Consider the following 112,803-nt stretch of genomic DNA (forward strand, 5'->3'; position numbering starts at 1 on the left):
TCGGATCAGGACGGGACGGCGGTGGTGCGGGCCGGCAGCAGCCGGCTCGCGAGCGGGTAGAGCCGGCACCCCAGGCAGAGGCCGAAGGCGGCGTTGAGGATGGCCGCGATCAGCGCGAACGCGGTGGCGACGTACCCGAGGGCCGGGAGCGCGGCGGCGAACCCGACGGTCCCGACGACGGCGAAGACGAACCCCACCGCCTGCGCGAACCGCAGCGGCGGAACGGGCTCGGTCTCGGTCACCGGGCCGAGGCGCGGGGCGACCAGCGACCGATGCACGACGCGGTACGGATGGCCGGCGGGGCCGCGCACGGCGCCGATCGCGAAGACGACGGTCTGGACACCGAGGACGACGGCCGCGGCGGCGACGCTCACTCCGGCCAGGAGGAGGACGACGGCCAGGACGACGGTGGTGACCCAGGCGACGGTGCGGGGACCGCGCACGTCGACCCGGGGGACGGTGCGGGGGGACGAATCGGTGTGGACACGGGACACGGATGCTCCTGCGGGGTGGGCTGCGAACCGGGGAGGGACACGGCCGGACGCGGCGGTGTCGGGAGGTGGCTCGTCCTCGGGGCACCGACGCGGTCGCGGGAGGGGCCCGATCGGGGCGCGTCGCACGCGAGTGCGGTCGGCGGGGAGAGCCGGTGATTCAGCGGCAGCGGCAGCAACAGCCGCCGAGGCGGCACAGATCCACTGTGCGGCGTCGGGTGAGCAGAAGCTCGCGGCTGGCGATCACGGCGCCCATCGTACCCGGGTCCCCGCACTTCCGGCAGGCGGGTGGTTCCCGACGGTCGTCAGCCGGCGTCGGGCCTCGACGCGGCCGTGACCGCGGCGCGTAGGTCCGCCGACGACGGCACGCCCGACGCACGGAAGCGCTCACGCAGGTCGCCGTCGAGCACGACGGTGGTGGGGAGGGACATGACGCGGAAGTCGCGGGCCAGTGCGGGGTCGGCCTCCATGTCGACCTCGACGTCGAGCACACGGTGCCCCTCGCCCGTCAGGATGTCGACGGCGGCGGCGACCACGCGTCGGACCGCACTGCAGGGCCCGCACCACTCGGCGGAGAAATGCAGCACCGTCACCGACCCCTCGGCGGCGCCGGCCGCGATCAGGGCCCGTCGACGTCCGGCGTCGGGTCCGGTACCGCCGGCCGCGCGGACCGCCCCGTCGCGGCGTCGGACCACGACGCCGATCAGCACCGCGACCACGACGACGGCGAGGAGAATTGCGATGCCGATCACGAGGTCCGGATCTCGCTGAGATCGATCGTGACGTTCTCGGCCTCGCCCTCGATGACGATCTGCCCGCCCTCGGCGGTCACCTCGGTGGGACGCAGGCCGAACGGCAGCTGCTGCTCGTCGATGGTGCGGGTGAACAGGCCGAGCACCGCCGGCTTCAGGAAGTCGGGGATGGTGTAGTCCGCCTCACCTTCGGGCCCGAAGTAGAGGTCCGTCGCGACGATCGACACCCCGCCGCCGTCGAGACGCAGTTCGGCGGTCACGCTCACCGCGGTGTCGATCGGCCCGACCGGCACGGTGCCGGACAGCACCACCGCACCCGCCGTGGTCTCGCCGGACCCGCCGGAACCACCGGTGCCGTCGGATCGGTCCGCCGGCGGTGCGGACACCTGCAGGTCGGGAATGTTCAGGAACCGGCCGAGGTCGGTGGCCTCGATGCGCACGCGGGCGTCGAGGTCCCCCACGGGGACGGTGCGGACGCCGCCGTCGACCAGGTCGGACGGGGGAATGCGCACGTCACGCAGGGTGGCCTCGACGGTGGTCTTCTCGACGTAGGGCGTCGGCACCTCGCGGGCACGGATTTCCACGCGGGAGTACCGGCCGTCGGCGAACTGCGTCAGGAACGGGAACCCGTGGACGGTCACGTCGGGGTCCGACACCAGGTCGCCGCCGTCGCGCAGAGCGCGGGAGACGCGGTACTCGGCGTACGCCGCTGCCCCGAAGTCGACGGCCAGCAGGACGGCCACCAGGGCGACCAGCCCGACGATCAGTTTGCGCACCGCGGTTCCACCTCCCTGGAGTGCACCCGTCGTGCGTCCGCCGGGCGGGGCCGCCGTGACCCGGCATCGCCCGTGCCACAGGCTAGTCTGTCCTTCGGCGCACACCCGAGACGAGGAGGGCCGCATGGAGCTGCTGCTGCTGACCTCCGACGCGAACCCGGATTCGGTGCTGCCGTCCCTGACGCTGCTCGCGCACCACGTGCGCCCCGTTCCGGCCGACGTGTCGTCCCTGCTCGAGGCGGGCAACGCCGACGTCGCGGTGGTCGACGCCCGCACCGATCTGGCCGCGGCGCGTGGTCTGTGCCGGCTGCTCGGCGCGGCCGGATCCTCCGTTCCCGTGGTGGCGGTGCTCACCGAGGGCGGTCTGGTGGCCGTCAACGCCGAGTGGGGTGTGGACGACATCCTCCTGCCCACCACCGGACCCGCGGAGCTCGACGCGCGGTTGCGTCTGTGCGCGGGTCGGCACGGCGGTGTCGCGGACACCGAGGCCACCGGCAAGATCACGCTCGGCGAGCTGGTCATCGACGAGGGCACCTACACCGCGCGGCTGCGCGGTCGCCCGCTGGACCTGACCTACAAGGAGTTCGAGCTCCTCAAGTACCTCGCGCAGCACGCGGGGCGCGTCTTCACCCGCGCGCAGCTGCTGCAGGAGGTGTGGGGTTACGACTTCTTCGGCGGCACCCGCACCGTCGACGTGCACGTCCGACGCCTGCGCGCGAAGTTGGGTACCGAGTACGAGTCCCTCATCGGCACCGTCCGCAACGTCGGCTACAAGGCCGTTCGTCCGTCGTCGCGCAAGGGCGGTACCGCCGAGAACGGCGCTACCGAAACCGATCCGGACTCCGGCGCTGCCGAGACCGACGCGACCGACGACGACTTCGCCGGGCCGGACGAGTCCCGCACCGACCCGAGAAACGAGCTGCTCACGTGACCGTGCACCTGGCCGACCGGCGCCCCACCGACAGCGAGCGGGAGGCCGTCGAGCAGGCGCTCGACCGGGCCACCACCGTCGACGGCGCCGCCCCGCTCTCGGAGCAGGCGGTCCGCGCGCTGCGCGGGCACGGGGACGGTCGTCACGTCCTCGCCCTCGACGGCGAGACCGTCGTCGGCTACGCGGTGGTCGAGGCGGCGACGGACTCGGCGCCGCAGATCGCCGAGGTGGTGGTCCATCCCGATCACCGTGGTCGCGGCGTCGGGACCCGGCTGGTCGACCACGTGCTCGACGTGCCCGCGGCGCGCGTGTGGGCGCACGGTCTGCTGCCCGCCGCGCAGCGGGTCGCCGAGCGCCTCGACCTGACCGTCGCGCGCGAGCTGCTGCAGATGCGTCGGCCGTCCACCGAGCCGCTGCCCGATCTCACGGTGCCCGCGGGTGTGTCGGTGCGGACGTACCGTCCCGGCGACGACGCCGAGATCCTGCGCGTCAACAACGCCGCGTTCTCCTGGCATCCGGAGCAGGGCGGATGGACGCAGGCGGACATCGACGAGCGCACGGCCGAGTCGTGGTTCGACCCCGCCGGACTCTTCGTCGCCACGCCCGCCGACGACGACACCCGGCTGCTCGGGTTCCACTGGACCAAGGTGCATCCGCCGGCCGGGTCCGACCCGGCGCTCGGCGAGGTCTACGTCGTCGGGATCGATCCGGCCGAGCAGGGTCGCGGATTGGGACGGGTGCTCACCCTCGCCGGTGTCCGGCACCTCGTCGACGCCGGGTTGCCGGCGGTGCTCCTCTACGTCGAGGCCGACAACGCCGCCGCCGTGCACACCTACGATCGGCTCGGCTTCACGCGGTTCCACACCGACACCGCCTTCGCGCGCCGCTGACGGACGGGCGCCGTCGGCCGTCGGTGAGACGAAGATCGCACCCGAGCCCCGGGGGTCCGGGCGTGCTGTTCACCTCCCGTTCACATACTCGGGGGGATCCGTCCACGCAGGGCGCTTACCTTTCGCTGCGGGCAACGCGTGTTGCCCGTTGCGGTCATGTCACCGCATCTCTCGTGCCCGCCGGTCCCTCTCGACCGGTCGAGGCTGGTCTTGGAGGAGACAGGTGAAGCTCGAGCGCAGCATTGCCCTTCTGGGTGTCCTGGCCGCCGGCGGAATGACGCTGGCCGCATGTGGCAGCGACGCGAACGTCGAGGCCGCCGGCGGCAGCGAGTCCGCGGCGACCTGTGAGGGCAAGAGCCCGATCACCGGTGAGGGCTCGTCGGCCCAGCAGAACGCCATGTCCAACTTCACCTCGGTGTACTCCGGCGTGTGCGCCGGTCAGGCCGTCGAGTACACGGTCAGCGGGTCCGGCAACGGCCGCACGCAGTTCGTCGCCGGCCTGGTCGACTTCGCCGGGTCGGACTCCGCCATCAAGGAGCAGCAGGCCGCGGACGCCGCGACGCGCTGCGCCGGCAACCCCGCGTGGAACCTGCCGCTGGTCTTCGGCCCGGTCGCCGTGGCCTATACCCTCGACGGTGTCGACGACCTGGTGCTGACGCCCGATCTGGTCGCCCAGATCTTCACCGGCCGCATCACCACCTGGAACGATCCGGCCATCGCCGCGATCAACGAGGGCAAGTCCCTGCCGTCGACGGCCATCACGCCGATCTACCGCTCCGACTCCTCGGGCACCAGCGACAACTTCCAGCGCTTCCTCTCCGACGCCGCGCCGGAGTCCTGGACCCTCGACCACAGCTCGGACTGGGCCGGTGGAGTCGGCGAGGGCGCCAACGGCTCGTCCGGTGTCGCGCAGGCCGCCGCCGCGACCCCCGGCTCGATCACCTACGTCGAGAAGGGCTTCGCCGATCAGGAGAACCTCACCACCGCGCGCCTCGACTTCGGTGCCGGCCCGGTCGAGCTGACCAGCGAGACCGCCGCCCGCGCCATCGACGCGGTGACCTTCTCGGGCGAGGGCAACGACCTCGTGCTCGACACCGACGCGCTCTTCTCGTCGAGCGAGCCGGATTCCTACCCGCTGGTGCTCGCTACCTACGAGATCGTCTGCTCGGCCGGCTACGACGCCGACACCTCGGCCGCGGTCAAGTCGTTCCTGCTCAGCGCGGCCAACGAGGGCCAGGAGGGCCTCGAGGAGGCCGGGTACGTGCCGCTGCCGGACAGCTTCAAGGAGCGTCTGGTGACCGCGATCAACGCCATTTCCTGACACACTGGTCGTCGCCTGCACCATGCCCGACACCACGGATCACGGTGCAGGCGACGCCGTACCCCCACGACACGAGACTGTGAGCGGTATGAGCGACACTCATTCGATCAGCGGCATCACCCCGGCCTCGACCACCGCGGCCGGTGTCGCTCGGAGGACGGAAGCGCCGACGCCTGTGCCCGACACCAAGAGCAAGAACACGGTCGCCCGGCCGGGTGACCGGATCTTCTCCACCCTGGCCACCGGCTCGGGTGTGTTCGTCATCGTCCTCATCGCGGCCATCGGGGCGTTCCTGTTGTGGCGGGCGATTCCCGCGCTGCAGAACAACACGGTCAACTTCTTCACCTACAACGGTCAGTGGTCGACGTCCGACACCTCGGCGATGCTGTTCGGTGTCCGTGACCTCTTCCTGGTCACCGCGACCGTGTCGATCGTCGCGCTCGTGTTGGCGATGCCCGTCGCTCTCGGCATCGCGATCTACCTCACCAACTACGCGCCGAAGCGTCTGGCCGGCCCGCTCGGGTACGTCATCGACCTGCTCGCCGCGGTGCCGTCCATCGTGTTCGGTCTCTGGGGCCTCTACGTGCTGGCCCCGGCCATCTCGCCGGTCGCGGAGTGGCTGAACACGAACCTGTCGTGGATCCCGCTGTTCGCCACCGGATCGGTGTCCATCGCCGGCGGCGGCACCATCTTCACCGGCGCGATCGTCCTCGCCGTCATGATCCTGCCGATCATCGCCGCGGTGACCCGCGAGGTGTTCGTCCAGACCCCGAAGGGCCAGATCGAGGCCGCCCTCGCCCTCGGCGCCACCCGCTGGGAGGTCGTGCGCACCACGGTCATCCCGTTCGGCAAGTCCGGGTTCGTCAGCGGCTCGATGCTCGGCCTCGGTCGCGCGCTGGGCGAGACCATCGCGCTGTACATCATCATCCGCAGCACCCAGCAGACGTTCGGGTGGACGCTCTTCGACGGCGGCAACACCTTCGCCACCAAGATCGCCCTCGCCGCTGCCGAGTTCAACAACGAGCTGCAGGCCGGTGCGTACATCGCCGCCGGACTCGTGCTGTTCGTGCTGACCTTCCTCGTCAACGCCGGCGCCCGCGCCGCCATCGCCGGAAAGAAGGACTGACCGTGGCCGACACCGCCGCGAGCACGGCCGGTGGCACCGCCACCATGGACCGACCCGTCAAGCAGCCGACGTTCCAGGGCGTCTCCGCGCGCCGCAAGGCGTCCGACGGCATCGCCACCGTCCTGGTCTCGCTGTCCGTCCTGATCGCGCTCGTGCCGCTGGTGTGGGTGCTCTACACCGTCGTCTCGCGCGGGATCAGCGCCGTCGCCACGTCGGACTGGTGGATGTTCTCGCAGGCGGGTGTCACCCCGTTCCGTGAGGGCGGCGGCGCGTATCACGCCATCGTCGGCACCCTGCTGCAAGGCCTGTTCTGCGCGGCGATCTCCATCCCGATCGGCATCTTCGTCGCCATCTACCTGGTGGAGTACGGGCAGGGCAGGCGGCTGGCCCGAGCGACGACGTTCATGGTCGACATCCTCACCGGCGTGCCGTCCATCGTGGCCGCGTTGTTCGTCTACGCCCTGTGGATCGCGACGTTCGGTTTCGATCGCTCCGGTCTGGCCGTGTCGCTCGCGCTGGTGCTGCTGATGATTCCGGTCATCGTCCGGTCCGCGGAGGAGATGCTGCGCATCGTGCCGCAGGATCTGCGCGAGGCGTCGTACGCGCTGGGGGTGCCCAAGTGGAAGACGATCGCCAAGATCGTCCTGCCGACGGCGCTGTCCGGCATCGTCACCGGCATCATGCTCGCGCTCGCTCGCGTCATGGGCGAGACGGCGCCGGTGCTGATCCTGGTGGGATCCGCCACCGCGATCAACTTCAACCTGTTCGCCGGGCCGCAGACCTCGCTGCCGCTCATGATGGTCGACCTGCAGAAAGCCGGTACGGCCGCGCTCACCAGCGAGCGGATGTGGGGCGCAGCGCTCACCCTCATCCTCATCGTCGCGGTGCTCAACATCGGCGCGAAGCTGGTCTCCCGCTTCTTCGCCCCCAAGAGTTTCTGACCGAAGGGCTTTCGTCATGGCAAAACGACTCGATCTCGAGGACGTCAACATCTACTACGGCAAGTTCCACGCCGTGTCGAACGTGACGTTGTCCGTTCCGCCGCGCAGCGTGACGGCCTTCATCGGCCCGTCCGGATGCGGCAAGTCCACCGTGCTCCGCTCGCTGAACCGCATGCACGAGGTGACGCCGGGTGCCCGCGTGGAGGGCTCCGTCAAGCTCGACGGCGAGGACATCTACGGCGCCGGCGTCGACCCGGTGGGCGTGCGTCGCACCATCGGCATGGTCTTCCAGCGCCCGAACCCGTTCCCCACCATGTCCATTCGCGACAACGTGGTGGCCGGACTCAAGCTGCAGGGCGGCCGCAGCAAGAAGGAGCTCGACGAGGTCGCCGAGGCCTCGCTGAAGGGCGCCAATCTCTGGAACGAGGTCAAGGACCGCCTGGACAAGCCGGGCGGCGGCCTCTCCGGCGGTCAGCAGCAGCGTCTGTGCATCGCCCGCGCCATCGCGGTGCAGCCCGACGTGCTGCTCATGGACGAGCCCTGCTCCGCGCTCGACCCCATCTCGACCCTCGCGATCGAGGATCTGATCGGTGAACTCAAGAAGGACTTCACCATCGTGATCGTCACGCACAACATGCAGCAGGCCGCCCGCGTCAGCGACCAGACCGGGTTCTTCAACCTCGAGGCGACCGGCAAGCCCGGCAACCTCATCGAGATCGACGACACCGAGAAGATCTTCTCCAACCCGTCGCAGAAGGCCACCGAGGACTACATCTCCGGCCGCTTCGGCTAGAGAGTCCACCCCGAACACCGAAAAGGGCGCCCCTCCCGCAGGAGGGGCGCCCTTCTCGGTTCGCTCGTGGCGACCGCGACCGAACGCGGAGGGATCAGTTGACGTGCTGCGCGGGCGGGGTCGGCATGTCCGTGGGCAGCTCGCCGGTGACGAGGAAGACCACGCGGCGACCGACCTCGACGGCGTGGTCGGCGAAGCGCTCGTAGAACCGGCCCAGCAGCGTCACGTCGACGGCCGCGGCGACGCCGTGCTTCCACTCGCGGTCCATGAGCACGCTGAACAGGTGCCGGTGCAGATCGTCCATCGCCTCGTCCTCCTCGCGGAGCTTGGCGGCCCGCTCGGGATCGCGGGTCTCGAGGACCTCGCGGGCGGAGGCGCCGAGGGCGACGGCGATGCGTCCCATCTCGGCGAAGTAGCCGTTGACCTCCTCGGGCAGGGCGTGGGCGGGGTGCCGGCGCCGGGCGATCTTGGCGACGTGCAGGGCCAGGGCCCCCATCCGCTCGATGTCGGCGACGATCTGGATGCCGGACACCACCGAGCGCAGGTCGCCGGCGACGGGCGCCTGCAGTGCCAGCAGAGCGAACGCGCGCTCCTCGGCCTGGGCGCTGAGATCGGTGATCTTCTCGTGGTCGCCGATCACGTGCTCGGCGATGCGCAGGTCGGCCTGGAGGAGGGACTGCGTGGCCCGCTCCATGGCCTGACCGGCGAGTCCGGCCATCTCACCGAGCGTGTCGGCGAGTTCGGTCATCTGTTCGTTGTAAGCCACGCGCATGGACCGATTCTAGGCCCGGGGCATGGTCGGACCGGGATGCAGGCGGTGAACGGCGGGTGAATGCCGAGCGGCCGACTACATGCAGGTCGCGTCGGCCGCGTTGGTCACCGTGAGGTCGCCCGGCAGGGCGACGTCGGTGGGGGCGCCGCCGACGGCCGTCTCGAACGTCGGCAGCGTCTCGCCGACCGGCGTGGGGGCGACGACGGTGCCCGGGTCGGTGCCGGGGGCGGCGGTTCCGAGCACCACCTCGACGATGCCGCCGAGCGACGTCGTCTCCTCGAGCACGGCGCCGGGCAGAGCGCTGGCGACCGTGGCGGCCTCCGCGATCGACCCCGGTCCGTAGCGGACGACGGTCGGCCCCGTGGTGGTGGCGTCGGCGTTGCCGGTGCCCACGATCGAGAAGCCGTACGCCGCGAGCGACTCGGCCGTCGTCGCGGCGAGCCCGCCCACGTCGGAGCCGTTGGAGACCTGCACGGACACCGCCGAGGGATCGAGCGCGGTCTGCGGCGCGGTCGCGGTCGCGCGCGTGTCCTCCGGGGTGGGGGTGGACTCCGTCGACCGCTGCTCACCCGGCAGGGGCTGGTCGTCGATGACGGCCCGGAAGATGGCCTCGATGTCGTCCGTCCGCGGAATTTCGTTGCCGTAGTACGTGGTTCCGGCCGTCGGGACGGTGAGGAACGTGACGGCACCCGCGTCCACTCCACGCAGCGACTTGCCGAGCGTCAGCAGGTCGGACGTCTTGACGTTCTCCACGAACGTGTCGCGGGTGAACGCGGTGACGAAGCCGTTGAGCTTGCTCGGATCGAACAGCACCCGGTTGCTCAGCACCGACCGCAGCAGCGACGACAGGAAGACCTGCTGACGCTTGATGCGGCCGTAGTCGCCCGTCCCCTCCGCCTCGACCTTGCGGGCGCGGACGTAGTTCAGTGCGGTGCGTCCGTCCACACGCTGCTCGCCGGTCGTGGCGAGGATGGTGCCGAGCTCGTCGTCGATCAGCGGTTGCGTGGTGCAGACGTCCACGCCGCCGACCTCGTCCACCATGGACTCGAAGCCGGCGAAGTCGATGCCGACGAAGTGCCCGATCCGCAGACCGGACATCTTCTGAATGACCTTGACCAGGCACTTCGGCCCGCCGAGCGCGTAGGTGGCGTTGAGCTTGTCGCCGTCCGCGGCCGGGAACACCTCGTCGGTGTAGTCGCCGGTGGCCGAGTCCCAGGCCTGGCACTCCGGCCGGGTGACGTCGAGGTCGCGGGGGAAGGACACCGCGACGACGCGGCTGCGATCGGCCGGGATGTTGATGAGGATCACGGTGTCGGACCGGGCGCCCTCGGCGTCGAGCTCGGTGCCCGCGCCGATCTCACCGCTGGCCCCCGCCCGCGTGTCGGTGCCGACGATCAGATAGGTCTCGTCGCCGTACTGGCCGGGCGCGTCCACCACGTCCGTGGACTCGGTGTCCAGCGCCGACACCTGCGCGAAACCGCGGTCGGTGGCGCGGAGGTAGCCCCACACGATGCCGGTGAGCAGCAGCGCCATCACCGACACCAGAGCCACCGACACCCGTCCGGCCAGGCGCAGGCGGGCGCGCTTGCGGGCCTTGGACAGCGCCAGGCGAGTCAGCGCCGGCGGCGGGGTCGCCCCGACGGCCTCGGGGCCCTTGCGCGGCGCCGCCGCGGGCATCACGACGGTGGGATCGTCCCCGGGGGACTCGGCGGGATCGGCAGCGGATTCGGTGGCCGCCGGCTCGCGGGGGTCGGCCTCCCGAGGCGCCTGCTCGCCGGTGAGCGGCTCGGCGCTCGGGGCCGCAGCCTGGTCGCGGCGACGGGACGTGATGCGCGCGACCTTGTCCACCAGCTCCGCGACCGACAGTCGCGCGTCCTGGTCGTCGAGGTCCGCGGCGCGAGAGTCGTCCGAGGCCGCGGCGCGGGGGGCGTTGGCCGGGGTCGGCTCGTCGGATGCGGGATGGTCACCGGGGGTGGCGTCGGGTCCGGACAGACGGGAGATCGGGCGTTCCCACGGGGCACGTCCGCCGACGCCGGGTGCGCGTGCCTCGTCGTCGTCACCCACGCGTGCGGTCTCCCTCTCGTGCACCGACCGCGGGTCGCGCGATCGACGCGATTCTAACGATCATCCGCCGGAGTGCATCAGGTCGGCGCCCGCGGGGACGGCGCAGTCCTCGGGATCGTCCAGCCAGCCGTCCGGCAACGCGACCGACGACGGCGACCCCTGCCGTCCGCGGGGGCCCTCGGCGTCCGGCGGGAACGGCACGGTGGGATCGAGCTGGTCGAGCAGGCCGTCGAGTTCGACGAGAGTCGACACGGTCGCCATCTTCTGCCGGAGATCGGACCCGGCGGGGAAGCCGCGCATGTACCAGGCGACGTGCTTGCGCATCTCCCGCAACCCGCGGTCCTCGCCGTGGTGGTCGGCGAGCAACGCCGCGTGCCGACGCATGATGTCCGCGACCCGGCCGAGCGTCGGCGGAGTGGGACGCTCGGTGCCCCGGAGGGCCGCCGACAGTTCGGCGAACAGCCAGGGACGCCCGAGGCACCCACGACCGACGACGACGCCGTCGCAACCCGTCTCGGTCATCATCCGCGCGGCGTCGTCCGCGTCGAAGATGTCGCCGTTGCCCAGCACGGGAACGTCGCGGACGTGGTCCTTGAGCCGCGCGATCTCCGACCAGTCGGCGGTGCCCGAGTACCGCTGCGCCGCGGTCCGCGCGTGCAGTGCGACGGCGGCAGCCCCCTCACCGGCGGCGATGCGGCCGGCGTCGAGGTGGGTGTGATGGGCGTCGTCGATACCGATGCGGAACTTCACCGTCACCGGGACGTCGGTGCCCTCGGTGGCGCGCACCGCGGCGGCGACGATGGACCCGAACAGCGACCGCTTGTACGGCAGTGCCGCACCGCCGCCCTTGCGGGTGACCTTGGGGACGGGGCATCCGAAGTTCATGTCGATGTGGTCGGCCATGTCCTCGTCGACGATCATCTTCGCGGCGTCGTACGTGGTCTGCGGGTCCACGGTGTAGAGCTGCAGCGAGCGCGGCGTCTCGGTGGGGCCGAACGTGGTCATGTGCAACGTCGCCGGTTGCCGCTCGACCAGCGCGCGGGCGGTGACCATCTCGCACACGTAGAGGCCCGACGTCGAGCCGGTCAGCTCGTCCTCGAGTTCGCGGCACAACGTGCGGAAGGCGACGTTGGTGACGCCGGCCATGGGGGCGAGAACCACCGGGCTTCGCAGCGTCAACGAGCCGATCTGCAAGGCCATGGGGACATCACGCACCAAACACTCTCGGGGGCCGACGCAGGTGTCGGCCGAGGAACAGGACGATGCCCGGCCGCCGTCGGACGGCGACCGGGCATCGCTCCAGAATACGGGTCACGGGGCGGTCACGGCCAGTTCGACCGGAACGACTCGCCCGGGGCGGTCAGGACGCCTGCGCTGCCTGACGCTTGGCGGCCTCGCGCGAGAGCATGCGGTCGCGCTGCTCCTCGAACTTGAGCACCTGGCCCTCGAGCTTCTCGAGGAACGCGGCGAGGTCCTCCCGCGTCTGCTCGCCCGCGGGGCCGAAATCGGTGCGCTCGAAGATCTTCCACTTGCGCAGGACCGGCATGACGACGTCCTCGAGGTGCTGACGCAGGTCGTAGATGCCGTGCTTGGCCATGAGGACGCCGTTGCGGCGGAAGTTCGGCATACCGGCGCCGGGCATCTGGAAGTTCTGCACGATGTCCGACACGGCCTTCAGTGCCTGGTCCGGAGCCAGCTCGAGAGCGGCACCGCAGAGGTTGCGGTAGAAGATCATGTGCAGGTTCTCGTCGGCCGCGATGCGCTGGAGCATGCGGTCGGCGACGGCGTCGTTGCACACCTTGCCGGTGTTGCGGTGGCTCACGCGGGTGGCGAGCTCCTGGAACGTGACGTACGAGACCGAGTGCAGGAAGCCCATCTGGTCGCCCTGCTCGCCGGCGGGAGAGGCGAAGCCGTTGGTCATGTGCTCGACGCGGGCGTTCTCGAGAGCGACGGGATCGACGCCGCGGGTCACCACGAGGTAGTCGCGCATGACGATGCCGTGGCGGTTCTCCTCGGCCGTCCAGCGGCCGACCCAGGTGCCCCAGGCGCCGTCCTGCGAGAAGTTCTCCGCGATCTCCCGGTGATAGGAGGGCAGGTTGTCCTCGGTCAGGAGGTTCGTGATCATGGCGGCCTTGGCCACCTCGTCGAGCTGGGACTGCTCCGGGGACCAGTCCTCACCTCCGAGAGCGGCGAAGTTCCGGCCCTCGTCCCACGGAACGTAGTCGTGGGGGTGCCACTCCTTGGCCATGGAGAGATGCCTGTTCAAGTTCTCCTCCGCAACCGGCTGCAGCTCGCTGAGCAGCTCGAGTTGGGTCAGATCCCGTGCCATGCCAATCCTCCGTGTCGATGTCGATCCGAGACAGCCTACGGCACCGTAACCGCGACGTGGGGTGTCTCGACGGGTCCCGCCGTACCGCGCCCTCCGCGTCGGCGTTCCTGGCGCGCGCCTCGGTATCGCCGACCGAACGGGGTTCGAGTCCGATAACCGGCACACGTGCCGACCGGTTCGAGTATAGGCCCGCGAACCGGCCTCGACCGGCTGTGACATCTCCGTAAGACCGGCGGGGCGGCCTGTGCCGACCACGGCGGTCCGGTGCGTGTCGCGACGTCCGACGGGGGAGCGTCGGATCCGTCGTCTCGGTGCCCCCACCAGGGCTCGAACCTGGGACCTGCGGATTAAAAGTCCGTAGCTCTACCAACTGAGCTATAGGGGCGGACGAGGCAGAAGTGTACTCACCGTCGTGTCCCCCCAGTGCACTGCCGTATCGACTGCGCTGCCGTATCGACTGCGCTGCCGTATCGACTGCACCGCCGTATCGACCGCCACTGTCGTCCGTGGCCGAATCGGGTGCGGTCCGCCGCACGGGAAATCCGGGGGGCGAGGACACGGCGCGCGTACGATCGGTGACGACGGGTCGATTCATCCGATTCCCCTCCTGGCACCCAGTCGTACCGGACCGGGTTCGCGCACAACGCGTGTCGCCGTGAAAACCGGACGAATCGGCGGGGTCCGCCGAACAATCGGCACTCCCGGGCTGTTTTCGGGCGCGTTCGAGGGTGTTCTCAGGGTTGTCGGTTACGATCGCGTCACTTTCACGGCGCCGCGAGGCGCCCAATTCGGAGGCACACGCGCAATGGCACAGCAAGAACGCGCCCGACGGACCCGTGCGGCAATCGTTGAGGCCGCGGCCCACGAGTTCAGCAAGCGCGGATACACCGCCGCATCGGTGAACACGATTCTGGAAGGGTCGCGTGCCACCAAAGGCGCGATGTACTTCCATTTCAGTTCCAAGGAGGATCTCGCCCGCGCCGTTCTGCAGACGGCCGGCGAGAAGTACCGGGATGTGATGTCGACACCACGTCCGGCGGGCGTCGACGCCCTCGAATGGCTGCACGCCCTCATCGTCGAGCTGGCGCGGTCCTTCGACGAGAGCGTCGTCGTGCGGGCCGAGTTCCGCCTCATCATCGAGCCCGAGTTCTACGCCACCATTCGTGAGGGTGCGGGTGCGATCTGGGGGAAGACGGCGTACGACCTGGCCGCCGAGGCGCATCGCGACGGCTTGCTGCGCGCGGACATCGATCCGCACCGCTTCACGCGTGTGCTGGTGACCTCCCTCGCGGGCCAGCGGTACATGTCGGACCTCTCGGCCGACGAGACCGACCTCGCCGCGCTGTTCGAGGAGTCGCTCGAGGTGCTCCTCATGGCCATGGCGTCCCCGGAGTGGCTGGACGACTGGCGTGCCCGCGGGTGGCGCGACGTCCTCTCGCCGGTCGCAGCCGAGGTCTGATCTAAAATGCCGTCTGAGCTGGGGATTTGGAACTCTCCGCGACGGTGTTCTAGTCTATCGAAGCTCCCAACGGCACACCGCCGGAGGGTGAGGCCGGAGCAATTCGGCGGGCCCCCTTCGTTTAGCGGCCTAGGACGCCGCCCTTTCAAGGCGGTAGCGCGGGTTCGAATCCCGTAGGGGGTACGTAGCGGTGCGGTGACAGCATCGAGACGGGTTCGACAACCCCCGACGGAGCGAATTTGTTCCAGCCGGGAGATGCAGTAAGGTTCTCCGGGCAAGCGCAGGAGAGATTCACCAGCAGTTCGGTTCTACCAGCAGTACAGCAAGGCCCTGTGGCGCAGTTGGTTAGCGCGCCGCCCTGTCACGGCGGAGGTCGCGGGTTCGAGTCCCGTCAGGGTCGCAAGACATGTGCACGACCGGTGTCCAGCAGTTCGATCGGACATCTCCGGCCAGGTAGCTCAGTTGGTACGAGCGTCCGCCTGAAAAGCGGAAGGTCGCCGGTTCGATCCCGGCTCTGGCCACCACGATGAAAGCCACCTGGTGACGGGTGGCTTTTCTGCTGTCCGGGGTCGGTCGCGCCGCGTCGCCTTCCCGCCCCCGGTACGCGCGAGCGCCGGATGGGTACCGACACCGCATGAGCGACATCGACGCGGACGTCATCGTGGTGGGGGCGGGGATCGCCGGCCTGCGCTGCGCCGCCGCCCTCCACCGCCGCGGCCTCACCGCCCGCGTTCTGGATGCGGACACCGCACCGGGCGGACGCATCCGAACCGACGTCGTCGACGGGTTCCGGTGCGATCGCGGCTTTCAACTGCTGAACCCCTCGTACCCGGCCGTGCGTCGTCACGTCGACGTCGACGCGCTGGATCTGCGGACCGCCGGTCGGGGTGTGCGGGTGGTCGATGGGTCCGGCCGGGCCCGCACCCTCGCCGACCCGACGCGGCATCCCGGTCTGCTCCCCGCAACGGTGCGGTCGGCCGCCGGGCTCGGGCTCCTGCGGCCACGCACCGTGGTCGGGGCCGCGCGGTGGGCGCTCCCGGCGCTCGGACCGGTTCGGCGGCTCGAGTCCACGCCGGACGCGGCCCTCGCCGACGACTGGGACCGGCTGGGGGTGCGCGGACCGCTGCGCGAGTCGATCCTGGCGCCGTTCCTCAGCGGTGTCCTGGCCGACGGGGTCGGCGACACCTCGGATCGCTACGTCCGGCTGGTGCTGCGCAGCTTCCTCCTGGCGACGCCGGGCGTTCCGGACCGCGGCATGCAGGCGTTCCCCGAGCAGCTCGCACGGGTCGAGGGCGTCGACGTGACGTACTCCGCGCGCGTCGAGCGCATCGCCGACGGTGCCGTTCCCGAGGTTCGGGTCGCGGACGGGACCACGCTGCGCGCTCGCGCGGTGGTGGTCGCGACCGATGCCGTCGACGCCGCTGCCCTGACGTCGGCGGAGACGTCCCCGATGCGGGGTCTGTCGACGTGGTGGTTCGAGGCCGACGGGGTAAAACCGGACCCGTTCCTGCGCATCTCCGGAGCGGGAGGCGTGGTGGTCAACACCGCTCAGATGAGCGCCGTCGCACCGGGTTACGCGCCGGCCGGGCGCACGCTGGTGCAGGCGACCACGCTGCTCGGCAAGGATGGACCGGCCGCGGAAGCCGACGTGCGTGCCGACGTGGGTCGTCTGTGGGGCGCCTCGGTCGCGTCGTGGCGAGTGATCGTCCGGCACGACGTGTCGCGGGCGCTTCCCGTCCAGGCGGCCGGATCGTCGCTGCGACGGCCTCTGCGCACCGGCGAGCGACTGGTGACGGCCGGCGACCACCGGGACACCCCGTCGATCCAGGGTGCGCTGGTCTCGGGTGGACGGGCGGCGGCCGCGGTGGCCCGAATGCTCGGCTGAGGCGAGCCGGTCGAAGGGTCGGGGCCTCAGGGTCGGCGGCGGCCTTCGCGCAGGGTGCGCTCCGCGAGTTCCCGCAGCGGCCCGGTGAGTGCGGAATCCGGTGTCTCGCAGCGATGTTCGCCGATCTTCAGGGTCCAGGAGAAGGCGTCGCGGGTGCGCCGGTCGACCTGCGCGGGCAGGTCGGTGATCTGCGGCAGTGCGCGTTGCACCAGGTGCTCCCACTCGGAGGCGGCGTCGCCCAGCGTGGTGGTGTCCACCGCGCCGCGCCGGGTCATGCCCGCCACGCCGCCGCTCCGCACCACCACGATGTCCACGTCACGTCCTCCTGCTCGCCTCGTCCGGAGCGTCGGATCCGCCCTGCTCGAGGCCCTGTCCCAAGCCCTGTCCCAAACCCACGGTAGTCCACCCCTGCACGACGGCGCGGTGAACGTCGGACCCGGCCCCGTACCGTTCCGACGCCGCGGCGACGGTGGCGGCCGCGAAGGCGGCGAAGTCCGCGGTGGGCGTGAGGGTTCCGCCGGTGCAGGTGTCGAACCACACCTGACCGAGCCGGTCCCAGGCGGGCCCGCGGAGTGCGACGGCGGCCTCGGCGAACGCGCGGTTGGGAATGCCGGAGTTGAGGTGGACGCCGCCGTTGTCCTCCGTGGTCTCGATGTACCCGGCCATGTCCGCCGGTTGGGGATCGCGTCCGAGCACGTCGTCGTCGTACGCGGTGCCGGGGCGCAGCATCGACCGCAGCGCGGTGCCCTGCACGTCGGGGAGGAACAGGCCCTCGCCGACCAGCCACGACGCGTCCTCGGCGTTCTCGTTGCGCGCACGCTGCTCGGCGAGGACGCCGAAAACGTCCGAGATCGACTCGTTGAGCGCCCCGGACTGGCCCGCGTACTCCAACTGCGAGGTGTACTGGGTGAACCCGTGCGTCAGTTCGTGCGCGACGACCGACAGCGAGACGGTGAAGCGGGTGAACACCTCGCCGTCCCCGTCGCCGAAGACCATGCGGGTGCCGTCCCAGAACGCGTTGTCGTACTGCTCGCCGTAGTGCACCGTGGCGTCGAGGGGCAGACCGCGCCCATCCAGGCTGGACCAGCCGTACACCTCGTCGAAGAGGGCGTAGGTGACGCCGAGCCCGTCGTAGCTCTCGTCCGCGGCGGGATCGCCCACCGCGGGTTCGCCCTCTCGCCGGACGACGTCACCGGGCAGGGTCTGCGTGCCCTTCGCGTCGGCGACGGTGCGCTGCAGACGGCCCGCCACCGCGCCGCGGGAGCCGCCTGCCGACCCGGCGCGGACCCCGTCCCGGCGCAGGCGCAGTTCCGCGTCGAGCGCGAGCGTGCGCTCCGCGACGGACGGTGCGGTGTCGAGCCGGGCGCTGCGCTCGGCGGGTGCGGACGCCAGCCGCTGCAACAGGTACGGCGGCACGACACCCGGACACCCGGCGAACGGGTGGGCGGTGCGGACGGGGTGGGCGGTCATGCTGCGACGCTAACCCGCCCCGCCGACAACCTCGCGGCGACGATCAGGGGCAGGCGAGTTTCGCCTGGTCGAAGATGCGGCCGGCCTCGTCCGCGCTGGGGGCGTTGCCGTTGTTGGTGGCCTGCGCCTCGATGTCGGTCTTGACCTCGGCCTCGTCCTTGCCGTCCTGGATCTGCTGGCAGATTCCGCCGAGCAGGGCCTCGATCTCCTCGTCGGACTTGCCCTCGGACAGGGCCGAGAACTGGGCCTTGTAGGCGGCGACGAAGGTGGCGCGCTTGGCGTCGTCGAACACCGATCCCGCCCGGTCGCCGAGACTCTCGGCGCTCGAGCCGAGGCCCGGTGCGGCGGAGCGGGCCGAGCTCACCGCACCCTCGGCGGCGTTCTGGGCGCTCTCGGCGACGTTGCCCGCCGTGTCCTGCGCGGCTTGCTGATCTTCGGAACTGCACCCGGACAGCACGAGGGTGAGGGCGGCGGCGGCGGTGACGACGGTGGCGACGAGTTTCATCGGCGCAGTCTATCGACGCCGATGCCCTCGGATCGAGACCGTCACGCACGGTCGGTGCCCATAATTGGCGATGGCCACAACTCCGGTCGACCGAGCGGACACCGCCGACGGCGGGGGAGCGCGGCGCCGCGGCCGCTCCGCCGTGCGCAGCGCCCACGGCACCTCCGCGGTGGAGTCCTTCGTGATCGTCGCCGTCGCCACCATCCTGATCACGCGGGCGTACCTCGAGATCACCGACTACCCGCAGGTGGGAAACGGGACCCTGCACATCGCGCACGCCCTGTGGGGCGGCGCGGGCATGATGGCGGCGCTGGTGATCGGCTGGCTCTTCCTCGGCTACGGGGCGCGGGTGGTGGCCGTCGTGCTCGGCGGGATCGGCTTCGGTCTGTTCCTCGACGAGGTGGGCAAGTTCGTCACGAGAGACAACGACTACTTCTACGGGCCGGCGTCGGAAATCATGTACGTCACCATCGTCGCAGTGCTGGTGGCCACGCGGGTGCTGCGGGACGCGGCCGAGCCGTCGCCGCGCGAGTGCCTCGCGAACGCCGCGGCCATCGCGGCGGACGGCGTCGCCGGCGGGCTGCCCGCGCACCGCCGTGAGAAGGGCCTGGAGCTGCTCGATCGGGCGCGTCTCGCCGGCGCCGATCCGGACGTGGTCGCCGGACTCGACGTGCTCCTGCGCCGCAGCGCGCCGGCGTCGGCGGGCGCGGCCGGGCTGCGCGTACACCTCCGCTCTCGGCTGCCGCGCTGGGTGACGAGTCCGCGGTGGGTCCCGGTCCTCGCGTGGCTGATGGTGATCACCTCGGTGCTCGGGGTGATCGGCGGGGTGCTCGCGCTGGTGACCGGCGGCGTCGACGTCGCGACGGACGATCTGGAGGTGACCGTCGAGCGGATGACGGTGTCCGGCGGCATTCTCTGGGTCACCGCGTGCATCACGGTGGCGCTGGGCCTGCCCGCGGTGATCGCGCTGCACCGCACGCGCAAGCTCTGGCCGCTGCGATGGTTGCGTGTCGCCGCGCTGGTCTACGCCCTGCTCGGCGCGCTCGTCGACTTCGCGCAGATCGGCTTCGCGGCCCTGAGCAACCTCGCGATCGGGCTGGTCACCCTCGCGGCGATCTCGCATCGGCTGGCGGTCCGAACGGCGGAAGGCTCCGCGCGGACTCGAAGCGACGCGGTGCGCCTGTGAGGGGGTCGTCGAACGCGATGCTGCGGGCGAGCAGGCGCAGCGGGTCCCGGTAGTCGTCGACGGCGACCTCCCGCGGCGCCGGGTACAGGGAATCCCCGACGATCGGCACGCCCGCCGACGCCAGATGGACCCGGAGCTGATGCGTCTTCCCGGTCGACGGACGCAGCCGATAGAGCGCGAGATCACCGGCGGTGTCGACGATCTCGACTCGGGTCTCGGCGTTCACCTCGCCGGGCACCTCGCGCGCCTGGAGGGAATCTCGGGTCTTGACGATGCGGCTGCGGATCAGGGTCGGGACGTCGCCGACCGGGGCCACGGCCTCGTAGATCTTGGTCACCGCGCGCGCGGCGAACAGCTCCTGGTAGGCCCGACGCACCTCCGGGCGGGCGGTGAAGACCAGCACCCCGGCGGTGAGTCGATCGAGCCGGTGCGCGGGGGAGAGCTCGTCGTTGCCGAGGTCGCGGCGCAGGCGGACCAGCGCGGACTGGACGACGAATCGTCCCCGCGGCGTGGTGGCCAGGAAATGCGGCTTGTCCACCACGACGAGGTCACGGTCGGCGTGCAGCACCGGCAGCGCGAACGGGACCTCCGGTTCCACGGGGGGATCGCGGTGGAGCCACACGTCGGCGCGGGGGACCAGGGGCGTGGTCGCGGTGATCGGGGTGCCCCGCGCGTCGACCACCTCGCCCGCGTCGATCTTCGCCGCCAGCGCGTCGGCGTCGTCGGGAAACCGAGCCCGGAGGTACGCCACGACGGTCGGGTACTCCGCCGGCGGGTCGGGCAGACGGATCCGGGTGGGGTTCAACCCGTCGCGGACGGGCAGCGGAGCGGGCACCCGACGACCCTAGGCGGGTCGATCGCGCCCGGCGCCCACGGCACGGCACTCCCGTCTTGGCTACTGTCGGCACCGCGGCAGCTCCGCCGCGGTGCCGACGAGCAGGGGGACACAGTGACGACGAAGCACAAGTGGGTCGAGACCGACATCCCGAACCAGACGGGCCGGACGTTCCTGATCACCGGGGCCAACTCCGGTCTGGGCGCGGAGGCGGCCAAGGCGCTCGGGCGCGCCGGAGCCACCGTGATCCTGGCGTGCCGCACGGTGGCCAAGGCCGAGCCGGTGGCCGCGGAGATCGGGGAGCGGGCGCAGGTGCGTCGTCTCGACCTGGCGGACCTCGCCTCGGTCCGCGAGTTCGCCGAGAACACCGGCGACGTGGACGTGCTGATCAACAACGCCGGCATCATGGCCGTCCCGTTCGGACGGACGGCCGACGGATTCGAGATGCAGTTCGGCACCAACCATCTGGGCCACTTCGCCCTCACGGGCCTGCTGCTCGATCGCGTGAAGGACCGCGTGGTCACCATGAGCAGCTTCGCCCACCAGATTCCGGGGCTGAAGCTGGACGACCTCGACTTCGAGCATCGCAAGTACAACCGCTGGGCGGCCTACGGGCAGTCCAAGCTGGCCAACCTGCTGTTCACGTACGAGCTGGACCGTCGCCTGCGTGCGGCCGGATCCACCGTCACCGCCGCGGCGTCGCACCCCGGGTACTCGAAGACCGAGCTGACCGGTCGGACCGAGTCCTACCAGGACTTCTTCTCGACCATCAGCGACAAGCTCTTCGCGCAGAGCGCGTACATGGGCTCGCTGCCGGCGCTCTTCGCGGCCACGGACCCCTCGGTGACACCGGGTGGGTACTACGGGCCGGACGGCCTGCTCGAGGTGGCCGGCCATCCGAAGAAGGTGGGGTCCAACAAGGCGTCCCGCGACGAGCGGACCGCCCGTGAGCTCTGGGAGAGGTCCGAGAAGCTCACGGGCGTGACCTACACGTTCTAGTCGTCGGTGACGGTGACCGTCGCTCAGTCGTCGGTGACGGTGACCGTCGCTCAGTCGTCGGTGACGGTGACCGTCACGTCGATGTTGCCGCGGGTGGCGTTGCTGTACGGGCACACCTCGTGCGCCTTGTCGGCAAGGGCCTGCGCGGTGTCGTGGTCGAGGTTCGGCAGAGTCACCTCGAGCTCGACGGAGAGCTGGAAACCGCCCGCGTCGTTCGGGCCGATGTTCACCTTGGCGCCGACGGAGGAGTCGGAGACGTCGGCCTTCTGCTGCCCGGCGACCAGGCGGAGCGCCGAGTGGAAGCAGGCCGCGTAGCCGACGGCGAAGAGCTGCTCGGGGTTGGTGCCGTTGCCGGCGCCGCCGAGCTCCTTCGGGGTGGCGAGGTCGACGTCGATGCGTCCGTCGGTGGTGCGGCCGTGGCCGTTGCGGCCGTCGCCGGTGGCCAGGGCTTCTGCGGTGTAGAGCGTCTTCATCGGGATTCCTCCGTCGTGTCGGGGTCGGGGTCGGGCGTGCGAAGCGACGTCGCCACGCGTCGGAGCAGGCGCACGAACTGCGCGCCCTCCTCGGCGGTGAGGCCGGACTGCCGGGCGATGCACTCGGGCACCGGCAGGGCCTGCTCGCGCAGGGCCCGTCCCGCGTCGGTGAGTTGGATGCCGACCCGACGCTCGTCGGCGCTGTCGCGTCGACGCGTGATCAGGCCGAGGCTCTCGATGCGCTTGAGCAGCGGAGACAGGGTGCCGGAGTCGAGGGCCAGGCGGTCGCCGAGCTCCCGGACCGACGCGCCGTCGTGCTCCCAGAGCGCGAGCATCACCACGTACTGCGGGTACGTCAGCCCCATCGGCTCCAGCAGCGGCCGGTAGGCCGCCGTGGTGGCCCGCGATGCCGAGTACAGCGCGAAGCAGAGCTGCTCGTCGAGGGCGAGGACGTCGTTCACACCAACAAAGTAGCGCACAATTCAGTTGTGCACAACCAATTGCGGGAGCCGGCCCCACCCGTCACATCGTGGCGCGCCGCGCGAGCACGAAGGCGTAGAGGCCGTACAGCCCGATCCCGACCCCGGCGAGGACGAGCAGGACCTGCCCGTAGGGCTGCGCACCGAGGGTCTTCACCGCGCCGTCGAGACCCGTGGACTTGGTGGGGTCCGAGGTGAAGACGGCGATGGCGACCAGCAGACCGGCCCCGGCGAGGGCGATTCCCTTCGCGGTGTACCCGGCGATACCGAGCCACGTCACGCCGCGTCCCACGGGCCCGTCGAGGTCGTCGCGGAAGTTCGTCGAGACCCCCTTGTAGACGTGGTAGACGCCCACTCCCACGATCACGGCGGCGGCGATCAGCAGCACGCCCTTGCCCGGCGTCGACTGCATCAGGCGGGCCGTGATGCCCGCGTTCTGTTCCCCGCTCGACCGACCCGATCCGCGGGCGAAGCCGAACGCGGACCACGCGAACGCCAGGTAGACGACGGCCAGTGCCGCCGCCTTCAGGCGATCGCCGGTGTCCGATCCCGACTCGCGCTTCTTGCCGACCACCGCCTCCGTCACGCGCCACAGCGCCAACGCCACGAAGGCGACGACGGCGACCCAGAGTGCCGCGCGCCCACCGGGTTTCGACGCGAGCTCCGCCAGCGCCCCGGACTGGTCGGCATTGCCGCCCTGCCCGAACGCGAGGCGAATGGTGATCCACCCGATCAGCAGGTGCAGGACGCCGCTGACTGCGTGACCGGCGCGCGCCGCGCGCTCGAAGGCCGTGCTGCGCTGCATGCGGGAAAGCGAGGAGGTACCCGAGGCCGTCATTCACCGATCCTTCCACGCGCGGTGCCCGTCGACACCCGTCGTGTACTGTCCGATCCGTGCAGCGAGCATATTTTTGGTTCGACAGGCCGGCCCTCGGGGGCACGGTCGGCGAACTGCTGCGCTGACCCCTTCCCACCCGACGAGCCGGCTGAACCGGCTCGCGCTCGGCGTGTGCGACCCGGTCGTGTCCGGTCCTTCCCCCTGAGGACTCCACCGTGACCGTTCTGCTCGACCAGGCCCCGCGCCTGGCCGCCGTGCCCTTGCCCTCTCCCCGCGATCTGCGCCGCGCCGTTCCGCTGTCGGCGGCCGCGGCCGCCCGCGTCGACGACGCTCGGTCCGCTCTGCGGCGGACCCTGCGCGGTGACGACGACCGCCTCGCGGTCGTGGTCGGCCCGTGCTCCGTGCACGACGTCCCGGCGGCGTTCGAGTACGCCGAGCGGCTCGCCCCGCTGGCGGCGGACCTCGCGGACCACCTGCTGGTGACGATGCGCGTCTACGTCGAGAAGCCGCGCACCACGGTGGGCTGGAAGGGGCTGCTCTCCGACCCCCGGCTGGACGGCTCGCACGATCTGAACGCCGGATTGTCCACCGCCCGTGCGCTGTTCGTCGGGGTGATCGACCGAGGGCTGCCGGTGGCGACCGAGTTCCTCGACCCGATGCTCGCCCCGCACCTGGCGGACCTGGTGAGCTACGGAGCCATCGGCGCCCGTACCGCCGCGAGTCAGATCCATCGGCAGCTGGTCAGCGGACTCCCTATGCCCGTCGGCATCAAGAACGGCACCGACGGTGGCGTGCAGGTGGCCGTCGACGGCGTCCGGTCGGCCTCGGCGCCCCACGTCCATCCGGGGGTCGACGACGACGGTCGGCTGGCCCTCGTCGCCACCGCGGGCAACGCCGACGCCCACGTGATTCTTCGCGGCGGCGCGTCCGGCCCGAACTACGACGCTGCTTCCGTCGCGGACGCGGTGGCACGTCTGGACGCGGTCGGGGCGGCGCCGCGGGTGGTCGTCGACGCCAGCCACGGCAACAGCGCGAGGGATCACCGGCGTCAGCGCGACGTCGTCACCGATCTCGCTCGGCGCATCGCGCGGGGCGACCGCGCCGTCGCGGGCGTGATGATCGAGAGCTTCCTGGTCGAGGGCCGGCAGGACCTGTCGGCCGATCCGTCGGCGATGGTGCGCGGGCAGTCGGTCACGGATGCGTGCCTCGGGTGGGAGCAGACCGAGCGCGCGATGGTGACGTTGGCGGACGCCGTCAGCGCACGCCGTGCGGGCGGAACTGCACGCTGATCCGCGGGCCAATCGGTCTGGTGGACTTGGGCACGCAGTGCTCCCACGTGCGCTGGCAGGAGCCGCCCATCACCACCAGATCACCGTGGCCCAGTGCGCACCGCCGCGACGGTCCGCCGCCGCGGGGGCGCAGCAGGAGGGACCGCGCCGCGCCGAGCGAGAGGATGGCGACCATCGTGTCCTCCGTGGCGCCGCGACCGACGTCGTCGCCGTGCCAGGCCACGCTGTCCCGGCCGTCGCGGTAGAAACACAGCCCCGCCGTGGCGAAGTCCTCGCCGAGCTCGGCGCGATAGTGCCCGTCGAGGGCCGTACGCGCGTCGCGCAGCGCCGAGTGGGGAAGACGGTCCGGATCGGGAAAGAACGAGACCAGGCGGGGCACCTCGACCACCCGGTCGTACATCGGGCGACGTTCCGTGCGCCACGGCACGTCGGCGACCAGCGCGTCGAACACCGCGTCGGACCCGCTCATCCACCCGGGGAGCAGGTCGATCCAGGCGCCGTCGCCGAGGTGCGTGCGGCGGGCACCGGACAGGGACGCGAGGCTCGGCCCCGAGTCGGCGTCGTCGAACAGCGACGCCTGCAGCGCGTACGTCATGCCCGTCAGCGTACGCCTGCCGTCGAACACGTGTTCGTATCCGTCGATTCCGGGGTCCGCGACTGCGGGGAGAGTGCACACTCGGCACATGGTCGAGACCACCCGCATCGCGGACTACGTCGTCGTCGGTGCCGGATCCGCGGGCTGCGTGCTCGCCAACCGGCTGAGCGCAGCATCGGACATCGACGTGGTGCTGCTGGAGGCGGGACCGGAGGACAAGAACAAGTTCGTCCACATCCCCGCCGGGTTCTCCAAGCTGTTCCGGTCGGAAGTGGACTGGAACTACGACACCGAACCCCAGCCCGAGCTGGCCGGCCGACGCATCTTCTGGCCGCGCGGGAAGATGCTGGGCGGCTCGTCGTCGATCAACGCGATGATGTGGGTCCGCGGGTTCGCCGCCGACTACGACGAGTGGGCCGAGGCCGCCGGGCCGGACTGGTCGTTCGAGTCGGTGGTGGAGGTGTTCCGCCGCATCGAGAACATCGAGGGTGCCACGGAGAACGACGAGGGGCGCGGTGGTCCGCTGCACGTCTCGTCGCAACGCAGTCCCCGGTCCATCACCGCCGCCTACCTCGAGGCGGCCGCCGCGCTCGGCCTGTCGACCGAGCGCGCCAATCTGCCCACGCCCAAGGGCATGACGCAGACCATGGTGAACCAGAAGCGCGGCGCGCGGTTCAGTTGCGCGGACGCCTATCTGCGGCCGGCCGCCAGCAGGCGCAACCTCGACGTGATCACCGGGGCGCACGCCACCAGGGTGGTGTTCGACGGTACCCGCGCGGTCGGCGTCGAGTACGAGCGCGAGGGACGCCGGCAGGTCGTGCGGGCGCGCCGGGAGGTCATCCTGTCCGGCGGCGCGGTCAACACCCCCCAACTGCTCATGCTCTCCGGAATCGGGGCGGCGGCGCACCTGCGCGAACACGGCATCGACGTGGTGCGGGACAGTCCCGAGGTGGGGCAGAACCTGCTCGACCACCTGGTCTCGGCCCTGGGATACGGCGTGCAGTCCGACACGCTGTTCGAGGCCGAGAAGGTGCCGCAGCTGGTGAACTACCTGGCTCGCCGCCGCGGCATGCTCACCTCCAACGTGGCCGAGGCCTACGGCTTCGTCCGCAGCCGCGACTCGCTGGACCTGCCGGACCTGGAACTGCTGTTCGCCCCGGCGCCTTTCTTCGACGAGGGGCTCGTGCCCGCGACCGCGCACGCCGCGATCCTCGCGGCCATCCTGCTCAAGCCCGTCTCCCGCGGCACGATCTCCCTCCGGTCCGCGCGTCCGACGGACAAGCCGGTGGTCGATCCGCGCTACCTGTCCGACCCCGACGGCATCGACCGCGCCGCCCTCACGGCGGGGCTGCACCGCTGCGCCGAGATCGCGACCACCGAGCCGCTGCGCTCGCGCCTGGGTGATCTGGTGCGGCCGGTGGTGCGGGACGGCGCGTCGATGGACGACATCGTGCACGAGTCGCTGACCACCATGTCCCACACGCTCTACCACCCCGTCGGCACGTGCCGGATGGGGTCCGACGACGCCTCCGTCGTCGACCCGCGGCTACGGGTGCGGGGAATCGAGGGACTGCGGGTCGCGGACGCGTCGGTGATGCCGTCGATCATCCGCGGTCACACTCACGCCCCGTCGGTGGTGATCGGGGAGAAAGCGTCGGAGTTCGTGCTGTCCGAGCTCGTGCCGTCGCGGTCCCGGTAGGACCCGGGCGTCCGCCCCGTCCACCGCTTGAACGCGCGGCGGAACGCGCTCGGCTCGGAGAACCCGAGCCGGGCGGAGAGTTCCTCGGCGGTCTCGCCGCGTTCGAGCCCGGCGATGGCGGCGTCGCGCAGCACGTCCTCGCGGAGGCGCCCCAGTGAGGTGCCCTCCTGGCGCAGCACGCGCCGCAGATGGGGAACGCTGATCGAGAGCATCGCGGCGATGTCCGCGGTGCTCGTCGCCCGTCCCGACGCCCCGAGGGCGAGCGCGCGGCGCACCACCGCGGACGCCGACGAGCCGTAATCCCGTTCGGAATACAGCAGATTCGGCGATTCGCGGAGATAGTCCTCGAGGTCGGCCTCGTTCCGCACCAGTGGCGACGCGAGCAGCGCCTCGTCGAACTCGAGGGCGCCGACCTCGGCGTCGAACGTCACGTGCACGCCGAAGATGTCGTCGTAGGTGCGCCAGGACGGAAAGGCCGGCTCGGGGAACGGCAGGTGCACCGCGGTGGGCTTGAGGCGCCGGCCGATCAGCCACGCGGAGAAGCGATGCCAGAGGATCAGGAGGAACTCGGCCTGCAGGCGCGTGGCCGCCGCAGCCGCCTCCGGGGACAGGCTCGCCGCGATCATCGGCGTCGTCGGCACCAGTTCGAGCCGCGCCCGGCCGCCGCCGCGCAGCAGCATCAGCCCGGGAACGCCGGGGAAGACCCGCGCGACGTCCACCATGCGCTCCAGCGCCCGCCCGAGGTCCGGACTGTGGATCATGGTCAGGCAGATCACCCGAAAGGTCCCACGCCGCACCGCTTCCGCGCCGAGACCCATCAGCTCGTCGCCCGTCATCTGCCACAGGGCGCGGGTCAGCCGGGTGACCTGGTCCGCCGTGAGCCGGGCGTCGGGCCGGTCGAGCACACGCGGATCGATGTCCGCGGCGCGCAGGCACGAGGTCAGGTCCACCCCGGTCTGGTTGGCCAACAGCACGGGGATGCGGACGAACTCCACCGAGACCGTCGGTGCCGCCGGGTTCTCCATCAGTCCGCCCGGTCGGCCCGTCGCACGGAGGCGAGGCGACGCGCACCGTCCCGCAGCACCTCGTCCTGCTTGCAGAAGGCGAAACGCACCAGGGTGGACCAGGATTCGCGGTGATCGACGAACGCGTCGACCGGTACCCCGACCACCCCGATGCGCTCGGGCAGCGCCCGGCAGAACGCATCGGCGTCCGTCTCGCCCAGGGGTGCGATGTCGGCGCACACGAAATACGTTCCCGCGCTGCGCTTCACCCCGAACCCGGCGTCGGTCAGCGCCGCGGACAGCAGGTCGCGTTTGCGCTGCAGGTCGGTGCGCAGCGACTCCACCCAGGCGCTCTCCTCGGTGAGGGCGTGCGCCACCGCGGGCTGGAACGGCGCACCGCCGACGAAGGTGAGGAACTGCTTGGCCGTCCTGACCGCCGCGATCAGCGGCTCCGGGCCGCACGCCCAGCCCGTCTTCCACCCGGTCGCGTTGAAGGTCTTGGCCGCACTGGAGACCGTGATCGTGCGGTCCGCCATGCCCGGCAGCGTCGCCAGCGGGACGTGCTCGGCGTCGTCGAAGACCAGCCGCTCGTACACCTCGTCGGTGAGCGCGATCAGATCGTGCTCGACGACGACCTCCGCGATCGCCGTGAGCTCGGCGCGCGAGAGCACGGTGCCGGTGGGATTGTGCGGTGAGTTGACGACGATCAGACGGGTCGCCGGGGTGACCGCGGCGCGGAGCGCGTCGACGTCGAGGACGAACCCGTCACCGTCCGGCACCAGCGGCACCGTCCGCCGGGTCGCGCCGGCGAGGGCGACCGCCGCTGCATAGGAGTCGTAGTACGGCTCGATCAGCAGGACGTCGTCACCCGGCTGGACGAGTGCGAGCATCGTGGCGCTGATCGCCTCGGTGGCGCCCACGGTGACCAGCACCTCGGTGTCGGGGTCGAGGTCCTGGCCGTAGCGGCGTCGGCGATCGTCGGCGACGGCGTGGCGCAGCACCGGCATACCCGGTCCCGGCGGGTACTGGTTGAGTCCCGACGCGATGGCCTCGCGCGCCACCTCCAACATGCGCGGGGGGCCGTCGGTGTCGGGGAATCCCTGGCCGAGATTGACGGCGTCGTACCGGCCGGCGAGGGCCGTCATCTCGGCGAAGACGGTGGAGGCGAAGGGGCGCAGGCGGGGGACGGTGCGGGACCGTGCGTCGGTGGTCATGCGTCGTCGCCCCGCTCGAGGAGTTCGGCGGGCAGATCGTGCGGGTCGATGAGCATGCGATCGTTCTCCGCCCCGCGCACCTTCTCGGAGACGTCGAGGTTGCGGCGCAGCAACTGCCATTCCACCGGGTCGATGGCGTCGACGGCGCGGCGCAGGACGCCGCGGTCCCGCGTGCCCCAGGCGATGGGCATGGGGCTGACCAGCTGCCACGTCTCGGCGGTCGACGAGGTGTTGCGGTCGCTCAGCACCGCCACCGACGGCACCCGCTCGCCCTTCGTGAGGGTGTGGCCGGGGAGCGCACGCACGTTCCGGACGACCAGGGCGTAGTGCGGAACCGTCGTCTCGGGTTTCGCGATGTCGACGAGCGCCAGCACCGTCGCGCCGCGCGGCCGCGTCTCGGACACCATCGCGGGGACCAGCGGCCCACGCCGGTAGAGGTCCTCGATGGAACCCACCTTGCGGGGCGCCCACACCGACACCCACAGCGACATCACCGCGGCCACCGCGAGCACGGCGGCGAGGATGTACGCCCAGGGGGAGTGCTGGAGGTAGAGCCAGACCGCGCCGGCCGTGAACAGCAGGCCGACGACGATCGACGACACCCGGAGACGACGGACGTCGCCCAGCGTCTCGTTCACCGCCTTGGCGTGCCCGTGGTCCACCGCAAACTCGAAATGCCGCACTCGATCGCCGTTCCTCGTGTCGTTCGGTCGATCCACGATCCTGCCAGAACGGTCAGATCGCCGGTCCCAGCAAGTCGTCGGCGTCGGTGATCCGGTAGGCGTAGCCCTGCTCGGCGAGGAATCGCTGCCGGTGCGCGGCGTACTCCGCGTCGAGGGTGTCGCGCGAGACCACCGAGTAGAAGTGCGCCTGCCCGCCGTCGTGCTTGGGGCGCAGCAGACGCCCGAGGCGCTGGGCTTCCTCCTGCCGGGACCCGAAGGTGCCGGACACCTGGACCGCGACGGACGCCTCGGGCAGGTCGATGGAGAAGTTGGCCACCTTGCTGACCACGAGCCGACTGATCTCGCCGCGCCGGAACGCATCGAAGAGCACCTCGCGCTCCTTGTTCTTGGTCGACCCCTGGATGACGGGGGCGTCCAGCGCCTCGCCGAGCTCGTCCAACTGGTCGAGGTACGCACCGATCACCAGCGTCGGCGAGTCCTGGTGCTTGTCCAGGATCGACTTCACCACGGCGATCTTGGTGTGCGCGGTGGAGCACAGCTTGTACCGTTCCTCCGGCTCCGCCACGGCGTACGCCATCCTCTCGGCGTCGGTGAGCGTCACCCGCACCTCGACGCAGTCGGCCGGCGCGATCCAGCCCTGCGCCTCGATGTCCTTCCACGGGGCGTCGTACCGCTTGGGTCCGATGAGGGAGAACACGTCGCCCTCGCGCCCGTCCTCGCGGACCAGCGTCGCGGTGAGGCCGAGCCGACGGCGGGACTGCAGGTCGGCCGTCATCCGGAACACCGGCGCGGGCAGCAGGTGCACCTCGTCGTAGATCACCAGGCCCCAGTCGCGCGAGTCGAACAGCTCGAGGTGCTTGTACTCGCCCTTGGTGCGCCGCGTGATGACCTGATACGTCGCGATGGTGACCGGACGGATCTCCTTGCGCTCGCCGGAGTACTCGCCGATCTCCTCCTCGGTCAGCGAGGTCCGTGCGATCAACTCGCGCTTCCACTGCCGACCGGCCACGGTGTTGGTGACCAGGATGAGCGTCGTGGCCTGCGCCTTGGCCATGGCGGCCGCGCCGACCATGGTCTTGCCGGCCCCACAGGGCAGCACCACGACGCCGGACCCGCCGGCCCAGAACGAGTCCGTCGCCATCTGCTGGTAGTCGCGCAGCTCCCAGTGACCGCCGGTGAAGTCCAGGTCGATCGGGTGGGCCTCGCCGTCGACGTACCCGGCGAGGTCCTCGGCGGGCCAGCCCACCTTGAGCAGCATCTGCTTGAGGCGGCCGCGCTCGCTCGGATGGACCAGCACGGTGTCCTCGTCGACCCGCCCGCCGAGCATGGGCGCGATCTTCTTGTGCCGCAGGATCTCCTCGAGCACGGCCCGGTCGAGGCTCACCAGGCACAGCCCGTGCACCGGCGACTTCACCAACTGCAGTCGGCCGTACCGCGCCATCGTGTCGACGACGTCGACCAGCAGCGGCTGCGGCACGGCGTACCGGGAGTGGGTGACCAGGGCGTCGACCACCTGCTCGGCGTCGTGCCCGGCGGCGCGCGCGTTCCACAGCGCGAGCGGGGTGACCCGGTAGGTGTGGACGTGCTCCGGTGCGCGTTCGAGTTCCGCGAACGGGGCGATGGCGGCGCGTGCCTGCGGGGCGAGCTCGTGGTCCACCTCGAGCAGGAGCGTCTTGTCGGACTGGACGATGAGCGGTCCGTCGGTCACTGCTGCACTCTCCTCCCGCGCCGTGACCACGACCGGTCTCGGCGCAACCACTCCATTGTGCCCGTGTCCGGGCGGGCGACGAGGGTGTGACCGATCACCGGTCGACCAGCGCCACCGACGTGATGCGGTGCAGCGTGAACCGACGCATCGTGCCGGCGTCCTCGTCCCAGGCGTCGAGGCGCCCGCCACCCACGCTGACCGGGGCGACGACGCGCTCGCTCGAGACCCCCGCGGCGTCGACGTACCCGATGGTCACCGCCGCGCGGGAGATCGCCGCCCGTTGCAGCAGGGAGATGGTGGCCGCACCGCTCGCGCGGGTGCCGTCGGCCCGGACGCCCTCGCTGCGTCGCGCCGTCGCGGCCTTGGTGCCCGCCCGCATCTCGGCGACGAGACGGCCCCGCTGGTCCGCCGTCGGGACCACCGGGGTGCGGTACGCCGAGCGGTTCCGGCGGACGGGCACGCGCGCGCCGCGGGGACGCAGATCGACGATGGTGCCCGACGAGTCCTCGCCCGCGGGCGCGAAACCGCCGCCGCGCAGTGCCTCGAGCACGTCGCCGAGCGGAGCCTGCGACACCGCCACGGTGGGGGCGAGCGCGCGGAGCGCGAGCGCCTCGGCGGCCGGGGACGCGAGCACCTCCGCGAGCAGGGCGGGGTCCTCGCACCGGACGAACGACGACGCGATGCCGACGCGCAGACGCCCGTGCCGCCGGGCGACGTCGTCGATCAGGTAGGTCAGGGCCTGCGGGACGGGGGTGCGGGACCGCGTCGAGAAGAAGCCGTGCAGCTGCGCGGCGGACATCCCGGCGTCCAACGCGCGGCGCAGCGTGCTCTCGTCGACGCGGTACATCGTGGCGGCGCCGGCGGATTCGATGTCGGCGACCGTGGCCATGGTGTGGGCGAGCTCGGGGGTCAGCGGCCCGGGGGCGACGACGGTGAGGTCCGCTTGGACCAGGACGTGATCGATGGGGTCCGGCAGGGCCGCGGCCATGGCGGCCGCGGCGGCGTCCCGGTCGGCGTCGGCGAGCAGCGCGCGTCCCGGCGACGACACCGCTCCGCGGCCGAGAACGCCGAGGGTCGACGCCTCCTCAAGGTAGCGGGAGACCGCGTGCCGGGTGAGCCGGCCGGCGAGGCGCGGTCGACGCCACGTCGCGGCCCGGACCACGTCGTCGGTGGCGATGGTGACGCCGGGGTCGAGGTCGGCGAGCACACCGAGCACCACCCGTCGATCGCGTGGTGCGGCCACGGACCGGGCCTCGTCGGACAGTGCGGCGATCGGCTTGTCGGTCGCGTCGCGCATACCGATGGACCACGGCAGGCGCGGGAGATCCAGCCACGCCCCGGCCAGCGCCGCCCACCGCGTCGCCGGCGGGGAGGCGAGCCACGCGTCGGCGGCCGACGTGGGCGCCCAGTGATCGTCGGTGTCGGACGCGGGCGACGGCTCGGGAATGCCCGACGCCAGCAGGCCGGCGGCGGACAGCAGTTCCACCAGCAGGGCGGTGCGGGTCTCGTCCAGGTCGCAGGCCTTGGCGACGCGGCGCAGCTCACGGACGCCGAGCCCGCCGGCCTTGAGGGCGGGGGCCGGGGCGCTGCCCAGCGTGGCCAGCACGTTCTCGCACAGCCGCAGCAGCTCGAGCGCCTCGCCCGCGGCGGCCGCGTCCACGTCACGGGGGTTCTGCACGGTCCGCTCGGCGTCCGGCGGGGTCAGCTGCGTCGGGTCCGAGACCGGTTCCCCGCGCAGGACCTGCCCCACCTGCTGCGGGAGCTCGACCGTCTCGTGGTCGACGCGCCCGAGCAGGCCGGCCGTGAGCAGCTGCTGCACCGGGCGGTCCGGCGGGGTGCCCGGTGCGGCGTCCCGCGTGCGCCCGAGGTTGCTCGAGCGGGACAGCGTGGTGAGCAACTCCCGCTTGCGCTCGTCGATCTGCTCGAGCGCGGCGGTGACTGACTCCTCGGTCAGGGTGCGATCGGCCGTCACGAAGCGGCCCACCCGCCACGGCAGGGCGTCCCGCGCGGCGGGCACCGTCTGCAGGTCCGTCGTCCCGCGGATCAGGGCGAGGGTGCGCAGGGTGTCCAGGGCGGCGTCGACCGCCTTCTTGGTGGTCCGCTTGGCCACCAGCGCGTCGAGGCGTCGACGCGGAACCGCCGTGGTGTCGCCCTGCTCGAAGAGCACCAGCTCGAGCACCGTGAGGGTGGGCGTGTCCAGGTCCTCGACCGCCCGCAGCACCGAGGCGCGTTGCTCGGCACGCACGGCGAGGATGTCGAACGTCGCGGGCGGCGGAACCGTGAGGTCGGGGCGCAGGCGTAGCAGCTCGCCCAGCTCGGCGTCGCTGCGCGCGGCCAGCCAGTCCGCGAGCGTGGGCGGGTCGCCGGAATCGGTGCTCATCGTCGTCGAGCGTAGATCGTGGGGGCGACACGCCCGGCCGGGGCCGGTCCGTCGCCGGGCGGGAGTGACCGGGTCGTTACCCACGCCGCGGTCGGTCGATGCCAGAATGAGGTATGGCGAAGAACGAGAAGAAGCGGTACATCGATCCGGGCTGGCCGCAGGGCGCCGGCGACGACGACCACGCGGTCACGGAACTGACCTCGGCCCGCGCGGGCAATCTCTCTCCCTACGGCGAGGAGATCGAGTTCCCGCTGCCGCCGGAGTCGCTGCCCTACGCGCATCCGCACACCGTCATCAACCGCTGAGTTCCCGCTCCACCGACACACTGCTCGACCACGACGAAGGCCCCCCACCTGTCGGTGGGGGGCCTTCGCGGTGTTCGGGCTGCGATCAGCGCGGCAGCAGGCTCTGGTTGGCGGCCAGGAAGGACGCCACCTGCGGATCGGCGGCGGCGGAGCGCACGAACTCGATCACGTTGGGGTCGTCGGTGATGGTGCGCACCACGTCGGTCAGGCCCTGCAGCGCCTGCTCGGTGGAGGGGACGCTGGTCAGGTCGGGCAGCGCGGGTGCCGGGGCGGGCGCCGACTGTGCCGGTGCGTCGCGCTGCGTCGGCGCGCTCGACAGGCCGAGCTTGGAAGAGCAGGACGGCCAGGCGCCCCAGCCCTGCGACTCGAGGACGCGCTCGGCGACGACGATCTGCTGCTCGCGCGAGGCCTGGTTGGCGGTGGCAGCGAACTCGCCGCCGCCGTGTCCGGTCCAGGTGCTCGGGGAGAACTGCAGCCCGCCCTGGAAGCCGTTGCCGGTGTTGATGCCCCAGTTGCCGCCCGCCTCGCACTGCGCGAGACGGTCCCAGTCGGAGTCGGGTGCCGCGGTGGCGGTGCCGCTGAAGGCGATGCCGGCGGTGCCGACCAGTGCGCCGGTGACGGCGACCTTGGCGACGGTCTTGCCCGTGGTGCTCGGCTTGCGGTGACGTCCCATGTCTGTTGTTTCCTCTCCACACGCGCCTGCGAGGTCAGCTGTCGGATTCGGGCTGAGAGGTAGCCCGGCCTCGCGTCGTTCCCGGCTTGGAACGGACGAGGCTTCACCCCGAGGCCGTGCCGCTCCCGGTGGGGTGCGGCGGCGGCCGGTCATCTACGAAGGACGTGTGGGTCCCCCGCCCTCGTCCCTGGACGGTCTGCGGACGTACGTTCGAAATCCCGCGGGACGAGGTTTGGCGCGGCGGGTCGAACGGGCCGTGGTTGTTCCGGCCGAAGGGGACACTATTACGAAACGGGCGGTGATGTCACCGTTCCATAACGTCCGCTGGTCGGCGCGTCGGCGCACCCTTGTGAGGAGTGGGTACGGGTTCCTGCAGATGAGAGCGCACGGGGGCGTCGACACCCGTCTCGTCATCGGTCCGTGACCGACTCGTGATGTGAGGGAAGTCACAGAACTTGAGCAGCAGGGCGACCACGACGATCACGAGGACCCCGGTGGTCGGGTACACCGTCTGGAACGCGACGGCCTCGAGCCGGGACGACGGCGGCAACATGAACGTGCCGATGGCGTACACGTCGTCCGGAGCGACCCAGAACCAGGCGATCTGGGGCAGCGCGGCGACGGCCGGCAGCAGCCACGCGAGCGGCGAGGTCGCGCGCAGGGCCACGTCCAGGCAGACCACGAACAACGGCAGCAGCCACACCCAGTGATGACCCCAGGAGAACGGTGAGACCAGCGGGGCCGTCAGGCCGCAGACGATCAGGCCCAGCAGAGGCAGGCCGCGCCGGTGCGCGGCCGCGGCGACGAGCAGCCCCGCGACGCCGACGACGCCCGCCACCAGGATCCACAGGAGGGTGCTGGGCTCGGCGAGCCCGAACCAGCGCGGCACCGACGCCCGCAGGGACTGGTTGGCGCCGGACGTGATGTCCCCGATGCGCGAGGAGTCGGAGATCGCGCCGAACCAGTACTGCGCCGCGTCCGAGAACAGCACGACGAATCCGACGGCGACGGTCGCGGCGGCGGTGGCCGCCGCCGTGGCGAGGGCCCGCCACTGGCGGGTCAGCGCGAGGTGGACCAGGAACAGGCCCGGGGTCATCTTGATGCCGGTCGCGATGCCCACCCCGATGCCGCGCAGCCGGCTGCGCTCGCCGCGGCCGAGATCGAAGAGGACCAGGGCCAGCAGGACCAGGTTGATCTGTCCCAGCCAGATGGTCATGCGGACCGGCTCGAGCCAGGTGACGATCACCGTGAGGGCGGCGCTGACCACGCGCAGGCTGCGATCGTCGCGGAAGCCGAGGTGCATCCAGCAGTACCGGACGATCAGGTAGATCAACGCGAGGTTGCCGAGCCAGAAGATCAGGTGCGTCGTCGCCTCCGAGACCAGGCCGAGCGGAGCGAAGACGACGGCGGCGAACGGCGGGTAGGTGAAGGGGAGTTCACCGATCAGGTCGTACGCGTACAGCGGCTCCGACGTCCACACGGTGGCGCCGCCGGCGCGGTAGACCAGCGCGTCGATGCCGAACCGGAAGAGGCCGAACTTGGGCACGTCGAACGGGATCAGACGATCGTGCGCGATCACGGCGACGACCGCCCCGACAAGGGTCGCCGCGACGAAGAGTCGATGTGATTCGAAGGTACGGATCGACGAAGACTTCGGTATCACGCACAGCACTCTAGACCGTACGTGCGGGTTTCTCGCGCAGCGCGACGGCGCGGCCGACCCCGTCCTCACCTACCCGACGCGACCCTTCTCGTACCCCGGTCCGGGCCGCACCGCGCCCGGCCCGTACACGTCGGCGTTGACGATGTCTTTTCCCAGCGGCATGAGCGAGACCGGGATCAGCTTGAGGTTCGCCAGTGCCAGCGGGATGCCGACGATGGTGATCGCCATCGCGACGGCGGTGACGACGTGCCCGATCGCGAGCCAGATGCCGGCCACGAGAAACCAGACGACGTTGCCGATCACCGACGCGACCCCCGCCGTCGGGCGATCCACCACCGTGCGGCCGAACGGCCAGAGGGCGTACGCACCGATGCGGAACGCGGCCAGGCCGAACGGGATGGTGACGATCAGGATGCAGCAGACGATGCCGGCCAGGAAGTATCCGATCGCGAGCCAGAGCCCGCCGAAGATCAGCCAGATGACGTTCAGCAGCAGTCGCATTCGTCCAGTATGCCGGTCTGCGAGCGCGTCGGTCGGCGTGTCACGGGGCGCGCCGGGGGGGGCGTCTCAGCGGGCGCGACGACCGGAGCGCAGCGCGTGCACCACGCCCAGCAGCAGTCCCAGAGGGCACAGCATCGCGGCGAGGTAGAGCCAGATGCCGGGGGATACGTCCGACACCAGCATGATCACGAACATCGACGCGATCGCGAGGACACCGAGGCCGAAGCTGGTCAGCGCGGCGAGGAGCAACGGGGGAGTACGGGTCGGTGCGGTCACGCGGCAGAGCGTAGTCGGGGCCGGAGTACCATGATCCGCAGTCGCGTCTTCCCGCCGACCCCGGTCGGCGCGTGAGGCGCGCTTTGTCGTTGCGCAGCAGCGCACGACCACACGGAACACGACGAGACGAACGGGTGACAGCGGTGCCGACCGGCAAGGTGAAGTGGTACGACGTCGACAAGGGCTTCGGCTTCCTCGCGCAGGACGAGGGCGAGGACGTCTACGTCCGTGCGTCCGCGCTGCCGGCGGGTGTGGAGTCCCTCAAGGCCGGCCAGCGCGTGGAGTTCGGCATGGCCGCCGGGCGGCGCGGACCGCAGGCGCTCTCGCTCACGGTGCTCGATCCCACCCCGTCGCTGCGTCAGAACGCCGCGGCCGCGGCCCGCAAGGACGCCGCCGCCAAGCGGCACTCGCCCGACGAGCTGCACGGCATGGTCGAGGACATGATCACCCTGCTCGAGGCGACGGTGCAGCCGGAGCTGCGCAAGGGCCGCTACCCGGACCGCAAGACCGCCCAGAAGATCTCCGAGGTGGTCCGCGCGGTCGCCCGCGAGCTGGACAGCTGAGCTAGTCGCTCGCGCCCTCGGGTGTGGTCGCGATCGACCAGATCGCGTGGCTGACGATCTCCTCCTGGTTGGTGTCGACGTCGATCACGCCCGACGGCAGACGCACCTCGACGCCCACCAGGTCGAGTCCGTCGCGGGTGGGCTCGACCGTGAGCGTGTTCCGCGTGCCCGGGGCGAAGTAGTCGTCGACCTCGCCGGCCTCGCCGGTCTCGGGGTTCTGATAGACCGCGGCGAAGCCCCAGGGGCTCTCCGAGATCTCCCCGGGCAGGGACAGCTGCAGTGGGTGCCCCTCGCGGACCGGGAGGACGGCCGTGGTGCCCTCGTACTCGCACAGCGGTTCCTGCACGGGGCAGTACCGGAACGGCTCCACCTCGGCGAACCGTCCGTCGGCGAACGCCGAGACGCGCGGGACCCGGTCCGGCGCGTCCACGATCGCGCGGCCGACGACTACCACGAAGGCGACGCCGACCACCGCGACCAGGGCGCCGAGGAGCAGAAGCAGACGTCGCGAGCCGCGGCCGGTCATCGCGCCACGCCGTCGTCGGACGTCGGGCGGGTGTCGGACGTCGGGCGCGGGTCGGACGTCGGGTGGACGTCGGGATGCGCCACCTCCTGACGCGCGCGCACGGGCCGGTTGCCGCCGAATCCGGGGAGCATCGACGTCCCGCGGTGGGTCAGAAGTGTCTGCACGAGCCCGATCGTAAGGATCACCGCGACCACGGTGAAACCGAACCGGTACTCGGTGGGCAGCAGCACACCCAGCGTGCCGCCGAGCACCCAGCTCAGCTGCAGCACCGTCTCGCTCCGCCCGAAGCCCGACGCGATCGACTCGGGCGGCAGATCGTTCTGCAGCGAGGCGTCGAGGGAGACCTTGGCCAGGGCGCTCGCGCCCGCGGCGACGAGGGCCGCGACGGCGGCGGTCGCGAGACCGTCGAGGATCGCCGCGAGCACGGCGACGGCGGCGACCGCCGCGGTGCAGCGCACCACCAGCACCGACGGCCGACCCAGCTGCACGCGCGCGCCCGCAGCGTTGCCGGCGAAGTTGCCGAGGCCCGCCGCGGCGCCGACCAGCGCCAGCATGAGGGCCTGCTGCAGGGGCTCGTGCTCGGTCTTGGACTTGGCGACGAAGGCGATGTACAGCGTGAGGAACCCGGTGAGCACCCGGATGGTGCCGTTGCCCCACAGTCCCGTCAGGACGTCGCGCCCCAGCGGTTGCCGACGCTTCGACGGCGCGGGCTCCACCCCGATCACGTCGGTGCTCGCCTCCGCGTGATAGCCGAGAGTGGCGGGCACCTCGCCCTCGGTGACCTCGACCCAGGACGGAATCCGCATGGCGAGCCACGCGCCGAACAGCGTCAGCGCGAACGTGAACCACAGGGCGCCCGCCGACCCGAGCGCGAAGGCGATGGCCCCGGCCACCGCACCGGCGGTGATGGTGCCGCCCACGAGCCCGAAGACGGTCAGGCGGGAGTTGACCCGCACCAGGTCGATGTCCGGCGGCAGCACGCGCGGCGTGACCGCCGACTTGAGCACCGAGAAGGACTTGCTGAGCACCATCATCCCGAGGGCGGCCGGGTAGAGCAGCCAGGAGTCGAACTCGAACACCAGCACCACCGCGAGCACGGCACGCACGGCGAACGACGTGCTCAGCGCGATGCGCCGTCCCCGTTGCAGTCGGTCGAGCAGGGGCCCGATGAGCGGCGCGATCACGGCGAACGGCGCGATCGTGATGAGCAGGTAGAGGGCCACCTTGGTCTTGTCCTCGCCGGTGGCGGCGGAGAAGAACAGCGTGTTGGCCAGCGCGACGGCCATGGCCGCGTCGCACGCGAAGTTCACCATGGTGGCGTAGGTCAGCGCCGTCAGGCCGGACTTGTCGGCGCCGTCGGCGGTCGCGGCCCGACGGAAGGTGGCGATGCCCTTGCCGGTGATCTCCCGACTGCGCAGCGCGGCCACCCGGGTGACCGTGAGCTTGCGCGGCATCGTCGGGCGCTTGGGGCCGGCCGTGCTCTCCTGCCGGGTCTCGCCGCCGACGGGATGCAGGGGCGGCAGCGGAGTCCGCCGCGCGCCGCGAGGTGTCCGCGGCTCGGCGGGCGAGTAGTTGTCCCACCCGGGATGTCGCTCCGGGTTCTGCGGGTGGTCACCGCCCTGGCCTGTCACGGGTGCCATTGTCCTACATCCGAACGCCGACTCCGCGTCAGCCGTCGGTGGGGACGAACTGCACCTCGAACAGAGTCGGCCAGAGCTTCCCGGTCACCAGGAAGCGGTCCGTGCCGTCGATCGCGGCGATCCCGTTGAGCACGTCCACCGGGACGCTCGGATCGAGAGAGGCACGCAGCGGCGCGGCGTCGACGACGGCCGTCACCGCGCCCGACGCCGGGTCGATGCGGACGATCTCGTCGGTCTGCCACCGGTTGGCCCAGATGCCGTCGGACGTGCACTCGAGCTCGTTCAGCGCGGCGACGGGCTCCCCGCCCGCGGTGACCGACCGGGTGGACCGGACGTCGAAGGTGTCGGGGTCACGCACGGTCAGGGTGTCCGATCCGTCGCTGGTGATCAGGGCGTCGTCGGTGGCGCAGATGCCCCACCCCTCGCCGTCGTAGGTCACCCGGCGTCGCTCGACGAGTGTGTCCGGGTCGCGGACCACGGCGATGCCGTCGCGCCACGTCAACTGCCAGACGGTGTCGCGGGAGCGGGTGATGCCCTCGCCGAACAGGGGAGCGGGCAGGTCCTCGCGGGCGAGGACGGCGCCGGTGGTGCGGTCGGTCGCCGTGATGCGCGACTGCCCCGACCGGCCCGTTCCCTCGAGCAGCCGATCGCCGTCGAGTTCGAGACCCTGGGTGAACGCCGTCGGGTCGTGCGGGACGGTGGCGACGACGCGGACCTCGAAGCGGGGCGCCGCCTCGGTCGGCACCTCGGTCGGGGCGCCCGCCGAACTCGCGGGCGAACACCCGGTGGCGCCCACCACACCCACCAAGAGGACACCGACCACGGAGGGGAGAACGCCCCGAACCCCCGCCCCTCGAGCACCGCTGCCGGACCGCATCGGTCCATCCAAGCAGTGATGCTGCAAAATGGTCGACGTGACTGCTCCGTCCGTGACCGAGATCCGCCCGCTGCTCGCCGACGCGGTCGACGTGGCGCGCGCCGCCGCGGTCGACGCCGGCGAGGGCCCCGTGGGAGCGCACCTCGGAGTGGAGGGTGTCGACGCCGACGCCGCGATCCACCGCTTCGCGGCCGACCTGCCGGGGTACGGCGGGTGGCAGTGGGCCGTCGTCGTGGCCGCCCCGGCCGACGCGGAGGCGGTCACGGTCAGCGAACTCGCGTTGCTCCCCGGGCCCGACGCTGTGGTGGCACCCACCTGGGTCCCGTGGGACGAGCGCATCCGCCCCGGCGATCTGTCGCCGGGAGATCTCCTCCCGCCGCGGCACGACGACGTGCGCCTGGTTCCGGGCTACCGCGCCACCGGCGACCCCGCGCTCGACGACGTCGCGCTCGAGCTCGGGCTCGGCCGCCCACAGGTGATGAGCCGCGAGGGTCGCCTCGAGACCGCCGAGCGGTGGGCCGAGAGCGACTTCGGCCCCGAGGCGCCGATGGCCCGGTCGGCCCCCGCCCACTGCGGCACGTGCGGCTTCTATCTGCTGCTGCAGGGGTCGATCGGCGCTGCGTTCGGGGTGTGCGGCAACGAGCTCTCGGCGGACGGCCGCGTGGTCCACGCCGGCTACGGCTGCGGCGCCCACTCGGACACCGAGATGCCCACCGGCGCAGGCTCGCCCGCGTTCGAGGCCTACGACGACGGGGCGTTGGACGTCACGCCGACGGCGGATTCGACTCCCGCGGAGTGACCGACCCGTTCGGCACGGCCGCGCTGCGTCGCGCCGTGCTGGACGCGTGGGCGTCGTCGCCCACCCGCCTGATCGAGGACGCCGCGGTCGAACGTGACCTGGTGGTGGGCGGCTACCGGGACCGGGTGGTCACCGAGCTCGTGCAGAACGCGGCCGACGCCGCGCGGCGGGCGGGAGTGCCCGGCGCGGTGGACGTCCGCGCCGAGGGATCGTCGGTGCACTGCGCGAACGTCGGTGCGCCCCTGACGGTCTCGGGAGTCCGCGCGCTCTGTTCCCTGCGGGCGTCCGACAAGGGCGGCGGCGACGTCGGTCGCTACGGCACCGGGTTCACCGCGGTGCGGGCGGTGACCGAACGGGTGGAGGTGCGCTCGACCGGCGGCTCCATCGTGTTCGACGCCGAATCGACCCGAACGGCGCTCCGCGAGAACGGGATCGACGTGTCGGTTCTCGCGGACCGCGGCCTCGACGTTCCCCTGTTCCGGCTGCCGTGGCCGATCGATCGGCCGCCGGCACCCGGGTGGGACACCGAGATCGTCCTGCACGACGTCGCCGACGTCGAGGCCGTCCTCGGGTCCGCCGAGGACGACGCGGTCGACCTGCTCCTCGCGCTGCCCGCCCTGGACCGCATCACGGTGCGCGACAAAGTTTCACGACGGACGCAGACGGACGGGCCGGGTGCCTGGACCACCGTGACGATCGGGACGCGGTCGTTCCTGCGCGGGGCCGCGCCGCACGCCACGTGGTACCTGCCGCTCCGCGGGGCCGCGGCGAGTGTCACCGACGGCCGTGTTACCGACGGCCGTGTCACCCACGTCGACCCCGTCGACACCGACGTCCTCCGCGCCCCCACCCGCTCCGACGAGGCGCTGACGCTGCCCGCCGTCGTCGTGGCGGACGTCCCCCTGCAGCCCGATCGGCGGCGCGTCCTTCCCGGCGCCGACCTGACGCCGTTGGCGGAGGGGTACGGCGACCTGGTGGCCGACCTGCCGCCCGCCGTGCGCCCGCTCGCGGTGCCGCGGCCGGGCGTCCCGGCGTCCGTCGTCGACGCCGACCTGCGGGACGCGCTCACCGCCGATCTGGCCGCGACCGCGTGGGTCCCCGGGGTGGACGGGCGCGCGCACGCGCCGCGCTCGGCGACCGTCGTCGAGCGCCTGACCGACCAGCTCGCCGCCCTCCTCGACGACGTCGTGCCCGGTCTGGTCGACCCCGCCGCGTCCGAGGGCGCGGCCGCGCGCACGCTGGCGCGTCTCGGGGCCCGCGTCCTGCGCCCGGCCGAGGTGGTCGACGCGCTGTCCGGTCTGGACCGCCCGCCCGCCTGGTGGCGCTCGGTGTACGAGGCCTTCGACGCGCTGCTGCCCGGCAGCGACGTGGCGGAGTGCGCCGCGATCCCGGTGCCTCTCACCGACGGTCGGACGGTCACCGGTCCCCGCACCGTCGTGGTGGCCGAGGAGCGCGTCGGCCCGGTGAGCTGGGCGCGCGTCGTGCATCCGGACGCGGTTCACCCTCTGCTGCAGCGTCTCGGCGCGACGGTGGCCCGTCCCGCCGACCTGCTGGCGGACCCGGCGCTCTCCGATCGGCTCACCGATCCCGACGGCGTTCCCGACGCCCTGGTGGACGAGGTGCTCGCCGTCGCGGCCCTCGTGCCGGCGGACACGTCCGTCCCCGGCCTCGGTGAGCTGCCGCTCCGCGACGCCGACGGCGAGGAGCGGGCCGCCGACGAGGTGCTGCTCCCCGACGCCCCCGTCCTGGCGGTGCTGGCCGAGGACCATCCGTTCGGCGTCGTGGACGCGGCCCTGGTCGCGCGGCACGGCGAGCACGCCCTGCGGGTGGTGGGGGTCGGCGCCACCTTCGGCATCGTCGTCGACGACGCGCCGCTGGGACCGGACCACGATCTCGACGACGAGGACGCCTGGTGGGACTCCGTGGACGGCGAGCCCGCCGACGTGCGGGCCGTCCGGGATCTCGAATGGGTCGATCCGCGGCGGTGGCCCGACGCGCTGGACCTGCTGGTCGCGGACCCGACGCTCGCGGCGCTCCTCGCGGACCGGGACGGCTACACCGCGTGGTGGCTGCGTCGGCACGCCGCGCTCGGCGGAACGGCGCCGGGTCTGCTGCGCCGCCCGGACGACGACACCTTCGACGGTGTCCTCGACGTCGCCCCGCCGCTGCGCGCGGCGGCGATTCCCGCCCTGTGGGCCCGCGACCGCGTCGACGACGCCGAGACGACCCGCGCGCTGCTCGCGGGACTGGCGGATCCGGCGCGGACCGTGCGACCCGGCGCCGTGCTGCGGACCTACGCCGCGCTCGGTGCGGCCGTCGCCGACGGCCGCGTCGACGTGCGGGACGTCGACCCGCCCGCCGACGTGCGCACGCTCTCCGGCCGCGTCGTCCCCGCCGACGACGTGACGGTGCTCGGCGGACCGGCATGGATCGCCGTCGTACCGCCCGAGCGCGCCGTCCCCGGCGGCGCGCATCCCGACGCGGTGGCGGATCTGCTCGACGTCGACACCACCGACGCGGTCACGGTCACCGTGCGGGGCGCGGGAGTGCCGACCGTCGTCGCCGACGATCCGCTGCTCGCGGCCTACGCCGCGGCTTTGTCGGCCGTCTCGACCCTGCCGGTTCCGGACGAGGTGACCGTCCACGACGATCTCGTCGTCGACGCGTCGGGAGTGGGGGAGCGGCGGGTGCCGTTCTGGATCGACACCGACGGCCGTGTCCACCTGACGGGACCCCGCCGATGATCGACGACGCCGTGCTGACCTGGCTGGTCGCGCACCGCACCCCGTGGCTCACCGACGTCATGACCGTCGTCACCACGGTCGGCAACACCGTGGGCGTCGCCGTCCTCACCGTGATCCTGGCGGCGATCGCGTGGCGGCGGGGGGAGCGCCGGGCGGCCCTGGCCACCCTGGCGGTGATGCTGCTCGGCTGGGGACTGATGAACGGGGTCAAGTACGCGGTGCGCCGCGCCCGACCGCCCGTTCCCGAACGGCTGGTCGACCTGTCGACCTGGTCGTTCCCGTCCGGCCACGCCATGATGTCGGCGATGGCCGCCGCCGTCGTCATCGTGCTGGTCACTCGCGGACTGCTCGGCGAGCGGGCCCGGAAACGAGGAAGAGCAGCGGCCGCCGTGGTCACGGCGGCAACGCTGCTCATCGGATTCTCGCGCCTCTACCTCGGCGCCCACTGGTGCACGGACGTGCTGGCCGGATGGGCGCTCGGGGCGCTGTGGGGGACTCTCGCCCTCCGTCGTGCTCTCAGCGACGCTGTGTGATCGAGCGTCAGCGACGCTGTGTGATCGAGCGTCAGCGACGCTGTGTGATCGAGCGTCAGCGACGCTGTGCGATGACGAGGAGCTCGTCCCGCATCGAGGGGCTGCCGACCGTGTTGGCGCGGGCGTAGAGATCGCGGAGCGCGCGGACGTGGCGACGGCGGTTGAGGAACGTTTCGATGTACTTCACTTCTGCTGACCTCATGGCTCTTGATTCGTGTGTGACGGTGTCGATCCGCTGGTCGGACCGATAAGTCCATTCTGACCGTTCCCGGCACGTTACTCAAGGTAAGAAGGGGTGAGTTCGCGCACGTCAGAGCCATTTTCGGGGGTGCCCGCGGTCACATGATCGCGGTCACACGGGCGGCGGAACCAGCCCCTTCTGCGCGGTCCGGGCGCCTCGCCGAGCCGCCCGCCGCTGCAGGGTGAACAGTCCGAAACCGAGCGCGCCCAACGCTGTTCCCGCCCATGCGGTGGGAGCGATCGACCAGTCGGCCACGGTGGCGGCCACCGCCGCCGCGGCGAAGACCGCGGTGCCGCCGCCGATCACGGGTGCGGGGTCGGTCCACCGGGTCGGCATCGCGGGCGGCGGAGCGAGGCGCTCGGCTGGTCGCTCGGCTGGTACTGGCACGGCGGTCACGCTACCCGTGTCCTAGTCTGCTCCTCATGTCTCGAGCGACCTCCTTCGTGGATTCGTACTTCAAGATCACGGCCCGGGGATCGTCGCTCTCGGCCGAGGTGCGCGGCGGCGTCGTCACGTTCGTGGCCATGGCGTACATCGTGGTGCTGAATCCGCTGATCCTCGGCAGTTTCTCGCCGGACGACGCGGCCGCGAAGACCGACGTGCTGGGCAACATTCTCCCGGTCCCGCAGGTCGCCGCGGTGACCGCGCTGGTCGCCGGCGTCATGAGCATCCTGTTCGGCGTCGTCGCCAACTACCCGTTCGCCATCGCCGCCGGTCTCGGCATCAACACCCTGCTGGCCGTCACCATCGCGCCGCAGGTCACGTGGCCCGAGGCGATGGGCCTGGTGGTCATCGACGGCATCATCATCGTGATCCTGGCGCTGACGGGCTTCCGCACCGCGGTCTTCGAGGCCATCCCGCGCGAGCTGAAGGCCGCGATCGCCGCGGGCATCGGCGCGTTCATCGCGCTGATCGGCCTGGTCGACGCGGGGTTCGTACGGCGCATTCCCGACGCCGCGGGGACCACGGTGCCGGTGGGTCTGGGTATCGACGGGTCCATCGCGTCGTGGCCGACCGTGACGTTCGTGTTCGGCCTCCTGCTCATGGGAATCCTGGTGGCGCGCAAGGTGCGCGGTGGTCTGCTGATCGGCATCGTCGTCACCACGGTGGTCGCGGCGATCGTCGAGGCCGTCACCGACACCGGGGCGTCGCAGGGCGTGAACCCCAAGGGGTGGAACCTCAGCGTGCCGCAGCTGCCGGACGTGGTGCTCGACCTGCCGGACCTGTCCCTGGTCGGCGACGTCGACCTCGTCGGGGCGTTCACGCGCATCGGGGTGCTCGCCGCCAGCCTGCTGGTCTTCACCCTCGTGCTCGCCAACTTCTTCGACGCGATGGGCACCATGACCGGGCTCGGCAAGGAAGCCGGTCTGACGGACGCCGACGGCACCCTGCCGGGCGTCGGGAAGGCCCTCGTCGTCGAGGGCGTGGGCGCCGTCGCGGGCGGCGCCGGGTCGGCGTCGTCGAACACCGTCTTCGTCGAATCCGCGTCCGGCATCGCCGAGGGTGCGCGCACCGGACTGGCGAACGTCGTCACCGGCGTGCTGTTCCTCGCGGCGATGTTCCTGACCCCGCTGTACTCGGTGGTGCCGATCGAGGCGGCCGCTCCCGCGCTGGTCGTGGTGGGCGCGTTGATGATCGGTCAGGTCGCCGACATCGACTTCACGCGTTTCCACGTCGCGCTGCCGGCGTTCCTCACGATCGTCGTCATGCCGTTCACCTACTCGATCGCCAACGGCATCGGCGTCGGCTTCGTCACCTGGGTCGTGCTGGCGATCGGGCGCGGGAAAATCCGGTCCGTGCATCCGCTGATGGCGGTGGTCGCGGTGCTGTTCGTGCTCTACTTCGCCGTCGGCCCGATCCGCGACGCCCTCGCCTGATTCGTCCCGCTATTCTGTTGCGATGCCTCAGGAACTGCGCCAGCTGGCCGGCGACCTCTCCCTGGCCGTGGTGCGCCTGACGCGTCACCTGCGGGGCCGCCGCACCAGTCAGGTCACGCTGACGCAGTTGTCGGCGTTGGCCACGCTCGGGCGGGAGGGCGCGATGACGCCGGGCACGCTCGCGGCGAAGGAACGCGTGCAGCCGCCGTCGATGACGCGGGTGGTCGCCTCGCTCGGCGAACTCGGCCTGGTCGAACGCATTCCGCACCCCACCGACGGCCGCCAGATCATCGTGTCCCTGTCCGATGCCGGACGTCAGGTCATCGAGGACGAGGTCAACGCGCGCGAGGCGTGGCTCACCGAGCAGCTGCGCGGACTCGACGCCGAGCAGCTCGCGGCGGTGCGGCGGACGGTCGACATCATGTCGGCCATCGTCAACGAGTCGGAGTAATATTTAGGGAGTGCAACTATCTCCTCGACTCCCGCGGCGACGCGGGTCGTCGGGGACTGCGGACCGCCCGTCGCTGTTCGACGCGTTGCACACCCGGAACTACCGCCTCTGGGCGTCGGGGCAGATCGTCTCGCTGATCGGGACGTGGATGCAGCGCATCGCGCAGGACTGGCTGGTCCTGACGCTCTCCGACGGCAACGCCGTCGCCGTCGGCATCGTCATGGCGTTGCAGTTCGGCCCCACCCTGGTGCTGTCCGTGTGGGGCGGGGTGCTCGCGGATCGGTACGACAAACGACGGCTGCTCATGGGCACCCAGGCCGCCGCGGCCGTGTTCGGGCTGGTGCTGGCCCTGCTCGACGTCGGCGGCGTCGTCGCACTCTGGCACGTCTACGTTCTCGCACTCCTGCTCGGCTGCTCGTCGGCCGTCGACGCCCCGGTGCGCCAGTCGTTCACCATCGAGATGGTCGGGCCGGAGCGGCTGCCCAACGCCATCGGGCTCAACTCGATGACCTTCAACCTGGCGCGCATCGTGGGCCCGGCCATCGCCGGCGTCGCCATCACCGCCGTCGGTACCGGGTGGGTGTTCCTGGCCAACGCCGTTTCGTTCGCCGCCGTGTTCGCCGGGCTGGCGGCCATGCGGACCGACGAGCTCTTCCGCGTCGAGCGTGCTCCGCGGCGATCCGGACAGGTCCGGGAGGGTTTTCGCTACGTCCTCGGTCGACGCGATCTGTGCGTGGTCCTCGCGACGGTGTCGGTGGTCTCCACGTTCGGCATCAACTTTCCGCTCGCGCTGTCGGTGATCACCCGCAACACCTTCGGCCGCGGCGCCGACGCCTACGGGCTGCTCTCGACGGTGCTGGCCGTCGGCACGCTGATCGGCGCCACCGTCGCCGCGCGGCGACGCGGCACGCCCGGGCTGAGGCTGTTCGTCACGTCCGCGATCGTGTTCGGGGTCTTCGAGACCGCGGCCGGTCTGGCCCCCGCGTTCTGGGCGGTGGCGGTGCTGCTGATCCCGGCCGGCCTGGTCCAGCTGACGTTCTCCACGGTGGCCATGAACATCCTGCAGGCCACCGTGCCGTCCGACATGCGCGGACGCGTCATGGGCATCTACATGCTGTGCTTCCTGGGCGGCACGCCGATCGGCAGTCCCATCCTGGGTTGGGCCGCGGACGTTCTGGACCCGCGCGCGCCGCTGGTCCTCGGCGGCCTCGTCTCCGTGGTGGGCGGCGTGGTCGCGGCCGTGGCCGTCGCGCGGGGAGTGGGGTCGGTGCGTCCGGAATCCGGCGCACCCGACCCTCAGAAGAACCAGCCGATCTCGGGCTGACGGGGAGTACCGAAGGTCAGGTCGAACTCGTGCAGCGCCCGTTCGCTGGTCGCCTGCACGCGGTTCGCGGCGGCGAACTGCCGCGCGCGGTGCGCCCCGAGATAGACGCTGCCCAGCACCGAGGACGACAGCGTCACGTCCGGTTCGCGGTCGGTGCGCACCACCTCGGCGTGACCGTCGCGCACGACCATCCGGAACACCCCGCCGGCGTGCAGGAACGGGTCCTCCACCGCCACGGTGAGGTCGGTGTCCAGCGCGTACGTCCGCGCGGACAGGGCCGCCGGCACGTCCATCAGACGGACCCAGAGGCCGTCCTTCACCGACTGCACCTGCGGCACCCGCCGATCGGTGAGCAGGGTCAGCAGCGGATCGCCGACCGGCAGGGTCACCTCGAACGTCTCCACCAGATCGATCCCGCACAGCACCTGCCACAACGCCGAGCGGGCCTCGTCGGTCACGGCCCGGAAGTCGACGATGCGCGCGTCCTGCGCGCCCGCCGTTCCCACCCGGTAGCCGCGTCGGAACGCCACGTAGCCGTCGGGATGGACCACGAAGAACAGCTTCGAGAACCCGCCGCGGGCGTTCTTGCGGTCGGCGAAGAAGCGCTGCCACCGGGTGGCGGGCATCGGTTGCGCGCCCGGCGTGCGCTGCTGCCAGCGGCGATGGATGTCCGGCAGCAGTTCGCGCGCCTGCTCGCTGGTCACCAGACGGGCGCCGACGGGCGGCGGGAGGTCGGGTCGGAACGCGGCGAACCGGCGGTCGATCGAGTACGTGACGCCCTGCGTCGCCGGGCCGTACCCGAACCGCTCGTAGATGGTGGCCTCGCTGGCGGTGAGCACCGACAGCGGCTTACCGGCCTGCTCGAACCGCTCGTGCTGTGCGGTGAACATCCGCCGGAGGATGCCGCGACGACGGTGGGTGGGGGCGACCGACACCCAGGACACGCCCGTCGCGGGCAGCGTGGTGCCGCCGGGGACGGTGACATCCATGGGGAAGTGCATGGTGACGCCCACCGGCAGGTCGCCGTCGCACGCCAGGAAGATCTCCGACGACGCGGTGAGCAGCTTGGTCTCCGCCATGTCCTCGCTGTTCTGGTGCTCGCCGAAGGCGTGCGCGTCGAGCAGCGCGATGGCGTCCCAGTCGTCCTCGGTGGCCAGCCGGATGGTGATCGCGTCGTCGGTAGTCATCGAGACGGAACACTATCGGGCGCGTGAGCCGGGCGGATCGTCCGGTGGGAGAATTACCCCCGTGGTCCACGTCGTCGACATCACCTCGCCCGCCGATCCCCGCCTCGACGATTTCCGGGATCTCAATTCCTCGGACCGGCGTCCGGATCTGCCCGGCGGCAAGGGCCTCGTCATCGCCGAGGGGGTGCTGGTGGTGCAGCGGCTCCTCGCGTCGCGCTTCGAGCCGATCTCGCTGCTCGGGGTGGACCGGCGACTGAACGAACTCGCGGAGGATCTGGACGGTGTCGACGTGCCGTTCTACCGCACCACCGCCGACGTCATGGCCGAGGCCGTCGGCTTCCATCTGAATCGGGGCGTGCTCGCCGCGGCCCATCGTCCGCCGCCGCTGGACCTCGCCGCCGTGCTCGACGGGGCGCGAACCGTGGCGGTGCTCGAGGGGGTCAACGACCACGAGAACCTCGGGTCGATGTTCCGGAACGCCGCCGGTCTCGGCGCCGACGCCGTGCTGTTCGGCGGTGCGACGGCGGATCCGTTGTACCGCAGGTCCGTTCGCGTCTCGATGGGTCACGTGCTGCGGGTGCCGTTCGCCAGTGTGCCGGATTGGCCGCGCGGTCTCGCGCAGGTGCGCGACGCCGGCTTCCAGTTGATCTCGCTGACGCCGAACCCGGAGGCCGTGCCGCTGGCGGAGGCGATGACGGGGGAGAAGGTGGCCCTGCTGCTCGGCGCGGAGGGCCCCGGTCTGACCGAACATGCCATGCGCGCCAGCGACATTCGCGCCCGCATTCCCATGGCGCCCGGAACGGATTCGCTCAACGTGGCGACCGCGGCGGCGATGGCGTTCTACGAACGCGTGCGGACCGGGTAGGTCACCCCACCAGGCGTCGGAACAGGCCGCGTTTGCGGGGCTGGTCGTCCGTCGCCGGCTGCGATCCCGACGACGCGGGCGTCTCGGTCGGGGCGGGCCGGGCGGACGGGTCACGCATCACGAAGTCGCACAACAACACCGACGTCGGGTCGACGTCCCCGTCCTGCGCGCCGCCGATCATGCGGACGCCGAGCCAGTGGGCGCCCGCCGCGTCGGCGAACTCCTGCGGATGGAACGGCAGCGCCTGCGGATCGGGGAAATCGCCGTCGAATCGCAGGGGGTGCTCACCGGACCAGAAGGGGCGCTCCCACGGCTGCGGCAGACCCTCGTCCTCGAAGATGTACGTCGGTCCCGCGCTGAAGGATCGACGCAGCGTGCCGTCGGTCCACTGCGCGAACCCACCCCAGGCGTGCTCGCGTTCGGACGCCAGCAGGTACACCGTGCGGGCGGGAGTGAGCGTGCGCCACCGGTCCGGCACCGTCGACGGCCGCACCGCGGCGGGTTCCGCCGCGCAGACCACGGTGACGCCGGGGAAGCAGCCGACCAGCACGCGATCGGGTTCGGAGGCGACGCCGAACGCCGTGAGCGGGGCCATGCCGACCAGGTCGGGTTCGAGCCCTGGATGCAGGCGTCGGGCGACGGCCGCCGCGGCGTCGTGACTGGACCGCACGCCCGGTCGCAGGACCGCACTCGGATCCACCGCATCGACGAACCACAACGCTGCTGTACCCACCCCCACCGGGCGCCCCTTCCTCGTCGTCCGGATGTCTCGGCGCGTCAGCGACCGTTGCTGCGGACTCCCAGCAACACATCTTCCCACGACGGCATCGACGGCTTGCCTCGTTTGTCCTTCGCGGCGGGGTGCGCGGGTGCGGGCTTGGGGCGCGGAGTGCGGTCGGAGGCGTCCTCGGCGGTGTCGTCCGCCGTGTCCGTGTCGGCCGGCTCGTCCTCGCTCGGGGCGGGGGCGGCTGCGGCGTCGAGCACGGCCGCGTCCTCCCGGTCGCTGTCGGAGTCGACGCCGTAGTAGTCGTCGAGGGTCTGCTGGGACGGCGCGTCCTGCACGGCCGCGACCGGGGCGAGGCCACGCAGCTGGCGACCGAAATCGGGGTCGATCAGCTCGGACGCGGCGTCGTCGAGCGGAGTCACGCTGCCGCCGTGCGCATCCGGCTGGAACCGCCAGTGCGCCGTGTTGGTGTGCCGGCCCGCCGGCCAGGTGAGCTGGGCGATCCAGTGACCGTCCTCGTCGCGCCAGGCGTCCCACTCGGCGGACTCCATGGTGTGGCCGCGGCCGCGGAAGGCCTGCGTCACGATCTCGAGGAGGGTCATCACCGCCGGACCGTCGGGTCGCACGGGGTGGCCGAGTTGCGCCAGTTCGGCGGCGCGGGACCGCTCGAGCAGCACGGGGTGGGCGTAGCGCTCGATCTTCGAGGCCGGCATGCCGGATTCCTTGGCCACCTGCTCGATGGAGGCGCCGGATCGGATACGCGCCTGGATCTCGCGCGGTCGCATGAGAGAGTCCATCTCGATCTCGATCTGTCCGAGTCGCGCGGCGTCACCGCGAGCGGCGGCACGCAACTTCTCGTCGGCCGGGAGACGGAACTTCTCGCCGGAGGGATCGGCGCACACGATGAACTTGCCGTCGGACGCCAGGCCGATCACGTGGATCTCTCGCACGATCACTCCTTCGGCTCGGGCCCTCGCACTGCACCTCCCCCCGACTGTAATGCACCACAGTGCGTCAGCCGGGGGGACACGCAGACCCGTCAGGACAGGTGCGAGACCACGTGATCGATGCAGGCCGTCAGGGCGCTGACGTCGTCGGGCTCCACCGCCGGGAACATGCCCACGCGCAGTTGGTTGCGCCCCAACTTGCGGTAGGGCTCGGTGTCGACGATGCCGTTGGCGCGCAACGTCTTCGCCACCGCGGCGGCGTCGACCTTCTCGTCGAAGTCGATGGTGCCGACCACCTGCGAGCGGTGCGCCGGATCGGTGACGAACGGCGTCGCGTACTCCGACTTCTCCGCCCAGTCGTACAGGCGCGAGGACGACTCGGCGGTGCGCTGCACGGCCCAGTCCAGGCCGCCCTTGCCGTTCAGCCACTCGATCTGGTCGGCGAAGAGCAGCAGCGTCGCGACCGCCGGGGTGTTGTAGGTCTGGTTCTTGGTGCTGTTGTCGATCGCGATGGGCAGCGACAGGAAGTCCGGCACCCAGCGTCCGTTGCCGGCGATCTCCTCGACCCGCTGCAGGGCGGCCGGGCTCATCAGCGCGACCCACAGGCCACCGTCGGCGGCGAAGTTCTTCTGCGGCGCGAAGTAGTAGACGTCCGAGTCCGCGACGTTCACGGGCAGACCGCCCGCACCCGACGTCGCGTCGATCGCGATCAGCGCGTTCTCCGATCCGGCCGGGCGCGAGACCGGAATGGCCACACCCGTGGACGTCTCGTTGTGGGCCCAACCGATCAGGTCGACCGACGGATCCGACGTCGGCTCGGGCGCACTGCCCGGCTCCGCCGACACCACGATCGGGTCACCGATGAACGGGTTGGCCTTGGCCACCGACGCGAACTTGCTGCTGAACTCGCCGTTGGTCAGGTGCAGCGACTTCTCGCGGATCAGGCCGAACGCCGCCGCGTCCCAGAACGCCGTCGTGCCGCCGTTGCCCAGCACCACCTCGTAGCCGTCGGGAAGGGCGAACAGCTCGCGCAGGCCGTCGCGCACGCGTCCCACCACGTCCTTGACCGGCTTCTGGCGGTGGCTGGTGCCGAACACCGACGCCCCCGCGTCGACGAGGGACTGCAGCTGCTCCGGGCGAACCTTCGACGGGCCGCACCCGAAGCGTCCGTCGCCGGGCTTGAGGTCGGCAGGAATGGTCAGGTTCTCGGCCATGTGTCGATGCGTCCTTATGGTCGTGGCGGTTCCGGCGCCCTCAGGGTAGTCGGTGCAGGTCCGGTGCCCCGGTGCGGTCCGCCCCGCCCCGCCCGAGCCCCACCCCTCCCGCCCGGCGCGCAGCGCACCTCACCCTGCGCATGTTGCAACAGGCGCGGATTCGGGTGCGCTGCGCAGCGACGATCCAACGGAACGGTGCGCAGCGCGCCACAGCCCACGCGGACCCCTACCGACGACGGGTGGTCGGCCTGCCCGCGGGCACGTCGAACAGCAGTCCGGTGAGTCGCCGCGCGAGGCGGCCGTCGCGAAGATCCGGCGTCCCCCAACGGACGACTCGCCAACCCTGAGCGCGCAACCGATCCTCACGGAGCTTCTCGCGGTGCACGACGTCGGCGGGTGACTCGTCGGGCCGGGCGAGGCGGCCGTACTTCGACTTGCCGTCGAACTCGCCCAGAACGCCGGCGTCGTCCCAGAGGAAGTCGGGGCGCACCTCGGTGCCGTCGTCGAGCACGAGCGTGACCTGGAGTTCGGGTTGCGGGATGCCGAAGTGTCGGAAGTAGACGCGACTGCGGGACTCGCCGACGCTTTCGCTGGCGGGACTCAGGAACCGTAGTGCCGCGCGCGCCGCCACTCGCCCGGAGCTGGTTCCGGTTCGGTCGAGCGCCTCGATCACGTCGTCGATCACGGTGAGCCCGCGGCGGAGGGCGGAATCCCCGACGCAGACCGCGTCCTCGAACGGAAGAACCCGGGCAAGATCGGCGACGGTGCGCGCCGCTGTCGTGGTGGCGCACCCGTCGACGACGCACACGTCCACGGGGTCGAGCCCCTCCGCGTGGACGTGTCGGGTGGCGGTGACGTGTCCGCCCGCGGCTCGCGTCGTTGCCAGATGCACCAGGGACGGTCTGCGCAGGAGTTGCATGCCATGCAGCAGGGCCGCGGACTGGTGGCCGGCAAAGACGTCCGACGTGCAGCACATCAGGTGTGCTCGCAACGTCAGGAGGTGCCGTCGATCCGAATCGAGGTGCCGGTAGTGGTCACCGGGCGCGTAGATGCCGCGGTGCACGCAGACCATGTCGCCGCTCTTGACGAGTTCTGCGATGTCGTGATCGGACAGTCCCTGTGCGGCAGCATGCGCCCGCCGCATCAGGTGCTCGCCACGGAAGTCGACATGAGCTCGACGGCTGCGTCCGGTCATGGTCGACACGGTGCTGCATCGACGACGTCTGCGGAGTCGTCCATCCACAGGGTCGGCTGTTGTGCACAGGGTCCGGCAGTTCCATGAGTCGATGGTGCGCAGCGCGCCCGGATCCGCGCACGTTGCAACATGCGCGGATCGAGGCGCGCTGCGCACCGGGCCCCGGGGCGCCCCACCACAACCGGGGAGCCGCTCGCCCTACGCGATGGTGGCCCACCCCTCCACGGACTCGGCGGAGCGGGGCTCGGGGCCGGTGTAGATCGCGGCGGGCCGCACCAACCGCCCCAGCCGCTTCTGTTCCAGAATGTGCGCGCACCAGCCGGCGGTCCGGCCGCAGGTGAACATGGCGGGCATCATGTGCGCGGGCACCTCGGCGAAATCGAGGATCACCGCGGCCCAGAACTCGACGTTGGTCTCGATGGCGCGGTCCGGGCGCCGCTCGCGCAGCTCGGCGAGGGCCGCCTGCTCCAGCGCGGCGGCCACCTCGAAGCGCGGGGCGTTCAGTCGCTGGGCGGTGGCACGCAGCACGCGGGCGCGGGGGTCCTCGGCGCGGTAGACCCGGTGCCCGAAGCCCATCAGCTTCTCCTTGCGGTCGAGGATGCCCTTGACCAGTCCGCGCGGGTCTTCGGTGCGCTCGACCTCCTCGATCATCGGCAGCACGCGGGCCGGGGCGCCGCCGTGGAGCGGTCCGGACATGGCGCCGATCGCACCGGACAGCGACGCGGCGACGTCGGCGCCCGTCGACGCGATCACGCGCGCGGTGAAGGTGGAGGCGTTGAGGCCGTGCTCGGCGGCGGACACCCAGTAGGCGTCGACGGCCTCGGTGTGGGCGGGGTCGGGATCGCCCTTCCACCGGGTCATGAAGCGCTCGGTGACGGTGGAGCACTGGTCGATGCGCGACTGCGGGACGGCGGGCTGGTGGATGCCGCGGGCGGACTGCGCGACGTAGGACAGGGCCATGACGGAGGCGCGGGCGAGGTTCTCGCGCGCGGTGTCGTCGTCGATGTCGAGCAGCGGCTCGTAGCCCCAGATGGGCGCCAGCATCGCGAGTCCGGCCTGGACGTCGACGCGGACGTCGCCGGTGTGGATGGGCAGCGGGAACGGCTCGGCGGGCGGCAGTCCGGGGCCGAAGCGACCGTCGACGAGCAGGGCCCACACGTTGCCGAACGTCACGCCGCGGGAGACGAGATCCTCGATGTCGACGCCGCGGTAGCGCAGCGCGCCACCGTCCTTGTCGGGCTCGGCGATGTCGGTGGTGAAGGCGACGACGCCTTCGAGTCCGGGGGAGAAGTTCTCGGGCACCGTCGGAGCCATCGCGAGACCTCGATTTCTGCGCGGGGGCCGTGGTGGTCGGCCCGTCGAATCGCACCATAGTGCTGCGCCGGCGATGTCCGACGCCGGGAGTACCTTCCGACGAGTGAACGAGAATTCCGAGCGCGTCGACCTCGCCGACATGCGCGTCGCGTACGGCGGCGACGCCGATGTCACCGAGGCGGATCTGGCCGACGGGTGGCTCGCACTCGCGCGGTCGTGGTTGCAGCAGGCGATCGACGCGCAGCTGCCGGAGCCGAACGCGATCGTGCTGGGCACGGTGGACGCGGAGGGACGGCCCGCCACACGGACGGTGCTGTGCAAGGAGATGCGTGACGACGGCATCGTCTTCTACACCAACCACACCTCGGAGAAGGGTGGTCACCTCGCGGGTCGTCCCGTCGCGTCGGCGACGTTCCCGTGGATCGGGATCCAGCGGCAGGTGACCGTGCGCGGGTCGGTGACGCGGGTGTCCGCGGAGGAGACGGCGGCCTACTGGGCGACGCGCCCCCGCGGTTCGCAACTGGGGGCGTGGGCGTCCGAGCAGTCCCGGCCTATCGCCTCGCGCGCGGATCTGGAACGGCAGCTCGACGAGGTGACGCGGCGGTTCGAGGGCGGCGACGTCCCGGTCCCCCCGCACTGGGGTGGATACCTGGTCGCAGCCGAGACGGTGGAGTTCTGGCAGGGGCGAAACAACCGGCTGCACAACCGGTTACGCGTCACGCCGCGCGACGGCGCCGTGGTCCGCCTGCAACCGTGAGTCGCGTACTCGCCGACACCACACCGCTGAGGAACCGGGACTTCCGGCGGCTGTGGGCGTCCGGTGTGGTCACCGTCATCGGCGCGCAGCTGTCGGTGGTCGCGGTGCCGCAGCAAATCTTCCAGATCACGTCGAGTTCCGCGTACGTGGGGCTGGCGGGCGCCTTCGCGCTGGTGCCCCTCGTCGTGTTCGGGCTGTGGGGCGGCGCGCTGGCCGACGTGATGGACCGCCGAACCCTCCTGGCCATCACCACGGTCGGGGTCGGCACCACGTCGTTCCTGCTGTGGCTGCAGGCGCACCTGGGGACCGACAACGTCTGGGTCGTCCTGATCCTCCTCGGCGTGCAGCAGGGCTTCTTCGCGGTCAATCAGCCCACGCGCAGCGCGATCATCCCGCGCCTGATCGACGCGAAGGACCTGCCCGCGGCCAACTCGCTGAACATGACCGTCTTCAACTTCGGGGCCATCGCGGGCCCGATGCTGGCGGGTGCACTCATTCCCGCGTTCGGCCTGCCGACGCTCTACCTGATCGACACGCTCGCGCTGGCCGTAACGCTGTGGGCGGTGCTGCGGCTGCCGCCCATCCCGCCCACCGGTGACGTCCGACGGGCGGGCCTGCGGGAGGTGATCGCCGGCTTCGCCTATCTGGCCACCCAGAAGGTGCTGTTGGCGTCGTTCGTCGTCGACATCGTCGCGATGGTCTTCGGTATGCCGCGCGCGCTGTTCCCGGAGGTGGCCACCGAGACGTTCGGCGATCCCGCGGAGGGTGGGCTGGTGCTCGGCCTGCTGTTCGCGTCGCTCTCGGCCGGGGCGGTGCTGGGCGGAGTGTTCTCGGGCTGGCTTCCGCGCGTCCGACGCCAGGGCGTCGCCGTGATCGCCTGCATCGTGGTGTGGGGCGTCGCGATGATCGGGTTCGGCGTGTCGATCGCGCTGGCCACGGTCGGGGAACGGGGCTGGGCGCTGTACGCGGCGCTGGGCTTCCTCGCCCTCGGCGGCGGGGCGGACATGATCTCCGCGGCGTTCCGTAGCGCGATGCTGCAGTCCGTCGCCACCGACGACATGCGCGGTCGGCTCCAAGGCGTCTTCATCGTGGTCGTCGCCGGCGGACCGCGGGTGGGCGACGTCCTGCACGGCGCGGCCGCGTTCCTGGTGGGAACGGCGGCCGCGGCGGCGGGCGGCGGCGTGCTGGTGATCGTGGGCGTGACGGTGGCGGCGTTCGCCATCCCGGCGTTCGTGAAGTACCGGGTGGGCGCGGCGGCCTGACTCGGAGGTCCGTCATGCAGCGGCCCGTCGATCAGAGGCCCGTCCGGCGGCACACCTCCTCCCAGGGCGTCGGGGCGAGCCCGAGCGTCGCCTGCGACCGGGTCGAGTCGATCTCGTAGTGCCGCGTGCGCTGGTAGGACAGCGCGTTCAGCTCCCGCATCATCGGGACGACGAGCCCGCCGGCCCGCGTGACGACGCGCGGGATCACGCGCACCGGCACCGGCGGGAGTCCGGCCGCCGCGAGGGCGTCGCCGATCGCGCGCCGCAACGTCACGGGCGGGTTGGTGGGGGCGTGCCACACCTGCCCCCAGGTCGACGGGGCGTCGACGGCGGCGATCAGGGCGCGGGCTTCGTCGAGGACGTCGGTGAAGGAGTGCGGCACGTCGGCGGCGTCGATCACCCATGCCGTCTTCCCGGCGCGGGCGGCGGGCAGGACCCGCGTCACGTGGCCGTTGGCGCCGACACCGGTGCCGACGTAGTCCGACGCGCGGACCTCGACGGCGCGGAGCGTCCCGGCCCGGTGCGCGTCGGCGAGCTCGGCCCACATCTGCGCGCGCAGAACGCCTTTGGCGTCGGTGGCGGCGTCCGGCATGCCCTCGCGCATGACGCCGTCGGGCACCGGGCCGTAGGGGTAGAGGCAGCCGGTGACGGTGAGGACGGCGCCGGTGCGCTCGGCGACCGTCCGGAGCGACCGGGCGATCGGCGGCCAGACCGTCTGCCACTGCGTGTAGTCGGCGGGGTTGACGCAGTTGTACAGGGCGACGGCGCCGTCGGTGAGGGCGGTGAGGCCGTCGGTGTCGGCGGCGTCGAGGGCCGTGGCGGTGGCGCCGGGGACGCCGACTCCGCGGCGGCTGACGAGGACCACCTCGGATCCGCGCGCGACGAGCAGGCGGGCGAGGTGGGTGCCGACGGGACCGGCCCCGATGACGACGTGACGATCGGACATGGCGAGCTCCTGTTTTGGGAAAGGAGAGCAGTGCTCTCGCACACCACAATGAGAGCACCGCTCTCGAATGTCAAGAGCAGTGCTCTCGGTTAGGGTCGACCCATGACCACGGCACGGGAGAAGGCCCGCGACGAGCTGACCGCCGAGATCCTGGCGTCGGCCCGTCGCCAGCTGGCCGAGGTGGGCCCGGCGGCACTCTCGCTGCGGGCGGTGGCGCGGGACATCGGCAAGGTCTCGTCGGCGGTCTATCGCTACGTGGCGAGCCGCGACGACCTGCTCACGGCGTTGATCGTCCAGTGCTACGACGAGCTGGGTGCCGCCGTCGAAGCCGCGGACCGCCCGGAGGAATCCCCCCGGACGCGGTGGCAAGCGGCCTGCGCGGCGATCCGGGACTGGTCGGCCGCGCACCCGCACGAGTACGCCCTGCTCTACGGCTCACCCGTCCCCGGCTACGTCGCCCCGCGGGACACCGTCGGCCCGGCGACGCGGCCCACCGCGGTGCTGGTGCGCATCGTCGTGGCGGACCGGCTGACTCGGTCCCGGGCCGCGGAGGGCCGGCGCACCGCGCTGTACGAGCCCGTGCGGGCGTTCGTCCGCGACACCGTCGGCGACGCGGGCGCGGCGGTCCTGGACGACGACCTCGTCGAGCGCACGCTGAGCGCCTGGATCACGGTGTTCGGCGCCGTCTCGTTCGAGCGGTTCGGCCACCTGGTGGGTGTCACGGCGGACACCGACCGCTACCTCGACCGGGTCGTCGAGGACCTCGCGGATCGGCTGGACCTGGGCCGCGGATGATCGGCGGTGCGAGGGGTCAGTGCGTCATCTGCCACACGGTGAGCGCCGCGAGCGCGCCGGCGCCGTTGAGCGCCCAGTGCAGACCGATGGGCGCGAGCACGCTGCGTCCACGATGGCGCAGCCAGGTGAACACGAAGCCGGCGACGGTGGTGCCGGCGACGGCGCCGCAGACCCCGACGATCTGACCGAAGAGCCCGGTGCCGAGGACGGCGGAGAACCCGTCGTTGCCCACCGTCAGACCGAGCGACGACGCGACGTGCCAGAGTCCGAACAGCAGGGAACCGATGATCGCCACACCGCGAAAACCGAAGCGGCGGGACAGTTTCGCGTGCAGGACGCCGCGAAAGGCGAGTTCCTCGGGAATCACGGTCTGCAGGGGGATGATGACCAGCGCGGCCACCAGGGTGGCACCGACGTTGACGCCGTAGCGCTCGTTGAGGAAGGCGCTCTGCGTGAGGGGTATCGACGCGGCGATCGCGACGACGGCCAGCGTCACGGCGGCGGCCGCGGCGCCGTGGCGGGCACCGCGACCGAGGTTGCTCAGTCCGAGGTCGGCCCACTGGACGCCGCGGGCGCGGGCGAACGCGACGAGCAACAGCGCACCCACCGGCACGGCCGCGACGGCGACGGGGGTGGGAGCGAAGTGGGCGGTGAGGTTGAAGACGACCAGCGCGGCCACGACGACGACGATGTCGACGACGGTGCGGTCGAACCACCGCGGACGCACGGCCGGGGACTCGACCGGAACGGAAGCGGGAAGAGCAGTGGACACCACGTCGACTGTAGCGATCGCGGTAGCGTGCTGCCATGGCACCGGAGGACGCGACCACTGCGTTGGCCCACGGCGAGTACCGCGCCGACGTCGCGCGGCGGGGAGCGGGGTTGCGCCTGCTCGAGCGGTCGGGGCGGGCGTTGACGGAGACCTGGCCCGCGGGGGAGAAGCCGCCGCTCTCGGCCGGTCTGGTCCTCGCGCCGTGGCCCAACCGCACGCGTGACGGCGAGTTCGTCTTCGGCGGCGCGACGCACCGCCTCGAGATCACCGAGCCGGCCCGGAACAACGCCAGTCACGGTCTGGTCCGCCGCCGGGACTGGGACGTCGTCGAGCGCACCGCGTCGTCCGTCACGCATGCCATCGAGGTGGGCGGTGAGCCGGGCTGGCCGTTCCCGCTGCGCCTGACGGTCCGTCACGCTCTCGCCGACGACGGGCTGACCGTCACGCACACCGCGACCAACCTCGGCGACACCGAGGCGCCGTTCGGCCTCGGCGTCCACGCCTTCGCGCGGGCCGGGGACGCGCCGCTCGACGAGTGCACGCTGCAGCTGTCGGCGGGCGTGCGTCTGCCGCTCGATCCGGACCGCAACCTGCCGGCGGGCGGTCCGGTCCCCGTGACGGGCACCGACGCCGACTTCGCCGCGCCGCGCGCGCTCGCGGGGGTGTGGCTCGACACCCCGTTCAGCGCGCTCGTTCCCGACGCCGACGGCCGGTCGCGCCAGTACCTCACGCCGCCCGACGGTCCGGCCACCGTCGTGTGGACCGACGCGCGGTTCCCGTGGGTGCAGGTGTTCACGGCCGACCCGGCGCACGATCAGGCGTATCCGGATCGCGGCCGGGCGCTGGCGATCGAGCCCATGACGTGCCCGCCCGACGCCCTGAACTCGCGGATCGACCTCGTCGTCCTCGCGCCGGGGGAGACGTGGACGGGCACGTGGGGGCTCGCCGTCGCCACCGACGCGGTCGGGAGCGCCTCGTGACGATCCTGGTGTGCGGCGAGGCCCTGGTCGACCTCGTGCCGCAGGACGGCGGGCCGACGCTCGCGCCGCGGCTCGGCGGCGGACCGTTCAACGTCGCGGTCGCCCTCGGCCGCCTCGGATCCGACGTGCAGTTCCTCTCGCGCATCTCCACCGACCCGTTCGGGCGGGACCTCGTCGCCTGGCTCGAGGCGTCGCACGTCGGTCTCGACGTCCTCCAGCGCGGACCGGAACTCACGACGCTGGCACTGACCACCCTGGCCGCCGACGGCTCGGCCGAGTACTCGTTCTACGCGGAGGGCACGGCGGATCGACTCGTCGAGGATCCCGCGACGATTCCGGAGTCGGTGACCGCGGCGTCGTTCGGGACGTTGTCCCTGCTCTACGAGCCCGGCGCGTCGGTCTACGCCGCGCTGCTCGCCCGCCTGCACGACGACGGCGTCGTGACCATGCTCGATCCCAACATCCGGCCGGCCGCGATGACCGACGGCGACGGGTACCGGTTGCGGTTCCGCGGGTGGTTGCCGTCGGTGGACGTGCTCAAGGTGTCGGTGGAGGACGCGGCGTGGCTCGCGGAGGGCCCGTCCGGCACGACGCCGGCGGACTGGCTGGCGGCGGGGGTCACCGCCGTGGTGGTCACCCGCGGCGGCGACGGCATCACCGTGGTGACCGCGCGCGGCGAGGTGTCGGTGGCGGGGGTGGCCGTGGAGGTCGCCGACACCATCGGCGCCGGCGACACGGTGCACGGGGCGTTCCTGCACCACCTCACCGCGCTCGGCGTCGACGGTCCGGATGCGCTGCGCGCGCTGGACGACGACGCGTGGCGACGGGCCGCGGAGTTCGCCGTCCGGGCCGCCGCGATCACCGTTTCGCGGCCGGGGGCGGACCCTCCGTGGGCGTCCGAGGTCACCGACGGCTAGGTTTTATCTCCGACACCACAAGTTCCGTTACCACCGAGCTCGAGAGGGACCCTTCGTGCCCGCTGAGAATGCCGACAACGCCGCCACCGCCAAGCTGATCTACCCCGGTGGCGAACACGAGATGACCATCGCGCGAGCCACCGAAGGCAACGACGGTATCGAGCTGGGCAAGCTGCTCGCGAACACGGGATACACGACGTTGGACGGCGGGTTCGTCAACACCGCGTCCACCAAGTCGGCGATCACCTACATCGACGGGGCCGAGGGCATCCTGCGCTACCGCGGATACCCCATCGAGCAGCTGGCGGAGAAGTCCTCGTTCATCGAGGTCAGTTACCTGCTGATCTACGGCGAGCTCCCCACCACCGAGCAGCTGGACGCGTTCACCGACCGCATCCGTCGGCACACGCTGCTGCACGAGGACCTCAAGCGGTTCTTCGACGGCTTCCCGCGCAACGCGCACCCGATGCCCGTGGTGTCCTCGGCGGTCAACGCTCTGTCCGCGTACTACCAGGATTCGTTGGACCCGGACGACCCCGAGCAGGTCGAGCTCTCGACGATCCGCCTGCTGGCCAAGCTGCCGACCATCGCGGCGTACGCGTACAAGAAGTCGGTGGGCCAGCCGTTCCTGTACCCGGACAACTCGAAGAGCTACGTCGAGAACTTCCTGCGCATGACGTTCGGCTTCCCGGCCGAGCCGTACGAGGCCGACCCCGAGCTGGTCAAGGCCCTCGACATGCTGCTGATCCTGCACGCCGACCACGAGCAGAACTGTTCGACGTCGACGGTGCGCCTGGTGGGGTCCTCGGACGCCAACCTGTTCACGTCCATCTCGGGCGGCATCAACGCGCTGTGGGGTCCGCTGCACGGCGGCGCCAACCAGGCCGTGCTCGAGATGCTCTACCGCATCCAGGGCGAGGGCGGCGACAGCGCCGACTTCCTCAAGCGGGTCAAGAACAAGGAGGACGGTGTCAAGCTCATGGGCTTCGGGCACCGCGTCTACAAGAACTACGACCCGCGTGCGGCCATCGTCCGCAAGACCGCGCACTCGATCCTCGAGAAGCTCGGCACGGGCGACGAACTGCTCGAGATCGCGATGAAGCTCGAGGAGGTCGCGCTGAACGACGACTACTTCGTCGAGCGCAAGCTGTACCCGAACGTCGACTTCTACACCGGCCTCATCTACCGGGCCATGGGCTTCCCGGAGCGCATGTTCACGGTGCTGTTCGCGCTCGGTCGCCTGCCCGGCTGGATCGCGCATTGGCAGGAGATGCACCAGGATCCGAACGGCAAGATCGGCCGTCCGCGTCAGATCTACACCGGCTACACCGAGCGTGCCTACGAGGGCATCGACGGGCGTAGCTGACACCACGCACGAACGACGACGGGGGCACCGGCTTCGGCCGGTGCCCCCGTTGTCGTGTGCGGTGGGTCAGAAGACGCGGTTCGCCAGGACCGGGAGGGTCCGACGCACGCTGTCGAGCTCGGTGACATCGAGGTCGAGGGTCAACTCGCCCGGCGCGTCGCCGAGGCTGTCGAGGACGTCCCCGGTGGGGGAGACCACCATCGAATGCCCGATCCCGACGGGGGCGGTCCCGCTGATCTCGATGCCCGACGCCGCGGGGTCGGCCTGGCCGCAGGCGGCGACGAACGTCGTCGAGTCCAGCGCGCGGGCGCGGGCGAGCAACGTCCACTGGTCGACCTTGCCTGGCCCGCGTCCCCACGACGCCGGGACGACGATCAGCTGCGCGCCGCGGTCGGCGAGCGTCTGGAAGAGGCCCGGGAAGCGGATGTCGTAGCACGTCGCGAATCCGACGCCGACGCCGTCGACGTCGACCACCACGGGGTCCGATCCCGGTGCGACGGTGTCGGATTCGGCGAATCCGAAGGCGTCGAAGAGATGGATCTTGTCGTACGACGCCTCGACGCCGCCGCCGGTGATCAGCAGGGTGTTGCGCACCCGCTCGGCGGCACCCGACTCACCGGAACCACCGGCGGCGGGGGTGAACATGCCCGCCACCACGGTGATGCCGGCGTCGTCGGCCATGGCGCGCACCGCGCTCGCCCACGGGCCGTCGAGGGGTTCGGCGACGTCGACGACGGACCCGCCGAAGCGACGCATGGTGGCCTCGGGGAGCACGCAGAGTCGGGCGCCGGCGTCGGCCGCGCTGCGGACCGCGTCGCGCACGATGTCGAGGTTCTCCTGCGGGTCACGCGAGGTGGTGACCTGGGCGAGGCGGATCTTCATGGAACACTCCTGACTCGAGCGAGGACGATCGGTGACCGATCGCCAGGTATACATACTGTATGCACGAATTGTCGGGCCGCGAGCGCGCGTACGCCTACCTGCGCGACCAGGTGCTGTCGTCGCCGGCCGCGACCGGGACGTTCCTCAACGAGGGTGAACTCGCGTCGCAGATCGGCGTCTCGCGGACCCCGGTGCGCGAGGCGCTCCTGCTGCTCGTGTCCGAAGGTCTGATCGAGATGGTCCGTGGCCGCGGGGCCTACGTGCCGCCGATGTCCGGCCGCCAGATCGGGGAGCTGATGGACCTGCGCGGCGTGCTCGAGCGGCATGCCGCGGACCTCTGCCTGACGGCGGGAACCGTCCCCGTGGACCGGATGTCGGACACCCTCGATCAGCAGGAGGCGCTGAGCGAGGGCGCCGCCGAGGATCACGCCCGCACGTTCATCGCCCTCGACGGCGCGTTCCACCAACACCTCATCGACGCGGCGGGCAGCGAACTGCTCTCCCACACCTACGCCGGGCTGCGAGCGCGGCAGCTGCGGGCCGGTCTGTCCGCCTTGTTCGGCGCTCCGGACCGCAAGCATCAGGTGTGCACCGAGCACCGCGCCATCGTCGACGCTCTGCGCGCCGGCGACGCCGCGCGGACCGCGGAGGCAATCGATGCACACCTGACGGTCACGACGCGGATTCTGTTGCGGGGGTGAGGTTCCGCGCGACGTACTGCTCCTCCTCGGCGGGGTCGGGCCCGCGTCCGAGGATCAGGCCCAGCACGGTGAGCACGCCGGTCACCACGATGTAGGAGAACACCGGGACCCAGCTGTCGAAGCGGTCCAGCAGGTAAGTGAACATCAGCGGGGCGATGGCGCCGCCGAAGACGCCGGCGATGGTGTACGCCAGGGACGCACCCGTCGAGCGCAGGCGCAGCGAGAACTGCTCGGTGACGAAGGCCGCCTGCGGGCCGTACATGAACGAGTGGAACGTCAGCCCCACCACGACGCCGAGCACGAGCATGCCGAACGAGCTGCCGCCGATGAGCAGGAAGAACACGGCGACCCAGACCACGCCGCCGACGGCCGCCACGGCGTAGACCAGGCGGCGGTTGACGAGGTCGCTCACGGCCCCGGCCAGCGGAATGGTGACGAGCTGGAACGCGGATCCGATGAGGATGGCGGTGAGCACCTCGCTACGGACGAACCCGAGCTTGGACACGCCGTACGTGATGGAGAAGACGGTGAAGAGGGCGTAGATCACGTCGGGCGCGATGCGGGAAAGGATCGCCGCGATCAGCGGCCGCGTCTGGGTGCGGAACACCTCGGTGATCGGCGCCTCGGGTCGGTCGCCGCTCTCCTGGATGGCCTTGAAGACGGGGGTGTCCTCGAGCTTCAGACGGATCCAGAGACCGAAGCCGACCAGCACGGCGGAGAACAGGAACGCCACGCGCCAACCCCAGGACTCGAACTGCTCCTCGGTGAGGGCGAACGTGAGCCCGGCGAGCGCACCGTTGGCCATGAGGTTGCCGGCGGGCGGGCCGATCTGCGCGGCCGAGGACCAGAATCCGCGACGTCGGGGGTTGCCGTACTCGCTGGAGAGCAGGACCGCACCGCCCCACTCGCCGCCGACGGCGACACCCTGGGCGAAGCGCAACAGCACCAGGATGATCGGCGCGGCGACGCCGATGGTCGCGTAGCCGGGCAGGAGTCCGATGAGGAACGTTGTGACGCCGATGAGCAGCAGGGTGATCACCAGCAGCTGTTTGCGTCCGATGACGTCGCCGAGTCGGCCGAACACGAACCCGCCGATGGGGCGCGCGACGTAGCCGACGGCGTAGGTGGAGAACGCGAGCAGGGTTCCGGTGAGCGGGTCGGACTCCGGGAAGAAGATGATCGGGAAGATCAGCGCGGCGGAGGCCGAGTAGACCGCGAAGTCGTACCACTCGAGGGCCGTGCCGGTCAGGCTGGCCGCGAAAGCCTTGGTCAGGGACTTGCGGTCGGGCCGCCCTGCCTGCCTTCCGTCGTGTGTGGTGGCGTCCATGGGATTCCTTTCGGGGTGTCGTAGGTCATATACTTGCTGTATACAGAACGTATGCGCAAGCCCCTGGCGCAGACGAAACACAGAGTTTTCACGGACCCCCGGGTCCCACAGACCCCCCGAGACGGAGACCGCTCATGACCGACGCCACCACCCTCACCTTCGATCTGCCCGACGGCAGTACCCGCGACGTCGTGGTGCACACCCTGCTCAACGCGGGATACGCCGGCCGCAACCAGGAGGAAGTGGCCGCCCACATCGCCGAACTGGCGGAGCTCGGCGTCCCGGCCCCCACCACCACGCCCGCGCTCTACCCCGTCTCGCCCTACCTGGCGCAACAGACGTCGTCGGTGGCGGTCCAGCACGGCCGCACGTCCGGCGAGGCGGAGTGGGCGCTGATCGTCGCCGGCGACACGCGGGACGACGTCCTGCTGACCGTCGCGTGCGATCACACCGACCGCGAGCTCGAGGTCCACGGGGTGGCGTGGAGCAAGAACGCCTCGCCCGACGTCCTCGGGTCCGCCGCGTGGAAACTCACCGAGGTGGCGGACCACCTCGACCGCATCGCGCTGCGCGCGTGGGCCGACGACGTCCTCATCCAGGACGCGTCGCTCGCGGACCTGCTGACGCCCGACCACTGGTTGGACGCGCTGGCCGAGCGGGACCTGTTCCGCGCGGGCACGGTGCTGCTGTCCGGCACAGTGCAGATGGCACCGGGGGTCGAGCAGTTCGCCTCGTCGTGGCGTGTGGAGCTGCACGACCCGGTCCTCGATCGCCGCGTGACCTGCAGCTACACGGTCGAACGCATGCCGTCGCCGATGGGCTGACGACAACCGCGTTAGGGTGATTCGGTACGAGAAACCGCAGTTCGCGATCGGGCGCCCGCCCGGTCAGACGAGGAGAATGTCGTGACCAAGCCCGAGATCGAGTTCCAGCCCGGCCCGCCGCCCACCGATCTCGTGGTCGAGGACATCACCGTCGGGGAGGGCGCGGAAGCGAAGCCCGGCGGCACCGTCGAGGTCCACTACGTGGGCGTCGAGTTCGACACCGGCGAGGAATTCGACTCGTCCTGGAACCGCGGCGAGTCCATCACCTTCCCGCTGCGCGGTCTGATCCAGGGCTGGCAGGACGGCATTCCCGGCATGAAGGTCGGCGGGCGTCGTCGTCTGACCATCCCGCCGGAGCTCGCCTACGGCCCCGCCGGTGCCGGCCACCGGCTGTCCGGCAAGACGCTCGTCTTCGTCATCGATCTCCTGAACGCCTGATCGACCCGGGGTCCTCGCCGACCTCGAGCACCACGCGTGCCCCGCCCAGCGGGCTCGCCTCCACCCGCGCACTGCCGCCGTGGAGGTGGGCCTGCTGGGCCACCAGGGCCAACCCCAACCCCGAGCCACCCGGCGCTGCCCCCGTGCCGCGTTCGAAGCGGCCGAACACACGCTCCCGCTCCGCTTCCGGGATGCCCGTCCCGTCGTCGTCGACCACGATGCGACCACCGACCGGCGTGCGCTCCACCCCGATCACCACCGTGCTCGCCCGGCCGTGCCGGGCCGCGTTGCGCACGGCGTTGTCCAATGCCAGCCGCAGACCGGCCGGATGCCCGTGCAGCGGAACGGGTTCCGCCGCCTCCACCCGCACGGTCACGCCCGGCACCGACCGCACCGCGTCGCGGGCCACCAGATCCGCCACGTCCACGGCGTCCATCGGGACGCGTTCGGCGGCCGTCGTCAACTCACCGGAGGCGAGCTTCTCCAGCGCGCCGAGCGTCGTCTCCACCCGTCCCTGGGTGCGTTGCAGGTCGGTCAGAATCTCCCGTCGTTGCTCGTCGGAGAGGTCCAACGTGCGCAGCACCTCGATGTCGGTGCGCATCGCCGTCAGCGGGGTGCGGAGCTCGTGCGCCGACACCGCCGCGAAGTCGCGCGCCGTCTCGAGCGCGCTCTCCGTCCGCGCGCGGGCGTCCTCGACGCGTTGCAGCATGTCCGCGACCGCGGCGGCGAGCTCGTCCGCCTCGCGCACACCCGTGGACCGCCGCGGCGGGACGGGTGGTTCCCGGGCGACGTCGCGGGTCAGCCGCATCAGCGGCCGCACCGCGCGGCCACCGAGCAACCAGCCCAGCACCGTCGACGCACCGACGGCGAGCACGCCGGCCCGCAGCACCTGCCACTGCTGGTCGTCCGTGATGTCCTGGGCCTCCGACAGCGGCACCGCGATCGAGACCGTCGCGCCCGCGCGGGTGGGGACGTCGGCGGTGTAGACGCGGAACGGAACCCCGTCGACGTCGACCGTCGTCGATCCGGGCCCGAGCGCCGGCAGCTCCGGTTGCGTGCTGGCCCGGACCGTGCCGTTCTGCCGGATGGTGATGCCGAACGCCTCGGACTCGCCGAGGAAGCCGAGGAACATCTCGAACGTCTGCGCCCGCGGCACGACGACGTCGGACGCCAGCTCCAGCCGACGGTCCAGCTGGAGCACGTTGTTGCGGGAGATCGCCGCGGCCACGTACCAGCCGATGAGCGAGACGATGATGATCGCCCCGAGGGCGGTCGCCGCCGCCACGCGGGCGCGCAGCGAGAACGCGCGCCTCATGCTCCGGGCCGCAGCACGAACCCCACGCCGCGGACCGTGTGCAGGACGCGCGGCGTGCCGTCCGCCTCCATCTTCCGGCGCAGGTAGCCGACGAAGACGTCGACGACGTTGGTGTCGGCGACGAAGTCGTAACCCCACACGAGTTCCAGCAACCGCTCGCGGCTGAGGACCACGCCGTGATTGCGGGCCAGCACGGCGAGCAGTTCGAACTCCCGCTTGGTCAGGTCGAGGGGGCGCCCCGCGATGGTCGCTCGATGGCCCGGCTCGTCCACCGTGAGCGGCCCGACGACGACGGCGTCGTTCGGCCCGTCGGCCGCCGTGGTGCGTCGTCGCAGCATCGCGTTGATGCGGGCGACGAGCTCGGCGAGGACGAACGGTTTGGTCAGGTAGTCGTCGGCCCCGGCCTCGAGGCCGGCGATGCGGTCGTCCACCGAACTGCGGGCGCTGAGCACGCAGACGGGCACGTCGTTGCCGCGGGCACGCAACGCGGAGACGACGCCACTGCCGTCGAGGACGGGCATGTTCATGTCCAGCACCACCACGTCGGGACGACGCGCGTCGACCAGGTCGAGCGCCACGGCGCCGTCCGGGGCAGTGATCACCGTGAATCCGCTCAGGCGGAGTCCGCGTTCGAGGGAGGCGAGGACGTCGGCGTCGTCGTCGACGACGAGGACGGTGGCGGAATCGGGCACGGGGCCATTCTGCCGTGTTCGTCGCGCGGGGTTTTCGGGTACGAACTCCGATCATGAGCACTGCGCCCACCGTCCTGTGGTTCCGCCGCGACCTCCGGCTGGGCGATCACCCGGCTCTCGCGCACGCCGCGGAGGCCGGGGGCGACGTCCTGGCGCTGTTCGTGCTCGACCCGGCGCTGCTGAATCCCGCCGGCGCTGCGCGGCGCGACGTGCTCTACCGGGCCCTCGCGTCGCTCGACGAGGCGTTGGACGGCCGGTTGCTGGTGGTGAAGGGCGACCCGGTGACGGCGGTCCCGAAGGTCGCGACGGCGGTCGGGGCCGAGGCCGTGCACGCGAGCGAGGACTTCGGACCGTACGGACGACGGCGGGACGAGCAGGTGGGGGAGAGGGTGGACCTGGTCTTCACCGGCTCCCCGTACACCGTGTCGCCGGGGCGCATCACCAAGGACGACGGCGACCCCTTCAAGGTGTTCACGCCGTTCTACCGGCGGTGGCAGGAGCACGGGTGGCGGGATCCGGCGGACACGTCGGCGTCGAGCGCGTCGTGGATCGACCCGGGCGACGTCTCGGGTGGGCCTCGCCGCGTGACGGTTCCGAGCGAGAAGCACCACGTCGACGCCGAGATCGGCGAGAAGGAAGCGCTGACGGCGTGGAAGGACTTCGTCGACGATCGGGCGAGCGGCTACGGCGACGAGCGCAACCGGCCCGATCTCGACAGCACCAGCCGCATGTCGGTCTACCTCAAGTACGGCATGATCCATCCGCGGACGCTGCTCGCGGACCTGAAAGGCAAAGCGGCCGAACCGTATCGGCGCGAGCTGTGCTTCCGCGACTTCTACGCCGACGTGCTGTACCAGCGCCCCGACAGCGCCCGCGAGAACTACGACAAGCGGTTCGACAGGATCGAACTGGACTCCGGCAAGCACGCCGACGAGCTGTTCGACGCCTGGTGCGAGGGACGTACCGGCTACCCGATCGTCGACGCCGGGATGCGCCAGCTGGTGTCGGAGAACTGGATGCACAACCGCGTTCGCATGATCGTCGCGTCGTTCCTGGTCAAGGACCTGCACCTGCCGTGGTGGCGGGGGGCGCGGTTCTTCCTGCAGCACCTCATGGACGGCGACATCGCGAGCAACCAGCACGGGTGGCAGTGGACGGCGGGCACGGGCACCGACGCCTCGCCGTACTTCCGCGTCTTCAACCCCACCACGCAGGGCGAGAAGTTCGACCCGCAGGGCGACTACGTGCGCCGCTGGGTGCCTGAACTGCGCGGCGTCGAGGGCAAGGCGGTCCACGCCCTGAAGGACGGTCGGCCGGAGGACTACCCGGAGCCGATCGTGGACCACAAGCACGAGCGCGAGGAGGCGCTGCGGCGGTTCGCGGCCATCAAGGAGTAGAAGCGAATCGGGTGCAGTAGTCCACGCTGAGGGTGGACAACTGCACAGGATTCACACTCGCCCGCGGAACGCCTCGGCGAGGGCGTCGAGCACGGAGGCGTCCTCGATGGTCGACGGCACCACCACCTCCGCGCCGTCGGCCATCTGCCGCATGGTCTTGCGCAGGATCTTCCCCGAGCGCGTCTTCGGCAGCGCGGCCACCACGGTGACGTCCTTGAACGAGGCGACGGCGCCGATGTCCGCGCGGACGGCCGCGATCAGGTCGGTCCGCAGCTGGTCCTCGGTGATGTCGGCGCCCGCCTTGAGCACGACGTACGCCGACGGCTTCTGTCCCTTGGTCTCGTCGTGCACGCCGATCACCGCGCACTCCGCGACGGCCGGATGCGTGGCGACGACGGCTTCGATACTGCCCGTGGACAATCGGTGCCCGGCCACGTTGATGACGTCGTCGGTCCGGCCGAGGACGGTCAGGTACCCGTCCTCGTCGATCAGGCCGGAATCGCCGGTGAGGTAGTACCCGTCGAACGCCGAGAGGTACGACTCGACGTAGCGCGTCTCGTCGTTCCACAGCCCGGTGAGCGTGCCGGGCGGCAGGGGAAGTTCGACCACGATGGACCCCTCGGTCCCGGCGGGCACGGGGCCACCCGAGGCGTCGACCACGGCGACCCGGAAACCCGGCACCGGGACGGTGGGGGAGCCGGCCTTGATCGGCATCGGTTCGAGGCCACGCAGATTGGCGCAGATGGGCCACCCGGTCTCGGTCTGCCACCAGTGATCGACGACGGGTCGGTCCAGCACCCGCGACGCCCACGCGAAGGTGTCCGGGTCGAGGCGCTCGCCGGCGACGAAGAGGGCGTCGAGCCCGCTGGTGTCGTAGGACGCGAGCAATGCGGCATCGGGGTCGACCTTGCGGATCGCCCGCAGCGCGGTCGGAGCCGTGAACAGCACGCGCACATCGTGATCGGCGATCACCCGCCAGAACGCGCCCGCATCGGGAGTGCCGACGGGTTTGCCCTCGTACAGCACCGTCGTGGCGCCGGCGAACAACGGACCGTAGACGATGTAGCTGTGGCCGACGACCCACCCGACGTCGCTCGCGGTCCACATGACCTGCCCCGGGCCGATGTCGTAGATCGCCCGCATCGACCACGTCAGGGCCACGGCGTGGCCACCGTTGTCCCGCACGACGCCCTTCGGCTTGCCCGTGGTGCCGGAGGTGTAGAGCACGTAGAGCGGATCGGTGGCCGCCACGGCGACCGGATCGGCGGGCGACGCAGCGGCCAGGGCGTCGTCGAAGTCCACCCAGTCGGCCGGCACCTCGGCGGGAATCTCGGTGCGACGCTTGACGATCACCGCCGACGGCGAGGCCGTGGACAGTGCCAGGGCGGTGCGGACCGGCTCGACGTAGTCGACGGTGCGGCCCGGTTCGAGACCGCCGGTGGCGGTGACGACGGCGACCGGGGCGGCGTCGTCGAGCCGGGCGGCTAGTTCCTTGGCGGCGAATCCGCCGAAGACCACGGAGTGCACGGCGCCGAGGCGTGCGCAGGCCAGCATGGCGATCACCGCCTCCGGAATCATCGGCAGGTAGATCACCACGCGGTCGCCGGTGCCCACCCCGTGTTCGCGCAGCACGCCGGCGAAGCGGGCGACGAGGTCCAGCAACTCGGCGTAGGTGTACGACGCCCGGGTGCCGGTCATCGCCGAATCGTGGATGAGGGCGACGCGGTCACCGGCCCCGCTCGCGACGTGGCGGTCGAGGGCGTTGACGCAGGTGTTGAGCTCGCCGTCCGGGAACCAGCGGTAGAAGGGCGGCCTCGACGAATCCAGGGCACGGGTGGGCGGAACGGTCCAGTCGACGGCCCGCGCGGCGTCCAGCCAGAACGCGTCCGGATCGGTGGCGGCGGCGTCGTACGCCCGGCGGTAGGCACCCGAATCGGTCATGGCTCCGACTGTAAACGCCGTGGGAGCGCGTGGTTCGATGTTCGAATGACCGGTGGCCGAGAGAGCGCAGCGGAGGCCGACCGCGCCGCCGCCGACGACCTCGCCGCGGACACCGCCGACGTCGCCGACACCGGGGACGGGGCGCCGCCGCGGTCGCTCATCGTCACCGTGTTCGGCCTCTACGTCCGCGAGTTCGGCGGCTGGGTGGGTGTCGGCACGCTGATCCGGCTGCTCGAACCGCTGGGGGTCGACGCCCAGGCGGTCCGCTCGGCCGTCTCCCGGTTGAAGCGACGCGGCATCCTCGTGGCGGAGAAGCGGGGCACCACCGCCGGCTACGCGCTGTCGGACGTCGCACGCGAGATCCTCGCCCTCGGTGATCGCCGGATCTTCTCGCCGCCCCCCGAGACGGGGGAGGAGTGGGTCATGGTCGTGTTCTCGGTGCCCGAGAGCGAACGCAAGAACCGGCATGCACTCCGAACTCGGCTGTCCGGCATGGGTTTCGGCAACGTCACCTCCGGGGTGTGGGTTGCGCCCGCGCATCTCGCGGAGGACGCCCGCGTCGTTCTCGCGCGCGCCGGCCTGGACGGGTACGCGGACGTCTTCGCGGGCAGCAGACTGATCTCGGGCGACGTCGCCGACCGTGTCGGGCAGTGGTGGAACCTCGACGAGCTCGCGTCGTCGTACGAGCGGTTCGTCGTGCGCGTCGAGCCGCTGGTCGATCGGTGGCGGGCGGCGGATCCGTCGGCCGATCCCGCCGGGGCCTTCGCCGACTACGTCCGCGTGCTCACCGCGTGGCGACGACTGCCCTACCGCGACCCGGGCCTGCCCGCGAGTCTGCTGCCCGAGTCGTGGCCGGGGGTCGCGGCGCGCGATCTCTTCGGCGCGGTCCGGGAACTGCTGGAGAAGCCGGCGCATGCCTACGTGGACGAGGCTCCGACGCCGCGCTGACGGCTAGGCAGCCGGACGCTGCAACCGCTCGTCGGGAACGACGGCGGTGCCCATGATCTCGATGAGCGCCTCGGGCTGCCACAGCCCGGTGGTTCCGATGCCCGCCATCGCGGGGTAGACGGGGCCGGCGAGCTCGCGCCACACGCGCCCGATCTCCCGTCCGTGGGCCTGGTAGTCGGGGATGTCGGTGAGGAAGATCGTGATGCTCACGAGGTCCTCGGGCTGTCCGCCCGCCTCGGCGAGGGTGGTGAGGACGTTGCCGAACGCCTGCCGGAACTGCTCGACGATGCCGCCGGGGACGATGCGCATGTCCTTGTCCAGCGCCGTCTGTCCGCCCAGGTAGAGGGTGTTGCCGGCGAGGGTGCCGTGCGAGTAGCCGCTGGGGGTGGGGAGCGCGGCGGGGTTCACGGGCAGGTGCGTCATGGCGGTCCTTCGTCTCGGTGGGTGAGTTCGGATCGAGCTTAACCGATCTATTGCGTACTAGCGACGGTCGTGCAAAACTCGCTACATGAACCGCCGCGACCCCATCGATCGGGAGACGTCATGACGCTGCCGGTACCGACACCCGCCAAGGTGATCTGCTGCGGACTGAACTACGGCGACCACATCACCGAGACCGGACGCGAGCGCCCGCAGTACCCCACCCTGTTCGCCAAGTTCGCCGACACACTGATCGGCCCGACGGACGACATCGTGGTGCCCGACGACGCGCTGGTGGACTGGGAGGCCGAGCTCGCCGTGGTGGTGGGTCGACCGATCCGGCACGCGTCCCGCGCCGAGGCCGAGGCCGCGATCCTGGGATACGCCGTGGCCAACGACATCTCGATGCGCGACTGGCAGCGCCGCACCCTGCAGTGGTTCCAGGGCAAGGCGTGGGATGCGACGACGCCGGTCGGGCCCGTCGTCGCCACTCCCGACGAGGTCGATCCGGCCGCCGGCCTGACCATCACCTGCCGGGTCAACGGCGAGGAGGTGCAACGGGATTCGACGAAAACCCTCGTGTTCGACAGTGCCGACCTCCTGTCCTACGTCTCGACCTTCACCACGCTGCGGCCGGGGGACCTGATCCTCACCGGGACACCGGGCGGCGTGGGCATGTCCCGCGATCCGGCCCGCTACCTCGCCGACGGCGACGTCCTCGAGACGGAGATCGACGGTATCGGCCTGCTGCGCAACGTCGTTCGCGCCATCACCACCCCGAAGAACCTGCCGACAGAAGGAGATCAGTCATGACCGCACAGACCGAGTACGTCCTCGAGGGCGACAACTCGCAGTACGCGAGCGAGGGCGGACGCGTGATCCCCGTGGTCACCCGCGCCGGTGAGGAGGACGGCCGCACCGGTCAGACCGAGGGCGCGACGCGCGTCTCCGGCGTCGGACCGCAGCACACCCCCGCCACCAAGATCTGGTACGGCAAGGTCAGCAACGAGCCGGGCTACCGTTCCCTCGCCCATCACCACGGTGAGGCCGAGACCGGCGGCTACGTCCTCTCCGGCCGCGCCCGCATCTACTTCGGCGAGGACTACCAGGACTACATCGACATGGACGAGGGCGACTGGGTCTTCGTGCCGCCGTTCATGCCCCACATCGAGTGCAACCTCTCGCGCACCGAGCCGCTGCACTGGCTCACCACTCGCACCCCCGACAACATCGTGGTGAACCTTCCCGCGGTCGCCGACGAGTCGCTGCCGAATTGGCTGGACCGGCCGTGACCACCGTGAGCGGACCGGCCGTCACAGGGACCACCCCGACCTCCGCCGTCGTCACCGACGCGATCACGCTCACGCCGGCGGACCCGGTCGCGGCGGATCTGGCCTTCACCGCGGTGACGCAGCCGTGCCCCTGGCCCAAGGCGTACGGCGGGGACATGGTGGCCGCGGCGGCCGCCGCCGCGATGCGGTCGGTCACGGACGGCAAGACCGTGCACTCCATGCACTCGTACTTCCTGCGCCCGGTCGACATCGGCGCTCCGGTGCACTACGACGTCGAGATCGTCCGCGACGGACGACGATTCGCGACGCGTCAGGTGCGCGCGCTGCAGAACGGCAAGACGGCGTACCTGGCGCTGACCTCGTTCGCGGCCGGCGGCGAGAGCGGGTCGACGGCGAGCGTCGCCCCCGCGGACCTCCCGGCACCCGACGAGCTCCCGTCGTCCGCGCAGTATCTCGCGGACCGCCCCGTCACCGACGACGCGACGATGACCGAGGTGAGCAAGCAGTACTGGAGCGCCGGGCGCGGCGTCGACATGCGCCACGTCCCCGGACCGATCTACCTCGACGTCGAGGGGGGCCGAGACCCGCAGCAGGCGTTGTGGATCCGCCCGTTCGACGCACTGCGTCCGGTGTCGGGACTGACCGACGCGCAGCGGGATCTGGCCGCTCTCGCCTATGCCTGCGACTACACGATTCTCGAGCCGGTCCTGCGCGCCCTGGGTCACCCGTGGGCCGAACCGGGTCTGGTCACCGCCAGCCTCGACCACGCCATGTGGTTCCACCGTGCTCCCGCCCCCGGTGTCCTGGACGGGTGGCTGCTCTACACCCAGGAGGCCCTGTCCGCCGACGCCGGTCGCGGTGTGGGACTGGGCCGATTCTTCACTCCCGACGGAATTCACCTGGCCACCGTCGTCCAGGAAGGCATGATCGACCCGACTCGACAAGGAGCCGTGACATGAGCACGGAGACCACAGCGCCGGCACCGACCGGTCCCGACTCGCTCTCGCCGAGCGCGTACGTCGACACCTTCGCCCGCGACAACCTGCCTCCCGCCGAGCTGTGGCCGACGCTCGAGTTCACCACGCCCGAGCTGCAGTTCCCCGACCGGCTCAACGCCGGTGCGGAGCTCCTCGAGCGCGCCGTGGACCGGTTCGGCGAGGACCACCCGGCGCTGCGGACTCCCGACGGCATCGCGTGGACGCTCGGGGACCTGCGTGACCACACCCACCGGATCGCCCGGGTGCTGACCGAGGACCTGCACCTGCAGCCCGGGAACCGCGTTCTTCTCCGATCGCCGAACACCCCTCTGGCCGTGGCGTGTTGGCTGGCGGTGCTCGAAGCGGGCGGCATCGCCGTCGTCGTCATGAGCGCGCTGCGGGCCCGCGAGCTCGCACCGATCGTCGCGAAGACCCGTCCGTCCGTGGCGCTCGTGGACCACCGCGTGATCGACGACGTATGGACCGTGCGCGACGAGGGTGCTGCCGATCTGGTGGTGGTCCCGGTCGGCGGCGCCGGCGAGGACGATCTCGTGTCGCGGGCCGCGGGCAAGCCCACCGACTTCGTGCCGGTCGAGACGGCGGCGGACGACGTCGCCCTGCTCGCCCCGACCTCCGGCAGCACCGGAACGCCCAAGTTCTGCATGCACTTCCATCGCGACGTGCTGGCCATCGACGCCACGTTCGGCGCGGCCGGCCTGCGCCTGCGCAGTGACGACGTGGTGGCCTGCACCGCGCCGTTCGCGTTCACCTTCGGACTCGGCATGTTGGTGGTCTTCCCGTTGCGCGCCGGAGCGTGCGCGCTGCTGACCGACGCCGTCACCCCGCCGGCACTCGCCGACCTGGTGGAGTCGGAGAAGGTCACCGTGCTGGCCACCGCGCCCACCGCGTACCGGCAGATCATCAAGGCCGACAAGCTTCGTCGCCTGGCGGGCCTGCGCGTCGCGGTCAGTGCCGGCGAGCACATCCCCACCGGGGTGTGGACGCGCATTCGCGACGAGATCGGCCTCGAGGTGATCGACGGCATCGGGGCCACCGAGCTGCTGCACATCTTCCTGACGACGGCGGCGGCGGATGCACCCCGACCCGGCTCGACCGGCAGGCCGCTGCCCGGGTACCGCGCCGCAATTCTGGGCGACGACGGTGAGCCCGTGCCGGACGGAACGCCCGGCCGGCTCGCGGTCATCGGTCCCGTCGGGTGCCGGTACCTGGCCGACGAGCGTCAGTTCGAGCGCGTCGAGAACGGGTGGAACATCACCGGTGACACGTTCTACCGAGACGAGGACGGGTACTACTTCTACTGTGCCCGAACCGATTCGATGATCGTCTCGTCCGGCTACAACATCGGGGCGCCCGAGGTGGAGGCCTGCATCGACAGCCACTCCGCGGTGCTCGACGCGGCCGTGGTCGCCGAACCGGACCCGGACCGCGGATCCATCGTCAGTGCGTTCGTCGTGCTCCGCGACGGTGTGCCCGCGACCGACGAGACGGTGCGGTCCATCCAGGATCACGTGAAAGCCGAACTGGCGCCGTACAAGTACCCGCGCCGCATTCGCTTCGTCGACACCCTGCCGCGGAACTCGAGCGGCAAACTCCAACACTTCAAGCTCCGGCAGTCCTTCGAGACGCCGGCGGATCAGGAGGCACGGTCATGAGGATCGCCATCGTGGGTGGAGGACCCGGCGGGCTCTACTTCGCCGCCCTCGCCAAGCAGCTCGACCCCACTCACCGCATCGACGTCTGGGAGCGCAACGCCCCCGACGACACGTTCGGGTTCGGTGTGGTGTTCTCCGACGAGACGCTCGGCAGCATCGAGGGCGCGGACCCGGTGGTGCACGACGAGATGGAGCGTCTCTTCGCCCGGTGGACCGACATCGACGTCGAGGTCGACGGCCGGTCCTACACCGTCGGCGGTCAGGGCTTCGCGGCGATGAGCCGCAAGGAGCTGCTGAAGGTGCTCCAGCGCCGGGTCGCCGATCTCGGTGTGCAGGTGCAGTACTCGACGGAAGCGCCCGATCCGGACACGCTGCGGCGCACCTACGACCTGGTGATCGCCTCGGACGGCCTTAATTCCGCGGTTCGGACGCGCTACGAGGACGTCTTCCGGCCCACCCTCGATCGCCGGAACAACAAGTACATCTGGTTCGGCACCGACAAGGTGTTCGAGGCGTTCCAGTTCATCGTCGCCCACACCGAGTTCGGCACCATGCAGATCCACGGGTACCCGTACTCCGACCAGGGCTCCACGTTCATCGTCGAGATGCACGACGACGTCTGGCGCCGTGCGGGTCTGGATCGCACCGAGCACGAGCACTTCCCGCCAGGGGTCTCCGACGAGTACGCGGTCGAGCGTATCCGCGAGATCTTCGCCGACACGTTGGACGGGCACGAGATCCTCACCAACAACTCGAAGTGGCTGAACTTCCACACCGTGCGCAACGAGCGGTGGTTCGACGGCAACGTCGTCCTGCTCGGCGACGCTGCTCACACCGCCCACTTCTCCATCGGCTCCGGAACGAAGCTGGCCATGGAGGACGCCCTCGCCCTGGCGGCGTGCGTCCACGAGCACGCGGACATCGAGACCGCCCTCGCCGCGTACCAGGAGGAGCGCAAGCCGGTCGTCGAGAGCACGCAGCGCGCGGCGCAGGCGTCGCTCGAATGGTTCGAGAACATCGGCCTGTACGGCGATCAGGCGGACACGGAGTTCGTGTTCAATCTGCTGACGCGCTCGCGGCGCATCACGTTCGACAACCTGCGCGAGCGGGACGAGGAGTTCGCGGCGCTGGTGCAGTCGCGGTTCGCGGCCGCGAACCGAGTCGAGTCCGCGCCGCCCGCCATGTTCGTCCCCGGCCGGATCGGCGAGCTCGAGCTGGTGAACCGGATCGTGCTCTCGCCCATGGACATGTACGTCGCGACGGACGGAGTGCCGTCCGACTTCCACATGGTGCACCTGGGCTCGAAGGCGCTCGGCGGCGCGGGGCTGGTGATGACGGAGATGACCTGCGTCTCGCCGGAGGGGCGGATCACCCCCGGATGCCCCGGGCTCTGGACCGACGAGCAGCGGGATGCGTGGGCGCGGGTGACGCGGTTCGTTCACGAGAACAGTGCGGCGAAGATCGGTGTGCAGATCGGACATTCGGGCCGCAAGGGCTCGACCAAGCTCATGTGGGACGGCATCGATCAGCCGCTCGAGGAGGACAACTGGGAGGTGATCGGCCCGTCCGCCCTGCCGTACGGCGACGGATGCCACGTGCCACGGGAGGCGACGCGCGACGATCTGGACGCGGTGGTGCGGGACTTCGTCGCCACGGCCGAGCGGGCCGTCGCGGCCGGCTTCGATCTGATCGAGGTCCATGCGGCGCACGGGTACCTGCTGTCGTCGTTCCTCTCGCCGATCGCCAACCACCGCACCGACTCCTACGGCGGATCGCTCGAGAATCGTCTCCGGTTCCCGCTCGAGGTGTTCGACGCCGTGCGCGCCGCCGTTCCGTCGTCGATCCCGGTGACGGTGCGCGTGTCCGCGACGGACTGGGCGCCGGACGGCAACACCGTCACCGACGCCGTGGAGATCGCGCGCGCGTTCGTCGAGCACGGCGCGGCCGCGATCGACGTCTCCACCGGGCAGGTGACCAAGGACGAGACGCCGGCGTTCGGGCGGTCGTACCAGACGCCGTTCGCGGATCGGATCCGTCACGAGGTGGCCGCGCAGGCCGGGGTGGCGGTGATCGCCGTGGGGGCGATCTCGTCGTACGACGACGTCAATTCCATCCTCCTGGCGGGTCGCGCCGACTTCTGCGCCCTGGGCCGCACGCATCTCTACGACCCCAACTGGACCCTGCACGCGGCGGCCGAACAGGAGTGGACGGGGGCGGGGGCGTCGTGGCCGCTGCCCTGGAAGGCCGGGCGTCGCCGGCCGCCGACCTCCCGCACCGACAAGGTGCCGCCGCGTCTGTCGCTGCTGCGCGACGGTGGCGAGGACACGACGCACGTGCGGTGGACCCCGAATCGCACGGTGGCCGAGGAGCGAACGGCCGTCCCCGTCGGGTAGGAACGTCCGGTGACCTTCTCCTACCGGTCCCGCGTCGAGTGGATGGACACCGACGCCGCCGGGATCTACCACAACAGCACCGTCGTTCGATTCGTCGAATCCGCCGAGGCCGCACTCGTTCGCGAGTGGGGCCTCGGCTCGGTGTATTTCCCTCGGGTACCGCGCGTGCGCTACGAGGTGGACTTCCTCGCTCCGTTGTACTTCGGCCAGGAGGTGACCACCGAGCTCTCCGTCGCCCGCGTCGGCTCGTCGTCCCTGCGCTTCGAGTTCACGGTGCGGGGCGAGGCGTTCGACGGCCGCGACGCCGTGGTGGCCGCGCGCGGCTCCTACGTCGTGGTGCACATCGATCGCGCGACCGGACAGGCGCGTGACTGGCCGTCCGAGTGGGTGGATCGCTTCCGGGGCTAGCTCGCCAGGGTGCGCGACGGGCTCTCGCCGAACTCGGCACGGTAGGCCTGCGAGAACCGGCCGAGGTGGAAGAAGCCCCAGCGGGCCGCGACCTCGGTGACGCTCTCGGCGCCGGGACCGCCGGCGACGAGGTCGTGGTGGGCCCGGTTCAGCCGGACGCGACGCAGTTCCTCGAGCGGGGTGGTGCCGCGCTCACGGTGGAACGACGCCTGGAGCGTGCGGGCGCTCACCCCGGCCTCGGCCGCGAGATCCGCCACGCGCCAGGACTTCTCGGGATGCTCCTCGATGAGGGCCAGGGCGTGCCGGACCGAGCGGGAGGTGACCACGGTCTCGTCCGGCCGCGGCCCGTGGGCACTGCTGTTGGGCTGGGCGGCCAGCAGCCCGCCGATCACGACCTGTTCGAAGTGCCGCGCGGCGAGGGGTGAGTGCAACAGGCCGGAGTCGCTGTCCACCTCGTCGCAGGCGTAGCGCACCAACCGCATCCAACTCGCCACCGTCGGCGCGGCCAGATCCACCAGCGGGTGGAAGACCACCGGTTCGTCGGTGTCGGCCGCGAACTGCACGGCGTCGCGCGGAATGTGGACCAGCAGTTGCTCGCAGTCGGCGGACCACACCATGTCGACGGGCAGGGTGGGCGAGGGGAGGGACGCGAACCGCCGGTCCGACACCACCTCGGTGTCGCCGACACGGACCCGAGCGCGACCGCTGAGCGGGATCTGGACCAGATAGAACGATCCGAACGTGCCCGGGGTGATGCGCACTTCCTCGCCGTAGCGGAGGTAGTTGATCCCGATGGAGCCGACCGACGCGGCGTTGTGCACGAGTGACAAGGCGCCGCGTCGGTCGGTGACGGTGAGACCGTGCGGACAGAACGTTTCGCCGACCGAGGTGCGGGCCTCGTCCAGGTCGGACGTGGTCAGCACCGGGTGGCGACGCAACAGCGTGGACATGGGCCTCCCTCGAGTCGCTCGAGTGTGACCCCCATCATACCAACTACGTGTTGCGTCGATGTTTCGATCGTCGAAAAACTGTCATAAGCCGCACGGTCAGTGGCCCCGGAATGCCTCCGCGAGCCACCAGGCGCCGCCGTCGGGCGCGATCTTGGCGTCGATGACCAGAACACCCTGCGGGGATCGGAGCCACTCCGCGACCGGCGCGAGGTCCGCCGTCGTCCGCACGGTGACTCCCGTGGCGCCGTAGCCGCGCGCCACCGCGGCGATGTCGACGTCCGGGAACGTGACCGTCGACAGATCGACGTCGTCGGCGTGGTCCGGGCCCGCGAAGTGGTGCACCTCGGCGCCGTACGCGGCGTCGTCGTACACCGCGATCACCAGCGGAGTGCCCAGCCGCACCGCCGTCTCGAGCTCGGCGATCCCCATGAGGAACCCGCCGTCACCGGTGCCGATCACGGGCAGTCGATCGGGGCGGGTGAGCGCCGCGCCGAGTCCGCTGGCAAGGCCCAGGCCGATCGACTGGAAGGCCTGCGTGAAGCAGAACGAGTGGTGATCGGGCACACGCAGGTACGTCGACGGGTACCCCATGAAGTTCCCCGAGTCGATCGCCACCAGTCGTTCCGCCGGCAGCAGCCGGTCCAGTTCGGCCGAGAACACCCGCGGATCGATCGTGTCCGCGGTGGACAGATTCTCGGTGGGGGTGTCGTTCCACCACCGGCGCTCCGCGAGGCGGGCCGACACCTCCGCCGTCCGGTAGCGCTGCGCGGTGTCACCGACGGCAGCCAGGACGTCGGCGGCCGTCGCCCGGCAGTCCCCGTGGATGCCCAGCGTCACCGGGCGGTGGGCGCCGAGGGCCTCGGCGGTGTCGTCGATCTGCACCACGCGGGTGTTCTCCCCGATGAGGGAGCCGTGCCGCATCGTCCACATGTTGAGCGCGCACCCCCACCCCACGATCAGGTCGGCGTTCGAGATCAATTCGGCCGTCAGCGGTGCGGAGAATCCGCCCGAGATGCCGAGATCGAACTCGTGCCCGCGGAAGAGGCCGTTCGCGACGGCCGACGTGGCCACCAGCGCGCCGACGCGATCGGCCAGCGCGGCGATCTCGTCGCCCGCGTTCCGCCCACCGCGGCCGGCGACGAAGACCGGTCGCTCCGACTCGTCGATCAGCCGAACGAGCTCCCGCACGGCCGAGTCCGCCGGCCGCACCGGGGCGGGGGCGACGGGTCGGCGCACCGTCGTCGTCTCGGGGGCCGGCGACGCCTGCACGTCGAGCGGCAGGCTCACCACGACGGTGCGGCGACCGTGCACCGCGGTCTGCCAGGCCCGGGTGACGTCCGCGACCGCCGTCTCGGCGGAGTGCACGCGCTCGGGCACCGCGCCCACGGACAGGGCCAGCGCGTCCTGATCGATGCGGAAGTTCGACAGGCGGCTCGATGCCGCCACGTCCGCGGTGAGCACGATCATCGGCGTTCGACTCTTGGCCGCCTCGCCTATTCCGGTGACGGCGTTGGTCAGTCCGCATCCCTGGTGCAGGGTGAGGACGCCCGGGTGCGCGGAGAAGCGGCTGTAGCCGTCGGCCATCGACGCCGCGCCGCCCTCGTGTCGGGCCGCGGTGAACGGCACGCCGCGTGCGATCAGGGCGTTGGTGACGGCGAAGTTGCCGCTGCCCACCACCCCGAACGCGTGGCCGACACCGAGCTCGGTCAGTACCTGCGCGACGACGTCGGCGACCGTGGCGGTGGGCACCGCGGTGGGCGCAGCGGTGGGCACGGCCGTTGCCGTCGCGGTGCTCACGCCGCCCCCGGCACGAACGCGAGCACGCGTGCGGGCGAGCCGGTTCCGCCGACGATCGGCAGCGGGGAGGCCACCAGGACGGCCCCGGTCGCAGGCAGTCGGTCGAGGTTCTGCAGCTGCGTCAGGCCGTACTTGTCGGCGCCGAGCAGGTGGTAGTGCACCGGGAACATCGGGTCCATGCCGCCCGCCTGGCCGGCGTCGACCCCGACGGTCTCGACGGCGAATCCGGTGATCGACGACGCCGCCAGCCACTCGGCGCCGGCCACGGAGACCCCGGGGGTGTGCGGGCCGGAGTCGTCGGCGTTGAGGAACGCGTCGGCGTCGTGGTTGCGGGCACTCCAGCCGGTCCGGAAGACCAACCACGCGCCGTCCGGCAACGGACCGTGCTCGGCGACGTGGGCGTCGAGATGCGCGGGCTCGAGCAGGAAGTCGGGATCGCGGGAGACCTCGTCACGGAAGTCGAGCACCACGGCGGGACCGACCAGGCGGCCGGGCGGAATGGTGTCGACGGTGTGCCCGTCGCGGCCCGTCGCCCAGTGCGCCGGAGCGTCGACGTGGGTGCCGGTGTGCTCGCCGGTGTGGATGTTGTTCCACCCCCAGCCGGGGCCGTCGTCGTCGAAGTTGCTGACCGGTTCCAGCGAGAGCGGAATCGTGTTCGCGAACGGCGCCGGCAACTGCAGGACCGGGGTCGAGGGCGACAGCGGGGCGGTGAGGTCGACGACGTGGACGGCGCCCGAGGCGAGGTCGGAGAGCAGGCTGTCCAGGGTGGTGGTCATGGCCGGAACCTTTCGGTCAGACCGCGCAGCCGGGTGGCCACGCGGGTGGTCGGGGAGGGGGCGATCAGCTGCTGGGCGACGAGATGGCCGGAGCCACCGCCCAATCCGGGACCCGGGTGGGTGAACGCCCCGATGTGGAACAGCCCGTCGATGCCGGTGCGGTGCCCGGTGCCGGTACCCGGCCGCCACAGCAGCGACTGGTCGATCTCGGCGGCGCCGCCGTACGGATCGCCGTGCACGGCATTGGCATTGGCGGCGGTGAGGTCCGTGGGCGTCAGCACCGCCGTGCCGGTGACCGACGCGCGCAGGCCGGGCGCGTACCGCTCGATGCGGGCGAGGACCCGGTCGACGTAGGCGGCGGTGACGGACTCGGTCCAGGACCCGTCGACCGCGATCGCGCCGGCCGCGTCGCCGATCGGCGCCCACGGCACCTCCTGCAGCTGGACCCACAGAGTGGACGCACCCGCGGGAGAGCGGGACGGATCGAGAACGTCCTGTTGTCCGACCACCACGGTGGGGTCGGCCGGCAACAGCCCGGATTCGGCCTGCGCACAGGCGATTCCGGTGCTCCCGGCGCCGTCCCCGACGTGAATCAGCGGGACCTCCCGCAGCCGGGTGTCCGTCCACGACACCGGGCGGTCGAGGGCCAGATGGATCTGCATCGCGGCCCGGCCGGGGCGGTGTCGCGCCGCGGCGCGTCGACCGGCGGGCGGGGCGACGTCGGCGCCCAGCAACTCCTGGTACAGACGCGGCGTGGACGACGACGCGAGCACGGCTCGTCGCGCGGCGATCCGCCGGTCACCGACGCGGACCCCGACGGCCCGACCGTCGGCGACGTCGATGTGCGACACCGGTTCGCCGAGGGCCACGGTGACTCCTCGCTCGGCGAGCAGCCTCCCGAACGCGGCGGTGAATTCCCCGGCGCCGCCGGTGACCACCGGCAGTCCCGCGGCGTGCATGCTGAACGCCATGATCGGCAGCATCAGCCCGCCGGTCGCGTGATCGGGGGACAGGCCCGCGTGCAGGAGCCACGGCGACCACAGCTGGTCGACTTCCCAGCCGCGGAACCGCTCTCGGACGTAGCCGCGTCCGCTCTGCAGCGCGACCCGGACGAAGTCCGTGCTGCCGTCCCGCCCGAGTGCCCGTAGCGCGCCGGCGCCGAGTCGGGCGAGGTCGAGCGGTCGCAGTTCCGACCCCAGCGCGCCGAACGCGTGCGGTGCCCACGACTCGAGCTCGGCCAGCATGTCGGCGTACGCGCGCCGATCCTCGTGGTGTTCGAAGGTCTCCGCCGTCACCGTCGGATCGCGATGGGCCACCACCGTGCCCCGGTCGGAGAGTCCCGCGGTGACCGCGCCGTCGGTGTTGGAGTACGCGAGGCCGTGTCGGTGCAGATCGGGTCCGAGGTCCGCGTACGCGCCACCGGTCACGAAGAGCGGATGCCAGGAGCTGAACGTGTCGTGGACGTGCCCGGGACGGGTCAGCTCGTCGGAGGCGACGAAGCCGCCCAACCGATCTCGCTCGTCGACCAGCGCCACGGACCAGCCGGCGCCCGCCAGTTCCGCGGCGGCCACCATGCCGTTGATGCCCGCACCGACGACGACGGCGTCCACCGTCTCCGCCGCGGGGCCCGGGTGAGCTGCTGTCACCGCCGCACTCGCTTCTTCAGCTTCTGCACGAGGTCACGGTAGTCACTCGGGTTGATCGGCAGGAGCCATTCCTTCGCCTTGGTCAGGCGCGAGACACCGAGACCGATGTCCGAGAGCGTCTCGTCGATGTTGTGCACCGAGAACGGAATGACGTTGGTGCCGCGCGCGTGGTTCCCGCGAGTGCGTTCGCGCATCCACCGCAGGCGGGTGGCCACCTGCTGACGCATCTCGTCGTCGCTCGGCAGGGTGTGGTTGCCGCCGAGCAGGGAGCCGATCCACAGCGCCGACACCTCGGCGGAGAGCGGGGAGAAGAACGACGAGTTGTAGCCGGCGAAGCTCAGATCGTCCACCCCCACCGGGTGGATCTGGCGGTAGAGCACGTAGTCGCCACGCTCGTCGGTGAACCGGTTCAGCACCTCGTCCGGCAGGAACGGGATGGTCTGACGCCAGCCCGTCGCGGCCAGGATCACGTCGGTGCGAACGATCGAGCCGTCGGAGAGTTCGGCGTGCGGCTTCCCGTCCTTCTCGAGCAGTCGGGTGACGGTGGTGTCGCGACGAACGTCGATGCGCCCGTCGGCGACGGCCTCGAAGAAGCCCTCGGTGACCAACGACACGGTGGCGCGGGCGATGTCGGCGAACGTGCCCAGCGGGACGAGGCCGAGCTTCTCGAGCTGCAGCTGCTTGGTGGTCACCGAGCCCACGCTGTCGACCATGTTGCCCGCGATCAACGAGTTCCGCGCGTGCAGCAGACGCTCGACGCCGCTCACCGTGTGGTAACGGAAGATGCCCTCGCCGAGTCGGGTGAGCATGAGGTACTTGTAGTTCAGGACGCCCTTGATCTTGCGGGGGAGCTTCCACAACAGTTCGCGGGCCACGACGGTGGTCGACGCGGCGACGCCGGCGACCTCGACGGTGATGTCGCAGGCGGACTTTCCGTAGCCCACCACCATCGCGTGCTTGCCGGCCACCTGATCGAGGTGGTGGAGATCGCCCGCGGGCATGATCTCGCCGCCGGCGGCGAGGAAGTCCTCGCGTCCCTCGAACGGCGGGACGAACGGCTCGGAGAAGATGCCGCTCGCGAGCACCAGGTGGTCGACGTGGCGGGTGTCGGTGCCCTTCTCGCTCGCCGTCGTCACGTCCCAGCCGCCGGTCGCCGCGGGGGTCGCGGAGACCACCTCGGTGCTGCACTCGACGGCCGAGAGGATGCCGAACTTCCGGGCGTAGTTCTCCAGGTAGGCCTGAACCTGTTCTCCCGACGGCCATTCCGGGTAGTGCTTCGGCATCGGCATCTCGGACAATGCGTAGGTGCCCTTGTTGTTCTGGGTCTTCAGACCCGGGTAGCGACGCGTGGCGCTCCACACGCCGCCGACGTCGGGGGCCTTCTCCCAGACGACGACGTCGTGGCCGAGTTCGGTGAGGACGCGTGCTGTGGACAGGCCGGCGAAACCGGCGCCGACGATGCCGACGAGCAGTCGAGGTGCGGTGGTCATGCGGGATCCTGTTCGGCGAGTTGGGGAATGGCGGGCACGGCACGTTCCGGACCCATGGCGGAGTAGCCGCCGTCGGCGGCCCAGTCGGCCCCCGTGACGACGGAGGCGGCGTCGGAGGCGAGGAAGGCGACGACGTCGCCGACTTCTCGCGGATCGCCCACGCGCCCTGTGAGGTGGAAGGGTGCGGCCACGCGGTCGGTCTTCGCGCGGTCGCCGCCCGACAGGCCGTCCATGATCGCGGACCACGTCCACCCGGGGCTGACCGAGTTGACGCGGATACCGTCGGGGGCGAGGTCCATCGCCATCGAGCGCGTCAGCTGCGCGATCGCGGCCTTGCACGCGGGGTAGACCCAGCGTCCGGTCTGCGCGACCGAACTGGAGATCGACGTGAAGTTGACGACGGCGGCATGCGGTGAGGCGACCAGGTGCGGATGGGCGGCCTGGACCAGCGCGACCATCGAGACGACGTTGACGTCGAGGGCGGTCAGCCAGTCGGCCCGTGGGGTGGCGAAGCCGTCGTCGAGGTAGACCGCGGCGAGGTTGACCACGATGTCGAGGCCTCCGTGGGCGTCGACGACGGCCGCGACGAACGCGCGCACAGCTGCGTCGTCGGTGACGTCGAGGTGGCGGAACGTCACCGACTCGCCCGACTCGGCGGCTGCGCGCTCGCCGTTCTCGTCGTCGATGTCGGCGATCACGACGGTCGCTCCCGAGTCGGCCAGGGCAGCGACGACGCCCCGCCCGAGCAGGGTGGCGCCGCCGGTGACGACGGCGGTCCGCCCGGTGAGATCGACTGCTGTCATTCGTCCTCCTCCATCCGTGTGACGCCGCGATCGGGGGCCCGATCACGTGTCGTGGATCACTGATGGCGGCGGACGTTACGGACGGTCCGGCAACGGCACTATCCGTTTCGCGCCGTCGTCGTCCGGATCGCGCCGGCAGGTCCGTCGCGCAGGGCTCTCCCGTTCCGCGTCGGGGGTCCGTAAGGTCGAGCCATGACCCTGATCGCCGAGGATCTGCTGCTGCTCCTGCTGGACGACGGCTCGGGAAAGCCCGTGGTCGACAGCACCAAGCTTCCGCGGGCGGTGGCGGGGGCCGTGATCCTCGAGCTCGCGATGTCCGGCGTGGTCACGGTCGCGCAGGACGGCGAGGACGTGAAGAAGGGGCGCCTCGCCGTGCGGGGTCCACGGCCGGACGAGCCGATTCTGCAGGAGGCGGTGGCCGCGATCGACGGGGCCAAGCGGCCCATGACGCCGAAGAGCGCCGTGGAGAAGCTGCACAAGGCGATGCACGAGAAGGTGCTGGCGCGGGTGATCGACCGCGGTTTCGTCGACGAGCAGAAGGGGCGGGTGCTGGGACTCTTCCCCACGACGTCCTGGCCGGCGCGGGACACCGTGCACGAGGCTCGGGTTCGCGAGACGTTGCAGTGGGTGCTGGTGGACGGGCGGGATCCCGATGCGCGGACCTGCGCGCTGGTGGCGCTGCTGTCGTCCATCGACGCCGTGCCGAAGGTCTTTCCCGGCGCGGACAAGCGGTCCATCAAGAAGCGGGCGGCGGAGATCGCCGAGGGTCAGTGGGCGTCCGAGGCCGTCCGCAGGGCGGTGGAGGACGTGTGGTCCGCCGTCGCGGTGGCGGTGATGGTTCCGACCATCGTCACCACGTCGTCCTGACCGGGTCCACGACGTCCTGACCGGGTCTACGCCGTCGTGGCCGATCGGACGAGAGTCGCTGTCACGATGCGGTTCTCGCCGCAGTGGCAGCGTTCGTAGATCACGACGCCCTCGCTCGTTCCGTGCCGGGACAGCTCGGTCCAGCGGTGCAGGCAGGCGATGGTGGTGGTCATGACGCCGAGTCTGCTGTAATGGCCTTGTGCACCTCAACCCTTACGGCGAGTACGCGGTGCGGATGGCCGTCGACCTCGTGAACGACCCACCCGCGACGGTCGCCGACTTCGAGCAAACTTGCCTCGACGCCGGCATGTCCGACGACACGGTCTCGGCCCACACCGACCTCGATCGGGCCCGCGCGTTCCTCACCGAATGGATCGGTGTCGTCGACGCCCCGACGGACACCCGGCGCGCCGAGGCGCTCAACGCCCTGCTCGCCCAGACCTCGGCGTACCCGCGTCTGACCGACCACGCCGGCGACGGGTGGCACCTGCACTACCGCGACCCGGACCTCCCGCTCGCCGACGTGGTCCGGGCGCTCGTCAGCGTCGGCACCGCGCTGCATCTGGTGGGCCGCGGGATGCACCGGTTGGGGCGCTGCGCCGCAGCCGACTGCACCAGGGTCTACGCCGACTTCTCGCGCACCGGCCGCCAACGGTACTGCGGCACGGTGTGTTCCAATCGCGACGCCGTCAGGCGCCATCGGGCGCGAACCTGACGCCGAGGTGACGGAAGCGCCGTCGTCGGGCCGCGGCGCGCGCGTCGTCGTCGAGCTCGGTGATCGCGGCGAGCTCGCGCGCCACCGCGTCGCCCATGCGGGTGAGGAACGTTCCGGCGGCTGTGCTCTCGTCGACGCGCTCGTCGGTGCCCCCGTCGGTGCCCTCGTCGACGACCGTGTCGACGACGCCGCTCGCCCGAAGGTCGGTGGCCCGAATGCCCTGTGCCTCGGCCAGTTCCGCGGCATGAGCGGTGTCCCGGTGGACGATCGCGCTCGCCCCTTCCGGCGGCAACGGGGCGAGCCAGGCGTGGGCGGCAGCGACGGTGCGGTCCGCCGGCAGCAGGGCGAGGGCGCCGCCGCCCGTGCCCTGGCCGAGCAGCACCGACACCGTCGGCGTGCGGAGCGTGACCAGATCGGCGATGCACCGGGCGATCTCGGGCGCCAGGCCCCGCTCCTCGGCCTCGCGGGACAGCGACGCGCCGAGCGTGTCGATCACGGTGACCAGGGGCAGCCGGAGCTCCTCCGCCAGCCGCATCGCCCGACGAGCCTCGCGCAACGCACCCGGCCCCATCGTGTGCTCGGGTGTCTGGCCGGCCCGGTCCTGCCCGAAGACGACGCACGGGTGCCCGCGGAACCGGGCCAGGGCGGACACCACCGTGCGGTCGACGTCGCCCTGTCCCGTGCCGCTGAGCAGAGTCACGTCGTCGGCCGCCACCGCGAGAAGGTCTCGCACACCCGGTCTGTCGGGCCGCCGGCTCTCGACGACCGACTGCCACGCGGACCCCGCCGCGGCCGGTTCGGCGGCGTGCCCCGGCGGCGGGGGCGCGGGCGCCGGTGCCGCCGGCGTCGTCACCGCCAGGACCCGCTGGAGAGTGTCGCGGAGGACCGCGGGCTCGATCACGGCGTCGAGCACGCCCGTGCGGGCCAGGTTCTCGGCCGTCTGCACCCCCTCTGGGAACGGCGCTCCGTACAGCGCTTCGTAGACGCGCGGGCCCAGGAAGCCCACCAGCGCACCGGGTTCCGCGAACGTCAGATGCCCCAGCGACCCCCAGGACGCGAACACCCCGCCGGTGGTCGGGTGGCGCAGATACACCAGGTAGGGCAGCCCGGCCCGGCGGTGTTCGGTGACGGCCGCGGTGACGGTGATCATCCGGACGAACGCGACCGTCCCCTCCTGCATGCGCGTTCCGCCCGACGACGGCGAGGCGATCAGGGGGCGTCCCGCCGCCGTCGCGTGCTCGATCGCGGCGGTGATGCGTTCCGCCGCGGCGTGACCGATCGATCCCGCGAGGAAGGAGAACTCGCCGACGATCAGGGTCACCGGCGTCCCGCCGACGGTCGCGTCGCCGGTGAGGACGGACTCGTCGACCCCGCTGCGCTCGCGGGCGCGCGCGAGGTCGGCGCGGTAGGCGTCGGACACCGGCCCGTACGTCGGGGGCTCGTCGAGGGAGACGTAGGTGCCGGGGTCGACCACGAGGTCGATCAGTGCGCGCGCGGAGACCGTCACGGGGAGCAGTATCGCGCGCGCGGCGGCCTCGGCTCCGCCAAGACCCCGCCCGTGTGGGTGACCATCGGGGGAGTGACCGTGCGCGTCCGGATCGGACGGATGGGTGGCGAGAACCTCGTCGGGCTGAACAAGGCCGTGCGGGCCCGCAAGGAGCACGCCCGCTCCGTCGCGGACGCGAAGCGGGACGACACCCGCGCTCGCCGCGTGGCCGCCGTGGTGGCCGCACTCCGCGAGTCCTGATCAGCTCGTCGGGAGGTCCTTGACCACCCGCGCCGGCGTGCCGACCGCGACCACGTTCGGCGGCAGGTCCGTCGTCACCACCGCTCCGGCTCCGACCACGGTGTTCTCCCCGATGGTGACGCCCGCGCAGACGATGACGCCGCCGCCCAGCCAGACGTTGTCGCCCAGCGTGATCGGCTTCGCGGACTCCCACTTCGCCCGTCGGGCAGCGGGTTCGAGGGGATGGGTCGCGGTGAGGAGCTGGACGTTCGGCCCGATCTGGCAGTCCGCCCCGATCGTGATGCGGGCGACGTCGAGCATGACCGCGCCGACGTTCACGAACGTTCCTGTCCCGATGCGGATTCCGTACCCGTAGTCGGCGTGCAGGGGTGGCCGGATCTCGACGTCGTCGCCGACCTCGTCGAGCAACTCCTCGAGCAGCGCGCGGCGGCCGGCGGCGTCCCCGGGGGTCGAGTGGTTGTAGCTGTGCACGAGTTCCGCCGCCCGCAGTGCGTCGGCCTGCAGCTCGGGATCGTCGGCGCGGTAGAGCTCACCGGCGAGCATGCGTGCTTTCTGTCCGGTCATCGGTGTGCGCCTGCGGTGGTGGTGGCGGCTGCCGGGATGCGACGGTGGCCGTTGACGATGTCGGCGAACCGGCGGGCGAGGACGGCGGACCCCGATTCGATCACCGCGTCGGTCGCCACCAGGTCCTCGACCGCGGCGGTGAGCCGGCCCGTCTCGTCCGGTGCCGCAGCCCGGGAATCGGCGACCCACCGCTCGAAGCGCGCGGGCGAGACCTCCGGGTGGAACTGCACACCCCACATCGCGCGGCCCACCCGAAACGCCTGATGCTCGTAGCGATCGGACGTGGCGAGCAGCCGGGCGCCGTCGGGCAGACGCGCGATGCGGTCGTAGTGGTGCTCGGCCACGAGCAGCGTCGGCCCGAGGTCGTGGAACAGGGCATCGTCGTCGACGTCGATCAGGTCGAGCTGCACCGCCCCGATCTCGGACGGCCCGTCGCCCACCGTCACCCGTCCGCCCAGGGCGTCCGCGACCAGCTGACCGCCGAGGCAGATGCCCAGGGTCGGAACCTCTATCACCGCCGCGTCACGGATCAGCGCGCGGATGCTCTCCAGCCAGGGGTGCAGCTCGTCGTCGTGGGCGCTGGCGTACCCGCCGAGCACGATGATGCCGCCGTGCCGGTCGGCCGGGGGGACGTCGTCGCCGTCGTAGGGGCGCACCACCTCGAGGTCGAGGTCCGCCTCCTCCAACCAGCCCTCGAACCTGTCCAGGCCGACGCGGGGGTCGGGTTGCACCACGAGAACGGTGGGCCTCACACCCTGCCTCCCATCCGGGCGCCGGGGTGCGCCCTGAGCTCAGACTGAACCACAGTGGCCAAGGGGACGTTGCGCGGGTTCCGGTCAGGTGCGCGGGTTGCAACCGGTGAGGGTGGTGGGAACCTGCGCGGGTTGCGGCCGGCCCACCCGACCGCAACCCGACCACCGTCACCGCCCGAGGGCTTCCTTCCACGACACGGTCCGCCCGATGCGCAGGATCGAGCGCTGGTAGACCTTCGCCGCGACGACGGCGAGGAGGAGGGTCGCGAGGATCATCAGCACGATGGTGCCGACGATCTGCACCGGCTCGGCGACCCCGGCGGCGATGCGGAGCGGCATGAGGATCGCGGAGAACGGCGGGATCCAGGACAGCACGGTCGGCAGGGTGCCGGACGGGTCGTCGATGGAGGAGAACGCCGCGAAGAACATGGCGAGGATGACGATCAGCAGGGGCATCGTCGTCGAGTTCACGTCCTCCTGTCGGGACACCATGGACCCGCCGGCGGCGTAGAGCACCGCGAAGAACGCGTAGCCGAGCACGAACCAGCCGAGGGTGGAGACGAACACGCCGACGGCGGCGCCGGTGACGGTGAGGACGCCGGTGGTGGTGCCGGCGATCAGGCCCGCCGCACCGTAGGCGGCCAGCTGCACCAGGCCGACGGCGCCGATGCCGAGCACCTTGCCCCACAGCAACTGCAGCGGTCGCACGGTGGACAGCAGCAGTTCGACCACGCGTGAGGACTTCTCCTCGACCACACCCATGGCGACGTACATGCCGAAGGTGATGATCTGCGTGTACAGCAGGATGACGGCGACGAAGCTGAGGGCGAGGCGCTGCCCGCGGTCCTCGTCGGGCGGGTCGAGGGCGTCGACGGTGACGGTGGCCCCGGCGGCCGCCCTGGCGACGGCCCCGGGATCGACGCCCTCGGCGGTGAGTGCGTCGTTCTGCGCCTGCGTGGCGACGGCACTGTCCAACACGGTCCTCAGGCCGCCGGTCACCTCCTCCTTGGTGATGGCGGTGACCGCGCCGGCCTGTCCGGGAACGACGGCGACGTCGACGGTGCCGTTCTCGACCTCGGCGCGGGCACTGTCCGCGTCGGTCAGGGCACGGACGTCGACGGGTGTGCCGAGTTGGTCGCCGACGGCGGTGATGGTGTCGCCGAGGGCGGTGGTGCCGACGACGCCGACGGGGGCGCGCTCCGGGGCGTCGTCACCGCCGGAGAAGAAGGAGAAGGCGACGATGCCGCCGATGATGACGAGCAGCACGATGGCGTTGGAGACGAGGAAGCTCTTCTTGCGGACCTGGACGTCGAATTCACGACGGGCGACCAGGGCGATCGCGCGGCCCGACGACAGTTGCTCGTTCATGCGACGACCTCTCGGTACAGATCGGTGAGGGAGGGGAGGGTGCGAGCGAACTCGTGCACCGGGCCGGTGGCGAGGGCGGCGGCGAGGACGGCCTGATCGTCGGCGCTGTCGTCGAGTGCCAGTGCGGTGCGGCCGTTCTCGTGGGAGACGGTCGTGACGCCGGGAAGGTGATCGGCCCAGCCGGCGGGGGCGGCAGGGGCGTGCACGGTGAGGGTGGTGCCGTCGCGGCCGCGCAGTTCGTCGACCGGGCCGACGGCTTTCATGCGTCCGCCGCCGATGATGCCGACGCGGTGGCACAGCCGCTGCACCAGGTCGAGCTGGTGGCTGGAGAACAGCACGGGCACACCGGCATTCGCCTTCTCGAGCAACACGTCGCTCATGGTGTCGACGGCCACCGGGTCGAGACCGGAGAACGGCTCGTCGAGCACCAGCACGGCCGGATTGTGCACCAGAGCGGCGGCGAGCTGCACGCGCTGTTGGTTGCCCAGGGACAGCGAGTCGACGGTGTCGTTCACGCGTCCGTCGATGCCGAGTCGCTCGGTCCACCGCTGCACCGCCGTCGTGGCGTCGGCTCGGGAGAGTCCGTGCAACTCGGCGAGGTAGCGAAGTTGGTTGCCCACCTTCATCTTCGGGTAGAGGCCGCGTTCCTCGGGCATGTAGCCGACGGTGCGCCGCACCTCGAGGTCGATGGGCCGACCGTTCAGGCGGGCCTCGCCGGCGTCGGCGGCCAGGACGCCGAGGGTGATGCGCATCGTGGTGGTCTTGCCGGCACCGTTGCTGCCGACGAAGCCGAACACCTCACCGGGATGGACGGTGAAGCCCACGCCGTCGAGAGCCACGGTGTCTCCGTAGCGCTTGCGCAGGCCGTCGATCTCGAGGGTGGAGCCGTTCATGCCGTGCCCTTTCGATAGGTGTCCGTGTCATCCTCGGGGTCCGGGTCGGGTCGTGTCCACGCCAACACGGCGGTGGCACTGCAGCCGCCGATCAACAGGCACGCGAGTACCAGGATCGAGCCCGAGGCCGCCAGGGTGGTCCCGTCCATCGAGGACCACTGCGATCCGAGGTAGAGGTAGAACGTCGGGACGAGGGTGAGGGTCTGGGTGATCGTCAGGGCGAGGGACCGAGCCTCGTTGCGCTGGGCCAGTTCTCGCTCGTCGAGTGCACCGGTGGGACTGTCTCCGCGCTCGGAGACGATCTGCAGGGTCGTCCATACCGGGATGAAGACGACGCACAGTGCGGCGAAGGCCAGGACACCGGCGCCGGGGGCGAATGCCGTCGCCACCCCCGCGGCGATCATGGCGGCGAACACGACGCCCATCAGGACGACGAGCAACCGCCGCCGGGAGTGGGTGCGCCACCCCGGCAGCCAGTGCGCGGTCTGTTCCTGATGCCGCAGGTACTTCCGAGTGCGGCGCGCCTGGTAGCGGTCGAACACGGTGTCGCTCATCGTTCACCTTCCGTCGTGGTCGGGCGTCGATAGACCTCGGCCGACAGGGGGCCGAACTCGGTACGGGAGAAGACGGCTTCGACGGGGAGGTCGAAGACGTCGCAGATGCGCAGGGCGAGGTCGAGGCTCGGGTAGTGGTCACCACGCTCGAGTGCGCCGACGGTCTGGGGATTGACCTCCACCAGGTCGGCCAGCTGCGCTCGCGTCATGCGCCGTTCGGCGCGCAGGACGCCGATGCGGTTGTGAATGGGGAGGGTTGTTCCCCGCTTGACCGGGCTCATGCATCGAAGTGTTGTAAAAACCCAACGACTTGTCAACCCTGCCGACAGAAAGGTCAGTCCTCCCGCAGTTGCCCTCGGTCGACGGTCCACCGGCGCGTGCTGGTCACCGCGTCCAACATGCGGCGGTCGTGGGTCACCAGCAGCAGGGTGCCCTCGTACGTCGCCAGCGCCGCCTCGAGCTGCTCGATCGCGGGAACGTCCAGGTGGTTGGTCGGCTCGTCGAGCACCAACAGATTGACCCCGCGCGCCTGCAGCAGGGCGAGGCTCGCTCGGGTCCGCAGACCGGGGGAGAGGGTGTGCGCCGGGTGCAGCGCCGCGTCGCCCCGCAGCCCGAACTTGGCGACGAGCGTGCGCACGTCCGCGTCCGGCCACTCCGGCACCGCGGCGGAGAGCACCTGGGCCACCGACCGATCGCCGGCGAAGGCCGACCGCGCCTGATCCATCTCCCCGATCGCGACGCCAGATCCGAGACTCACCGAGCCCGACGTCGGCGCCACCCGCCCCAGAATCAGGTGCAGCAGAGTCGTTTTCCCGGATCCGTTCGCGCCCGTGACGACGATGCGATCCCCGGCGTCGATCTGCGCGGTGATCGGCCCGAGCCGGAACCGATCGCGTTCGATCACCGCGTCGCGCAGCGTGGCCACCACCGTCCCGCTCCGGGGCGCGGCGGCGATCTCCATCCGCAGCTCCCACTCCTTGCGCGGCTCCTCCACCACCTCGAGTCGCTCGATGCGGCGTTGGGTCTGACGGGCTTTCGCCGCCTGCTTCTCGGTCGACTCGGCTCGGACCTTGCGTCCGGCCTTGTCGTTGTCCGGCGCTTTACGACGGGCGTTGCGCACGCCGTGCTCGAGCCAGTTGCGTTGCATGCGGGCGCGGTCCTCGAGGCCCGCCCGGGTGTCGGCGTACTCCTCGTACTCCTCGCGGGCGTGACGACGGGCGACGGCGCGCTCGACGAGGTAGGCCTCGTACCCGCCGTCGTACACCGCGATGCGCTGCTGGGCGAGATCGAGTTCGACGATGCCGGTGACGGTGCGGGCGAGGAACTCTCGGTCGTGGCTGACGATCATCACGGCGCACCGGGCGTCGGCCACGAACCGTTCGAGCCGGTCGAGTCCGGTCAGGTCGAGATCGTTGGTCGGCTCGTCGAGCAGGAGCACGTCGTAGCGGGCGAGCAGGATCGCCGCGAGGGACACCCGCGCGGCCTGACCGCCGGAGAGCGAGGTCATCGGCGCGTCGACGTCGACCGCCAGGCCGAGCTCGGCGAGCACCGCGTCCGTCCGCTCCGCCAGGTCCGCGCCGCCGAGGGCGAGCCACCGCTCCAGCGCGGGCGTGTAGGTGTCCTCGCCGTCGCCGCTGCCCAGGGCTTCGGCGGCGGCGTTCATCGCGTCCTCGGCGCCGCGAACACCGGTGCGCCGCTGCAGGAATGCGGCGACGGTCTCGTCCGGAACGGTGCCGGGCTCCTGGGCGAGGTACCCCACGGTGGCGTCGGACGGGGTGAGGGTGACGGTGCCGTCGTACTCGGCGTCGGAGACGCCCGCCGCGATGGTCAGCAGCGTGACCACGCTGGTGCGGACCCAGCAGGCGCCGTTCCTCGTCCCCCTGGGTGTGGGCGCACACCTGCGGCGGTGGGGCGTGCCCGAGGACCGCATCGTCGAACTCGACTGGAACGACGGCAGCGCCGTCGCCGGGCTGCGGATCACCTGCCTCGAGGCGCGCCACTTCTCCGGCCGCACGTTCGCTCGCGACACCACCCAGTGGGCGTCGTGGTCGGTGGTAGGCCCGCACCACCGGGCGTTCTTCGGCGGCGACACCGGCTACACGGAGGCGTTCGGCGACATCGGGTCCCGGCTCGGGCCGTTCGATCTCACCCTGCTGCCCATCGGTGCGTACGACGTCCGGTGGCCGGACATCCACATGAATCCGGAGGAGGCCGTCCGGGCGCACGCCGACCTGCAGGGTGGCCGCGCGGACGCCGGAGTCCTCGTCCCCGTGCACTGGGCGACCTTCGACCTCGCGTTCCACTCGTGGGCCGAGCCCGTGGAGCGGCTGCTCGCCGCGGCCGAGCCGGTGTCGACGCCCGTCACGGTGCCGATGGTGGGCCAGCGCGTCGACCTCGTCAGGCCGCAGCCCGGCCGACGGTGGTGGACGACGTAAACTGGGCCGCATGGCATTCGCGGACGAACTGAAGAAGCTCATCGGCAAGGGCAAGCAGGCCGCTGCGCAGAACTCCGACAAGATCGAGCAGGCCGTCGACAAGGCTGCCGATTTCGCGGACAAGAAGACCGGCGGCAAGTACGCCCAGCAGATCGACAAGGTGCAGGACGCCGCCAAGAAGGCGATCCCCGACAAGTGATCGGGTAGATCACCGGCGCCCGGGTAGTCGACCCGTATGGACGGCTGGCTCCTTCTTCTCGTCGTCGCGGGCGCCGTCGTCGTCGCGGGTTTCGCGCGGCGACTCGAACTGCAGGTACCGCTGGTGCTGGTGGCGGTGGGCTCGGTCGCGTCGTTCGTCCCGGGCCTGCCCCGGCCGGCGCTCGAGCCGGAACTGCTTCTCGGCGTGATCCTTCCGCCGTTGCTGTACTCGGCGGCCATCGACTTCTCCTTCGCGTCGTTCCGCCGCAACCTGCGGGCGATCCTGCGGCTCGGCGTCGGCCTGGTGGTGATCACCACCGTCGCGGTGGGCTGGTTCTCCTCCTGGTTGGTCCCCGAGCTCACCCTCGGCGCCGCCCTGGTCCTCGGCGCGGTGGTCGCGCCGCCCGACGCGGTCTCGGCGGTGGCGGTCGGCCGTCGGCTCGGCCTCCCGCAGCGCATGATGGCGATCCTCACCGGCGAGTCGTTGGTCAACGACGCCGCCGCTCTCACCCTCTTCACCATCGCGGTGGCGTCGGTGACGGGCAACCGCATCGACCTGGAACCGCCGATTCTGTTCTTCGCGTTCGAGGTGGTCGCCGGCATCGCGGTCGGCTGGGTCATCGGCGTCGTCGTCCGGTTCGTCCGGCGTCACCTCGCCGACAGTGCCCTCGAAACCGTGCTGGGCATCATGGTCCCGTTCGCCGCCTACCTCGCCGCCGAGCAGCTGCACTGCTCGGGTGTGCTCGCGGTGGTCACGGCCGGGTTCGTGTTGGGCTCGGCGCGCGGGTCCGACGCCATTCCCACCCGGATCCAGGAACGGCACGTGTGGCCCACGCTGGATCTGGTGCTCGAGACGTTCGTCTTCTCGTACATGGGTCTGCAGCTGAAGTTCGTCGTCGACGACATCCGACGCGACGGACTGCCCGTCCACCACGTCTTCCTCTACGGCGTGCTGGTGCTGCTGCTGGTGATGGCCGTGCGCCCGCTCGCCCTGTTCGCCGGGACCGCCCTGCGCCGCGGTGCGAACCGGCTGCGCTCGCGTCCCCATTCCGAGCTGACGTGGACCCAGACCCTGGTGCTGTCCTGGGCCGGGATGCGCGGAGTGGTCACCCTGGCCGCGGCGGCCGGTGTGCCGTTCCTGACGGCGTCGGGCGCGGACTTCCCCGGCCGCGGCGTCATCCAGGCCATCGCGTTCACCGTCGCGGTGGGCACGTTGCTGATCCAGGGCATCACGTTGCCGCTCGTCATCCGGCGTCTCGACATCGCCGATCCCGACGAGGCCCGGTACCTCGAGCAGCAACGCGTCCTCGCGCGGCGGATCTCCCGGCAGGCCGTCGTCGAGTGTCTCGACGACGCCCGGGCGTCGCTGAAGGGCACCGACGCCGAGGGGGTGGTCGAGCGCGTCCGACGCGTCACGCTCGCCCGCCTCGAGGCCGTCGAGACGCAGGACGAGGAGCAGCCCGCCGACCGGCTCTCGGCGACGGGCGCCGCCTTCGACCGCTGGCGCCGCACCGTGCTGGTGCGGCAGCGCGAGGCGCTGCTCGACGCGCGTGATCGCGGTGAACTCGACGAGGAAGTGTTGCGTACCGTGTTGGACGGACTCGACATCGAGCAGGCGGCCACCGAGACACGGTTGCAGCGATTCACCACGGAGAGGGGCTGACGACGTGCGGGTACGCCGATCCGTCGGAGCGATCGCGACGGCAGCCGTCCTGGCCGTGGCGGGATGCGGCACCACCGACGCACCGCCGGCCACCGACGCCCCGTCGGCGACCGAGTCCACGCCCTCCACCGCCGATCCCACGAACCCCGCCGCCTCCGCGCCGCAGGGCGACGAGCGTGGCGCCGTCCTCTCGGATGTGGTGCTGGGACAGGTGGATCAGAGCGTGACGGCCCTCGGCGCCACCGCGCACCGCATCTCCTACCGCTCGACCTCCGGGCTCGACGGCAGCGGGGTGGAGGTCACGGGCACCGTGTTCGTGCCGGGCGGACTGCCGCCCGCGGGCGGCTGGCCGGTGGTGTCCGTGGCCCACGGCACCACCGGAGTGACCGACGAGTGCGCTCCGTCGCTGTACCCGAACCTGTTGGGCGCCATCGGCATGGTGACGCCGTTCCTCGAACGCGGCGCCGTGGTGGCCGTCACCGACTACCAGGGGCTCGGCAGCCCCGGTCCGCACCCGTACCTCGACGCGCCGTCCGCCGGATACGACGTCGTCGACGCCGTGCGCGCCGCGCGGAACGTGGTGCCCGGCACGGGAACCCGGTGGGCGGCGATCGGAGTCTCGCAGGGCGGCCAGGCGACGTGGGCGGCCAACGAGATGGCCGCGGACTACGGTGACGGCCTCGAGCTGGTGGGGACCGCGAACCTCTCGCCCGCCGCCGACCTCCGGCCCATCGCCCCGCCCGAGGGGTTGGACGACCTCACGCTGCCGCAGCGCGGCATCCTGCCGTTCGTGGTGGAGGGCTTCCTGGTCTCGCACCCGCAGTACCGCGACTCCGACTTCCTCTCCGGGGGACTGCTGGCGGGCAAGGACGTCCTGCTCGCGTGCACGGGTCCGTTGGCGGCGGAGAAACTGACGGCGGTGGCCGCGATCGGCCCGGACGACGTCCGCCCGAGCTCGCCGGAGGCCTACACCGCGATGCGGGAGTGGTTGGGGCGCAACGCGTTCCCGATGCGCGGCGCCACCGCCCCGATGATGGTCCTGGTCGGCGGCCGGGACAACCTGGTCGAACCGGAGTGGACCGAGCAGGCCTCGCGCGCGGCGTGCGCCGAGGGCGACCGGCTCGACTACCGGTTCCGTCCCGAGCAGGGGCACGCCGACGCGGCCGCGACCACGGAAGCCGTCGACTGGGTGACCGAGCGCTTCCTCGGCACGCCGTCGGTGAACACGTGTGACCTGCTGTCGTGACCGCGGCGACGGCGGTGGTGCTCGTCGCGATCGTCGCGGCGGTGGTCGCCGCCGTCGTCGTCATCACGCGTCGGGGCACCCGGCCCCTCACCACGCCCACCGAGCGCGCCGTCCATGCGGCGCTGTCGACGGCGTCGGCGGCCGCGCGTCCGCTGCGGCGCGGGTTGGACGCGGAGTCGGCGGCGGAGGCGGCGCCGCACCTGCGCACCCTCACCGGCGCGCACGCGGTGATCGTCGCCGGCCCGGACGGTGCGGTGCTGGCGGTGGACGGACCGGCCGACGAGGACACGTCCGAGTTCACGACCACCGCGCGGCGCGCCATCGACACCGAACGTCGCGTGCTGGTGCGGCGTCCCACCCGATCGCTCGTCGTGCAGCCGGTACTGACGGAGTCGGCCGGGGTCGTGTGCGTGCTGGGCGTCGTGACCGTCGCCGAACCGGGCCCGGGCACCGTCGGCGTGTGCACCGAGGTGGCCCGCTACGTCGGTGAGCAGCTGGAGCTGGCCGAACTCGACGCCGGCCGGGCGCGCCTCGACCGCGCGGAGGTCCGCGCGCTGCGGGCGCAGATCAGCCCGCACTTCATCTACAACGCGCTGACCACCGTGGCGTCCTTCGTGCGCACCGACCCGGACCGGGCTCGCGAGCTGGTCCTCGAGTTCGCCGACTTCACCCGCTACTCCTTCCGCTCCGCCGGCGAGTACACCGTGCTGGCGGACGAGCTGCGCAACATCGACCGCTACCTCACCCTCGAGCGGGCGCGCTTCGGCGACTCGCTCGACGTGACCCTGCAGATCGCGCCCGAGGTCCTCGGCGTGGTGGTCCCGTTCCTGGCGCTGCAGCCGCTGGTCGAGAACGCGGTGCGCCACGGTGTGGCCGGACGCGGCCGAGGACGCATCACCATCGTCGCGGCCGACGCCGGCACCGACGCCGCCATCAGCGTCGAGGACGACGGGGTGGGCATGGATCCCGAGCTCCTGCGCACGGGGGACCTCGGCGCCGCGGACGGTGTCCACGTGGGCCTGTCCAACGTCGACGATCGGTTGCGCGCCGCGTTCGGCAACGACTACGGCCTGGTCGTGGAAACCGCACCCGACGCCGGCACGAAGGTGAGCATGCGCGTCCCGAAGTTCCGTCCGGGAGTGCGCGCGTGAGCGCGACGATCGCCCTCGTCCTGTCCGGATTTCTCGCTGCCGTGCTCCTGACCCCGGACGAACCGGTCGTCGCCGTCGTCGGGTCGATCGGGGTCGTGGACACCGGTGACGTGGTTCTGACCGGCGCGGTCGTCGTGGCCGGGCTCGTGGCGGCCGTCGCCCGGCGAGCGCCGCTGCTCGGCGCCCTCGGAATCGGCGCCGCGCTCACGGCGGGAGTCGCGGTGCTGGTCGCGTCCCCGCGCACCGCGGATCCGATCGGCACGATCGCGGGCGGCGTGCTCCTGGGCGCGGCGGCGGTTCTGGCGGGGTCGTCGACCGGCCGACGCACCCGGCTCGCCGCGGCGACCGTCGGCGGCCTGTTCGTCGGGGGCCTCGTCGAGGTCCTGGAACCCGGCCGACGCGAGATTCCGCGCCGCTACGCCGAGTACCTCGTCGCCTCCGGGCAGCCGACGCCCGTCGTCGTACCGGTCCTGGCCGGGCTCACCGCGCTGGCGTGGACGTGGGTGGCCCTGCGGTCGCAGCTCCCGACGCCACCGGACCGACCACCCGCCCGCGCTCTCGGCCGCGCTGTCACCCCGATCCTCGCGGGCACGGCGGTGCTCGCGACGTCGTCGACGGCGGCCGGTGTCGCGATCGACGTCCGGGGCGACCGGCCATGGACGATCGGCGGCATCGTCGTGGTGCTGGCGGTGATCGTGCTCGGAGCCGTGCTCGGCCGGCGATGGCCGCGGCCGAGCGTCGGCATCGCGGTACTCGTCCTGGTCTGCCTGTCCTCGCTGATCCATCGGGCACCCTGGGACAACGTCTGGCTCTTCGCGAGCCTGCTGGTCCTGCCCGCGGTATCGGCGTTTCTGTTCGCGTCGATCGCGCGCAGAGGAGGGCCGACGGGATGGGCGCTCGGCCTGGCCGTCCCGGTGGCGATCTCCGTCTCCGCCGTCCGCGACGTCGGCTGGGCGGCCTACACCCCACTCGACGCCCCTACCACCTCGCTGCTCCGCGACGTCGTGCTGCCACTCGGCATCGTCGTCGGGACCGTCGTGCTCGCCGGCATCGGGATCGCCCTGCTGGGCCGTCGCGCACCCTGATCCGCCCACCGTCCGGGCCCGAACGACAAACCCGCCGAGTCGCCCTCTCGGTCCGAGTGGACGTGGCACGATCGACTCATTGTGACCGACCATCGACTCCGCCTTCTCGCCGTCGACGACGAACGGCCCGCGCTCGACGAACTGCTCTACCTCCTGCGTCGACACCCGGCGGTCGAGGCCGTGCAGGGTGCGTCGGACGCGACCACCGCGCTGCGCCTGCTGCGGGACGAGCCGGTCGACGCGGTGTTCCTCGACATCGACATGCCCGGACTCGACGGACTCGAACTGGCCGGGGTGCTGCGCAACTTCGCGACGCCCCCGGCCGTCGTCTTCGTCACCGCCCACGACGACCGGGCGGTCGCGGCGTTCGAGATCGGCGCCGTCGACTACCTGCTCAAGCCGATTCGCGACGCCCGGTTGGCCGAGGCGGTCGGCCGCATCGTCGACCGGGCCGCGTCGGCGCTCGGGCCCTCCTCGACGACTCCCGCCGCGGACGCGGACGACGTGATTCCGGTGGAACTGGGCGGGGTGACCACGATGGTGCCGCGGTCGACGGTGCTGTGGGTGGAGGCGGAAGGGGATTACGCCCGGCTGCACACCACGACGGGCACGCATCTGGTGCGCATCGCCCTGTCGGCGCTGGAGGCGCGCTGGGCCGATCACGGATTCCTGCGTGTGCACCGGTCCTACCTGGTCTCCGTGGCCCGGATCGGGGGCACGCGGACGGTCGGCTCGGGTGTGGTGGTGTGTCTGCGCGGGCAGGGCGAGTGCCCGCCCGTCGAGTTGCCGGTGAGCCGGCGGCACACCCGGGAGCTGCGGGACCGGGTGGTGCGCGGTCCGCGCGCCGCCCTGGTCGGCCGGGGGAGCTGACGTGGCACCGCCCCGGGAACGCGTCGTCCTCGCCACCCGCCGCGGCGCCCGCATCGTGCGCACGCGGGTCGAGGTGGAGGAGCAGACCGCCGTCGGTGAGGCGCTGGTGCGCGGCCTGGTCCGAGCCCAGCTCGCCCTCGCGCTCCGCATGGCCGCGGTCGTGGTCCTGGTGGTGGGTCTGGTGCCGCTGCTGTGGGTGGTCGCGCCGGCCGCCGGCACTGCGCGACTGTGGGGTGTCGGGGTGCCGTGGTGGATCCTCGCCGTCGCCGCCTATCCGTTGCTGATCGCCGTCGGGGTGGCGTTCGTGCGGGCGGCGGGACGCACCGAGCAGGAGTTCGCCGACCTGGTCGACGACCGGTGGCCCTGACGTGGTGAGCGCCGCGACCGTCGCGGCGGTGATCGCGTCCGCCGTCGCCACCGTGGCCGTCGGGGTCTACGGCGTGCGGCTCGCGCGCACGACGTCGGACTTCCTCGTCGCGTCCCGCAGCGTCGGGGCCCGCTGGAACGCGGCGGCGGTGTCGGGGGAGTACCTGTCGGCGGCGTCGTTCCTCGGCGTGGCCGGGTTGATCGCCAAGTACGGTGCCGACGCCCTGTGGTACCCACTGGGTTTCACGGCGGGCTACCTCGGACTGCTCCTGTTCGTCTCGGCGCCCCTGCGCCGCTCCGGCGCCTACACGGTGCCGGACTTCGCCGAGTTCCGGTTGGAATCACGGCGAGTGCGCACTCTCGCCATGGTGGTGGTCGCGGGAATCTGCGCCCTGTATCTGGTCCCGCAGCTCCAGGGCGCCGGGCTCACGCTGAACATCCTTCTGGGCGTACCCAGTTGGGTGGGGGCCGCGGCCATCGGGTTGATCGTCATCGCCAACGTCGTGGGCGGCGGGATGCGCTCGGTGACGTTCGTGCAGGCCTTCCAGTACTGGCTCAAACTGACCGCGGTCGGGGTGCCGGCACTGGTGCTCGCCGTCCACTTCGTCGGTGACGCACGCGGGATGGGCACGCCCGCACCGCCGTCCGTGGAGGCGGCGACCACCGTGGAGATCAGTACCGACGTGGTGGTGCAGGTGCAGGCGGACCTTCCCGTCGTGGTGCGGGGAACCGTGGACGACGCGGCGGTCGACGGCCCGCTCACCCTGACGGCGGGAGACCACACGCTGGCGACGGGCACGTCGCTGGAACTGCCGGCGGGGTCACCCGTTCCGGTGGTGGCGGGCGCACCCGTCGAGGGATCGGACTGGATGGCGCCGGGCAACGGTTTCGGTGGCCCGTTCCCGCTCTACCAGGTCTACTCGCTGATCCTCGCGACCTTCCTCGGCACGATGGGGCTGCCCCACGTGCTGGTCCGCTTCTACACCAACCCCGACGGGCCCGCCGCGCGCCGCACGGCCCTGACCGTCGTCGGGCTGCTCTCGCTCTTCTACCTCTTCCCGACGCTGCTCGGCGTGTTCTCGCGCCTCTACGTCCCGCAACTTCTCATCACCGGGGCGTCCGACGCCGCCGTGCTGCTCCTGCCGTCCGCCGCCATCGGCGGCACGGTCGGCACCGTGCTGGCCGCGTTGGTCGCGGCGGGGGCGATGGCGGCGTTCCTGTCGACGTCGTCGGGCCTGCTGGTGACCATCGCGGGCGTGCTGAGCACGGACGTGCTGCGCGGGCGGGTGCGCGACTTCCGCGTCGCGGCCGTCGTCGCCGGCGTCGGTCCGCTGGCCCTGTCGGTCGGACTGGTCACGCTCGATCTCTCCCGGACCGTCGGGCTCGTGTTCGCGGTGGCGGCGTCGACGCTGTGTCCGCTGCTCGTGCTGGGTATCTGGTGGCGGGGCCTGACGCCGGCGGGGGCGGCGGCCGGACTGGTGACGGGCGGGGTGCTCTCGACGGGGGCGGCCACCGTCGCGGTGCTCGGCGGGGTGCCGGAGAGCGTGCTGGGCGGCTGGGCGCGGGCCGTCGTCGACTATCCGGCGGCCGTCAGCGTGCCGGTGGCGTTCGGGACGATGGTGGCGGTGTCGCTGGCGACGCGGCGGACCGTGCCGGCGGGGATCGGGCGCATCATGTCGGCGATGCACGCCCCCGAGCGGCTCGGGCTGGGCGAGGAACGACTGCGCGGACGCTGAGAGGGGCCGACCGTTCGTCGCCGGTCGACGACCGCTCGGCGCACCGCCTCGCCCTTCGGCGTGTGACAGCGGCCACGCTCTTGTCCGTGTGACGGCGGTCTCACTAGGTTCTGCGCAGTAGCTTTCCTCACCCGTAGGAGTCCCCGTGACAACCGCCAATGCTCGACCCGGTGCGACGCCCGAGCGTCGCACCCCCACCCCGCAGGACTTCGTCGAGATGCAGAACTCCCCGGAGTTCCAGCAGCTGCGGAAGCGTCTGCGCGGCTTCGTCTTCCCGATGGCCGCGTTCTTCCTCGTCTGGTACCTCGCCTACGTTCTCCTCGGCGCCTACGCGCACGACTTCATGGCGACCAAGGTGTTCGGCAACGTCAACGTCGGACTGCTGCTCGGTCTGGCCCAGTTCGTCACCACCTTCGTGATCACCGGCATCTACGTCCGCTTCGCGAACCGTGAAATCGATCCCAAGGCGGCCGCCATCCGCGCCGAACTCGAAGGAACCCCCCAGTGACACTCTCCGATCGCGTGAGCCTGCTCGCGCAGGCGCCGGCCGCCGAGACCGTCGGCAGCCCCCTGGTCAACATCTCCATCTTCTCGGTCTTCGTGATCGTCACCATGGTGGTGGTCATCCGGGCCAGCAAGAAGAACTCCACGTCCGCCGAGTTCTTCACCGCCGGTGGCGGATTCTCCGGCCCGCAGAACGGCGTCGCCATCGCCGGTGACTACCTGTCCGCCGCGAGCTTCCTCGGCATCGCCGGCGCCATCGCCGTCTACGGCTACGACGGCTTCCTCTACTCGATCGGCTTCCTCGTCGCGTGGCTCGTGGCCCTGCTGCTGGTCGCCGAGATGCTCCGCAACACCGGCCGATTCACCATGGCCGACGTGCTCAGCTTCCGTCTCAAGCAGGGGCCCGTCCGCACCGCGGCCGCCCTGTCGACGCTGACCGTGTCGCTGTTCTACCTGCTCGCCCAGATGGCCGGCGCCGGCGGTCTGGTCGCGCTGCTGCTCGACATCTCCGACCGCACCGGACAGTCCATCGTCATCGCCGTCGTCGGCGTGCTCATGATCGTCTACGTCCTGGTCGGCGGCATGAAGGGCACCACCTGGGTGCAGATCATCAAGGCCGCACTGCTGATCACCGGCGCCGGCCTGATGACGATCCTGGTGCTGGCCAAGTTCGGCTTCAACATCTCCACCATCATCGGCAGCGCCCAGGACATGGTGTCCGGCTCCGCCAACGAGGCCGTCGCCGCCCGCGACGTCGCCGCCCCCGGCGCCCAGTACGGCGGGTCCGAGACCTCCAAGCTGAACTTCATCTCCCTCGGCCTGGCGCTGGTGCTCGGAACCGCGGGTCTGCCGCACGTGCTCATGCGCTTCTACACCGTGCCCACGGCCAAGGAAGCTCGCCGCAGCGTCGTCTGGGCCATCGCGCTCATCGGTGCGTTCTACCTGTTCACGCTGGTGCTGGGCTACGGCGCCGCGGCCATCGTTGGCCCGGATCGCATCCTCGCCGCGGCCGGTGGACAGAACTCGGCGGCACCGCTGCTCGCCTTCGAGCTCGGCGGGGTGATCCTGCTCGGCGTCATCTCGGCGGTGGCGTTCGCGACCATCCTCGCGGTGGTCGCCGGCCTCACCATCACCGCGTCGGCGTCGTTCGCTCACGACATCTACGCCAGCGTCATCAAGAAGGGCGAGGTCGACGACCGCAAGCAGGTCCAGGTCTCGCGCATCACCGCCGTGGTGATCGGCCTGCTCGCCATCGGCCTGGGCATCCTGGCCAACGGGCAGAACATCGCGTTCCTCGTCGCCCTGGCCTTCGCGGTCGCGGCGGCGGCGAACCTGCCGACCATCCTGTACTCGCTCTTCTGGCGACGCTTCACCACCCGTGGCGCGCTGTGGAGCATGTACGGCGGCCTGATCTCGACCATCGTGCTCATCATCTTCTCGCCGGCGGTGTCCGGCTCGAAGACGGCCATGATCCCCGGCTCGGACTTCGCCTGGTTCCCGCTGTCCAACCCCGGCATCGTCTCCATCCCCCTCGCGTTCCTGCTCGGTGCCATCGGCACGCTGACGAGCAAGGACAACGAGAGCAAGGAGAAGGCCGCCGAGATGGAGGTGCGCTCGTTCACGGGTGTCGGTGTGGAGAAGGTCGTGTCGCACTGACCCGACGCAGGAGGGTCATCGAGTACTGACCTGATCTAGATTGATCGAACGACACGGGCCACCGCGAGTTCGTCCACCGGCTAGTGTTGCGGCCGTGGCGAAACTCGAGGTGGTCCGCGTCGTTCCGTTGTCCCCCGACGCGGCCTGGGCCGCGGCGTCGGACCTCTCCCGATACGAGGAGTGGCTCTCCATTCACGACGGGTGGCGCAGCGACATTCCCGACGAGTTGGGCGAGGGAACGCAGATCTCGTCCGTCGTGTCGGTGAAGGGTCTGCGGAACCGGGTGTCCTGGACGGTCCAGAAGTACGCGCCGCCACGCGAACTGGCGTTGAAGGGCTCCGGCAAGGGTGGCGTCAAGGTCTCGCTCACCCTGACCGTGGAGGAGAAGAACGGCGGCACCGAGCTGTCGATGCGCATCGATCTGGGTGGTGCGCCGCTGTTCGGACCCGTCGGCTCCGGGGTGGCCCGCACGCTGAAGGGTGACATCGAGTCGTCGCTGAACACGTTCGAGCGCCTGTTCGCCTGACGCGTCGTCGGGACCGGCTCTAGGACAACACCGCACCCGCGACGCAGACGGCGATCACGACCGTCGCCGCCGCGGCGTCCCGCAGGCCGGGCCGCGGCCGGTTCGCGGTGATCGACCCGGTGCCGCCGCGCACCGCGATGGCCTCGCCCATGTCGGCGGACCGCCGGATCGCCACCGAGACCACCGCCGCCATGATGTCGATCAGGAACGTGTCCTGGGTCTTGCCGCTCCGAGTTCCCTTGCGGGGACGCAGGCGACGCGCGGCGACCAGTACCTGGACGTCGTCGAGCAGCATCGGCAACGCGCGCAACAGCAGTGCGGTCGAGACGGCCCAGTCGTCCACCGGCGCACCGAGTTTCCGAAGGGGAGCGAGCAGGGTCGCGAAGGCGGGCGCGACGTCGGCCATGGCCGTGGTCCACGCCGTCGTGACCGTCGCCCACAGCAGGACGACGCCGAACAGGATGCCGCGGAAGTAGAGCCACACCGCGTCGGGGGAGACGACGGCATTCACCGCCGCGCCGAACGCGACCAGGCCCCACAACCACCACGGTGGAACGGGCACCGCGCGCACCGGAACGCGCGCCACCACGGCCGCGATCAGAAGCAATCCGGTGATCGCGCCCAGCATCGGCCACGTCGGCCACACCAGCAGCGACACCGAGATCACGGCGACGGCCACCAGTTTGGTGCCCGCCCAGAGTCGGTGCATCGGCGACGCGAGCGGAAGCTCCCGCAGCAGTGTGCCTTTCATCGATGCGCCTCCTGGTCGGCAGGCCGCAGCACACCCTGGTCCAACACCACCGTGCGGGAGCGCACGGTGTCCAGCATCTCCAGATCGTGCGAGATGACGACCAGGGTCAGCCCGCGGTAGCGCAGATGCGCCAGCAGCGAGGTGATCTCCCGACGGCCCGGTGGGTCCAGTCCGGCGAGCGGCTCGTCGAGAACCAGGACGTCGGGCTTGCCCACGAGCAGTCCCGCGAGCGCGACCCGGCGCATCTGACCGCCGCTGAGCTCGTCGACCCGCCGGCCGGCGATCTCCCGCGGCAGTCCGACCGTGTCCAGCACCGTCGAGACGTCCGATCCGCTGGTGCCCGCACCGCCGGCCGCCTCGATGTCCTCGGCGACGGTGCGGCGCTGCAGCTGCAACCGGGCGTGCTGGAAGGACAGCGCCACCGTGCCCACCGCCTTCGAGGTGGCCTTGCCGTTCACCTCGCACGTGCCCTCGGTGGGCGTGGTCAGGCCGGCGAGGATCCACGCCAGCGTCGACTTGCCGGATCCGTTGCCGCCCACCACGACCAGGCCCTCGCCGCGCCGGACGGTCAGGTCCACGCCGGCCAGCGCGCGTCGTTCCCACGGCGTCCCGCGGTTGTAGACGTGCCCGATCCCGCGCAGCACCAGCACGTCGGGCCCCAGCACGGGCACGGCGCCGTACGGCGGAGCGGTGCCGGACATCCACGCCGGATCGTGCACGACGCGTCGACCGCGGTGCAGCCGCACCACCTCGTCCGCCATCGCCGCCTCGCTCGCGCGGTGGGTGATCAGGACGACGGCCAGGTGGCGACGCCGCGGCAGGTCGGCCAGCAGGGCGACCAGGTCGCGCTGTCCCGCGGGATCGATCATGGCGGTGGCCTCGTCGGCCACGAGCAGGCGCGGCTCGCGGGCCAGGGCCGCCGCGACGGCCAGGCGCTGGAGCTCGCCGCCCGACAGTCCCGAGGTGTCGCGGTCGCCGTACCCGGCCAGGCCGACCTCGGCGAGCAGGTCGTCGACACGCTCGCGCGACGGCGTGGTCGCGGGCGGCAGACCCCACACGACGTCGTCGGCGACGCGCGTGCCCAGAATCTGCGACTCGGGATGTTGGAGGATCATCGCCGTCCCGCCGACGGCGCCGAGGCCGGTGCCGCCGGGGCGATCGGCGCGGCCGCCGGTGGGTTCCGCACCCACGAGGATGCGGGCCAGCGTCGACTTGCCGGAGCCGTTGGCGCCGACCACCGCGTAGAAGCGGCCCGGCACCACGGTGAGATCGAGTGGGCCCAGGGCGTCGTCGTCGTGCCCGGGGTAGCGGTAGGTGGCGCCGGTGAGGCGCAGCGGAACGGGATCGGGTGCGGGGCCCGTCGTGCCGACGTCGGGCAACACGCCGCGCGATTCGAGCTCGCCGAGGCGGACGAGGGTGGCGCGCAGAACCCACCACGCGACGCAGCCGCTGATCGCGGTGGAGAACACGGCGGAGGTGAAGACGAAGGCCCACCAGTAGCCGATGCCGACGGCCACCGCGTCGCCGACGATCTCCGACACCCGGTCGGCGGAGAAAACCCAGCCGAGGCTGTCGGCCGTGCCGCGAATGGAGTTCTCGAGGACGCCGAGGAACAGCTCGCGCAGTCCGGACAGCAGCACGAGCAGCAGGACCGAGAGCCCGCCGACCACCGTCCCGGTGACCAGCGACCACCCCAGGACGGTGCCGAACCCCCGTCGTCGTCGCACGGCGCTGCCCACGACCCCGCCGAGAACCGCGGTCACGGTCATGGTGAGCGCGGAGGAGAAGCCGCCCGCGACGAAGGCCACCAGCACGCCGCCGGTCCCGGCGACGGCCAGCGCGCGCAGGCGGTGACGTTGCGCGACGACGGCCAGCGGCACGATGGCCACGATCTGCAGGGCACCAGCCACCGGAATGACGGCGCCGATGACGGTGAACGCGACGG

The 112,803-nt window shown here is 71.4% G+C and carries 112 protein-coding genes, 4 tRNA genes, 1 pseudogene and 1 riboswitch (1 of these 118 cut by a window edge); of the genes and pseudogenes, 56 read left to right on the forward strand and 61 right to left on the reverse strand.

Annotated features, from left to right (window positions below; genetic code table 11):
* Positions 1-5: 5 nt before the first annotated feature.
* The 3 genes from HQ603_RS01035 to HQ603_RS01045 form a co-directional block, all read right to left on the reverse strand.
* Complete coding sequence (locus tag HQ603_RS01035) at positions 6-494, reverse strand: DUF4395 domain-containing protein (RefSeq protein WP_222682540.1); 489 nt, start codon at positions 492-494, stop codon at positions 6-8.
* Between the two features lie 302 nt (positions 495-796).
* Positions 797-1,243 (reverse strand): thioredoxin family protein, encoded by a 447-nt coding sequence (locus HQ603_RS01040; RefSeq protein ID WP_222682541.1) that lies wholly within the window; start codon positions 1,241-1,243, stop codon positions 797-799.
* Entirely contained in the window at positions 1,240-2,019 is a 780-nt protein-coding gene (locus HQ603_RS01045; protein WP_222682542.1) for an LmeA family phospholipid-binding protein, read from the reverse strand. The genes HQ603_RS01040 and HQ603_RS01045 overlap by 4 nt, the downstream gene beginning before the upstream one ends.
* A 124-nt stretch (positions 2,020-2,143) precedes the next feature.
* Between HQ603_RS01045 and HQ603_RS01050 the strand changes: the two genes are divergently transcribed.
* The 6 genes from HQ603_RS01050 (at position 2,144) to pstB (ending at position 8,021) form a co-directional block, all read left to right on the forward strand.
* Entirely contained in the window at positions 2,144-2,950 is an 807-nt protein-coding gene (locus tag HQ603_RS01050) for a winged helix-turn-helix transcriptional regulator (RefSeq protein WP_222682543.1), read from the forward strand.
* A gap of 2 nt (positions 2,951-2,952) precedes the next feature.
* A complete protein-coding gene (mshD, locus tag HQ603_RS01055) occupies positions 2,953-3,840 on the forward strand; it encodes a mycothiol synthase (RefSeq protein WP_308126356.1) in 888 nt (295 codons plus the stop codon).
* 223 nt (positions 3,841-4,063) lie between these two features.
* Positions 4,064-5,161, forward strand: a complete 1,098-nt coding sequence (gene pstS / locus HQ603_RS01060; RefSeq protein WP_222682544.1) for a phosphate ABC transporter substrate-binding protein PstS — start codon at positions 4,064-4,066, stop codon at positions 5,159-5,161.
* Between the two features lie 88 nt (positions 5,162-5,249).
* The gene (gene pstC / locus HQ603_RS01065) at positions 5,250-6,287 is read left to right on the forward strand and encodes a phosphate ABC transporter permease subunit PstC (protein WP_222682545.1); all 1,038 of its coding nucleotides are present in this window, start codon (positions 5,250-5,252) and stop codon (positions 6,285-6,287) included.
* Between the two features lie 44 nt (positions 6,288-6,331).
* Positions 6,332-7,228, forward strand: a complete 897-nt coding sequence (gene pstA / locus HQ603_RS01070; protein ID WP_222683146.1) for a phosphate ABC transporter permease PstA — start codon at positions 6,332-6,334, stop codon at positions 7,226-7,228.
* 16 nt (positions 7,229-7,244) lie between these two features.
* On the forward strand, positions 7,245-8,021 hold the full coding sequence (gene pstB / locus HQ603_RS01075; protein WP_222682546.1) for a phosphate ABC transporter ATP-binding protein PstB: 777 nt from the start codon (positions 7,245-7,247) through the stop codon (positions 8,019-8,021).
* A 94-nt stretch (positions 8,022-8,115) separates the two neighbouring features.
* On the opposite strand, the gene phoU is transcribed toward pstB, so the two are convergent.
* From phoU to HQ603_RS01100, 5 genes are all read right to left on the reverse strand, one after another.
* Positions 8,116-8,793 (reverse strand): phosphate signaling complex protein PhoU, encoded by a 678-nt coding sequence (gene phoU, locus HQ603_RS01080; protein WP_222682547.1) that lies wholly within the window; start codon positions 8,791-8,793, stop codon positions 8,116-8,118.
* 75 nt (positions 8,794-8,868) lie between these two features.
* Positions 8,869-10,857 (reverse strand): LCP family glycopolymer transferase, encoded by a 1,989-nt coding sequence (locus HQ603_RS01085; protein WP_222682548.1) that lies wholly within the window; start codon positions 10,855-10,857, stop codon positions 8,869-8,871.
* Between the two features lie 60 nt (positions 10,858-10,917).
* The gene (dusB, locus tag HQ603_RS01090) at positions 10,918-12,057 is read right to left on the reverse strand and encodes a tRNA dihydrouridine synthase DusB (protein ID WP_222682549.1); all 1,140 of its coding nucleotides are present in this window, start codon (positions 12,055-12,057) and stop codon (positions 10,918-10,920) included.
* Positions 12,058-12,217: 160 nt separating this feature from the next.
* Positions 12,218-13,186 carry an acyl-ACP desaturase gene (locus HQ603_RS01095; protein WP_222682550.1) on the reverse strand — a complete coding sequence of 323 codons (969 nt, stop codon included), beginning with the start codon at positions 13,184-13,186 and terminating at the stop codon, positions 12,218-12,220.
* A gap of 312 nt (positions 13,187-13,498) precedes the next feature.
* Positions 13,499-13,571: transfer RNA gene (locus tag HQ603_RS01100), tRNA-Lys, on the reverse strand.
* Positions 13,572-13,991: 420 nt separating this feature from the next.
* On the opposite strand from HQ603_RS01100, the gene HQ603_RS01105 reads away from it, so the two are divergent.
* The 5 genes from HQ603_RS01105 to HQ603_RS01125 all read left to right on the forward strand — a co-directional run bounded on the left by HQ603_RS01105 (position 13,992) and on the right by HQ603_RS01125 (position 16,530).
* On the forward strand, positions 13,992-14,645 hold the full coding sequence (locus HQ603_RS01105) for a ScbR family autoregulator-binding transcription factor (RefSeq protein ID WP_222682551.1): 654 nt from the start codon (positions 13,992-13,994) through the stop codon (positions 14,643-14,645).
* Between the two features lie 110 nt (positions 14,646-14,755).
* Positions 14,756-14,828: transfer RNA gene (locus tag HQ603_RS01110), tRNA-Glu, on the forward strand.
* 143 nt (positions 14,829-14,971) lie between these two features.
* Positions 14,972-15,045, forward strand: a tRNA-Asp gene (locus HQ603_RS01115).
* A gap of 47 nt (positions 15,046-15,092) precedes the next feature.
* Positions 15,093-15,169: transfer RNA gene (locus tag HQ603_RS01120), tRNA-Phe, on the forward strand.
* A gap of 110 nt (positions 15,170-15,279) precedes the next feature.
* Positions 15,280-16,530, forward strand: a complete 1,251-nt coding sequence (locus tag HQ603_RS01125; protein ID WP_222682552.1) for an FAD-dependent oxidoreductase — start codon at positions 15,280-15,282, stop codon at positions 16,528-16,530.
* 26 nt (positions 16,531-16,556) lie between these two features.
* Here the strand turns inward: HQ603_RS01125 and HQ603_RS01130 are convergent, their stop codons facing one another.
* Genes HQ603_RS01130 through HQ603_RS01140 form a run of 3 tightly spaced genes read right to left on the reverse strand, consistent with a single transcriptional unit; the run spans position 16,557 to position 18,505 of the window.
* Positions 16,557-16,844, reverse strand: coding sequence for a protealysin inhibitor emfourin (locus tag HQ603_RS01130; RefSeq protein ID WP_222682553.1), 288 nt, complete (start codon positions 16,842-16,844; stop codon positions 16,557-16,559).
* 1 nt (position 16,845) lies between these two features.
* Positions 16,846-18,000: a M4 family metallopeptidase gene (locus HQ603_RS01135; protein WP_222682554.1), complete on the reverse strand. Its 1,155-nt coding sequence runs from the start codon at positions 17,998-18,000 to the stop codon at positions 16,846-16,848.
* A gap of 43 nt (positions 18,001-18,043) precedes the next feature.
* Positions 18,044-18,505 carry a hypothetical protein gene (locus HQ603_RS01140; RefSeq protein ID WP_222682555.1) on the reverse strand — a complete coding sequence of 154 codons (462 nt, stop codon included), beginning with the start codon at positions 18,503-18,505 and terminating at the stop codon, positions 18,044-18,046.
* 70 nt (positions 18,506-18,575) lie between these two features.
* Between HQ603_RS01140 and HQ603_RS01145 the strand changes: the two genes are divergently transcribed.
* A complete protein-coding gene (locus tag HQ603_RS01145; protein ID WP_261773187.1) occupies positions 18,576-19,691 on the forward strand; it encodes a hypothetical protein in 1,116 nt (371 codons plus the stop codon).
* On the opposite strand, the gene HQ603_RS01150 is transcribed toward HQ603_RS01145, so the two are convergent.
* On the reverse strand, positions 19,606-20,526 hold the full coding sequence (locus HQ603_RS01150; protein WP_222682556.1) for a pseudouridine synthase: 921 nt from the start codon (positions 20,524-20,526) through the stop codon (positions 19,606-19,608). The genes HQ603_RS01145 and HQ603_RS01150 overlap by 86 nt on opposite strands.
* A 114-nt stretch (positions 20,527-20,640) precedes the next feature.
* On the opposite strand from HQ603_RS01150, the gene HQ603_RS01155 reads away from it, so the two are divergent.
* Complete coding sequence (locus HQ603_RS01155) at positions 20,641-21,525, forward strand: oxidoreductase (protein ID WP_222682557.1); 885 nt, start codon at positions 20,641-20,643, stop codon at positions 21,523-21,525.
* A 50-nt stretch (positions 21,526-21,575) separates the two neighbouring features.
* Here the strand turns inward: HQ603_RS01155 and HQ603_RS01160 are convergent, their stop codons facing one another.
* From HQ603_RS01160 to HQ603_RS01170, 3 genes are all read right to left on the reverse strand, one after another.
* A complete protein-coding gene (locus HQ603_RS01160) occupies positions 21,576-21,998 on the reverse strand; it encodes an organic hydroperoxide resistance protein (protein WP_222682558.1) in 423 nt (140 codons plus the stop codon).
* The gene (locus HQ603_RS01165; protein ID WP_222682559.1) at positions 21,995-22,459 is read right to left on the reverse strand and encodes a MarR family winged helix-turn-helix transcriptional regulator; all 465 of its coding nucleotides are present in this window, start codon (positions 22,457-22,459) and stop codon (positions 21,995-21,997) included. The genes HQ603_RS01160 and HQ603_RS01165 overlap by 4 nt, the downstream gene beginning before the upstream one ends.
* 61 nt (positions 22,460-22,520) lie before the next feature.
* Positions 22,521-23,315 (reverse strand): DUF1206 domain-containing protein, encoded by a 795-nt coding sequence (locus tag HQ603_RS01170; protein WP_222682560.1) that lies wholly within the window; start codon positions 23,313-23,315, stop codon positions 22,521-22,523.
* Between the two features lie 215 nt (positions 23,316-23,530).
* Between HQ603_RS01170 and HQ603_RS01175 the strand changes: the two genes are divergently transcribed.
* Positions 23,531-24,604 (forward strand): 3-deoxy-7-phosphoheptulonate synthase, encoded by a 1,074-nt coding sequence (locus HQ603_RS01175; RefSeq protein ID WP_308126297.1) that lies wholly within the window; start codon positions 23,531-23,533, stop codon positions 24,602-24,604.
* On the opposite strand, the gene HQ603_RS01180 is transcribed toward HQ603_RS01175, so the two are convergent.
* Positions 24,570-25,199 (reverse strand): alpha-ketoglutarate-dependent dioxygenase AlkB, encoded by a 630-nt coding sequence (locus HQ603_RS01180; RefSeq protein WP_222682561.1) that lies wholly within the window; start codon positions 25,197-25,199, stop codon positions 24,570-24,572. The two genes, HQ603_RS01175 and HQ603_RS01180, sit on opposite strands and share 35 nt — an antisense overlap.
* Before the next feature lie 88 nt (positions 25,200-25,287).
* Here HQ603_RS01180 and HQ603_RS01185 point away from each other — a divergent pair, with 88 nt between their 5' ends.
* The gene (locus HQ603_RS01185) at positions 25,288-26,898 is read left to right on the forward strand and encodes a GMC family oxidoreductase (protein ID WP_222682562.1); all 1,611 of its coding nucleotides are present in this window, start codon (positions 25,288-25,290) and stop codon (positions 26,896-26,898) included.
* On the opposite strand, the gene HQ603_RS01190 is transcribed toward HQ603_RS01185, so the two are convergent.
* From HQ603_RS01190 to HQ603_RS01210, 5 genes are all read right to left on the reverse strand, one after another.
* A complete protein-coding gene (locus HQ603_RS01190; RefSeq protein WP_222682563.1) occupies positions 26,820-27,923 on the reverse strand; it encodes an AraC family transcriptional regulator in 1,104 nt (367 codons plus the stop codon). The genes HQ603_RS01185 and HQ603_RS01190 overlap by 79 nt on opposite strands.
* Positions 27,923-29,116: a pyridoxal phosphate-dependent aminotransferase gene (locus HQ603_RS01195; RefSeq protein ID WP_222682564.1), complete on the reverse strand. Its 1,194-nt coding sequence runs from the start codon at positions 29,114-29,116 to the stop codon at positions 27,923-27,925. Before HQ603_RS01195 ends, HQ603_RS01190 begins: the two co-directional genes overlap by 1 nt.
* Positions 29,113-29,799, reverse strand: coding sequence for a DUF3239 domain-containing protein (locus HQ603_RS01200; protein ID WP_222682565.1), 687 nt, complete (start codon positions 29,797-29,799; stop codon positions 29,113-29,115). The genes HQ603_RS01195 and HQ603_RS01200 overlap by 4 nt, the downstream gene beginning before the upstream one ends.
* 52 nt (positions 29,800-29,851) lie before the next feature.
* The gene (locus HQ603_RS01205) at positions 29,852-31,507 is read right to left on the reverse strand and encodes a DNA repair helicase XPB (protein ID WP_222682566.1); all 1,656 of its coding nucleotides are present in this window, start codon (positions 31,505-31,507) and stop codon (positions 29,852-29,854) included.
* 94 nt (positions 31,508-31,601) lie between these two features.
* Positions 31,602-33,887 (reverse strand): helicase-associated domain-containing protein, encoded by a 2,286-nt coding sequence (locus HQ603_RS01210; RefSeq protein WP_222682567.1) that lies wholly within the window; start codon positions 33,885-33,887, stop codon positions 31,602-31,604.
* Positions 33,888-34,000: 113 nt separating this feature from the next.
* On the opposite strand from HQ603_RS01210, the gene HQ603_RS01215 reads away from it, so the two are divergent.
* On the forward strand, positions 34,001-34,192 hold the full coding sequence (locus HQ603_RS01215) for a hypothetical protein (RefSeq protein ID WP_222682568.1): 192 nt from the start codon (positions 34,001-34,003) through the stop codon (positions 34,190-34,192).
* 85 nt (positions 34,193-34,277) lie between these two features.
* Here HQ603_RS01215 and HQ603_RS01220 read toward each other — a convergent pair whose 3' ends face one another.
* From HQ603_RS01220 to HQ603_RS01235, 4 genes are all read right to left on the reverse strand, one after another.
* Positions 34,278-34,865, reverse strand: a complete 588-nt coding sequence (locus tag HQ603_RS01220) for a transglycosylase family protein (RefSeq protein ID WP_222682569.1) — start codon at positions 34,863-34,865, stop codon at positions 34,278-34,280.
* 7 nt (positions 34,866-34,872) lie between these two features.
* Positions 34,873-35,076: riboswitch (cyclic di-AMP (ydaO/yuaA leader) on the reverse strand.
* Between the two features lie 93 nt (positions 35,077-35,169).
* A complete protein-coding gene (locus HQ603_RS01225; protein WP_222682570.1) occupies positions 35,170-36,444 on the reverse strand; it encodes a glycosyltransferase 87 family protein in 1,275 nt (424 codons plus the stop codon).
* Between the two features lie 153 nt (positions 36,445-36,597).
* Positions 36,598-37,029 (reverse strand): YccF domain-containing protein, encoded by a 432-nt coding sequence (locus HQ603_RS01230; RefSeq protein ID WP_222682571.1) that lies wholly within the window; start codon positions 37,027-37,029, stop codon positions 36,598-36,600.
* A 66-nt stretch (positions 37,030-37,095) separates the two neighbouring features.
* Positions 37,096-37,305, reverse strand: a complete 210-nt coding sequence (locus HQ603_RS01235; protein ID WP_308126298.1) for a hypothetical protein — start codon at positions 37,303-37,305, stop codon at positions 37,096-37,098.
* Positions 37,306-37,448: 143 nt separating this feature from the next.
* Between HQ603_RS01235 and HQ603_RS01240 the strand changes: the two genes are divergently transcribed.
* On the forward strand, positions 37,449-37,868 hold the full coding sequence (locus HQ603_RS01240) for a cold-shock protein (protein WP_222683155.1): 420 nt from the start codon (positions 37,449-37,451) through the stop codon (positions 37,866-37,868).
* A gap of 1 nt (position 37,869) precedes the next feature.
* Here the strand turns inward: HQ603_RS01240 and HQ603_RS01245 are convergent, their stop codons facing one another.
* From HQ603_RS01245 to HQ603_RS01255, 3 genes are read right to left on the reverse strand one after another with little or no spacing between them, the layout of a single operon-like run.
* On the reverse strand, positions 37,870-38,394 hold the full coding sequence (locus HQ603_RS01245; RefSeq protein WP_222682572.1) for a DUF2771 family protein: 525 nt from the start codon (positions 38,392-38,394) through the stop codon (positions 37,870-37,872).
* Positions 38,391-40,034 carry an MFS transporter gene (locus tag HQ603_RS01250; RefSeq protein WP_222682573.1) on the reverse strand — a complete coding sequence of 548 codons (1,644 nt, stop codon included), beginning with the start codon at positions 40,032-40,034 and terminating at the stop codon, positions 38,391-38,393. Before HQ603_RS01250 ends, HQ603_RS01245 begins: the two co-directional genes overlap by 4 nt.
* A gap of 28 nt (positions 40,035-40,062) precedes the next feature.
* Positions 40,063-40,911 (reverse strand): glutaminyl-peptide cyclotransferase, encoded by an 849-nt coding sequence (locus HQ603_RS01255; protein ID WP_222682574.1) that lies wholly within the window; start codon positions 40,909-40,911, stop codon positions 40,063-40,065.
* 28 nt (positions 40,912-40,939) lie between these two features.
* Between HQ603_RS01255 and HQ603_RS01260 the strand changes: the two genes are divergently transcribed.
* Genes HQ603_RS01260 through HQ603_RS01270 form a run of 3 tightly spaced genes read left to right on the forward strand, consistent with a single transcriptional unit; the run spans position 40,940 to position 44,987 of the window.
* Positions 40,940-41,710, forward strand: coding sequence for a DUF3027 domain-containing protein (locus HQ603_RS01260; RefSeq protein ID WP_222682575.1), 771 nt, complete (start codon positions 40,940-40,942; stop codon positions 41,708-41,710).
* Positions 41,707-44,454: a sacsin N-terminal ATP-binding-like domain-containing protein gene (locus HQ603_RS01265; protein ID WP_222682576.1), complete on the forward strand. Its 2,748-nt coding sequence runs from the start codon at positions 41,707-41,709 to the stop codon at positions 44,452-44,454. Before HQ603_RS01260 ends, HQ603_RS01265 begins: the two co-directional genes overlap by 4 nt.
* Positions 44,454-44,987 carry a phosphatase PAP2 family protein gene (locus HQ603_RS01270; protein WP_222683158.1) on the forward strand — a complete coding sequence of 178 codons (534 nt, stop codon included), beginning with the start codon at positions 44,454-44,456 and terminating at the stop codon, positions 44,985-44,987. The genes HQ603_RS01265 and HQ603_RS01270 overlap by 1 nt, the downstream gene beginning before the upstream one ends.
* 55 nt (positions 44,988-45,042) lie before the next feature.
* Here HQ603_RS01270 and HQ603_RS01275 read toward each other — a convergent pair whose 3' ends face one another.
* Together HQ603_RS01275 and HQ603_RS01280 are read right to left on the reverse strand one after the other, a co-directional pair.
* Positions 45,043-45,189, reverse strand: a complete 147-nt coding sequence (locus tag HQ603_RS01275; protein WP_222682577.1) for a hypothetical protein — start codon at positions 45,187-45,189, stop codon at positions 45,043-45,045.
* A 150-nt stretch (positions 45,190-45,339) separates the two neighbouring features.
* Entirely contained in the window at positions 45,340-45,615 is a 276-nt protein-coding gene (locus tag HQ603_RS01280; protein WP_371830948.1) for a DUF2530 domain-containing protein, read from the reverse strand.
* 35 nt (positions 45,616-45,650) lie between these two features.
* Here HQ603_RS01280 and HQ603_RS01285 point away from each other — a divergent pair, with 35 nt between their 5' ends.
* From HQ603_RS01285 to HQ603_RS01295, 3 genes are all read left to right on the forward strand, one after another.
* Positions 45,651-47,105, forward strand: coding sequence for an NCS2 family permease (locus HQ603_RS01285; protein ID WP_222682578.1), 1,455 nt, complete (start codon positions 45,651-45,653; stop codon positions 47,103-47,105).
* A 22-nt stretch (positions 47,106-47,127) separates the two neighbouring features.
* On the forward strand, positions 47,128-47,556 hold the full coding sequence (locus HQ603_RS01290) for a MarR family winged helix-turn-helix transcriptional regulator (protein ID WP_222682579.1): 429 nt from the start codon (positions 47,128-47,130) through the stop codon (positions 47,554-47,556).
* 73 nt (positions 47,557-47,629) lie between these two features.
* On the forward strand, positions 47,630-48,880 hold the full coding sequence (locus HQ603_RS01295) for an MFS transporter (RefSeq protein ID WP_222683163.1): 1,251 nt from the start codon (positions 47,630-47,632) through the stop codon (positions 48,878-48,880).
* On the opposite strand, the gene HQ603_RS01300 is transcribed toward HQ603_RS01295, so the two are convergent.
* Positions 48,853-50,067, reverse strand: coding sequence for a GNAT family N-acetyltransferase (locus tag HQ603_RS01300; protein WP_222682580.1), 1,215 nt, complete (start codon positions 50,065-50,067; stop codon positions 48,853-48,855). The genes HQ603_RS01295 and HQ603_RS01300 overlap by 28 nt on opposite strands.
* A 61-nt stretch (positions 50,068-50,128) precedes the next feature.
* Here HQ603_RS01300 and HQ603_RS01305 point away from each other — a divergent pair, with 61 nt between their 5' ends.
* The gene (locus HQ603_RS01305) at positions 50,129-50,932 is read left to right on the forward strand and encodes a TrmH family RNA methyltransferase (RefSeq protein ID WP_222682581.1); all 804 of its coding nucleotides are present in this window, start codon (positions 50,129-50,131) and stop codon (positions 50,930-50,932) included.
* Position 50,933: 1 nt separating this feature from the next.
* Here HQ603_RS01305 and HQ603_RS01310 read toward each other — a convergent pair whose 3' ends face one another.
* The 5 genes from HQ603_RS01310 to HQ603_RS01330 form a co-directional block, all read right to left on the reverse strand.
* Positions 50,934-51,671 carry a DUF6928 family protein gene (locus tag HQ603_RS01310; protein ID WP_222682582.1) on the reverse strand — a complete coding sequence of 246 codons (738 nt, stop codon included), beginning with the start codon at positions 51,669-51,671 and terminating at the stop codon, positions 50,934-50,936.
* 38 nt (positions 51,672-51,709) lie between these two features.
* On the reverse strand, positions 51,710-52,606 hold the full coding sequence (gene sepH / locus HQ603_RS01315) for a septation protein SepH (RefSeq protein WP_222682583.1): 897 nt from the start codon (positions 52,604-52,606) through the stop codon (positions 51,710-51,712).
* 89 nt (positions 52,607-52,695) lie between these two features.
* Positions 52,696-53,817 (reverse strand): phosphoserine transaminase, encoded by a 1,122-nt coding sequence (serC, locus tag HQ603_RS01320; protein ID WP_222682584.1) that lies wholly within the window; start codon positions 53,815-53,817, stop codon positions 52,696-52,698.
* A gap of 226 nt (positions 53,818-54,043) precedes the next feature.
* Entirely contained in the window at positions 54,044-55,012 is a 969-nt protein-coding gene (locus HQ603_RS01325; RefSeq protein WP_222682585.1) for a type IV toxin-antitoxin system AbiEi family antitoxin domain-containing protein, read from the reverse strand.
* Positions 55,013-55,210: 198 nt separating this feature from the next.
* Positions 55,211-56,326, reverse strand: a complete 1,116-nt coding sequence (locus HQ603_RS01330; RefSeq protein WP_222682586.1) for a citrate synthase 2 — start codon at positions 56,324-56,326, stop codon at positions 55,211-55,213.
* Positions 56,327-56,465: 139 nt separating this feature from the next.
* Here HQ603_RS01330 and pdxH point away from each other — a divergent pair, with 139 nt between their 5' ends.
* Together pdxH and HQ603_RS01340 are read left to right on the forward strand one after the other, a co-directional pair.
* Positions 56,466-57,083, forward strand: a complete 618-nt coding sequence (gene pdxH, locus HQ603_RS01335; protein WP_222683165.1) for a pyridoxamine 5'-phosphate oxidase — start codon at positions 56,466-56,468, stop codon at positions 57,081-57,083.
* A complete protein-coding gene (locus tag HQ603_RS01340; RefSeq protein ID WP_222682587.1) occupies positions 57,080-58,345 on the forward strand; it encodes an MFS transporter in 1,266 nt (421 codons plus the stop codon). Before pdxH ends, HQ603_RS01340 begins: the two co-directional genes overlap by 4 nt.
* A gap of 31 nt (positions 58,346-58,376) precedes the next feature.
* Here HQ603_RS01340 and HQ603_RS01345 read toward each other — a convergent pair whose 3' ends face one another.
* Positions 58,377-59,291 (reverse strand): NAD-dependent epimerase/dehydratase family protein, encoded by a 915-nt coding sequence (locus HQ603_RS01345; protein ID WP_222682588.1) that lies wholly within the window; start codon positions 59,289-59,291, stop codon positions 58,377-58,379.
* 102 nt (positions 59,292-59,393) lie between these two features.
* Between HQ603_RS01345 and HQ603_RS01350 the strand changes: the two genes are divergently transcribed.
* Positions 59,394-60,086 (forward strand): TetR/AcrR family transcriptional regulator, encoded by a 693-nt coding sequence (locus tag HQ603_RS01350; protein ID WP_222682589.1) that lies wholly within the window; start codon positions 59,394-59,396, stop codon positions 60,084-60,086.
* A 16-nt stretch (positions 60,087-60,102) separates the two neighbouring features.
* On the opposite strand, the gene HQ603_RS01355 is transcribed toward HQ603_RS01350, so the two are convergent.
* Positions 60,103-60,861: a CPBP family intramembrane glutamic endopeptidase gene (locus tag HQ603_RS01355; protein WP_371830949.1), complete on the reverse strand. Its 759-nt coding sequence runs from the start codon at positions 60,859-60,861 to the stop codon at positions 60,103-60,105.
* Between the two features lie 32 nt (positions 60,862-60,893).
* Between HQ603_RS01355 and HQ603_RS01360 the strand changes: the two genes are divergently transcribed.
* The 3 genes from HQ603_RS01360 to HQ603_RS01370 are packed head-to-tail and all read left to right on the forward strand — an operon-like array spanning position 60,894 to position 64,121.
* A complete protein-coding gene (locus HQ603_RS01360) occupies positions 60,894-61,838 on the forward strand; it encodes an aldose 1-epimerase family protein (RefSeq protein WP_222682590.1) in 945 nt (314 codons plus the stop codon).
* Positions 61,835-62,755 (forward strand): carbohydrate kinase family protein, encoded by a 921-nt coding sequence (locus HQ603_RS01365; protein WP_222682591.1) that lies wholly within the window; start codon positions 61,835-61,837, stop codon positions 62,753-62,755. Before HQ603_RS01360 ends, HQ603_RS01365 begins: the two co-directional genes overlap by 4 nt.
* Before the next feature lie 55 nt (positions 62,756-62,810).
* Entirely contained in the window at positions 62,811-64,121 is a 1,311-nt protein-coding gene (locus HQ603_RS01370) for a citrate synthase (RefSeq protein ID WP_222682592.1), read from the forward strand.
* A gap of 66 nt (positions 64,122-64,187) precedes the next feature.
* Here HQ603_RS01370 and HQ603_RS01375 read toward each other — a convergent pair whose 3' ends face one another.
* The gene (locus HQ603_RS01375) at positions 64,188-65,003 is read right to left on the reverse strand and encodes a carbon-nitrogen hydrolase family protein (protein WP_222682593.1); all 816 of its coding nucleotides are present in this window, start codon (positions 65,001-65,003) and stop codon (positions 64,188-64,190) included.
* Between the two features lie 59 nt (positions 65,004-65,062).
* Here HQ603_RS01375 and HQ603_RS01380 point away from each other — a divergent pair, with 59 nt between their 5' ends.
* On the forward strand, positions 65,063-65,704 hold the full coding sequence (locus HQ603_RS01380) for a GntR family transcriptional regulator (protein WP_068151051.1): 642 nt from the start codon (positions 65,063-65,065) through the stop codon (positions 65,702-65,704).
* Here HQ603_RS01380 and HQ603_RS01385 read toward each other — a convergent pair.
* The gene (locus tag HQ603_RS01385; protein ID WP_222682594.1) at positions 65,676-67,031 is read right to left on the reverse strand and encodes an MFS transporter; all 1,356 of its coding nucleotides are present in this window, start codon (positions 67,029-67,031) and stop codon (positions 65,676-65,678) included. The two genes, HQ603_RS01380 and HQ603_RS01385, sit on opposite strands and share 29 nt — an antisense overlap.
* Positions 67,032-67,165: 134 nt before the next feature.
* On the opposite strand from HQ603_RS01385, the gene HQ603_RS01390 reads away from it, so the two are divergent.
* Both HQ603_RS01390 and HQ603_RS01395 read left to right on the forward strand, forming a co-directional pair.
* Positions 67,166-67,855, forward strand: a complete 690-nt coding sequence (locus HQ603_RS01390) for a DUF2848 domain-containing protein (protein WP_222682595.1) — start codon at positions 67,166-67,168, stop codon at positions 67,853-67,855.
* An 81-nt stretch (positions 67,856-67,936) separates the two neighbouring features.
* Positions 67,937-68,293 (forward strand): FKBP-type peptidyl-prolyl cis-trans isomerase, encoded by a 357-nt coding sequence (locus HQ603_RS01395; RefSeq protein WP_222682596.1) that lies wholly within the window; start codon positions 67,937-67,939, stop codon positions 68,291-68,293.
* Here the strand turns inward: HQ603_RS01395 and HQ603_RS01400 are convergent.
* Together HQ603_RS01400 and HQ603_RS01405 are read right to left on the reverse strand one after the other, a co-directional pair.
* Positions 68,271-69,608 carry a sensor histidine kinase gene (locus HQ603_RS01400; protein WP_222682597.1) on the reverse strand — a complete coding sequence of 446 codons (1,338 nt, stop codon included), beginning with the start codon at positions 69,606-69,608 and terminating at the stop codon, positions 68,271-68,273. The two genes, HQ603_RS01395 and HQ603_RS01400, sit on opposite strands and share 23 nt — an antisense overlap.
* Positions 69,605-70,300, reverse strand: a complete 696-nt coding sequence (locus tag HQ603_RS01405) for a response regulator transcription factor (RefSeq protein WP_222682598.1) — start codon at positions 70,298-70,300, stop codon at positions 69,605-69,607. The genes HQ603_RS01400 and HQ603_RS01405 overlap by 4 nt, the downstream gene beginning before the upstream one ends.
* A gap of 53 nt (positions 70,301-70,353) precedes the next feature.
* On the opposite strand from HQ603_RS01405, the gene HQ603_RS01410 reads away from it, so the two are divergent.
* On the forward strand, positions 70,354-71,697 hold the full coding sequence (locus tag HQ603_RS01410) for a cryptochrome/photolyase family protein (protein ID WP_222682599.1): 1,344 nt from the start codon (positions 70,354-70,356) through the stop codon (positions 71,695-71,697).
* A 51-nt stretch (positions 71,698-71,748) separates the two neighbouring features.
* On the opposite strand, the gene HQ603_RS01415 is transcribed toward HQ603_RS01410, so the two are convergent.
* The gene (locus tag HQ603_RS01415; RefSeq protein ID WP_222682600.1) at positions 71,749-73,638 is read right to left on the reverse strand and encodes an acetate--CoA ligase; all 1,890 of its coding nucleotides are present in this window, start codon (positions 73,636-73,638) and stop codon (positions 71,749-71,751) included.
* 45 nt (positions 73,639-73,683) lie between these two features.
* Between HQ603_RS01415 and HQ603_RS01420 the strand changes: the two genes are divergently transcribed.
* Positions 73,684-74,586, forward strand: a complete 903-nt coding sequence (locus HQ603_RS01420) for a PaaX family transcriptional regulator (protein WP_222682601.1) — start codon at positions 73,684-73,686, stop codon at positions 74,584-74,586.
* A 3-nt stretch (positions 74,587-74,589) separates the two neighbouring features.
* On the opposite strand, the gene HQ603_RS01425 is transcribed toward HQ603_RS01420, so the two are convergent.
* A complete protein-coding gene (locus HQ603_RS01425; protein ID WP_222682602.1) occupies positions 74,590-75,009 on the reverse strand; it encodes a RidA family protein in 420 nt (139 codons plus the stop codon).
* A 120-nt stretch (positions 75,010-75,129) separates the two neighbouring features.
* On the opposite strand from HQ603_RS01425, the gene HQ603_RS01430 reads away from it, so the two are divergent.
* The 6 genes from HQ603_RS01430 to HQ603_RS01455 are packed head-to-tail and all read left to right on the forward strand — an operon-like array spanning position 75,130 to position 81,749.
* On the forward strand, positions 75,130-75,819 hold the full coding sequence (locus HQ603_RS01430; protein WP_222682603.1) for a fumarylacetoacetate hydrolase family protein: 690 nt from the start codon (positions 75,130-75,132) through the stop codon (positions 75,817-75,819).
* On the forward strand, positions 75,816-76,298 hold the full coding sequence (locus tag HQ603_RS01435; protein ID WP_222676567.1) for a cupin domain-containing protein: 483 nt from the start codon (positions 75,816-75,818) through the stop codon (positions 76,296-76,298). Before HQ603_RS01430 ends, HQ603_RS01435 begins: the two co-directional genes overlap by 4 nt.
* Positions 76,295-77,257: an acyl-CoA thioesterase gene (locus HQ603_RS01440; RefSeq protein ID WP_308115869.1), complete on the forward strand. Its 963-nt coding sequence runs from the start codon at positions 76,295-76,297 to the stop codon at positions 77,255-77,257. Before HQ603_RS01435 ends, HQ603_RS01440 begins: the two co-directional genes overlap by 4 nt.
* Positions 77,254-78,948 carry an AMP-binding protein gene (locus HQ603_RS01445; RefSeq protein ID WP_222682604.1) on the forward strand — a complete coding sequence of 565 codons (1,695 nt, stop codon included), beginning with the start codon at positions 77,254-77,256 and terminating at the stop codon, positions 78,946-78,948. Before HQ603_RS01440 ends, HQ603_RS01445 begins: the two co-directional genes overlap by 4 nt.
* Positions 78,945-81,341 (forward strand): bifunctional salicylyl-CoA 5-hydroxylase/oxidoreductase, encoded by a 2,397-nt coding sequence (locus HQ603_RS01450; RefSeq protein WP_222676569.1) that lies wholly within the window; start codon positions 78,945-78,947, stop codon positions 81,339-81,341. Before HQ603_RS01445 ends, HQ603_RS01450 begins: the two co-directional genes overlap by 4 nt.
* A 9-nt stretch (positions 81,342-81,350) precedes the next feature.
* Positions 81,351-81,749 (forward strand): acyl-CoA thioesterase, encoded by a 399-nt coding sequence (locus HQ603_RS01455; protein WP_211266819.1) that lies wholly within the window; start codon positions 81,351-81,353, stop codon positions 81,747-81,749.
* Here HQ603_RS01455 and HQ603_RS01460 read toward each other — a convergent pair.
* From HQ603_RS01460 to HQ603_RS01485, 6 genes are all read right to left on the reverse strand, one after another.
* Positions 81,746-82,699 (reverse strand): AraC family transcriptional regulator, encoded by a 954-nt coding sequence (locus HQ603_RS01460; RefSeq protein WP_222682605.1) that lies wholly within the window; start codon positions 82,697-82,699, stop codon positions 81,746-81,748. The genes HQ603_RS01455 and HQ603_RS01460 overlap by 4 nt on opposite strands.
* A 96-nt stretch (positions 82,700-82,795) precedes the next feature.
* Positions 82,796-84,472, reverse strand: coding sequence for a thiamine pyrophosphate-binding protein (locus HQ603_RS01465; protein WP_068151152.1), 1,677 nt, complete (start codon positions 84,470-84,472; stop codon positions 82,796-82,798).
* A 20-nt stretch (positions 84,473-84,492) separates the two neighbouring features.
* Positions 84,493-85,272, reverse strand: a complete 780-nt coding sequence (locus HQ603_RS01470) for a cyclase family protein (protein WP_068151085.1) — start codon at positions 85,270-85,272, stop codon at positions 84,493-84,495.
* Positions 85,269-86,918, reverse strand: coding sequence for a phytoene desaturase family protein (locus HQ603_RS01475; RefSeq protein WP_308115868.1), 1,650 nt, complete (start codon positions 86,916-86,918; stop codon positions 85,269-85,271). The genes HQ603_RS01470 and HQ603_RS01475 overlap by 4 nt, the downstream gene beginning before the upstream one ends.
* A complete protein-coding gene (locus HQ603_RS01480; RefSeq protein WP_222676571.1) occupies positions 86,915-88,408 on the reverse strand; it encodes a flavin-containing monooxygenase in 1,494 nt (497 codons plus the stop codon). Before HQ603_RS01480 ends, HQ603_RS01475 begins: the two co-directional genes overlap by 4 nt.
* Positions 88,405-89,211 (reverse strand): SDR family oxidoreductase, encoded by an 807-nt coding sequence (locus HQ603_RS01485; protein WP_068151088.1) that lies wholly within the window; start codon positions 89,209-89,211, stop codon positions 88,405-88,407. The genes HQ603_RS01480 and HQ603_RS01485 overlap by 4 nt, the downstream gene beginning before the upstream one ends.
* Before the next feature lie 192 nt (positions 89,212-89,403).
* Between HQ603_RS01485 and HQ603_RS01490 the strand changes: the two genes are divergently transcribed.
* Positions 89,404-90,078, forward strand: a complete 675-nt coding sequence (locus HQ603_RS01490) for a GOLPH3/VPS74 family protein (RefSeq protein WP_222676572.1) — start codon at positions 89,404-89,406, stop codon at positions 90,076-90,078.
* A 26-nt stretch (positions 90,079-90,104) separates the two neighbouring features.
* On the opposite strand, the gene HQ603_RS01495 is transcribed toward HQ603_RS01490, so the two are convergent.
* Positions 90,105-90,251: a hypothetical protein gene (locus tag HQ603_RS01495; RefSeq protein ID WP_169818406.1), complete on the reverse strand. Its 147-nt coding sequence runs from the start codon at positions 90,249-90,251 to the stop codon at positions 90,105-90,107.
* A 26-nt stretch (positions 90,252-90,277) separates the two neighbouring features.
* Between HQ603_RS01495 and HQ603_RS01500 the strand changes: the two genes are divergently transcribed.
* Complete coding sequence (locus HQ603_RS01500) at positions 90,278-90,793, forward strand: CGNR zinc finger domain-containing protein (RefSeq protein ID WP_222676573.1); 516 nt, start codon at positions 90,278-90,280, stop codon at positions 90,791-90,793.
* Here HQ603_RS01500 and HQ603_RS01505 read toward each other — a convergent pair.
* A complete protein-coding gene (locus HQ603_RS01505; RefSeq protein WP_222682606.1) occupies positions 90,768-92,300 on the reverse strand; it encodes a carboxyl transferase domain-containing protein in 1,533 nt (510 codons plus the stop codon). The two genes, HQ603_RS01500 and HQ603_RS01505, sit on opposite strands and share 26 nt — an antisense overlap.
* A gap of 72 nt (positions 92,301-92,372) precedes the next feature.
* Between HQ603_RS01505 and HQ603_RS01510 the strand changes: the two genes are divergently transcribed.
* On the forward strand, positions 92,373-92,540 hold the full coding sequence (locus HQ603_RS01510; protein ID WP_261773385.1) for a YdeI/OmpD-associated family protein: 168 nt from the start codon (positions 92,373-92,375) through the stop codon (positions 92,538-92,540).
* On the opposite strand, the gene HQ603_RS01515 is transcribed toward HQ603_RS01510, so the two are convergent.
* From HQ603_RS01515 to HQ603_RS01545, 7 genes are all read right to left on the reverse strand, one after another.
* Positions 92,541-93,104, reverse strand: coding sequence for a sugar O-acetyltransferase (locus tag HQ603_RS01515; RefSeq protein WP_222682607.1), 564 nt, complete (start codon positions 93,102-93,104; stop codon positions 92,541-92,543).
* A complete protein-coding gene (locus HQ603_RS01520; protein WP_222682608.1) occupies positions 93,101-93,856 on the reverse strand; it encodes a type 1 glutamine amidotransferase in 756 nt (251 codons plus the stop codon). The genes HQ603_RS01515 and HQ603_RS01520 overlap by 4 nt, the downstream gene beginning before the upstream one ends.
* Positions 93,857-94,024: 168 nt before the next feature.
* A complete protein-coding gene (locus HQ603_RS01525; RefSeq protein WP_222682609.1) occupies positions 94,025-95,224 on the reverse strand; it encodes an ABC transporter permease in 1,200 nt (399 codons plus the stop codon).
* The gene (locus HQ603_RS01530) at positions 95,221-96,117 is read right to left on the reverse strand and encodes an ABC transporter ATP-binding protein (protein ID WP_222682610.1); all 897 of its coding nucleotides are present in this window, start codon (positions 96,115-96,117) and stop codon (positions 95,221-95,223) included. The genes HQ603_RS01525 and HQ603_RS01530 overlap by 4 nt, the downstream gene beginning before the upstream one ends.
* Positions 96,114-96,671, reverse strand: a complete 558-nt coding sequence (locus HQ603_RS01535) for a hypothetical protein (protein ID WP_222682611.1) — start codon at positions 96,669-96,671, stop codon at positions 96,114-96,116. Before HQ603_RS01535 ends, HQ603_RS01530 begins: the two co-directional genes overlap by 4 nt.
* Positions 96,668-96,952 carry a helix-turn-helix transcriptional regulator gene (locus HQ603_RS01540; protein ID WP_068151118.1) on the reverse strand — a complete coding sequence of 95 codons (285 nt, stop codon included), beginning with the start codon at positions 96,950-96,952 and terminating at the stop codon, positions 96,668-96,670. Before HQ603_RS01540 ends, HQ603_RS01535 begins: the two co-directional genes overlap by 4 nt.
* A 53-nt stretch (positions 96,953-97,005) precedes the next feature.
* Positions 97,006-98,514: an ABC-F family ATP-binding cassette domain-containing protein gene (locus tag HQ603_RS01545; RefSeq protein WP_308126302.1), complete on the reverse strand. Its 1,509-nt coding sequence runs from the start codon at positions 98,512-98,514 to the stop codon at positions 97,006-97,008.
* Between HQ603_RS01545 and HQ603_RS01550 the strand changes: the two are divergent.
* The 12 genes and pseudogenes from HQ603_RS01550 to HQ603_RS01605 form a co-directional block, all read left to right on the forward strand.
* A pseudogene (locus HQ603_RS01550) lies at positions 98,498-99,106 on the forward strand (MBL fold metallo-hydrolase); the annotation flags it as partial. The gene HQ603_RS01545 and the pseudogene HQ603_RS01550 sit on opposite strands and share 17 nt — an antisense overlap.
* 10 nt (positions 99,107-99,116) lie before the next feature.
* Complete coding sequence (locus HQ603_RS01555; protein WP_068102814.1) at positions 99,117-99,305, forward strand: antitoxin; 189 nt, start codon at positions 99,117-99,119, stop codon at positions 99,303-99,305.
* Between the two features lie 36 nt (positions 99,306-99,341).
* Positions 99,342-100,967 (forward strand): Na+/H+ antiporter, encoded by a 1,626-nt coding sequence (locus tag HQ603_RS01560; protein ID WP_222682614.1) that lies wholly within the window; start codon positions 99,342-99,344, stop codon positions 100,965-100,967.
* 4 nt (positions 100,968-100,971) lie between these two features.
* Complete coding sequence (locus HQ603_RS01565) at positions 100,972-102,213, forward strand: alpha/beta hydrolase (RefSeq protein ID WP_222682615.1); 1,242 nt, start codon at positions 100,972-100,974, stop codon at positions 102,211-102,213.
* A complete protein-coding gene (locus HQ603_RS01570; RefSeq protein WP_222682616.1) occupies positions 102,210-103,364 on the forward strand; it encodes a sensor histidine kinase in 1,155 nt (384 codons plus the stop codon). The genes HQ603_RS01565 and HQ603_RS01570 overlap by 4 nt, the downstream gene beginning before the upstream one ends.
* Entirely contained in the window at positions 103,361-104,449 is a 1,089-nt protein-coding gene (locus HQ603_RS01575; protein WP_222682617.1) for a hypothetical protein, read from the forward strand. Before HQ603_RS01570 ends, HQ603_RS01575 begins: the two co-directional genes overlap by 4 nt.
* A gap of 81 nt (positions 104,450-104,530) precedes the next feature.
* Positions 104,531-105,319, forward strand: a complete 789-nt coding sequence (locus HQ603_RS01580) for a LytR/AlgR family response regulator transcription factor (RefSeq protein WP_308126303.1) — start codon at positions 104,531-104,533, stop codon at positions 105,317-105,319.
* Between the two features lies 1 nt (position 105,320).
* Complete coding sequence (locus HQ603_RS01585) at positions 105,321-105,686, forward strand: hypothetical protein (RefSeq protein WP_222682618.1); 366 nt, start codon at positions 105,321-105,323, stop codon at positions 105,684-105,686.
* Between the two features lie 4 nt (positions 105,687-105,690).
* A complete protein-coding gene (locus tag HQ603_RS01590; RefSeq protein WP_308126304.1) occupies positions 105,691-107,421 on the forward strand; it encodes a sodium/solute symporter in 1,731 nt (576 codons plus the stop codon).
* A 145-nt stretch (positions 107,422-107,566) separates the two neighbouring features.
* A complete protein-coding gene (locus HQ603_RS01595) occupies positions 107,567-107,929 on the forward strand; it encodes a DUF485 domain-containing protein (protein WP_068152417.1) in 363 nt (120 codons plus the stop codon).
* A gap of 14 nt (positions 107,930-107,943) precedes the next feature.
* Positions 107,944-109,581 carry a solute symporter family protein gene (locus tag HQ603_RS01600; protein ID WP_222683169.1) on the forward strand — a complete coding sequence of 546 codons (1,638 nt, stop codon included), beginning with the start codon at positions 107,944-107,946 and terminating at the stop codon, positions 109,579-109,581.
* A 94-nt stretch (positions 109,582-109,675) separates the two neighbouring features.
* Entirely contained in the window at positions 109,676-110,107 is a 432-nt protein-coding gene (locus HQ603_RS01605) for a type II toxin-antitoxin system Rv0910 family toxin (RefSeq protein ID WP_222682620.1), read from the forward strand.
* A 19-nt stretch (positions 110,108-110,126) separates the two neighbouring features.
* Here the strand turns inward: HQ603_RS01605 and HQ603_RS01610 are convergent, their stop codons facing one another.
* Positions 110,127-110,858 carry an energy-coupling factor transporter transmembrane component T family protein gene (locus HQ603_RS01610; protein WP_222682621.1) on the reverse strand — a complete coding sequence of 244 codons (732 nt, stop codon included), beginning with the start codon at positions 110,856-110,858 and terminating at the stop codon, positions 110,127-110,129.
* On the reverse strand, positions 110,855-112,803 hold the 3' portion of the coding sequence (locus tag HQ603_RS01615) for an ABC transporter ATP-binding protein (RefSeq protein ID WP_308126305.1). The gene runs 70 nt beyond the window's last position; only the last 1,949 of its 2,019 coding nucleotides appear in the window; its start codon lies beyond the right edge, outside the window; it ends in the stop codon at positions 110,855-110,857. Before HQ603_RS01615 ends, HQ603_RS01610 begins: the two co-directional genes overlap by 4 nt.

This window comes from Rhodococcoides corynebacterioides (assembly GCF_019834675.1).
GTDB classification, from domain to species: domain Bacteria; phylum Actinomycetota; class Actinomycetes; order Mycobacteriales; family Mycobacteriaceae; genus Rhodococcoides; species Rhodococcoides corynebacterioides_A.

Bases quoted from the DNA above. Each gene is read 5' to 3' on its own strand.
- HQ603_RS01230 (WP_222682571.1), bottom strand. From the start codon at position 37,029: ATGCGACTGCTGCTGAACGTCATCTGGCTGATCTTCGGCGGGCTCTGG.
- HQ603_RS01485 (WP_068151088.1), bottom strand. From the start codon at position 89,211: ATGACAGCAGTCGATCTCACCGGGCGGACCGCCGTCGTCACCGGCGGC.
- HQ603_RS01345 (WP_222682588.1), bottom strand. From the start codon at position 59,291: ATGTCCGATCGTCACGTCGTCATCGGGGCCGGTCCCGTCGGCACCCAC.
- HQ603_RS01050 (WP_222682543.1), top strand. From the start codon at position 2,144: ATGGAGCTGCTGCTGCTGACCTCCGACGCGAACCCGGATTCGGTGCTG.
- HQ603_RS01105 (WP_222682551.1), top strand. From the start codon at position 13,992: ATGGCACAGCAAGAACGCGCCCGACGGACCCGTGCGGCAATCGTTGAG.
- HQ603_RS01250 (WP_222682573.1), bottom strand. From the start codon at position 40,034: ATGGCACCCGTGACAGGCCAGGGCGGTGACCACCCGCAGAACCCGGAG.
- HQ603_RS01430 (WP_222682603.1), top strand. From the start codon at position 75,130: ATGACGCTGCCGGTACCGACACCCGCCAAGGTGATCTGCTGCGGACTG.
- HQ603_RS01540 (WP_068151118.1), bottom strand. From the start codon at position 96,952: ATGAGCCCGGTCAAGCGGGGAACAACCCTCCCCATTCACAACCGCATC.
- HQ603_RS01300 (WP_222682580.1), bottom strand. From the start codon at position 50,067: ATGACTACCGACGACGCGATCACCATCCGGCTGGCCACCGAGGACGAC.
- HQ603_RS01125 (WP_222682552.1), top strand. From the start codon at position 15,280: ATGAGCGACATCGACGCGGACGTCATCGTGGTGGGGGCGGGGATCGCC.
- HQ603_RS01195 (WP_222682564.1), bottom strand. From the start codon at position 29,116: ATGACCACCGACGCACGGTCCCGCACCGTCCCCCGCCTGCGCCCCTTC.
- HQ603_RS01400 (WP_222682597.1), bottom strand. From the start codon at position 69,608: ATGAGGCGCGCGTTCTCGCTGCGCGCCCGCGTGGCGGCGGCGACCGCC.
- HQ603_RS01425 (WP_222682602.1), bottom strand. From the start codon at position 75,009: ATGACGCACCTGCCCGTGAACCCCGCCGCGCTCCCCACCCCCAGCGGC.
- HQ603_RS01415 (WP_222682600.1), bottom strand. From the start codon at position 73,638: ATGACCGATTCGGGTGCCTACCGCCGGGCGTACGACGCCGCCGCCACC.
- HQ603_RS01255 (WP_222682574.1), bottom strand. From the start codon at position 40,911: ATGCGGTCCGGCAGCGGTGCTCGAGGGGCGGGGGTTCGGGGCGTTCTC.
- serC (WP_222682584.1), bottom strand. From the start codon at position 53,817: ATGGCCGAGAACCTGACCATTCCTGCCGACCTCAAGCCCGGCGACGGA.
- HQ603_RS01445 (WP_222682604.1), top strand. From the start codon at position 77,254: ATGAGCACGGAGACCACAGCGCCGGCACCGACCGGTCCCGACTCGCTC.
- HQ603_RS01610 (WP_222682621.1), bottom strand. From the start codon at position 110,858: ATGAAAGGCACACTGCTGCGGGAGCTTCCGCTCGCGTCGCCGATGCAC.
- HQ603_RS01480 (WP_222676571.1), bottom strand. From the start codon at position 88,408: ATGACCACCGCACCTCGACTGCTCGTCGGCATCGTCGGCGCCGGTTTC.
- HQ603_RS01515 (WP_222682607.1), bottom strand. From the start codon at position 93,104: ATGACCGGACAGAAAGCACGCATGCTCGCCGGTGAGCTCTACCGCGCC.
- HQ603_RS01215 (WP_222682568.1), top strand. From the start codon at position 34,001: ATGGCGAAGAACGAGAAGAAGCGGTACATCGATCCGGGCTGGCCGCAG.
- HQ603_RS01360 (WP_222682590.1), top strand. From the start codon at position 60,894: ATGGCACCGGAGGACGCGACCACTGCGTTGGCCCACGGCGAGTACCGC.
- HQ603_RS01380 (WP_068151051.1), top strand. From the start codon at position 65,063: ATGCACGAATTGTCGGGCCGCGAGCGCGCGTACGCCTACCTGCGCGAC.
- HQ603_RS01375 (WP_222682593.1), bottom strand. From the start codon at position 65,003: ATGAAGATCCGCCTCGCCCAGGTCACCACCTCGCGTGACCCGCAGGAG.
- HQ603_RS01190 (WP_222682563.1), bottom strand. From the start codon at position 27,923: ATGGAGAACCCGGCGGCACCGACGGTCTCGGTGGAGTTCGTCCGCATC.
- HQ603_RS01330 (WP_222682586.1), bottom strand. From the start codon at position 56,326: ATGGCTCCGACGGTGCCCGAGAACTTCTCCCCCGGACTCGAAGGCGTC.
- phoU (WP_222682547.1), bottom strand. From the start codon at position 8,793: ATGCGCGTGGCTTACAACGAACAGATGACCGAACTCGCCGACACGCTC.
- HQ603_RS01245 (WP_222682572.1), bottom strand. From the start codon at position 38,394: ATGACCGGCCGCGGCTCGCGACGTCTGCTTCTGCTCCTCGGCGCCCTG.
- HQ603_RS01495 (WP_169818406.1), bottom strand. From the start codon at position 90,251: ATGACCACCACCATCGCCTGCCTGCACCGCTGGACCGAGCTGTCCCGG.
- HQ603_RS01210 (WP_222682567.1), bottom strand. From the start codon at position 33,887: ATGAGCACCGATTCCGGCGACCCGCCCACGCTCGCGGACTGGCTGGCC.
- HQ603_RS01410 (WP_222682599.1), top strand. From the start codon at position 70,354: ATGAGCACTGCGCCCACCGTCCTGTGGTTCCGCCGCGACCTCCGGCTG.
- HQ603_RS01325 (WP_222682585.1), bottom strand. From the start codon at position 55,012: ATGACCGGACGCAGCCGTCGAGCTCATGTCGACTTCCGTGGCGAGCAC.
- HQ603_RS01470 (WP_068151085.1), bottom strand. From the start codon at position 85,272: ATGACCACCACCCTGGACAGCCTGCTCTCCGACCTCGCCTCGGGCGCC.
- HQ603_RS01185 (WP_222682562.1), top strand. From the start codon at position 25,288: ATGGTCGAGACCACCCGCATCGCGGACTACGTCGTCGTCGGTGCCGGA.
- HQ603_RS01555 (WP_068102814.1), top strand. From the start codon at position 99,117: ATGGCATTCGCGGACGAACTGAAGAAGCTCATCGGCAAGGGCAAGCAG.
- HQ603_RS01285 (WP_222682578.1), top strand. From the start codon at position 45,651: ATGTCTCGAGCGACCTCCTTCGTGGATTCGTACTTCAAGATCACGGCC.
- HQ603_RS01385 (WP_222682594.1), bottom strand. From the start codon at position 67,031: ATGGACGCCACCACACACGACGGAAGGCAGGCAGGGCGGCCCGACCGC.
- HQ603_RS01095 (WP_222682550.1), bottom strand. From the start codon at position 13,186: ATGGCACGGGATCTGACCCAACTCGAGCTGCTCAGCGAGCTGCAGCCG.
- HQ603_RS01530 (WP_222682610.1), bottom strand. From the start codon at position 96,117: ATGAACGGCTCCACCCTCGAGATCGACGGCCTGCGCAAGCGCTACGGA.
- pstA (WP_222683146.1), top strand. From the start codon at position 6,332: ATGGACCGACCCGTCAAGCAGCCGACGTTCCAGGGCGTCTCCGCGCGC.
- HQ603_RS01290 (WP_222682579.1), top strand. From the start codon at position 47,128: ATGCCTCAGGAACTGCGCCAGCTGGCCGGCGACCTCTCCCTGGCCGTG.
- dusB (WP_222682549.1), bottom strand. From the start codon at position 12,057: ATGGCCTTGCAGATCGGCTCGTTGACGCTGCGAAGCCCGGTGGTTCTC.
- HQ603_RS01390 (WP_222682595.1), top strand. From the start codon at position 67,166: ATGACCGACGCCACCACCCTCACCTTCGATCTGCCCGACGGCAGTACC.
- HQ603_RS01535 (WP_222682611.1), bottom strand. From the start codon at position 96,671: ATGAGCGACACCGTGTTCGACCGCTACCAGGCGCGCCGCACTCGGAAG.
- HQ603_RS01145 (WP_261773187.1), top strand. From the start codon at position 18,576: ATGGCCACAACTCCGGTCGACCGAGCGGACACCGCCGACGGCGGGGGA.
- HQ603_RS01435 (WP_222676567.1), top strand. From the start codon at position 75,816: ATGACCGCACAGACCGAGTACGTCCTCGAGGGCGACAACTCGCAGTAC.
- pdxH (WP_222683165.1), top strand. From the start codon at position 56,466: ATGCGCGTCGCGTACGGCGGCGACGCCGATGTCACCGAGGCGGATCTG.
- HQ603_RS01220 (WP_222682569.1), bottom strand. From the start codon at position 34,865: ATGGGACGTCACCGCAAGCCGAGCACCACGGGCAAGACCGTCGCCAAG.
- HQ603_RS01140 (WP_222682555.1), bottom strand. From the start codon at position 18,505: ATGAAACTCGTCGCCACCGTCGTCACCGCCGCCGCCGCCCTCACCCTC.
- HQ603_RS01460 (WP_222682605.1), bottom strand. From the start codon at position 82,699: ATGTCCACGCTGTTGCGTCGCCACCCGGTGCTGACCACGTCCGACCTG.
- HQ603_RS01275 (WP_222682577.1), bottom strand. From the start codon at position 45,189: ATGAGGTCAGCAGAAGTGAAGTACATCGAAACGTTCCTCAACCGCCGT.
- HQ603_RS01560 (WP_222682614.1), top strand. From the start codon at position 99,342: ATGGACGGCTGGCTCCTTCTTCTCGTCGTCGCGGGCGCCGTCGTCGTC.
- HQ603_RS01160 (WP_222682558.1), bottom strand. From the start codon at position 21,998: ATGAAGACGCTCTACACCGCAGAAGCCCTGGCCACCGGCGACGGCCGC.
- HQ603_RS01525 (WP_222682609.1), bottom strand. From the start codon at position 95,224: ATGAACGAGCAACTGTCGTCGGGCCGCGCGATCGCCCTGGTCGCCCGT.
- HQ603_RS01490 (WP_222676572.1), top strand. From the start codon at position 89,404: ATGACCCTGATCGCCGAGGATCTGCTGCTGCTCCTGCTGGACGACGGC.
- HQ603_RS01350 (WP_222682589.1), top strand. From the start codon at position 59,394: ATGACCACGGCACGGGAGAAGGCCCGCGACGAGCTGACCGCCGAGATC.
- HQ603_RS01420 (WP_222682601.1), top strand. From the start codon at position 73,684: ATGACCGGTGGCCGAGAGAGCGCAGCGGAGGCCGACCGCGCCGCCGCC.
- pstB (WP_222682546.1), top strand. From the start codon at position 7,245: ATGGCAAAACGACTCGATCTCGAGGACGTCAACATCTACTACGGCAAG.
- HQ603_RS01135 (WP_222682554.1), bottom strand. From the start codon at position 18,000: ATGACCGCCCACCCCGTCCGCACCGCCCACCCGTTCGCCGGGTGTCCG.
- HQ603_RS01260 (WP_222682575.1), top strand. From the start codon at position 40,940: ATGGTCGACGTGACTGCTCCGTCCGTGACCGAGATCCGCCCGCTGCTC.
- HQ603_RS01170 (WP_222682560.1), bottom strand. From the start codon at position 23,315: ATGACGGCCTCGGGTACCTCCTCGCTTTCCCGCATGCAGCGCAGCACG.
- HQ603_RS01450 (WP_222676569.1), top strand. From the start codon at position 78,945: ATGAGGATCGCCATCGTGGGTGGAGGACCCGGCGGGCTCTACTTCGCC.
- HQ603_RS01180 (WP_222682561.1), bottom strand. From the start codon at position 25,199: ATGACGTACGCGCTGCAGGCGTCGCTGTTCGACGACGCCGACTCGGGG.
- pstC (WP_222682545.1), top strand. From the start codon at position 5,250: ATGAGCGACACTCATTCGATCAGCGGCATCACCCCGGCCTCGACCACC.